The 111,551-nt window shown below is 67.0% G+C and carries 103 protein-coding genes and 2 pseudogenes (2 of these 105 cut by a window edge); 64 read left to right on the top strand and 41 right to left on the bottom strand.

Annotation, left to right across the window (positions count from 1 at the left end):
- The 11 genes from ndk to AC3B6A_RS21420 form a co-directional block, all read left to right on the top strand.
- A protein-coding gene (gene ndk, locus AC3B6A_RS21470; protein WP_488399122.1) for a nucleoside-diphosphate kinase crosses the window boundary here: on the top strand, positions 1 to 182 show its end. It extends 250 nt beyond the left edge of the window; only the last 182 of its 432 coding nucleotides appear in the window; the start codon falls outside the window, past its left edge; its stop codon occupies positions 180 to 182.
- A gap of 27 nt (positions 183 to 209) precedes the next feature.
- On the top strand, positions 210 to 1,361 hold the full coding sequence (rlmN, locus tag AC3B6A_RS21465; RefSeq protein WP_488399121.1) for a dual-specificity RNA methyltransferase RlmN: 1,152 nt from the start codon (positions 210 to 212) through the stop codon (positions 1,359 to 1,361).
- A gap of 16 nt (positions 1,362 to 1,377) precedes the next feature.
- On the top strand, positions 1,378 to 2,136 hold the full coding sequence (pilW, locus tag AC3B6A_RS21460; RefSeq protein ID WP_488399120.1) for a type IV pilus biogenesis/stability protein PilW: 759 nt from the start codon (positions 1,378 to 1,380) through the stop codon (positions 2,134 to 2,136).
- Positions 2,133 to 3,152, top strand: a complete 1,020-nt coding sequence (locus AC3B6A_RS21455; protein WP_488399119.1) for a RodZ domain-containing protein — start codon at positions 2,133 to 2,135, stop codon at positions 3,150 to 3,152. The genes pilW and AC3B6A_RS21455 overlap by 4 nt, the downstream gene beginning before the upstream one ends.
- A gap of 1 nt (position 3,153) precedes the next feature.
- On the top strand, positions 3,154 to 4,266 hold the full coding sequence (ispG, locus tag AC3B6A_RS21450) for a flavodoxin-dependent (E)-4-hydroxy-3-methylbut-2-enyl-diphosphate synthase (protein WP_488399118.1): 1,113 nt from the start codon (positions 3,154 to 3,156) through the stop codon (positions 4,264 to 4,266).
- An 18-nt stretch (positions 4,267 to 4,284) separates the two neighbouring features.
- Positions 4,285 to 5,574, top strand: coding sequence for a histidine--tRNA ligase (hisS, locus tag AC3B6A_RS21445; protein ID WP_488399117.1), 1,290 nt, complete (start codon positions 4,285 to 4,287; stop codon positions 5,572 to 5,574).
- A gap of 24 nt (positions 5,575 to 5,598) precedes the next feature.
- On the top strand, positions 5,599 to 6,243 hold the full coding sequence (locus tag AC3B6A_RS21440) for a YfgM family protein (protein WP_488399115.1): 645 nt from the start codon (positions 5,599 to 5,601) through the stop codon (positions 6,241 to 6,243).
- 1 nt (position 6,244) lies between these two features.
- Positions 6,245 to 7,387 (top strand): outer membrane protein assembly factor BamB, encoded by a 1,143-nt coding sequence (gene bamB / locus AC3B6A_RS21435; RefSeq protein WP_488399114.1) that lies wholly within the window; start codon positions 6,245 to 6,247, stop codon positions 7,385 to 7,387.
- 85 nt (positions 7,388 to 7,472) lie between these two features.
- Positions 7,473 to 8,960 (top strand): ribosome biogenesis GTPase Der, encoded by a 1,488-nt coding sequence (gene der / locus AC3B6A_RS21430; RefSeq protein WP_488399113.1) that lies wholly within the window; start codon positions 7,473 to 7,475, stop codon positions 8,958 to 8,960.
- An 81-nt stretch (positions 8,961 to 9,041) separates the two neighbouring features.
- Complete coding sequence (locus AC3B6A_RS21425) at positions 9,042 to 10,190, top strand: pyridoxal phosphate-dependent aminotransferase (protein WP_488399112.1); 1,149 nt, start codon at positions 9,042 to 9,044, stop codon at positions 10,188 to 10,190.
- Positions 10,178 to 10,972, top strand: a complete 795-nt coding sequence (locus tag AC3B6A_RS21420) for an amidohydrolase (RefSeq protein WP_488399111.1) — start codon at positions 10,178 to 10,180, stop codon at positions 10,970 to 10,972. The genes AC3B6A_RS21425 and AC3B6A_RS21420 overlap by 13 nt, the downstream gene beginning before the upstream one ends.
- Positions 10,973 to 11,074: 102 nt before the next feature.
- On the opposite strand, the gene AC3B6A_RS21415 is transcribed toward AC3B6A_RS21420, so the two are convergent.
- Positions 11,075 to 12,028, bottom strand: a complete 954-nt coding sequence (locus tag AC3B6A_RS21415) for an aldo/keto reductase (RefSeq protein WP_488399110.1) — start codon at positions 12,026 to 12,028, stop codon at positions 11,075 to 11,077.
- A gap of 348 nt (positions 12,029 to 12,376) precedes the next feature.
- Here AC3B6A_RS21415 and dapA point away from each other — a divergent pair, with 348 nt between their 5' ends.
- On the top strand, positions 12,377 to 13,243 hold the full coding sequence (dapA, locus tag AC3B6A_RS21410) for a 4-hydroxy-tetrahydrodipicolinate synthase (protein WP_488399109.1): 867 nt from the start codon (positions 12,377 to 12,379) through the stop codon (positions 13,241 to 13,243).
- Positions 13,244 to 13,307: 64 nt separating this feature from the next.
- Positions 13,308 to 13,640 carry a DUF5629 family protein gene (locus AC3B6A_RS21405; protein WP_488399108.1) on the top strand — a complete coding sequence of 111 codons (333 nt, stop codon included), beginning with the start codon at positions 13,308 to 13,310 and terminating at the stop codon, positions 13,638 to 13,640.
- Positions 13,641 to 13,694: 54 nt separating this feature from the next.
- On the opposite strand, the gene AC3B6A_RS21400 is transcribed toward AC3B6A_RS21405, so the two are convergent.
- Both AC3B6A_RS21400 and leuA read right to left on the bottom strand, forming a co-directional pair.
- The gene (locus AC3B6A_RS21400) at positions 13,695 to 14,177 is read right to left on the bottom strand and encodes a hypothetical protein (RefSeq protein WP_488399107.1); all 483 of its coding nucleotides are present in this window, start codon (positions 14,175 to 14,177) and stop codon (positions 13,695 to 13,697) included.
- Positions 14,178 to 14,250: 73 nt separating this feature from the next.
- The gene (gene leuA, locus AC3B6A_RS21395) at positions 14,251 to 15,921 is read right to left on the bottom strand and encodes a 2-isopropylmalate synthase (RefSeq protein WP_488399106.1); all 1,671 of its coding nucleotides are present in this window, start codon (positions 15,919 to 15,921) and stop codon (positions 14,251 to 14,253) included.
- Between the two features lie 394 nt (positions 15,922 to 16,315).
- Here leuA and AC3B6A_RS21390 point away from each other — a divergent pair, with 394 nt between their 5' ends.
- The 5 genes from AC3B6A_RS21390 to AC3B6A_RS21370 all read left to right on the top strand — a co-directional run bounded on the left by AC3B6A_RS21390 (position 16,316) and on the right by AC3B6A_RS21370 (position 21,655).
- Positions 16,316 to 16,771, top strand: a complete 456-nt coding sequence (locus AC3B6A_RS21390; RefSeq protein WP_488399104.1) for a DUF2946 domain-containing protein — start codon at positions 16,316 to 16,318, stop codon at positions 16,769 to 16,771.
- 112 nt (positions 16,772 to 16,883) lie between these two features.
- Entirely contained in the window at positions 16,884 to 18,977 is a 2,094-nt protein-coding gene (locus AC3B6A_RS21385; protein ID WP_488399103.1) for a TonB-dependent copper receptor, read from the top strand.
- Between the two features lie 51 nt (positions 18,978 to 19,028).
- Positions 19,029 to 20,396 (top strand): PepSY-associated TM helix domain-containing protein, encoded by a 1,368-nt coding sequence (locus AC3B6A_RS21380; RefSeq protein WP_488399102.1) that lies wholly within the window; start codon positions 19,029 to 19,031, stop codon positions 20,394 to 20,396.
- 148 nt (positions 20,397 to 20,544) lie between these two features.
- Entirely contained in the window at positions 20,545 to 21,129 is a 585-nt protein-coding gene (locus AC3B6A_RS21375) for a copper chaperone PCu(A)C (protein WP_488399101.1), read from the top strand.
- 103 nt (positions 21,130 to 21,232) lie between these two features.
- A complete protein-coding gene (locus AC3B6A_RS21370) occupies positions 21,233 to 21,655 on the top strand; it encodes a DUF6491 family protein (protein WP_488399100.1) in 423 nt (140 codons plus the stop codon).
- Between the two features lie 18 nt (positions 21,656 to 21,673).
- Here the strand turns inward: AC3B6A_RS21370 and AC3B6A_RS21365 are convergent, their stop codons facing one another.
- The 3 genes from AC3B6A_RS21365 to xseA all read right to left on the bottom strand — a co-directional run bounded on the left by AC3B6A_RS21365 (position 21,674) and on the right by xseA (position 24,917).
- Complete coding sequence (locus AC3B6A_RS21365) at positions 21,674 to 22,510, bottom strand: M23 family metallopeptidase (protein ID WP_488399099.1); 837 nt, start codon at positions 22,508 to 22,510, stop codon at positions 21,674 to 21,676.
- Between the two features lie 265 nt (positions 22,511 to 22,775).
- The gene (locus AC3B6A_RS21360) at positions 22,776 to 23,531 is read right to left on the bottom strand and encodes a M15 family metallopeptidase (protein WP_488399098.1); all 756 of its coding nucleotides are present in this window, start codon (positions 23,529 to 23,531) and stop codon (positions 22,776 to 22,778) included.
- Positions 23,532 to 23,537: 6 nt separating this feature from the next.
- Entirely contained in the window at positions 23,538 to 24,917 is a 1,380-nt protein-coding gene (xseA, locus tag AC3B6A_RS21355) for an exodeoxyribonuclease VII large subunit (RefSeq protein ID WP_488399097.1), read from the bottom strand.
- Positions 24,918 to 25,064: 147 nt separating this feature from the next.
- On the opposite strand from xseA, the gene guaB reads away from it, so the two are divergent.
- Together guaB and guaA are read left to right on the top strand one after the other, a co-directional pair.
- On the top strand, positions 25,065 to 26,534 hold the full coding sequence (guaB, locus tag AC3B6A_RS21350) for an IMP dehydrogenase (protein WP_488399096.1): 1,470 nt from the start codon (positions 25,065 to 25,067) through the stop codon (positions 26,532 to 26,534).
- An 81-nt stretch (positions 26,535 to 26,615) separates the two neighbouring features.
- The gene (gene guaA, locus AC3B6A_RS21345; protein WP_488399095.1) at positions 26,616 to 28,193 is read left to right on the top strand and encodes a glutamine-hydrolyzing GMP synthase; all 1,578 of its coding nucleotides are present in this window, start codon (positions 26,616 to 26,618) and stop codon (positions 28,191 to 28,193) included.
- Positions 28,194 to 28,472: 279 nt separating this feature from the next.
- Here the strand turns inward: guaA and AC3B6A_RS21340 are convergent, their stop codons facing one another.
- Genes AC3B6A_RS21340 through AC3B6A_RS21330 form a run of 3 tightly spaced genes read right to left on the bottom strand, consistent with a single transcriptional unit; the run spans position 28,473 to position 30,752 of the window.
- Positions 28,473 to 29,099 carry an IbrB-like domain-containing protein gene (locus tag AC3B6A_RS21340; RefSeq protein ID WP_488399094.1) on the bottom strand — a complete coding sequence of 209 codons (627 nt, stop codon included), beginning with the start codon at positions 29,097 to 29,099 and terminating at the stop codon, positions 28,473 to 28,475.
- A complete protein-coding gene (locus AC3B6A_RS21335) occupies positions 29,089 to 29,529 on the bottom strand; it encodes a GNAT family N-acetyltransferase (protein WP_488399093.1) in 441 nt (146 codons plus the stop codon). Before AC3B6A_RS21335 ends, AC3B6A_RS21340 begins: the two co-directional genes overlap by 11 nt.
- Positions 29,526 to 30,752 carry a DUF3440 domain-containing protein gene (locus AC3B6A_RS21330; protein WP_488399092.1) on the bottom strand — a complete coding sequence of 409 codons (1,227 nt, stop codon included), beginning with the start codon at positions 30,750 to 30,752 and terminating at the stop codon, positions 29,526 to 29,528. The genes AC3B6A_RS21335 and AC3B6A_RS21330 overlap by 4 nt, the downstream gene beginning before the upstream one ends.
- A 576-nt stretch (positions 30,753 to 31,328) precedes the next feature.
- Here AC3B6A_RS21330 and AC3B6A_RS21325 point away from each other — a divergent pair.
- Positions 31,329 to 32,732, top strand: a complete 1,404-nt coding sequence (locus AC3B6A_RS21325; RefSeq protein ID WP_488399091.1) for a multicopper oxidase family protein — start codon at positions 31,329 to 31,331, stop codon at positions 32,730 to 32,732.
- Positions 32,720 to 33,238 (top strand): tRNA adenosine(34) deaminase TadA, encoded by a 519-nt coding sequence (gene tadA / locus AC3B6A_RS21320; RefSeq protein ID WP_488399090.1) that lies wholly within the window; start codon positions 32,720 to 32,722, stop codon positions 33,236 to 33,238. The genes AC3B6A_RS21325 and tadA overlap by 13 nt, the downstream gene beginning before the upstream one ends.
- Before the next feature lie 163 nt (positions 33,239 to 33,401).
- Here tadA and AC3B6A_RS21315 read toward each other — a convergent pair whose 3' ends face one another.
- Positions 33,402 to 34,331: an IS110 family RNA-guided transposase gene (locus AC3B6A_RS21315; protein ID WP_488399089.1), complete on the bottom strand. Its 930-nt coding sequence runs from the start codon at positions 34,329 to 34,331 to the stop codon at positions 33,402 to 33,404.
- Between the two features lie 293 nt (positions 34,332 to 34,624).
- On the bottom strand, positions 34,625 to 36,100 hold the full coding sequence (gene mltF / locus AC3B6A_RS21310; RefSeq protein WP_488399088.1) for a membrane-bound lytic murein transglycosylase MltF: 1,476 nt from the start codon (positions 36,098 to 36,100) through the stop codon (positions 34,625 to 34,627).
- A gap of 284 nt (positions 36,101 to 36,384) precedes the next feature.
- On the opposite strand from mltF, the gene purL reads away from it, so the two are divergent.
- Positions 36,385 to 40,281 (top strand): phosphoribosylformylglycinamidine synthase, encoded by a 3,897-nt coding sequence (gene purL / locus AC3B6A_RS21305; RefSeq protein ID WP_488399087.1) that lies wholly within the window; start codon positions 36,385 to 36,387, stop codon positions 40,279 to 40,281.
- A 415-nt stretch (positions 40,282 to 40,696) separates the two neighbouring features.
- Positions 40,697 to 41,014, top strand: coding sequence for a YqfO family protein (locus AC3B6A_RS21300; protein ID WP_488399086.1), 318 nt, complete (start codon positions 40,697 to 40,699; stop codon positions 41,012 to 41,014).
- A gap of 48 nt (positions 41,015 to 41,062) precedes the next feature.
- On the opposite strand, the gene AC3B6A_RS21295 is transcribed toward AC3B6A_RS21300, so the two are convergent.
- A complete protein-coding gene (locus AC3B6A_RS21295) occupies positions 41,063 to 41,563 on the bottom strand; it encodes a L,D-transpeptidase family protein (protein ID WP_488399085.1) in 501 nt (166 codons plus the stop codon).
- A gap of 52 nt (positions 41,564 to 41,615) precedes the next feature.
- Positions 41,616 to 42,167, bottom strand: coding sequence for an NUDIX hydrolase (locus tag AC3B6A_RS21290; protein WP_488399084.1), 552 nt, complete (start codon positions 42,165 to 42,167; stop codon positions 41,616 to 41,618).
- Between the two features lie 139 nt (positions 42,168 to 42,306).
- Here AC3B6A_RS21290 and AC3B6A_RS21285 point away from each other — a divergent pair, with 139 nt between their 5' ends.
- From AC3B6A_RS21285 to AC3B6A_RS21265, 5 genes are all read left to right on the top strand, one after another.
- Positions 42,307 to 42,903, top strand: coding sequence for an NUDIX hydrolase (locus AC3B6A_RS21285; RefSeq protein ID WP_488399083.1), 597 nt, complete (start codon positions 42,307 to 42,309; stop codon positions 42,901 to 42,903).
- Between the two features lie 55 nt (positions 42,904 to 42,958).
- Positions 42,959 to 43,486: a gamma carbonic anhydrase family protein gene (locus AC3B6A_RS21280; protein ID WP_488399082.1), complete on the top strand. Its 528-nt coding sequence runs from the start codon at positions 42,959 to 42,961 to the stop codon at positions 43,484 to 43,486.
- Positions 43,483 to 43,671, top strand: coding sequence for a DUF1289 domain-containing protein (locus AC3B6A_RS21275; RefSeq protein ID WP_488399081.1), 189 nt, complete (start codon positions 43,483 to 43,485; stop codon positions 43,669 to 43,671). The genes AC3B6A_RS21280 and AC3B6A_RS21275 overlap by 4 nt, the downstream gene beginning before the upstream one ends.
- A gap of 118 nt (positions 43,672 to 43,789) precedes the next feature.
- On the top strand, positions 43,790 to 44,971 hold the full coding sequence (purT, locus tag AC3B6A_RS21270; RefSeq protein ID WP_488399080.1) for a formate-dependent phosphoribosylglycinamide formyltransferase: 1,182 nt from the start codon (positions 43,790 to 43,792) through the stop codon (positions 44,969 to 44,971).
- The gene (locus AC3B6A_RS21265; protein WP_488399079.1) at positions 44,968 to 45,696 is read left to right on the top strand and encodes an SGNH/GDSL hydrolase family protein; all 729 of its coding nucleotides are present in this window, start codon (positions 44,968 to 44,970) and stop codon (positions 45,694 to 45,696) included. Before purT ends, AC3B6A_RS21265 begins: the two co-directional genes overlap by 4 nt.
- Before the next feature lie 120 nt (positions 45,697 to 45,816).
- Here AC3B6A_RS21265 and AC3B6A_RS21260 read toward each other — a convergent pair whose 3' ends face one another.
- From AC3B6A_RS21260 to AC3B6A_RS21250, 3 genes are all read right to left on the bottom strand, one after another.
- Positions 45,817 to 47,130: an MFS transporter gene (locus AC3B6A_RS21260; RefSeq protein ID WP_488399078.1), complete on the bottom strand. Its 1,314-nt coding sequence runs from the start codon at positions 47,128 to 47,130 to the stop codon at positions 45,817 to 45,819.
- A gap of 283 nt (positions 47,131 to 47,413) precedes the next feature.
- Positions 47,414 to 48,709 carry an HlyC/CorC family transporter gene (locus AC3B6A_RS21255; RefSeq protein WP_488399077.1) on the bottom strand — a complete coding sequence of 432 codons (1,296 nt, stop codon included), beginning with the start codon at positions 48,707 to 48,709 and terminating at the stop codon, positions 47,414 to 47,416.
- A gap of 49 nt (positions 48,710 to 48,758) precedes the next feature.
- Positions 48,759 to 49,559 (bottom strand): cytochrome C assembly family protein, encoded by an 801-nt coding sequence (locus AC3B6A_RS21250; RefSeq protein ID WP_488399076.1) that lies wholly within the window; start codon positions 49,557 to 49,559, stop codon positions 48,759 to 48,761.
- A gap of 220 nt (positions 49,560 to 49,779) precedes the next feature.
- On the opposite strand from AC3B6A_RS21250, the gene ffh reads away from it, so the two are divergent.
- The 6 genes from ffh (at position 49,780) to AC3B6A_RS21220 (ending at position 53,804) form a co-directional block, all read left to right on the top strand.
- Positions 49,780 to 51,153: a signal recognition particle protein gene (gene ffh / locus AC3B6A_RS21245; protein ID WP_488399075.1), complete on the top strand. Its 1,374-nt coding sequence runs from the start codon at positions 49,780 to 49,782 to the stop codon at positions 51,151 to 51,153.
- A gap of 142 nt (positions 51,154 to 51,295) precedes the next feature.
- A complete protein-coding gene (gene rpsP, locus AC3B6A_RS21240; protein WP_024766882.1) occupies positions 51,296 to 51,544 on the top strand; it encodes a 30S ribosomal protein S16 in 249 nt (82 codons plus the stop codon).
- Between the two features lie 14 nt (positions 51,545 to 51,558).
- Complete coding sequence (gene rimM, locus AC3B6A_RS21235) at positions 51,559 to 52,086, top strand: ribosome maturation factor RimM (protein WP_488403663.1); 528 nt, start codon at positions 51,559 to 51,561, stop codon at positions 52,084 to 52,086.
- A 3-nt stretch (positions 52,087 to 52,089) separates the two neighbouring features.
- Positions 52,090 to 52,833, top strand: coding sequence for a tRNA (guanosine(37)-N1)-methyltransferase TrmD (gene trmD / locus AC3B6A_RS21230; RefSeq protein ID WP_488399074.1), 744 nt, complete (start codon positions 52,090 to 52,092; stop codon positions 52,831 to 52,833).
- Positions 52,834 to 52,876: 43 nt separating this feature from the next.
- Positions 52,877 to 53,227 carry a 50S ribosomal protein L19 gene (gene rplS / locus AC3B6A_RS21225; protein WP_009616363.1) on the top strand — a complete coding sequence of 117 codons (351 nt, stop codon included), beginning with the start codon at positions 52,877 to 52,879 and terminating at the stop codon, positions 53,225 to 53,227.
- A 163-nt stretch (positions 53,228 to 53,390) separates the two neighbouring features.
- Complete coding sequence (locus tag AC3B6A_RS21220; RefSeq protein ID WP_488399073.1) at positions 53,391 to 53,804, top strand: acyl-CoA thioesterase; 414 nt, start codon at positions 53,391 to 53,393, stop codon at positions 53,802 to 53,804.
- A gap of 58 nt (positions 53,805 to 53,862) precedes the next feature.
- On the opposite strand, the gene AC3B6A_RS21215 is transcribed toward AC3B6A_RS21220, so the two are convergent.
- Positions 53,863 to 54,540 carry a cyclic di-GMP-binding domain-containing protein, MshE-related gene (locus AC3B6A_RS21215; RefSeq protein ID WP_488399072.1) on the bottom strand — a complete coding sequence of 226 codons (678 nt, stop codon included), beginning with the start codon at positions 54,538 to 54,540 and terminating at the stop codon, positions 53,863 to 53,865.
- Positions 54,541 to 54,752: 212 nt separating this feature from the next.
- Between AC3B6A_RS21215 and xerD the strand changes: the two genes are divergently transcribed.
- The 5 genes from xerD to AC3B6A_RS21190 all read left to right on the top strand — a co-directional run bounded on the left by xerD (position 54,753) and on the right by AC3B6A_RS21190 (position 59,984).
- On the top strand, positions 54,753 to 55,649 hold the full coding sequence (xerD, locus tag AC3B6A_RS21210) for a site-specific tyrosine recombinase XerD (RefSeq protein ID WP_488399071.1): 897 nt from the start codon (positions 54,753 to 54,755) through the stop codon (positions 55,647 to 55,649).
- Positions 55,650 to 55,830: 181 nt separating this feature from the next.
- A complete protein-coding gene (locus AC3B6A_RS21205) occupies positions 55,831 to 56,559 on the top strand; it encodes a DsbC family protein (RefSeq protein WP_488399070.1) in 729 nt (242 codons plus the stop codon).
- A 174-nt stretch (positions 56,560 to 56,733) separates the two neighbouring features.
- The gene (locus AC3B6A_RS21200; RefSeq protein WP_488399069.1) at positions 56,734 to 58,038 is read left to right on the top strand and encodes a homoserine dehydrogenase; all 1,305 of its coding nucleotides are present in this window, start codon (positions 56,734 to 56,736) and stop codon (positions 58,036 to 58,038) included.
- Between the two features lie 96 nt (positions 58,039 to 58,134).
- Entirely contained in the window at positions 58,135 to 59,544 is a 1,410-nt protein-coding gene (gene thrC, locus AC3B6A_RS21195) for a threonine synthase (protein WP_488399068.1), read from the top strand.
- Positions 59,545 to 59,702: 158 nt separating this feature from the next.
- A complete protein-coding gene (locus AC3B6A_RS21190) occupies positions 59,703 to 59,984 on the top strand; it encodes a DUF3509 domain-containing protein (RefSeq protein ID WP_488399067.1) in 282 nt (93 codons plus the stop codon).
- Between the two features lie 60 nt (positions 59,985 to 60,044).
- On the opposite strand, the gene AC3B6A_RS21185 is transcribed toward AC3B6A_RS21190, so the two are convergent.
- Positions 60,045 to 61,244, bottom strand: a complete 1,200-nt coding sequence (locus tag AC3B6A_RS21185; RefSeq protein ID WP_488399066.1) for a CaiB/BaiF CoA transferase family protein — start codon at positions 61,242 to 61,244, stop codon at positions 60,045 to 60,047.
- Positions 61,245 to 61,501: 257 nt separating this feature from the next.
- On the opposite strand from AC3B6A_RS21185, the gene AC3B6A_RS21180 reads away from it, so the two are divergent.
- From AC3B6A_RS21180 to AC3B6A_RS21155, 6 genes are all read left to right on the top strand, one after another.
- Positions 61,502 to 62,680, top strand: coding sequence for a GGDEF domain-containing protein (locus AC3B6A_RS21180; RefSeq protein WP_488399065.1), 1,179 nt, complete (start codon positions 61,502 to 61,504; stop codon positions 62,678 to 62,680).
- A gap of 63 nt (positions 62,681 to 62,743) precedes the next feature.
- On the top strand, positions 62,744 to 63,283 hold the full coding sequence (locus AC3B6A_RS21175; protein ID WP_488399064.1) for a YaeQ family protein: 540 nt from the start codon (positions 62,744 to 62,746) through the stop codon (positions 63,281 to 63,283).
- Between the two features lie 157 nt (positions 63,284 to 63,440).
- Positions 63,441 to 65,156, top strand: coding sequence for a single-stranded-DNA-specific exonuclease RecJ (gene recJ / locus AC3B6A_RS21170; protein ID WP_488399063.1), 1,716 nt, complete (start codon positions 63,441 to 63,443; stop codon positions 65,154 to 65,156).
- Positions 65,157 to 65,327: 171 nt separating this feature from the next.
- Positions 65,328 to 66,434 carry an NADH:flavin oxidoreductase/NADH oxidase gene (locus AC3B6A_RS21165; RefSeq protein WP_488399062.1) on the top strand — a complete coding sequence of 369 codons (1,107 nt, stop codon included), beginning with the start codon at positions 65,328 to 65,330 and terminating at the stop codon, positions 66,432 to 66,434.
- 142 nt (positions 66,435 to 66,576) lie between these two features.
- Entirely contained in the window at positions 66,577 to 66,906 is a 330-nt protein-coding gene (locus AC3B6A_RS21160; RefSeq protein WP_488399061.1) for a hypothetical protein, read from the top strand.
- Positions 66,907 to 66,987: 81 nt separating this feature from the next.
- Positions 66,988 to 68,025 (top strand): zinc-dependent alcohol dehydrogenase family protein, encoded by a 1,038-nt coding sequence (locus AC3B6A_RS21155; protein ID WP_488399060.1) that lies wholly within the window; start codon positions 66,988 to 66,990, stop codon positions 68,023 to 68,025.
- 312 nt (positions 68,026 to 68,337) lie between these two features.
- Here AC3B6A_RS21155 and AC3B6A_RS21150 read toward each other — a convergent pair whose 3' ends face one another.
- The 10 genes and pseudogenes from AC3B6A_RS21150 to AC3B6A_RS21105 form a co-directional block, all read right to left on the bottom strand.
- Positions 68,338 to 69,168, bottom strand: coding sequence for a PDC sensor domain-containing protein (locus AC3B6A_RS21150; RefSeq protein WP_488403662.1), 831 nt, complete (start codon positions 69,166 to 69,168; stop codon positions 68,338 to 68,340).
- A gap of 33 nt (positions 69,169 to 69,201) precedes the next feature.
- Positions 69,202 to 69,495, bottom strand: a pseudogene (locus AC3B6A_RS21145) (methyl-accepting chemotaxis protein); the annotation flags it as partial.
- A 228-nt stretch (positions 69,496 to 69,723) separates the two neighbouring features.
- On the bottom strand, positions 69,724 to 70,200 hold the full coding sequence (locus tag AC3B6A_RS21140) for an ester cyclase (protein ID WP_488399059.1): 477 nt from the start codon (positions 70,198 to 70,200) through the stop codon (positions 69,724 to 69,726).
- A 185-nt stretch (positions 70,201 to 70,385) separates the two neighbouring features.
- Positions 70,386 to 71,810 carry a gamma-aminobutyraldehyde dehydrogenase gene (locus AC3B6A_RS21135; RefSeq protein WP_488399058.1) on the bottom strand — a complete coding sequence of 475 codons (1,425 nt, stop codon included), beginning with the start codon at positions 71,808 to 71,810 and terminating at the stop codon, positions 70,386 to 70,388.
- Positions 71,811 to 71,910: 100 nt separating this feature from the next.
- A complete protein-coding gene (locus AC3B6A_RS21130) occupies positions 71,911 to 72,717 on the bottom strand; it encodes an ABC transporter permease (protein WP_488399057.1) in 807 nt (268 codons plus the stop codon).
- Complete coding sequence (locus AC3B6A_RS21125; RefSeq protein ID WP_488399056.1) at positions 72,707 to 73,657, bottom strand: ABC transporter permease; 951 nt, start codon at positions 73,655 to 73,657, stop codon at positions 72,707 to 72,709. The genes AC3B6A_RS21130 and AC3B6A_RS21125 overlap by 11 nt, the downstream gene beginning before the upstream one ends.
- A gap of 1 nt (position 73,658) precedes the next feature.
- Positions 73,659 to 74,687, bottom strand: a complete 1,029-nt coding sequence (locus tag AC3B6A_RS21120) for an ABC transporter ATP-binding protein (RefSeq protein ID WP_488399055.1) — start codon at positions 74,685 to 74,687, stop codon at positions 73,659 to 73,661.
- 202 nt (positions 74,688 to 74,889) lie between these two features.
- On the bottom strand, positions 74,890 to 76,035 hold the full coding sequence (gene ydcS, locus AC3B6A_RS21115; protein WP_488399053.1) for a putative ABC transporter substrate-binding protein YdcS: 1,146 nt from the start codon (positions 76,033 to 76,035) through the stop codon (positions 74,890 to 74,892).
- Positions 76,036 to 76,155: 120 nt separating this feature from the next.
- A complete protein-coding gene (locus AC3B6A_RS21110) occupies positions 76,156 to 77,610 on the bottom strand; it encodes a gamma-aminobutyraldehyde dehydrogenase (protein WP_488399052.1) in 1,455 nt (484 codons plus the stop codon).
- Between the two features lie 165 nt (positions 77,611 to 77,775).
- Positions 77,776 to 78,687, bottom strand: a complete 912-nt coding sequence (locus AC3B6A_RS21105) for a LysR family transcriptional regulator (RefSeq protein WP_488399051.1) — start codon at positions 78,685 to 78,687, stop codon at positions 77,776 to 77,778.
- 246 nt (positions 78,688 to 78,933) lie between these two features.
- Here AC3B6A_RS21105 and AC3B6A_RS21100 point away from each other — a divergent pair, with 246 nt between their 5' ends.
- The 5 genes and pseudogenes from AC3B6A_RS21100 (at position 78,934) to AC3B6A_RS21080 (ending at position 83,040) form a co-directional block, all read left to right on the top strand.
- Positions 78,934 to 79,650, top strand: coding sequence for a tellurite resistance TerB family protein (locus AC3B6A_RS21100; RefSeq protein WP_488399050.1), 717 nt, complete (start codon positions 78,934 to 78,936; stop codon positions 79,648 to 79,650).
- Positions 79,651 to 79,810: 160 nt separating this feature from the next.
- On the top strand, positions 79,811 to 80,530 hold the full coding sequence (locus tag AC3B6A_RS21095) for a DUF533 domain-containing protein (protein WP_488399049.1): 720 nt from the start codon (positions 79,811 to 79,813) through the stop codon (positions 80,528 to 80,530).
- Between the two features lie 91 nt (positions 80,531 to 80,621).
- Positions 80,622 to 81,104 carry a serine protease inhibitor ecotin gene (eco, locus tag AC3B6A_RS21090; RefSeq protein ID WP_488399048.1) on the top strand — a complete coding sequence of 161 codons (483 nt, stop codon included), beginning with the start codon at positions 80,622 to 80,624 and terminating at the stop codon, positions 81,102 to 81,104.
- Positions 81,105 to 81,218: 114 nt separating this feature from the next.
- Positions 81,219 to 81,764, top strand: a complete 546-nt coding sequence (locus AC3B6A_RS21085; RefSeq protein WP_488399047.1) for a DUF4256 domain-containing protein — start codon at positions 81,219 to 81,221, stop codon at positions 81,762 to 81,764.
- A gap of 143 nt (positions 81,765 to 81,907) precedes the next feature.
- A pseudogene (locus AC3B6A_RS21080) lies at positions 81,908 to 83,040 on the top strand (IS3 family transposase).
- Between the two features lie 100 nt (positions 83,041 to 83,140).
- On the opposite strand, the gene AC3B6A_RS21075 reads toward AC3B6A_RS21080, so the two are convergent.
- A complete protein-coding gene (locus tag AC3B6A_RS21075) occupies positions 83,141 to 83,626 on the bottom strand; it encodes a BRO-N domain-containing protein (protein WP_488399046.1) in 486 nt (161 codons plus the stop codon).
- A 776-nt stretch (positions 83,627 to 84,402) separates the two neighbouring features.
- On the opposite strand from AC3B6A_RS21075, the gene AC3B6A_RS21070 reads away from it, so the two are divergent.
- A complete protein-coding gene (locus AC3B6A_RS21070) occupies positions 84,403 to 85,290 on the top strand; it encodes a hypothetical protein (RefSeq protein ID WP_488399045.1) in 888 nt (295 codons plus the stop codon).
- A gap of 78 nt (positions 85,291 to 85,368) precedes the next feature.
- Here the strand turns inward: AC3B6A_RS21070 and AC3B6A_RS21065 are convergent, their stop codons facing one another.
- Positions 85,369 to 86,271, bottom strand: coding sequence for a LysR family transcriptional regulator (locus AC3B6A_RS21065; protein WP_488399044.1), 903 nt, complete (start codon positions 86,269 to 86,271; stop codon positions 85,369 to 85,371).
- A gap of 122 nt (positions 86,272 to 86,393) precedes the next feature.
- Here AC3B6A_RS21065 and AC3B6A_RS21060 point away from each other — a divergent pair, with 122 nt between their 5' ends.
- Positions 86,394 to 88,055 carry a GMC family oxidoreductase gene (locus AC3B6A_RS21060; RefSeq protein ID WP_488399043.1) on the top strand — a complete coding sequence of 554 codons (1,662 nt, stop codon included), beginning with the start codon at positions 86,394 to 86,396 and terminating at the stop codon, positions 88,053 to 88,055.
- Between the two features lie 114 nt (positions 88,056 to 88,169).
- Positions 88,170 to 89,792, top strand: a complete 1,623-nt coding sequence (locus AC3B6A_RS21055; RefSeq protein ID WP_488399042.1) for an MFS transporter — start codon at positions 88,170 to 88,172, stop codon at positions 89,790 to 89,792.
- 1,117 nt (positions 89,793 to 90,909) lie between these two features.
- Here AC3B6A_RS21055 and AC3B6A_RS21050 read toward each other — a convergent pair.
- From AC3B6A_RS21050 to AC3B6A_RS21040, 3 genes are all read right to left on the bottom strand, one after another.
- Positions 90,910 to 92,811 carry a M48 family metallopeptidase gene (locus AC3B6A_RS21050; protein ID WP_488399041.1) on the bottom strand — a complete coding sequence of 634 codons (1,902 nt, stop codon included), beginning with the start codon at positions 92,809 to 92,811 and terminating at the stop codon, positions 90,910 to 90,912.
- Between the two features lie 11 nt (positions 92,812 to 92,822).
- Positions 92,823 to 93,419, bottom strand: a complete 597-nt coding sequence (locus tag AC3B6A_RS21045; RefSeq protein WP_488399040.1) for a LemA family protein — start codon at positions 93,417 to 93,419, stop codon at positions 92,823 to 92,825.
- Between the two features lie 145 nt (positions 93,420 to 93,564).
- The gene (locus AC3B6A_RS21040) at positions 93,565 to 94,116 is read right to left on the bottom strand and encodes a cysteine hydrolase family protein (RefSeq protein ID WP_488399039.1); all 552 of its coding nucleotides are present in this window, start codon (positions 94,114 to 94,116) and stop codon (positions 93,565 to 93,567) included.
- A gap of 97 nt (positions 94,117 to 94,213) precedes the next feature.
- Here AC3B6A_RS21040 and AC3B6A_RS21035 point away from each other — a divergent pair, with 97 nt between their 5' ends.
- A complete protein-coding gene (locus AC3B6A_RS21035) occupies positions 94,214 to 95,218 on the top strand; it encodes a GlxA family transcriptional regulator (RefSeq protein WP_488403661.1) in 1,005 nt (334 codons plus the stop codon).
- Here the strand turns inward: AC3B6A_RS21035 and AC3B6A_RS21030 are convergent.
- Positions 95,208 to 95,504, bottom strand: a complete 297-nt coding sequence (locus AC3B6A_RS21030) for a DUF3303 domain-containing protein (RefSeq protein ID WP_488399038.1) — start codon at positions 95,502 to 95,504, stop codon at positions 95,208 to 95,210. The genes AC3B6A_RS21035 and AC3B6A_RS21030 overlap by 11 nt on opposite strands.
- A 190-nt stretch (positions 95,505 to 95,694) precedes the next feature.
- Positions 95,695 to 96,063: a cupin domain-containing protein gene (locus AC3B6A_RS21025; RefSeq protein ID WP_488399037.1), complete on the bottom strand. Its 369-nt coding sequence runs from the start codon at positions 96,061 to 96,063 to the stop codon at positions 95,695 to 95,697.
- 186 nt (positions 96,064 to 96,249) lie between these two features.
- Here AC3B6A_RS21025 and AC3B6A_RS21020 point away from each other — a divergent pair, with 186 nt between their 5' ends.
- From AC3B6A_RS21020 to AC3B6A_RS21000, 5 genes are all read left to right on the top strand, one after another.
- Positions 96,250 to 97,074 (top strand): aldo/keto reductase, encoded by an 825-nt coding sequence (locus AC3B6A_RS21020; protein ID WP_488399036.1) that lies wholly within the window; start codon positions 96,250 to 96,252, stop codon positions 97,072 to 97,074.
- A 104-nt stretch (positions 97,075 to 97,178) separates the two neighbouring features.
- On the top strand, positions 97,179 to 97,550 hold the full coding sequence (locus AC3B6A_RS21015; protein WP_488399035.1) for a nuclear transport factor 2 family protein: 372 nt from the start codon (positions 97,179 to 97,181) through the stop codon (positions 97,548 to 97,550).
- A 1-nt stretch (position 97,551) separates the two neighbouring features.
- A complete protein-coding gene (locus AC3B6A_RS21010) occupies positions 97,552 to 98,364 on the top strand; it encodes a class I SAM-dependent methyltransferase (protein ID WP_488399034.1) in 813 nt (270 codons plus the stop codon).
- 86 nt (positions 98,365 to 98,450) lie between these two features.
- Positions 98,451 to 98,906: a DUF3237 domain-containing protein gene (locus tag AC3B6A_RS21005; protein WP_488399033.1), complete on the top strand. Its 456-nt coding sequence runs from the start codon at positions 98,451 to 98,453 to the stop codon at positions 98,904 to 98,906.
- Between the two features lie 68 nt (positions 98,907 to 98,974).
- Positions 98,975 to 99,370, top strand: a complete 396-nt coding sequence (locus tag AC3B6A_RS21000; protein WP_488399032.1) for a thiol-disulfide oxidoreductase DCC family protein — start codon at positions 98,975 to 98,977, stop codon at positions 99,368 to 99,370.
- Between the two features lie 89 nt (positions 99,371 to 99,459).
- On the opposite strand, the gene AC3B6A_RS20995 is transcribed toward AC3B6A_RS21000, so the two are convergent.
- A complete protein-coding gene (locus tag AC3B6A_RS20995; protein ID WP_488399031.1) occupies positions 99,460 to 100,068 on the bottom strand; it encodes a LysE family translocator in 609 nt (202 codons plus the stop codon).
- 52 nt (positions 100,069 to 100,120) lie between these two features.
- Positions 100,121 to 100,957 carry an AraC family ligand binding domain-containing protein gene (locus tag AC3B6A_RS20990; protein ID WP_488399030.1) on the bottom strand — a complete coding sequence of 279 codons (837 nt, stop codon included), beginning with the start codon at positions 100,955 to 100,957 and terminating at the stop codon, positions 100,121 to 100,123.
- Positions 100,958 to 101,152: 195 nt separating this feature from the next.
- Here AC3B6A_RS20990 and hemN point away from each other — a divergent pair, with 195 nt between their 5' ends.
- Positions 101,153 to 102,538, top strand: coding sequence for an oxygen-independent coproporphyrinogen III oxidase (hemN, locus tag AC3B6A_RS20985; RefSeq protein WP_488399029.1), 1,386 nt, complete (start codon positions 101,153 to 101,155; stop codon positions 102,536 to 102,538).
- 1 nt (position 102,539) lies between these two features.
- Here hemN and norR read toward each other — a convergent pair whose 3' ends face one another.
- A complete protein-coding gene (gene norR / locus AC3B6A_RS20980; RefSeq protein ID WP_488399028.1) occupies positions 102,540 to 104,105 on the bottom strand; it encodes a nitric oxide reductase transcriptional regulator NorR in 1,566 nt (521 codons plus the stop codon).
- 211 nt (positions 104,106 to 104,316) lie between these two features.
- Here norR and AC3B6A_RS20975 point away from each other — a divergent pair, with 211 nt between their 5' ends.
- Both AC3B6A_RS20975 and AC3B6A_RS20970 read left to right on the top strand, forming a co-directional pair.
- Positions 104,317 to 106,587, top strand: a complete 2,271-nt coding sequence (locus AC3B6A_RS20975) for a nitric-oxide reductase large subunit (protein WP_488399027.1) — start codon at positions 104,317 to 104,319, stop codon at positions 106,585 to 106,587.
- 94 nt (positions 106,588 to 106,681) lie between these two features.
- Positions 106,682 to 106,900 carry a hypothetical protein gene (locus AC3B6A_RS20970; RefSeq protein ID WP_488399026.1) on the top strand — a complete coding sequence of 73 codons (219 nt, stop codon included), beginning with the start codon at positions 106,682 to 106,684 and terminating at the stop codon, positions 106,898 to 106,900.
- Between the two features lie 6 nt (positions 106,901 to 106,906).
- Here the strand turns inward: AC3B6A_RS20970 and AC3B6A_RS20965 are convergent, their stop codons facing one another.
- From AC3B6A_RS20965 to AC3B6A_RS20955, 3 genes are all read right to left on the bottom strand, one after another.
- A complete protein-coding gene (locus tag AC3B6A_RS20965; protein ID WP_488399025.1) occupies positions 106,907 to 108,511 on the bottom strand; it encodes an FMN-binding glutamate synthase family protein in 1,605 nt (534 codons plus the stop codon).
- Positions 108,512 to 108,785: 274 nt separating this feature from the next.
- Positions 108,786 to 110,165, bottom strand: coding sequence for an L-serine ammonia-lyase (locus AC3B6A_RS20960; RefSeq protein WP_488399024.1), 1,380 nt, complete (start codon positions 110,163 to 110,165; stop codon positions 108,786 to 108,788).
- Positions 110,166 to 110,497: 332 nt separating this feature from the next.
- Positions 110,498 to 111,277, bottom strand: a complete 780-nt coding sequence (locus AC3B6A_RS20955; protein WP_488399023.1) for a helix-turn-helix transcriptional regulator — start codon at positions 111,275 to 111,277, stop codon at positions 110,498 to 110,500.
- Positions 111,278 to 111,427: 150 nt separating this feature from the next.
- Here AC3B6A_RS20955 and AC3B6A_RS20950 point away from each other — a divergent pair, with 150 nt between their 5' ends.
- Positions 111,428 to 111,551, top strand: partial view of a carbon-nitrogen hydrolase family protein gene (locus tag AC3B6A_RS20950; RefSeq protein ID WP_488399022.1) — the beginning only. 695 nt of this gene lie beyond the right edge of the window; 124 of the gene's 819 nt are visible here — the first part of the coding sequence; its start codon is at positions 111,428 to 111,430; the stop codon falls past the right edge of the window.

The following is a 111,551-nucleotide window of genomic DNA, read 5'->3' as shown; positions in this document are numbered from 1 at the left end:
TGCGCAACCGCGAGCTGATGGGCGCCACCGATCCGAAGAAAGCCGACGCCGGCACCATCCGCGCCGACTTCGCCGTTTCCATCGACGAGAACGCTGTTCACGGTTCCGACTCGGAAGCTTCCGCTGCTCGTGAAATCGCCTACTTCTTCTCCAGCACCGAGGTGTGCGAGCGCATTCGCTGATCAAGGCGAATGAGCGAGGGTGAATCCATGACTGATACCGCTGCAAAGGCCAACCTGCTGGGCATGACCAAGCCCCAGCTCGAGGAATTCTTCGAGTCCATCGGTGAAAAGCGCTTCCGCGCCGGCCAGGTGATGCAATGGATTCACCACTTTGGCGCCGTCGATTTCGACGCCATGACGAACGTCGGCAAGGCCTTGCGCGAAAAGCTCAAGGCCGTTGCCGAAATTCGTCCTCCGGAGATCGTCAGCCAGGACATTTCCTCTGACGGTACCCGCAAGTGGGTGGTGCGCGTGGCCTCGGGCAGTTGCGTCGAGACCGTGTACATCCCGCAAGGCGGCCGCGGCACCCTGTGCGTGTCGTCCCAGGCCGGTTGCGCGCTGGATTGCAGCTTCTGCTCCACCGGCAAGCAAGGCTTCAACAGCGACCTGACCTCCGCCGAGATCATCGGCCAGGTGTGGATCGCCAACCAATCGTTCGGGACCGTCCCGGGCAAGATCGACCGTGCCGTCACCAACGTGGTGATGATGGGCATGGGCGAGCCGCTGCTGAACTTCGACAACGTCGTGAGCGCCATGAGCATCATGATGGAAGACCTCGGCTACGGCATTTCCAAGCGCAAGGTGACCCTGTCCACCTCCGGCGTGGTGCCGATGATCGACAAGCTCGCCGAGGTGACCGACGTGTCCCTGGCGCTGTCGCTGCACGCACCGAACGACGAACTGCGCAACCAGCTGGTGCCGATCAACAAGAAGTACCCGCTGGAGATGCTGCTCGACGCCTGCTACCGCTACATCACGCGCCTGGGCAAGGAGCGCGTGCTGACCGTCGAGTACACCCTGCTGGCCGACGTCAACGACCAGCCCGAGCATGCCGAGCAACTGATCGCACTGCTCAAGGATTTCCCTTGCAAGATCAACCTGATTCCGTTTAATCCGTTCCCGCACTCCGGCTACGAGCGGCCGAGCAACAATACCATCCGCCGTTTCCAGGACATGCTGCACAAGGGCGGCTTCAACGTGACCGTGCGCACCACCCGCGGCGACGACATCGACGCCGCCTGTGGCCAGCTGGTGGGCCAGGTGATGGACCGCACGCGCCGCAGCGAACGCTATATCGCCGTACGCCAACTGGCGACGGACAACAACGAGCAGGCGTCCAACGCCGCCAACCGAAACTGACCTGGGGAGGATTCCGATGACCCTGCGCGCCGCGCTCTTCTTGCTGTTGGCAACCCTGCTGACGGGTTGCGTGACGTCTGGCAAACAGGATCCTCTGAAAACCGAGAAGGGGCGGGACGAGGCGCGCGATGCCTACATCCAGCTGGGTATCGGTTACCTGCGCAGCGGCAACGCCGAACAGGCCAAGGTGCCGCTGCGCAAGGCGCTGGAGCTGGATTCCTCCAGTGCCGACGCCCATGTCGCACTGGCTGCGGTCTACCAGACCGAGATGGAGCCGCAACTGGCCGAGGCCGAGTACCGCAAGGCGCTGTCCGCCCGCTCGGACGATGCCCGCATCCTGAATAACTACGGCGGCTTCCTGTTCGAGCAGAAACGCTACAAGGAAGCCTACGACGTCTACATCAAGGCCGCCGAGGATGGCCTCTATCCCGAGCGTTCGCGCATCTTCGAGAACCTTGGGCTGGTCAGCCTGCAGCTCAAGCAGCGGGAGCAGGCCAAGGACTACTTCGAGAAGGCCATTCGCCTCAATCGCAATCAGCCCAGCGCGCTGATCGAAATGGCCGAGCTCAATTACCAGGATCGTCAGTACGTTCCGGCGCGAGCCTACTACCAGGAATACCTCAAGCAGGGGCCGCAGACCGCGCGCGCCCTGCTGCTGGGCATTCGCCTGGCGAAGATCTTCGACGACCGGGATACCGCTGCCAGCTACGGGCTGCAACTCAAGCGTCTGTATCCCGCTTCTCCTGAATACCAGGCATACCAGGCGGAAAAATGATGAGCACGTCGCAGTCCGATGTCATCGGCACGACCCGCGCCAATCCTGGCGAAACACTGCGCCAGGCGCGCGAGAACAAGGGCTGGAGCATCGCGCAGGTCGCCGGCCAGCTGAACCTCACCGAAAACGCCCTGCGTCAGCTGGAGCAGGGGTCGTTCGAGCAGTTGCCGGGCCACACCTTCGCGCGCGGCTACATCCGCGCCTACGCCAAGCTGCTGGGCATGGACCAGGCACAGATGGTCCAGGCCTTCGACCATTACACCGGCACCGACGCCACCGGCAGCAACGTGCAGAGCATCGGCCGCGTGATCGAGCCGGTGCGTCTGTCGCGCAATCTGCTGCGCCTGTTCAGCCTGGCGCTGCTCGCCCTGCTGATCGCCTTCGGTTACTTCTGGTGGCAGGAGCGTTCCGCGCGCCCGCAGGAGAGCGGCAACCTGAGTATGGAGCATGTCGAGGTGGAGAGTGCCGACGGCACCACCGAGATCCATACGCTCGACGAGCCGGAAGACCAGGCGGTCGCCGAGGACCAGGCCAATGCGCCGGTCGTGCCTTCCGAGCCCGCCGACGATAGCGCCGCGGCCGAGGCTCCGGCCGAAGTCACCCCGCCGGTCGCCGCAAGCCCCGCCGCGCCGGTTGTCCCGGCCACCACCGAGGCCGCCCCGGCTCCCGCCGCTCCCGTGCAGCAACCGGCTGCCCAGCAGCCCGTCGCTCCGGCCGCCCCGGCTGCGCCTGTGGCAGCCCAGCCGGCCGCCGTTCCGGTGGTCGCCGCCGCCGGCCAGGGTGTGGTCAATATCCAGTACACCGAGGACTGCTGGACCCAGGTCACCGATGCCGATGGCAAGGTCCTGTTCGGCGCGCTGAAGCGCAAGGGCGACAGCCTGGAGCTCGCCGCCAAGGCCCCCGTGCAACTGCGCCTGGGTTACGCCCGTGGCGCGCAGGTCAGCTACAACGGCCAGCCGGTCGAAGTGACACCGGCGCGCGGCGGCACCGCGCGCCTGACGTTGGGTGGACAGTAAGATGCATTGCGAGTCTCCGATCAAACGCCGCCTGTCCCGCAAGATCTGGGTAGGTAACGTGCCGGTGGGTGGGGATGCCCCCATCGCCGTGCAGAGCATGACCAACACCGACACCCTGGACGTGGCCGCCACCGTCGGCCAGATTCGTCGTCTGGAAGAGGCCGGCGCCGATATCGTGCGCGTCTCCGTGCCGGACATGGACGCCGCCGAGGCGTTCGGCAAGATCAAGCAGCAGGTGAAAGTCCCGCTGGTTGCCGACATCCACTTCGACTACAAGATCGCCCTGCGCGTGGCCGAGCTGGGCGTCGACTGCCTGCGCATCAACCCCGGCAACATCGGCCGCGAGGACCGGGTGAAGGCCGTGGTGGATGCCGCCCGCGAGCGCAACATCCCGATCCGCATCGGCGTCAACGCCGGTTCCCTGGAGAAGGACCTGCAGAAGAAATACGGCGAGCCGACCCCCGAAGCCCTGCTGGAATCGGCCATGCGCCACGTCGATCATCTCGACAAGCTGGACTTCCAGAACTTCAAGGTCAGCGTGAAGGCCTCCGACGTGTTCATGGCGGTGGCCGCCTACCGCCTGCTGGCGAAAGAGATCGAACAGCCCCTGCACCTGGGCATCACCGAAGCCGGTGGCCTGCGCTCGGGCACCGTCAAATCCGCGGTCGGCCTGGGCATGCTGCTCGCCGAAGGCATCGGCGACACCATCCGCATCTCCCTGGCCGCCGATCCGGTGGAAGAGATCAAGGTCGGCTTCGACATCCTCAAGTCGCTGCACCTGCGTTCCCGTGGCATCAACTTCATCGCCTGCCCGAGCTGCTCGCGGCAGAACTTCGATGTGGTCAAGACCATGAACGAGCTCGAAGGCCGCCTGGAAGACCTGCTGGTGCCGCTCGACGTGGCCGTGATCGGCTGCGTGGTCAACGGCCCGGGCGAAGCCAAGGAGGCCCACGTCGGCCTCACCGGCGGCACGCCGAACAACCTCGTCTATATCGACGGCAAGCCGGCGCAGAAGCTGCAGAACGAAAACCTGGTGGATGAGCTGGAACGGCTGATCCGCGAAAAAGCGGCCGAGAAGGCCGAGGCCGACGCCGCCCTGATCGTGCGTGGCTGACCGCAACAAGGACCCTACGTGAGCAAGTCCCTGCAAGCCATCCGTGGCATGAACGACATCCTGCCGGAGCAGACTCCGGCCTGGCGTTACCTGGAACGTACCTTCGCCGAGCTGCTGGATGGCTACGGCTACAAAGAAATCCGCATGCCGATCCTGGAGTTCACCGAGCTCTTCGCCCGTGGCATCGGTGAAGGCACCGACGTGGTCGACAAGGAGATGTACACCTTCCTCGACCGCAACGGCGAATCCCTCACCATGCGTCCGGAAGGCACCGCGGGTTGCGTGCGCGCCGTGCTCGAACACGGCCTGTCCGGCGGCGGCCAGGTGCAGAAGCTCTGGTACACCGGCCCGATGTTCCGCTACGAGAAGCCGCAGAAGGGCCGCTATCGCCAGTTCCACCAGATCGGCGTGGAAGTCTTCAACCTGCCCGGGCCGGACATCGACGCCGAGCTGATCATCCTCACCTGGCGCCTCTGGCAGAAGCTCGGCATGGCCGACGCCGTGACCCTGCAGCTCAACACCCTGGGCTCCAGCGAAGCCCGCGCGCGCTATCGCGAAGCGCTGGTGACCTACCTGCAGGACCGCTTCGACCAGCTCGACGAAGACAGTCAGCGCCGCATGACCACCAACCCGCTGCGCATCCTCGACAGCAAGGTGGAAAGCACCCAGGCCCTGCTGGTCGACGCACCGACCCTGCACGACTACCTGGACGAAGAGTCGATCGCCCACTTCGAGGGCCTGAAGGCCCGCCTGGACGCGGTCGGCCTGCGCTACGAGATCAACCAGAAGCTGGTGCGCGGCCTGGACTACTACTGCCGCACCGCCTTCGAATGGGTCACCGACAAGCTCGGCGCCCAGGGCACCGTCTGCGGCGGTGGCCGTTACGACGGCCTGGTCAGCCAGTTCGGCGGCAAGCCGACGCCGGGCGTGGGCTTCGCCATGGGCGTGGAACGCCTGGTGCTGCTGCTCGACACCCTGGGCCTGGTTCCCGCGGAACTCAATCGCCCGGCCGACCTCTACCTCTGCGCCTTCGGCGACGCCGCCGAACTCGCCGGCCTGAGCCTGGCCGAGCGCCTGCGCGATGCCCTTCCCGGTGTCCGCCTGCTGGTCAACGCCGGTGGCGGCAGCTTCAAGAGCCAGTTCAAGAAGGCCGACAAGAGCGGTGCACAGTTCGCCATGATTCTGGGTGACGACGAACTGGCCAACCGCGTGGTAGGTTTCAAGCCCCTGCGTGGCGAGGGCGAACAACAGAACATCGCCTGGGACGCTCTGCCCGAGCACCTGGCAGCCTGCCTGCGGCAGGCTTGAGAATCGAGCGATAGGAGTATTGGGGTGAGTACGCGTACCGAAGAAGAACAACTGGCGGACATCAAGGACTGGTGGCAGCGCAACGGCATGCCCCTGCTGACCGGCGCCGCCCTGGCACTGGTGGTGGTGTTCGGCTGGCAAGCCTGGAAGAAGTACCAGAACAACCAGGCCCAGGGTGCCTCCATGGTCTACCAGGCCCTGCTGGAAACCGCCCTGAACCCTGCCGGCAAGCCGGACACCGCCAAGGTCGCCGAGCTGGCCAACAAGCTGACCAGCGAATATGCCGGCACCCCGTACGCCCAGTACGGCCGCCTGTTCGTCGCCAAGGTCGCGGTGGACAGCGGCCGGCTGGATGACGCCACCCTGGAGCTCAAGGCCATCGTCGACAAACCCGTGGACGCCACCCTCGGCGAGCTGGCGCGTCAGCGCCTGGCCCGCGTGATGGGCGCCCAGGGCAAGGCCGAGGATGCGCTGAAGCTGCTCGACGGCAACGTCGAGAAATCCTACGTCGCCACCCGCGAGGAACTGCGCGGCGACCTGCTGGTGCAGCTCAAGCGTGAAGACGAGGCGCGCACCGCCTACGAGAAGGCCAAGGCCGCCCTGCCGGAAGACGCCGCCGTCGGCGCCCTGCAGATGAAACTCGACGACCTTGCCAAGGGAGACGCCTGACATGCTGCGCTGGAAACATGCCGCGCTGCTCGCGCTGACTCTGCTGGCCGTGGGCTGCAGCAGCAACAGCAAGAAAGAACTGCCGCCAGCGGAGCTCACCGATTTCAAGGAAGAGGTCCGTCTGGAGAAACAATGGAGCCGCTCGGTCGGTGACGGCCAGGGCGAGCTGTACAACCTGCTCGAACCGGCGGTGGATGGCCAGACCATCTTCGCCGCCTCCGCCGAAGGCCGGGTCATGGCGATCCAGCGCGAAAGCGGCGACGTACTCTGGAAGAAGGACCTCGACCTGCCGGTTTCCGGCGCCGTCGGTGTCGGCAACGGGCTGGTCCTGCTGGGCACCATGCGTGGCGACGTGATCGCCCTGGACGCCGGCAGCGGCGAGCAGAAGTGGCGCGCCAAGGTCACCAGCGAAGTACTGGCCGCTCCGGCCACCAACGGTGACGTGGTGGTGGTGCAGACCCAGGACGACAAGCTGATCGCCTTCGATGCCTCCACCGGCAACCAGCGCTGGATCTACGAAAGCACCGTTCCGGTGCTGACCCTGCGCGGCACCGGCGCTCCGCTGATCGCCGGCCGCCTGGCGCTGGCCGGCCTGGCCAGCGGCAAGGTCATTGCCGTGGACGTCGAACGCGGTCTGCCGGTGTGGGAACAGCGCGTCGCCATCCCGCAGGGCCGCTCCGAACTGGACCGCGTGGTCGATATCGACGGCGGCCTGCTGCTGGCGAACGACATCCTCTACGTGACCAGCTACCAGGGCCGCGCCGCCGCGCTGGACGTGAGCAGCGGCCGCATGCTGTGGCAGCGCGAGGCGTCCAGCTACGTCGGCGTCGCCGAAGACACCGGCAGCGTGTTCGTCAGCCAGGCCAGCGGCACCGTGGAAAGCCTGGACTCCCGTGGCTCGTCCTCGCTGTGGAGCAACGACGCCCTGGCTCGCCGCCAGCTGTCCGCTCCGGCGGTGTTCTCGAGCAACGTGGTGGTCGGCGACCTGGAAGGCTACATCCACCTGCTGAGCCAGGTGGACGGCCGTTTCGTCGGCCGCGAGAAGGTCGACGGCGACGGCGTGCGGGTTCGCCCGCTGGTGGTCGGCGGCTGGATGTACGTGTTCGGCAACAGCGGCGAGCTGGTCGCCTACACCCTGCGCTAAGCTGAGCGTTACTGCCGGCCGCTGCCGTGGATCACGGCAGCGGCCGTCGTGTTTTAAGAAATTCTGAATTTTCCTGGAGAGCCGCATGGTTCCCGTAATAGCCCTGGTGGGCCGCCCGAACGTCGGCAAGTCCACCCTGTTCAACCGCCTGACCAAGACCCGCGACGCCATCGTCGCCGAGTACGCCGGTCTGACCCGCGATCGCCAGTACGGCGAGGCCAAGTGGCAGGGCAAGAAATTCATCGTCATCGACACCGGCGGTATCTCCGGCGACGAGGAAGGCATCGACGCGAAGATGGCCGAGCAGTCGCTGCAGGCCATCGAAGAGGCCGATGCGGTGCTGTTCATGGTCGACTCCCGCGCCGGCATGACCGCCGCCGACGAGATGATCGCCGAGCACCTGCGCAAGCGGAACAAGCGCAGCTTCCTGGTGGCGAACAAGGTCGACACCGTCGATCCGGACATCGCCCGTGCCGAGTTCAGCCCGCTGGGCCTGGGCCACGCCATCCCGATCGCCGCCGCCCACGGCCGCGGCATCACCCAGATGCTGCAGGAAGCCCTGGGCGACCTGTTCGTCCCCGAGCCCGAGGCGCCGGAAGACAACGACCTGCCGGGCGAACTGGAGGATGTCGCCGAGGGCGAGGAAGCCAAGCGCATCCCCGGCCCGAGCGAGAAGGATGGCATCAAGATCGCCATCATCGGCCGCCCCAACGTCGGCAAGTCCACCCTGGTCAACCGCATGCTCGGCGAAGAGCGGGTGATCGTCTACGACCAGGCCGGCACCACCCGCGACAGCATCTACATCCCCTTCGAGCGCAACGAAGAGAAGTACACCCTGATCGACACCGCCGGCGTGCGCCGCCGCGGCAAGATCTTCGAGGCGGTGGAAAAGTTCTCCGTGGTGAAGACCCTGCAGGCGATCCAGGACGCCAACGTGGTCATCTTCGTCATGGACGCCCGCGAAGGCGTGGTCGAGCACGACCTCAACCTGCTCGGCTTCGTGCTGGAGACCGGCCGCGCGCTGGTCATCGCCCTGAACAAGTGGGACGGCATGGATTCCGGCGAGCGCGAGTACGTGAAGACCGAGCTGGAGCGCCGGCTGATGTTCGCCGATTTCGCCGACATCCACTTCATCTCCGCGCTGCACGGCACCGGCGTCGGCCACCTGTACAAGTCGGTGCAGGATTCCTTCCGCTCCGCCGTGACCCGCTGGCCCACCAGCAAGCTCACGCAGATCCTCGAGGACGCCATCCAGGTGCACCAGCCGCCGATGGTCAACGGCCGCCGCATCAAGCTGCGCTACGCCCACCTGGGCGGCGCCAACCCGCCGCTGATCGTGATCCACGGCAACCAGGTCGACGCGGTGCCCAAGGCCTACACGCGCTACCTGGAGAAGACCTATCGGCGCGTGCTGAAGCTGGTCGGCACGCCGATCCGCATCGAGTACAAGGGCGGCGACAACCCCTTCGAGGGCAAGAAGACCCAGCTCACCGAGCGCCAGGTCAACAAGAAGCGCCGCCTGATGTCGCACCACAAGAAGGCCGAGAAAAAGAAGAAGGACAAGCGCAAATAAGCGCTGTCGGACTTCAGGCCGCAGGCTGCAGGCGATAGAGTAGGCGCTTCCCACTCATCGCCCGCAGCCTGTAGCCACGCCATGCTCACCAGCAAACTGCCGAATGTCGGCACCACCATCTTCACCCGCATGTCCCAGCTTGCCGCCGAGTGCGGTGCGCTGAATCTCTCCCAGGGCTTCCCCGATTTCGCCGGCCCCTCGCCGTTGCTCGAAGCCGTGACCCGCCACGTGATGGCCGGACACAACCAGTACAGCCCGATGACCGGCCTGCCGGCGCTGCGCGAACAGGTCGCGGCCAAGGTCGCCGGTTTCTATGGGCGCAACGTCAGTGCCGACGCCGAGGTGACCATCACCCCCGGCGCCACCGAGGCGATCTTCTGCGCGGTGCAGGCGCTGATCCGTCCGGGCGACGAGGCCATCGTCCTCGACCCCTGCTACGACAGCTACGAACCCTCGGTGGAACTGGCCGGGGGCCGCTGCGTGCATGTGCCGCTGGACTTGCCGGACTTCCGCATCGACTGGCAGCGCATGGCCGACGCGATCACCCCGCGCACCCGCCTGATCTTCCTCAACAGCCCGCACAACCCCAGCGGCGCGCTGATCGACCGCGCCGACCTGGATCGCCTGGCGGCGCTGATCCGCGACCGCGAGATCTACGTCATCAGCGACGAAGTCTACGAACACCTGATCTACGACGGCGTGCAGCACGCCAGCGTGCTGGCCCATGACGAGCTGTACGCGCGTGCCTTCGTCATCAGCTCGTTCGGCAAGACCTACCACGTCACCGGCTGGAAGACCGGCTACGTGGTGGCGCCGCCGGCGCTGTCGGCGGAGATGCGCAAGATCCACCAGTACGTGAACTTCTGCGGCGTGACCCCGCTGCAGTGGGCGCTGGCCGACTTCATGACCGCGTACCCCGAGCACCTGCGCGAGCTGCCGGGCTTCTACCAGGCCAAGCGCGACCTGTTCTGCAACCTGCTGGAAGGCTCGCGCTTCCGCTTCCAGCGTGCCGCCGGCACCTATTTCCAGGTGGTCGACTACTCGGCGATCCGCCCGGACCTGGACGACGTCGCCATGTCCGAATGGCTGACCCGCGAACACGGCGTGGCGGCCATCCCAGTCTCGGTGTTCTACCAGCAGGCCCCGGCGGACATGCGCCTGGTGCGCTTCTGCTTCGCCAAGAAAGAGGAGACGCTGCGCCAGGCGGCGGAAAGACTATGCGCGATCTGAAGCGACTGCCCGACCTGAAGCTGGCCGTGGTGCAGACCACCCTGGCCTGGCACGACGCCAAGGCCAACCGCGAGCGCTTCGCCGCGCTGCTGGAAAGCGCCCGTGGCGCGGACCTGGTGATCCTGCCGGAGATGTTCACCACCGGCTTCTCCATGGATTCCGAGGCGCTCGCCGAGCCGGAGGAGGGCGCCACCTACGCCTGGCTGCGCGAGCAGGCGGCCAGGCTCGATGCCGTGGTCTGCGGCAGCGTGATCATCCGCGCCGCCGACGGCAGCCACCGCAACCGCCTGCTCTGGGCGCGCCCGGACGGTGAAGTGCAGCACTACGACAAGCGCCACCTGTTCCGCATGGCCGGCGAGCACAAGCACTACACGCCGGGCGAGCAACAGGTGCTGCTGGAATGGAAGGGCTGGCGGATTCGCCCGCTGGTCTGCTACGACCTGCGCTTCCCGGTGTGGAGCCGCGATGCGCAGGACACCGACCTGCTGCTCTACACCGCCAACTGGCCGGCCGCGCGCCGCCAGCACTGGAACCGCCTGCTGCCGGCGCGGGCCATCGAGAACCTGTGCTACGTCGCGGCGGTCAACCGCGTCGGCGAGGACGGCAAGGGCCACGCCTATTCCGGCGACAGCCAGGTGCTGGATTTCCAGGGCGAGCCGCTGCTCGAAGCGGCCAACGGCGACGGCGTGTTCCACGCCACCCTCTCGGCCGAGGCGCTGGCCGCCTATCGCGAGCGCTTCCCGGCCAACCTGGACGCGGATCGCTTCGACATCCAGCCGTAAAGCGCGTCGACTGCTGATGCCATTCGCGGACAAGGTCCGCTCCTACGCAGAGCTGCACACCTTGTAGGAGCGGACCTTGTCCGCGATGCTTTTCGGCTCCGCTCAATACGCGCTGGCGGTATTCAGCCGCTGGATCGCCTCATCGCCCAGCTTCAGATCGACCGCCGCGATCAGGTCCGGCAATTGCTCCAGTTTCGACGCACTGGCGATCGGCGCGGTAATGCTCGGCCGCGCCATCAGCCAGGCCAGGGCGACCTGTGTCGGTGTGACGTTCAGCTCGCCGGCCACTTCCTCCAGCGCGTCGATGATGGCGAAGCCGCGCGCGTTCATGAAGTTCTTCACCTTGTAGCCCCGCACGCTGCTCTTGCCCAGGTCCGCCTCGCTGCGGTACTTGCCGGTGAGGAAGCCCGCCGCCAGGGAATAGAAGCTGATCACCCCCAGCCCCAGCTGCTTCACGGTGGGCTCCAGGTTGATCTCGTAGTTGGCGCGGTCGTAGAGGTTGTAGTTGGGCTGCAGGCTCTGGTAGTTCGGCAGTTTCAGGCGGTCGCAGACCTCGCGGGCCTCGCGCAGGCGCCGGGCGTCGAGGTTGGAGGCGCCGATCACCCGCACCTTGCCGCTGTCCACCGCCTTGGCGAAGGCGCCCATGGTTTCCTCCATGGCGGTGTGCGGGTCGTCGCAGTGGGCCTGGTAGAGGTCGATGTAGTCGGTCTGCAGGCGCTCGAGCGAACGCTCCAGGGCCTGCTCGATATACGCCGCCGACAGGCCCTTGTGGCTGTTGCCCATGTCCATGCCGACCTTGGTGGCGATCTGCACCTGGCTGCGCTTGCCGGTCTTCTTCAGCCACTTGCCGATCAGGGTTTCCGATTCGCCGCCGACGTGTCCGGGCACCCAGCGCGAATACACGTCGGCGGTGTCGATGCAGTCGATCCCGGCGTCGACCAGTGCATCCAGCAGGCGGAACGAGGTGGCTTCGTCCGCCGACCAGCCGAACACGTTGCCGCCGAATACCAGGGGCGGGATGGCCAGTCCGGACTGGCCCAGTTGGCGACGCTTCATCTGTCAGGTCTCCCCCGGTTGCTGGTTCGTTGAACCAGCATAGACCTTGGGACGTGGTTGACAGGCACGCAGGCGCTTGCGCACTATCGGAGGCCTGATTTCCCACAGCAGTTTTCCCATGCCTGCCAACTTCGACTCCGCGCTGCCGCTCCCGGGCCTCTCCGCCCAGGCTGGCGTATGCGTCGTCGTTGCCAAGAAATCGAAGAAACAGTCGCTCATTTGACCGGGGCGTGCTGTCCCGTCAGATGGGCTGACAGGACACAAGGCGCCAGGTCTCCAATTCCCCCCGCTTGATTCCCGCATCCCTCCCTGACGGCGACCAGACGGTCAGCCACAAGGAGTTTTTGCATGTCTACGTTTCGAGGAATTTGGGTGGCCCTGGCCACGCCCTTCCGTGCCGGGGAAGTCGACTTCGCCGCGCTGCACACCCTGGTCGCCCGCCTGCTGGAAGACGGCGTCACCGGCTTCGTGGTCTGCGGCACCACCGGGGAGGCGGCGGCCCTGAGCCATGAGGAACAGCTCGCGGTGCTCGATGCGGTGTTGCAGTGGGTCCCGCCGCAGCAGGTGATCATGGGCCTGGCGGGCAACAACCTGCGCGAGCTGCTGGCCTTCCAGCAGGAGATCCAGCGGCGCCCGCTGGCTGGCCTGCTGGTGCCGGCGCCGTACTACATCCGTCCGTCCCAGGCGGGTCTGGAGGCGTTCTTCCGCACCGTGGCCGATGCCGCCAGTGTGCCGGTGGTGCTCTACGACATTCCCTATCGCACCGGCGTGCGTATCGAGCGCGAGACCCTGCGGCGTATCGTGCGCCATCCGCGCATCGCCGCGATCAAGGATTGCGGCGGCGACCTCGAGACCACCCTGGCATTGATCGCCGACGGCGAGGTGGAGGTGCTGACGGGCGAGGACCTGCAGATCTTCAACAACCTGTGCCTGGGCGGCGCCGGGGCGATTTCCGCTTCCGCCCATGTGCGCGCCGATCTCTATGTGCGAATGCAGCGCCAGGTCGAGGCGGGCGATCTGGCCGGGGCGCGGGCGACCTTCTACCGTTTGCTGCCCTGGATCCAGGCCGCTTTCGCCGAGCCGAACCCGGCGGCAGTCAAGGCGGCGCTGGCCTTGCAGGGGTTGATCGCCGACGAGCTGCGCGAGCCGATGCAGCCTTGCGCCCCGGCCACGGTCGAGCGGCTGCGCGGCGTGCTGGCGGCGCTGGCCGATTAGGAGGGGAGGGCCGGCAAAGGGTTTTGCTCTATCATGACGGCCTGCCCATTGCCGAGTGCCCACCATGACCACGACTCCCTACCTGCTGGACCAGCTGGAAACCGCCGATATGCTGCTGATCGACGGCCTGCACGCCTGGCAGTTCGAGCTCAACGAGGCACTGCTGGACCAGGCCGATGCCGCCGCCCACGCGGAGCAGCCCTTCGCCAGCGAAGAGGTGGTGCTGCAGATCGAATCCATCGACGGCCGTGACCGCCGCCAGTGGCGCTTCAGCTACAACGAGGTGATGGAGGCCCGCTATCAGGCCGCGGATGAAAGCTGGCTGCTCCACGCCGGCGACCAGGAACATCGCCTGTGCTGCCTGGGCGCGGTAGCCGCCAGCGGCGACGACGAGTAAGACGAGAAGGCCCCGGTTGGGGCCTTCGGCGTTTCAGGGCTCGCCCGCGGGAGTTCAGGCGTTCATGCCCAGCAGGTAGGCGACGATCAGGCTCAGGCCGAACAGCGCGGCCATGACGGCGAGCAGGAGCAGCAGGCTGATGCCGAAGGCGCGCCAGTTCGAGAGGAAGGCGCCGCCTGCCGCGGCGTGGCGGTCCAGTTCCTCCCCGATGTTCTGTTTGGCGTACTGCTGCATGGCGAGGACCGTGACGATGTTGATCGGCACGGCGGGGAAGTTGCCCGGCAGCATCCAGGCGATGACGAAGACCAGCAGCAGGACACCGATGCCGGTCAGCCAGGTCTTGCGTACCTGCTCGGGGCGGCCGAGGCGCTTGAGGTTCTGCGCGATGACCCAGGCGCCGGCCACGGGTGTGCCGAAGAAGGTGGCGATGCCGACGGCGGCGAGACGGTAGAGCGGTTCGCCGGTGGCGACGCCGAGCGCATCCCGGAGGGCGGCGGCGGGTGTCTGGAAGGGATTGTCCTGCGGGGCGGTCGACATGTTTTCACTCCATGAAAACAGCCCCGGACGCACAAGGCGTCCGGGGCAAAGGGGACTGCGGTTATTGCCGGGCTTACGCGGCTTTCGCCTGGCCCAGCGTCACGGCGCGGTTCAGCGCGCTGAACAGCGCACGGAAGCTTGCGGTGGTGATGTTTTCATCGATGCCGATACCGTGCAGCGAACGACCACCCTCGACGCGCAGTTCGATGTAGGCGGCCGCGCGGGCGTTGGTGCCGGCGCCGATGGCGTGCTCGTTGTAGTCCATGATCTCGACGTCCACCGGCAGCGAGGCGACCAGGGCTTCCAGGGTGCCCTTGCCCTTGCCGTGCCAGTGGTGCTGCTCGCCCTTGTGGGTGACGTCGATGTCGATGGCGCAGATGCCGTTCTCTTCCTGCAGGCGGTAGCTCTTCAGGCCGAACGGCGAGACTGCCTGCAGGTACTCGCTCTGCAGCAGGCCGTAGATCTGTTCGGCGGTCATTTCCAGGCCCAGGCGGTCGGTCTCGTTCTGCACCACCTGGCTGAACTCGATCTGCATGCGGCGCGGCAGGCTGATGCCGTATTCCTGCTCCAGCAGGAAGGTGATGCCGCCCTTGCCGGACTGGCTGTTCACACGGATCACCGCCTCGTAGCTGCGGCCGATGTCCGCCGGGTCGATCGGCAGGTACGGCACTTCCCACACGGCGTCGTCCTTCTGCTGGGCGAAGCCCTTGCGGATGGCGTCCTGGTGGGAGCCGGAGAAGGCGGTGTGGACCAGGTCGCCGACGTACGGGTGGCGCGGGTGCACCGGAATCTGGTTGCACTCTTCCACCACCTTGCGCACGGCGTCGATGTCGGAGAAGTCCAGCCCGGGGTTGACGCCCTGGGTGTACATGTTCAGCGCCATGGTCACCAGGCACAGGTTGCCGGTGCGCTCGCCGTTGCCGAACAGGCAGCCTTCGACGCGGTCGGCGCCGGCCATCAGCGCCAGCTCGGATGCGGCCACGCCGGTGCCACGGTCATTGTGGGTGTGCAGGCTGATGATCACGCTGTCGCGCTTGTCGATGTGGCGACCGAACCACTCGATCTGGTCGGCGTAGTTGTTCGGGGTGGCGCACTCGATGGTGGCGGGCAGGTTGAGGATCAGGCGGTTGGCCGGGGTCGGCTGGAACACGTCGATCACCGCGTTGCACACCTCGACGGCGAAGTCGGTCTCGGTGGAGCTGAACACTTCCGGCGAGTACTCGAAGCCCCACTGGGTTTCCGGCGCGGCGGCGGCCAGGCGCACGATGGTCTTGCCGGCGGCCACGGCGATGGCTTTCACGCCGGCCTTGTCCTGGTTGAAGACGATCTTGCGGAAGCTCGGCGCGCAGGCGTTGTAGTAGTGGACGATGGCGCGTTTGGCACCCTTCAGGGACTCGAAGGTGCGCTCGATGAGGTCGTCGCGGGCCTGGGTCAGCACCTGGATGGTGACGTCATCGGGAATGTGGCCGCCCTCGATCAGCTCGCGGACGAAGTCGAAGTCGGTCTGCGAGGCGGACGGGAAGCCCACTTCGATTTCCTTCAGGCCGACCTGAACCAGGCACTTGAAGAAGCGCATCTTCTTCTCGGCGTCCATCGGCTCGATCAGCGACTGGTTGCCGTCGCGCAGGTCGGTGGACAGCCAGATCGGCGCCTTGTCGATGATCTTGTCCGGCCAGGTACGGTCGGGCAGGGAAATCGGGGTGAAGGCACGGTATTTCTTCGACGGGTCTTTCAACATGCTCATGAGCGGAATCCTTGTTCTCTGCGGCCTGCGGGCCTGCGCAAAAAAATGAAAAGAGGCGAAAGCGGGGGAAGGGCTCAGCCACGCAGTCGCGGGCTGACCAGGCGCAGGCAGGCGTGTTGGCGAAGCAGGATGAGGGTGTGTGCGGTTTTCATGAGTGCCAAGCTAATGGCCTGAGAGGTCGATGGCAAGCATTTGATAAAAATTGGTAGGAAAAGTTCCGTATGTAATTTTTCGGGTTATTTATTGCTGAAATTTTCAGTTATATGCAATTTATTGTGATGCCTCCGGCGCGCCCGGCCAATTCTGCGGCCACGTGCCGCAGTGGAGGCGAAAGACTCCGTGCGATCATTGCGTACCCGCTGCAGGCGGGAGTCTCCATCCGCAAGGACTTGATGTGATCCGTCGTACCCGACAAGGCATAGGTAACTGGCTGGCGCTGTTCGCCATGCTGATGATCTATGTCGGCCCGCTGGTATCCCAGTCGCTGCCGATGGATCACGCCATGCCCATGGGGCATTCCATGCCGATGGAGCATGGGCGGTCCATGCAGCACGAGCATGGCGTGGCCATGGCCGGGATGGACCACGGAAAAGGGCACTCCGCGACGGCACGAGTCGCCTTGTCGCCCTTCCACGGCAAGCAGCCGCTCGCCGCCGACGCCTTCATGGAGAAGTGCGGCTATTGCAGCCTGCTGATCCACAGTCCGTCTCTGACTCCGCCCGCCATCCTGCTGGGGGGCGACCTGCCCGCTGCGGGCACGCCGGTCGCCCAGCCGGTTTCCCCCGCCATTCCCGCTTCGCCGGTCTTCCCCGGCGCCCGCTCCCGTGCTCCACCGGCCCTGATCGGCTGACCTCCAATTCCGACTCCATCGACCGCCGGCGCGAATGAGCTGAACGCATTCGCCTGTGCGCCGTGCGTGTACGCCTGGAGCGGACGTATTCACCGATCATGGAATTCATGCAATGTCCCGCATGCAAATGCGCCGTCGGCCGCGTGCCCTCGGCCTGCGCGCCCTGTGCGCACTGACCGCCCTTGGCGGTTTCACCGCCGTCCCGGTTCTGGCCGAGGAAGAAGATCACTCCGCCCACGCGGTGGAGCTGGAGCCCAGCGTCATCACCGCCGTGGCCCAGAGTTCGCCGCTCACCGTGGTCACCGACCCCAAGCAGCCGCGCCAGCCGATTCCCGCCAGCGATGGCGCCGACTACCTCAAGACCATCCCCGGCTTCTCCGCCATCCGCAACGGCGGCACCAACGGCGACCCGGTTCTGCGCGGCATGTTCGGCTCGCGCCTGAACATCCTCACCAACGGCACCACCATGCTCGGTGCCTGCCCGGGGCGGATGGACGCGCCCACCTCCTATATCTCGCCGGAGACCTACGACAAGCTCACCGTGGTCAAGGGCCCGGAAACCGTGATCTGGGGGCCTGGCTCCTCGGCCGGCACGATCCGCTTCGACCGCGAGCCGGAGCGCTTCGGCGAGCTGGGCACGCGCATCAACGGCAGCCTGGTGGCCGGTTCCAACGGCCGCTTCGACCGCGTGCTGGACGCCGCCGCCGGTGGCTCCGAGGGCTACCTGCGCTTCATCGGCAACCGCTCGCAGTCCGATGACTACGAGGACGGCGCCGGCAACACCGTGCCCTCGCGCTGGAACAAGTGGAACGGCGATGTCGCCGTCGGCTGGACCCCGGACGCCGACACCCTGGTCGAACTCACCGCCGGCAAGGGCGACGGCGAGGCGCGCTACGCCGGACGCAGCATGGACGGCTCGCAATTCAAGCGCGAGAGCCTCGGCCTGCGCTTCGAGAAGTCCAACATCGGCGATGTGCTCGACAAGCTGGAGGCGCAGGTCTACTACAACTATGCCGACCACGTGATGGACAACTACAGCCTGCGCACGCCCTCGGGCACCGGCATGATGGCGGGGCCCATGGCCTCCAACGTCGACCGCCGCACCCTGGGCGGACGCCTGGCCGCCACCTGGCGCTGGGACGACTTCAAGCTGATCTCCGGCGTCGATGCGCAGACCAACGAGCATCGCCAGCGCAAAGGCATGGGCATCAATACCTACGATGACCAGCCGTGGAACAAGGACGCGGCGTTCCACAACTATGGCGCCTTCGGCGAACTGACCTGGTACGCCGCCGAGCGCGACCGCGTGATCACCGGCCTGCGCCTGGACCGTGCATCGGTCAAGGACTACCGGCAGACCACCGGATCGGGCATGTCGATGCGGCCCAATCCCACCGCCGACGATACCCGCGCCGACACCCTGCCCAGCGGCTTCGTGCGCTACGAGCACGACCTGGCCGACACGCCCACCACGCTCTACGCCGGCGTCGGCCATGTGCAGCGTTTCCCCGACTACTGGGAGCTGTTCTCGCCGACCAAGGGCCCGGCCGGGTCGGTCAACGCCTTCGACGGCATCGAGCCGGAAAAGACCACCCAGCTGGACTTCGGCGCCCAGTACGAGGACGAGAAGTTCAAGGCCTGGGCCTCCGGCTACGTCGGGGTGATCCAGGACTACATCCTGTTCGACTACAGCACCGGCATGATGGGCAAGACCACCCAGGCGCGGAACGTCGACGCGCGGATCATGGGCGGCGAGCTGGGCGCGGCCTATGCGCTGAGCGACAACTGGCGGACCGACGCGACCCTGGCCTACGCCTGGGGCAAGAACACCACGGACGATCGCGCCCTGCCGCAGATGCCGCCGCTGGAAGCGCGCTTCGGCCTGAACTACGAGAAGGGTGACTGGAGTGCCGGCGGCCTCTGGCGGGTGGTCGCGCACCAGGGCCGGATCGCCGAGAACCAGGGCAACGTGGTCGGCTACGACTTCGACGAAAGCGCGGGCTTCGCGGTGTTCTCGCTCAATGGCGCGTACAGGCTGAACAAGAACTTCAAGGTCAGCGCCGGCGTCGACAACCTGTTCGACAAGGACTACGCCGAGCACCTGAACCTGGCGGGCAACGCCGGCTTCGGCTTCCCGGCGGACAACCCCGAGTCGATCCACGAACCGGGGCGCACGCTCTGGACCAAGGTGGACTTCAGCTTCTGAGCCCGACCGGCCCCCGCCGGTCGGGGGCCTCCTTGCGTGAGGAAACAACGAATGCAGAAGAAGACATTCGATTTCTACAACCTGGCCTGGCGCTGGCACTTCTACGCCGGGCTGTTCGTCGCACCCTTCATGATCCTGCTGTCGCTCACCGGGATCATCTACCTGTTCAAGCCGCAGCTCGATCCGCTGTTGTACCGCGACCTGCTGCAGGTGCAGCCGGGGGAGGTGCGCTTGTCCGCCGACCAGCAATGGATGCACCTGCTTCACCAGAATCCGAAGCTGCAGGTCAGCCAGTACCTGCCGGCGCCCGCCGCCGACCGCAGCGCCCAGTTCGTCGCCCAGCTCGATGGGCGCGAAGTGAACGCCTTCGTCGACCCGTACAGTGGCAAGCTGCTCGGCCTGCAGGATGCCAGGTCGAACCTGCAGGCCATGGCCCGCGCGCTGCACGGCGAGCTGATGATCGGCACGGTGGGCGACCGGCTGGTCGAACTGGCCGCCGGCTGGGGGATCGTCCTGGTGGTGTCCGGTCTCTACCTGTGGTGGCCGCGCAAGCGCTCGCTGCGCGTGCTGCTCTGGCCGGACCTGTCGCGCCGTGGCCGCGCGCTGTGGCGCGAGTTGCACGTGGTGATCGGTTTCTGGGGCGCGCTGGCGATGCTGTTCATGCTGCTCACCGGCATGACCTGGACCGGCTTCTGGGGCAAGTCCTTCGCCGATGTGTGGAACCGTTTCCCGGTGGCCATGTGGAACCAGGTGCCCAGGTCCGACCTGGAGGCGCGCACGCTCAACGAAGCGCACCGCCAGACCATCCCCTGGGCGATGGAAAACACGCCGATGCCGATGTCCGGCTCCCACGCCGAGCACATGGCTCACGGCGCCGGCGGCAGGGCGATGCCACAGATCAGCCTGCAGCAGGTGGTCGATACCGCGGACAAGGCCGGCGTGACGCCGGGCTACGCCATCGCCCTGCCCAAAGGGGAGGAGGGCGTGTTCACCGTTTCGGTATTCGCCGACGATTCGCGCAACGACGCCACCCTGCACATCGACCAGTACACCGGCAGGGTGCTTGCCGACGTGCGCTGGAGCGACTACGGCCTGGTGGCCAAGAGCGTCGAATCCGGGGTGATGCTGCACGAAGGCAAGATGTTCGGGCTGTTCAACCAACTGCTCATGCTCGCCGTCTGCCTGATGATCCTGTTCAGCGCGGTCAGCGGCCTGTGGATCTGGTGGAAGCGCCGGCCGCAGGGCCGCCTCGGCGTGCCGCCGCTGCCTCACGCACTGCCGGTGTGGAAGCGCGGGGTGGCGATCATGCTGATCCTCGGCATCGCCTTCCCGCTGGTCGGCGCTTCGCTGCTGCTGGTGTGGGCGCTGGATTGGATCGTGCTGTCGCGCATCAAGCCGCGTGGCCCGGTTTTGAGTTGAGATTGCTGCATTGATGAGGGTGGCGCGAGCGTCCACTCTGCCCCCTGCCGGGCGACAGGCTATGCTGCGGCGCGATCATGGCAGCTGCGGCCCGATGTTTTCCCGCCATGACGGCGGACCCGATCACCAGCCAACTGGAGTTTCGAACATGCGTAAAACCCTGCTCGCTTTCGCGGCCCTGCTGAGCGTTTCCGGCGCGGCGCTGGCCGACGAGTATCAGGCCGGCGACCTGCACATCGACAATCCCTGGTCGCTGCTGCTGCCGGCCAACTCGGTGAACGGCGCGGCCTACTTCGTCGTGGTCAACAAGGGCAAGGAAGCCGACCGCCTGCTCGGCGCCGACACCGAGCGCGCCGCCAGCGCGGAAGTCCACCAGCACGTGGAGAAGGACGGCATGATGAAGATGCAGAAGGTCGAGGGCGTGGACATCCCCGCCGGCGGCCAGGTGGTCTTCGCCCCCGGCCAGTACCACCTGATGCTGTTCGGCCTGAAGAAGCCGCTGGCCGATGGTGAGCGCTTCCCGCTGACCCTGCACTTCCAGAAGGCCGGCGAGGTGAAGGTCGAGATCGCCGTGCAGAAGGACGCGCCCGAGGCGCCCGGCATGGGCACCCAGATGGGCCACGACATGGGGAACATGAACCATGACATGGGGAAGATGGGCCATGACATGGGGAACATGGGGCACGACATGGAGCACATGGACCACAGCATGCCCGGCATGAAGATGAACTGACCGCCTGGCCGGCTGCGCGCTGCGGCGGCGGACTGGTGGGAAAATGAGGCCGGATCCCAGGTGATCCGGCCAATGGCCACCGCCCGTGGCCGGGAGGTACGGCATGCGCGGCATACACAGCGCCATCCTGCTGGCGGTTATTTCACTGCTGACTGCCTGCAGCCAGTCCAACCTGCACGACGACGAGCTGCCGCTGGACCAGCACCTGGCGAAGCTCGGCCTGCGCCAGGGCGATGCGGTGAAGTCGATCCCGGTACGGAGTACCGCGGGCTGGGAATACCTCGACAAGGGCCACATCGTCCTTGGCCAATCGCCGGGGCGGCGCTATCTGGTGGCATTTTCCGCTCCGTGCAACAACCTGGCCTTCAGCAATCGGCTGAATATCGGCGATACGCTGGGGGCGGTCACGACGCTCGACCGCATCATCTCGGTCGACTCGGCGGGCATCCCCGAGCCCTGCCAGATCGGCCAGCTCTACGAGCTGGAGCGTGTATCCAAGAAGCCGCAGCACGAGGGTGGCTATTGATTCGCCCTTGGGCGCTCCTCAGGGCTTGAACGCGCCGATGAAGATCGCCGGGTCGACGCGGGCGTCGTTGAGGCTGACGTTCCAGTGCATGTGCGGCCCGGTGGCGCGGCCGGTGGCGCCGACGCGGCCGACCACGCCGCCGCGCGGGAGCTGATCGCCCAGCTTCACGTCGATCTTCGACATGTGGCAGAACATGCTGATGAAGCCCTGGCCGTGGTCGACGAACACGGTGTTGCCGTTGAAGAAGTAGTTGCCGATCAGGATCACCTTGCCGGCGGCCGGCGACCTGATCGGGGTGCCGGCGGGCACGGCGAAGTCCAGGCCGGAATGCGGGTTGCGTTCCTCGCCATTGAAGAAGCGGCGCAGGCCGAAGGGGCTGGACAGCGGGCCGTCGACCGGCTTGTCGAGCACCAGGTTGCTCGGCGTGCCGGCGCTGAAGCTGCGATAGGCGGCGGTCTGCTCGGCCAGTTCGCGGTTGATGCGCTTGAGGTCCTCGGGCAGCGGATTCACCTGGCGGGTGTTCGAAAGTCGGATGCGCTGCTCCTTATAGTGCTTGCCATCGACGCCGAAGCCGAGGTTGCGGCTGGCGCCGCCCTGGCGCACGACGATCTGCTGGGCGCCGGCCTTGGCGGTCAGCGGGATGCCGACGATGGCGATCCAGTCGCGGCCTTCCTCGCGCACCACCAGCACCGGCTTGCCCTGGTAGGTGGCGGTGGGCACGGCGGCATCCCGGCCCAGCTGCACCACGGCGACGCCGCCGGGCACCGGCTTGTTCAGGGTGCGGCTGATGAAGCCTTCGGCCTGGGCGGGCAGGGCGAGGAGGGTGGCGAACAGCAGGCAGAAGGCTCGAAGCATGGGGCTTTCCGTGGTGCGACAGCGGATGGAACGGGCAGTCTACACGGGCCGGCGCGGCGGGCGGGTCGATTTCGTCGAAAGCGGAATGGCGCGGTGGACTGCTCTTCGTAGGAGCGAGCTTGCTCGCGAACCAACCCCCGCAGCGGGGCTTTCGTCGAAAGCGGACCGGTGCGGCACATCGGCTCTTCGTGGGAGCGGACCTTGTCCGCGATTCGCTCCGCGCCGGCTCATCGCGGACAAGGTCCGCTCCTACAAGAGCAAAAAGCTATCGGCGCAGGCCTTCCAACTGCTGGCGCCACAGCTGCTCCAGCGGCAGCACCTGCGCCGGACCATAGATCGCCTGGGCCTTCCCGAGGTGGGCCGCCCACAGCTGATCGCCATAGTCGTAGTGCCACCACTCGCTGGACAGGTTGCTGAACCCCGCTTCCCGCATCGCATTGAACAGCATCCGGCGGTTGTCGCGGATACGCCGCTGGGCTTCGTCCGGCGTGGCGATTTCTTCGTAGTGGCGGGTATAGGAGCGCGGCGTGGCCTCGTCGAACAGGCTGCCCATGTCCAGCCAGCGGCCGTCGCGGTCGCACAGCGTGAGGTCGATGGCGCCGCCGGTGAGGTGCGGGCTGGGCGACTCGGCGCGGCTGCTGGGCGGAGCGACGAACTCGCGGGTGCGTCGGGTCAGCTCGGCCGGGTCGGCGTCCGGTTCGTGCTGGCGGAGGATGTCGTAGAGCGTGTCGTACAGGTGCTGCTGCACCGCGAAGGGGCGCCAGGCGTCGAGGATCACCAGGCGCAGGCCGTCGGGCAGCAGGCGGGCGGCGTGCAGCAGGCGCTCGAAGACTTCGCTGCGGGCGTAGCACTCCGGCTGCGCGTTGGGCACGCCGAGGCGGTGATAGGCCGGCCACACCGCGAAGCCGCTGGCGATGCCCAGCGCCTGCAGCGGCTGGCCGCATTCGACGATGGGCATGCGGAAGGCTTCGGCCCAGTCCGGGTCGGGTTGCGGCAGGATCGGTGCGAGCAGGTCGGTCATCGCGGTTCAGTCCAGCAGGGAAAGGGTGACGGGCGCCTGGTGGTTGTCTTCCACCCGCACTTCCAGTTCGCCTTCGGCCAGCCGGGCTTTCAGGCGTTGGCCGTTCTTCGTCTGCGCGGCGCTGCGGATCGCCTGGCCGCGCTCGTCGAGCAGGATGCTGTAGCCGCGCCCCAGGGTCGCCAGCGGGCTGACGATGTGCAGCGTCTGCATCAGGCCGTCCAGGCGCTGGCGCTGTTCGCGCAGGATCGCCTGGGTGGCGCGGGGCAGGCGGCCGCTGAGATTCTCCAGGCGCTGCCGCAGCAGGGCCAGGCTGCGGCCGGGGTGCTGCGCGGCGAGGCGGGTGTCCAGGCGTGCCACGCGTTCCTGGCGGATCTGCAGCTGGCGCTCGAAGGCGCGGCGCAGGCGAATGTCCAGGTCGTCCAGGCGCTGGGCCTGCTGGCGCAGGCGCTCGCCGGGGTGGCGCAGGCGCCGGGCGGTGCCTTCCAGGCGCAGGCGCTCGCGGGTCAGGCGGTCCTGGATGCGCAGGATCAGCCGGCGGCGCAGGCCGTCCAGGCGCTGCTGCAGGTCGCCGCTGTGGGGCGCCAGCAGTTCGGCGGCGGCCGAGGGCGTCGGCGCGCGCACGTCGGCGACGAAATCGCTGATGGACACGTCGGTCTCATGGCCCACGGCGCTGACGATGGGCGTCACGCAGGCGGCGATGGCGCGGGCCACCGGCTCTTCGTTGAAGCACCAGAGGTCCTCCAGCGAGCCGCCGCCACGGGCCAGGATCAGCGCGTCGAAGCCCTGGGCGTCGGCCAGCCTGAGCGCGCGGACGATCTGCGCGGTGGCCTCGCGGCCCTGCACGGCGGTGGGCACCAGGGTCAGCTCGACCTGCGGCGCGCGGCGGCGGAACACGCTGATGATGTCGCGGATCACCGCGCCGGTGGGCGAACTGACGATGCCGATGCGCCGCGGATGGGCCGGCAGCTCGCGCTTGCGCTCGGCGGCGAACAGGCCCTCGGCGGCGAGCCTTTCCTTGAGCGCCTCGAAGGCCAGGCGCAGGGCGCCGTCGCCGGCCGGTTCGACGGCATCGGCGATCAGCTGGTAGTCGCCGCGCCCCTCGAACAGCGAGACCTTGCCGCGCACCCGCACGGCGAGGCCGTCGCGCAGGGCCTGGCGTACGCGCAGGGCGTTCTGCCGGAACAGCGCGCAGCGCACCTGGGCGTTGCTGTCCTTCAGGGTGAAATACAGGTGGCCGGACGCGGGGCGGGCGAGGTTGGAGATCTCGCCCTCGACCCACACCTGCGGGAACACGTCCTCGAGCAGGTGGCGGGCGCGCTGGTTGAGCTGGCTGACGGTCAGTACCTCGCGGTCGAGGCCCAGCCGTTGGAAGGGATCGTTCTGCATGGCGAGGGATGATAAGCCGGGCTCCGGACGGGGGCCAGCGCGCAGGGTCGAGAAAGCTTCGTTCAGATCGTCTGGTTGCGTTGAGCCATGCCCCCCAGCTGGGATATAATGCCGCGCTTCCATTTTTCCCGATCGGGAGCCCCCGCCATGCTGCGCATCAGCCAAGAAGCCCTTACTTTCGACGACGTCCTCCTGATTCCCGGTTATTCGGAAGTCCTACCCAAGGACGTGAGCCTGAAAACCCGACTGACCCGTGGCATCGAACTGAATATCCCGCTGGTGTCCGCCGCGATGGATACCGTGACCGAATCCCGCCTGGCGATCGCCATGGCGCAGGAAGGCGGCATCGGCATCATCCACAAGAACATGGGCATCGAGCAGCAGGCCGCCGAGGTTCGCAAGGTCAAGAAGCACGAGACCGCGATCGTCCGCGATCCGATCACCGTGACCCCGTCGACCAAGATCATCGAGCTGCTGCAGATCGCCCGCGAATACGGCTTCTCCGGCTTCCCGGTGGTGGAAGAGGGTGAGCTGGTGGGCATCGTCACCGGCCGCGACCTGCGCGTGAAGCCGAACGTCGGCGACAGCGTCTCGGCGATCATGACCCCGAAGGAAAAGCTGGTCACCGCCCGCGAAGGCACCGCCCTGGAAGAGATCAAGGCCGCGCTCTACGAGAACCGCATCGAGAAGATGCTGATCGTCGACGAGAAGTTCCGCCTGACCGGCCTGGTGACCTTCCGTGACATCGAGAAGGCCAAGACCTACCCGCTGGCGTCCAAGGACGAGCAGGGCCGCCTGCGCGTCGGCGCCGCCGTCGGCACTGGCGCCGATACCGGCGAGCGCGTTGCCGCGCTGGTCGCCGCTGGCGTCGACGTGGTGGTGGTCGACACCGCCCACGGCCACTCCAAGGGCGTGATCGAGCGCGTGCGCTGGGTGAAGGAAACCTTCCCGCAGGTGCAGGTCATCGGCGGCAACATCGCCACCGGCGAAGCCGCCAAGGCACTGGCCGAGGCTGGCGCTGACGCCGTGAAGGTCGGCATCGGCCCGGGCTCCATCTGCACCACCCGCATCGTCGCCGGCGTCGGCGTACCGCAGATCTCCGCCATCGCCAACGTCGCCGCCGCCCTCGAAGGCACCGGTGTTCCGCTGATCGCCGACGGCGGCATCCGCTTCTCCGGCGACCTGGCCAAGGCCATGGTGGCGGGCGCCTACTGCGTGATGATGGGTTCGATGTTCGCCGGTACCGAAGAAGCGCCGGGCGAGATCGAGCTGTTCCAGGGCCGTTCCTACAAGTCCTACCGTGGCATGGGCTCCCTGGGCGCCATGGCCGGTGCGACCGGTTCCTCCGACCGTTACTTCCAGGACGCCTCCGCCGGCGCCGAGAAGCTGGTGCCCGAAGGCATCGAAGGCCGCGTGCCGTACAAGGGCCAGCTGACCGCCATCGTCCACCAGCTGATGGGTGGCCTGCGCGCCGCCATGGGCTACACCGGCAGCGCCGATATCCAGGACATGCGCACCCGGCCGCAGTTCGTGCGCATCACCGGCGCCGGCATGGCCGAGTCCCACGTGCATGACGTGCAGATCACCAAGGAAGCCCCGAACTACCGCGTAGGCTAAGGGTTTCAGGTTAATGAGTCGGACACGGGGCTGCTTGATACAGCCCCGTGTCGTTTGAGAATTTCGCTACGAGAGATGGCCATGGCCCAAGACATTCACGCTCACCGGATCCTGATCCTCGACTTCGGCTCCCAGTACACCCAGCTGATCGCCCGCCGCATCCGCGAGATCGGCGTGTACTGCGAAATCCATCCGTTCGACATGAGCGACGACGAGGTTCGCGCCTTCGCTCCGCGCGGCATCATCCTGGCCGGCGGCCCGGAGTCGGTGCACGAAGCCAACAGCCCGCGCGCGCCGCAGGCCGCGTTCGACCTGAAGGTGCCGCTGTTCGGCATCTGCTACGGCATGCAGACCATGGCCGAGCAGATGGGCGGCAAGGTGCTGGGCTCGGACCTGCGCGAGTTCGGCTACGCCCGCGTCGACGTGGTCGGCAAGGCCCGCCTGCTGGACGGCATCGAAGACCACGTCGATGAAGACGGCGTGTTCGGCCTCGACGTGTGGATGAGCCACGGCGACAAGGTCACCGAGATTCCGGAAGGCTTCCACATCCTCGCCAGCACCCCGAGCTGCCCGATCGCCGCGATGGCCGACGACGCCCGCGGCTACTACGGCGTGCAGTTCCACCCGGAAGTGACCCACACCAAGCAGGGCGGCCGCATCCTCTCCCGCTTCGTGCTGGACATCTGCGGCTGCGAAGCCCTGTGGACCCCGTCCAACATCGTCAACGACGCCATCGCCACCGTGCGCGCCCAGGTGGGCTCGTCCAAGGTGCTGCTGGGCCTGTCCGGCGGCGTGGACTCCTCGGTGGTCGCGGCCCTGCTGCACAAGGCCATCGGCGACCAGCTGACCTGCGTGTTCGTCGACAACGGCCTGCTGCGCCTGCACGAGGGCGACCAGGTGATGGCCATGTTCGCCGAGAACATGGGCGTGAAAGTCATCCGCGCCAACGCTGAAGACAAGTTCCTCGGCCGCCTGGCCGGCGTCGCCGACCCGGAGCAGAAGCGCAAGATCATCGGCAAGACCTTCATCGAGGTCTTCGACGAGGAAGCCACCAGGCTGCAGGACGTGAAGTTCCTCGCCCAGGGCACCATCTACCCCGACGTGATCGAGTCGGCCGGCGCCAAGACCGGCAAGGCCCACGTGATCAAGTCGCACCACAACGTCGGCGGCCTGCCGGAAGACATGCAGTTCGAGCTGGTCGAGCCGCTGCGCGAGCTGTTCAAGGACGAAGTGCGCAAGATCGGCCTGGAACTGGGCCTGCCCTACGACATGGTCTACCGCCACCCGTTCCCGGGCCCGGGCCTGGGCGTGCGCATCCTCGGCGAAGTGAAGAAGGAATACGCCGACCTGCTGCGTCGCGCGGACCACATCTTCATCGAAGAGCTGCGCAACTTCGACTGGTACCACAAGACCAGCCAGGCCTTCGTGGTGTTCCAGCCGGTGAAATCCGTCGGCGTGGTCGGCGATGGCCGGCGCTACGCCTGGGTCGTCGCCCTGCGCGCGGTGGAAACCATCGACTTCATGACCGCCCGCTGGGCGCACCTGCCGTACGAGCTGCTGGAGAAGGTCTCGAACCGCATCATCAACGAGATCGAAGGCATCTCCCGCGTCACCTACGACGTGTCGAGCAAGCCGCCGGCAACCATCGAGTGGGAGTGAGTCGACGTCCTTCGGGACTGTCGTCAGCTCCAGCAGCCAGCAAGACAGGTTGGCGCTGGAGCTGACGGCAAGACTCGAAGCCGGATGAAGACCCTTCCATCCGCTATCCAGGCTTTACCGTCCTTGACGGTAAAGCCTGTTCGGGAAAGTTTGTTTCCCGGTATCAGCAGACGCCAGCCATTGGCCGCGCGATAGGCTGATCGACGTCAGGAAGGCGATGCGCAAAGCATCGTTGATCGGGGCAGCCTGCCGGCTTTCGAAACCGCCGGCCCAACGCCGTCACTCCCAGGACTGGGAGTACTGGTGGTCCTTGAACAGTTCCGGCAGGCCGGCGACCTGTTTGAAGCGCAGGATCTCCTCGGCATCCATGCCCAGTCGCTGCGCCACGGTCTCTTCACTCCACCCCGCTTGCAGCAGCGTGACGACGATCTCGGTCATGGGCTGGACACCGTGAATGCCCCGGGCCCGGTTATGCCGGATCGTGGCGGCGATGCGATCCTCGCGAGCCCCGCGCTCGCTGCGGACGGTCACGATGGGCAGATACCCGTGAAGGCGCTCCTTGATGGACTCCGAGCGCTTGCCCACCCGCTGGCGGTGGAAGCCGTCGACCACCACGCGGCGTTTCCCTTCCGGGTGCGAAACGATGGGTTGGGTGAATCCGTCGGTATCGATCGAGTGTTCGAGCAGCTTCAGTTCCGGCGGGGCCACGGAGTTCGGGTTGTAGTCGTTCCCCTGGACCTGTTCAGCCGGGACCCACTCGACAAAGTCGACGGGCTCTCCAACGAACGGACTCCGGGCGTGGAGGCTGCGCCGGATCCTGTTGATGGTCTCTATTTTCAGGTGCAAGGGAAGGCTGTCCAACTCTTCGAACAGCAACTCGGCTCGGCTGACCAGGTTATCGGGCATCTTGATTCCTTTCGAGTGTGGCCCACTTCCCGCGCGTGGAGAGTACGGAGAATCCGTGGGAGAGCAGAAGCGGGACGGAGCTGGCTTGCACGCGGGTCGTACACACCAGTTTGTGCCGGTCCGCATAGGTCAGCACCTGTTGCCGCAATGTCTTGAACACGCCGCGGCCGCGCGCTTCGACGTGCACATAGGCTTCGCGCCACATCAGTGTGTTGCTGCGGTGCTCGATGCTGGCAAAGCCCACGGCACGGCCATCGGCCTTGTCGGAGGCCACGAACCAGCGATAGAACGGCCCATCGTTGAGGGGATAGCCGCCGCACTCGCGACGAACGTGCGGGCTGGCAAAGAAGTGTCCGAGCAGCGCAAAGAAACGCGCCTCGTCGTCCAGGGAGCGGAGTTCGGTGAACTCGTAGTGGGCGGATGCATTCATGCCTTCACCTTGCCGCCGATACCCAGCGTCTTCATGTCTCGCTGGGCATTGCCGAAGGACAACGAGCGGGCCATGTCCTGCTTGAGCAGCGCCATGGCCACCCGGCGCCATGACGGTTGCGTCTTGCGATTCTCCAGTGCCGGAATCCCGGCGTCCGGCCAGGCGTCCAGCGGATAGCCGTGGACTGCCCACCAATGGATGAAGCGCTGGATGCGGCGCAGGTAGATGCTGCGCAGCGTTGAGGGCATGCTTTGCAGGAGGAACTGGCAGTACGCGCGCCAGGTGGTGAACGACGGAGGCAGGCCGAGTCCGCCCCGGTAACCCAGGAACCGCTGCCGGCAATAGCGCGCGGCGTAGTTGGCGCCAGCGACTCTCCGGACCACACGGACCCACGTATGGGGTTCGAGTTTGTGGAACAGGTCCAGGCCTTTGCGCTGGTCGTCGCCGAACGGCTGGCAGATGCGCATCTGGGAGAACGGCACGCCGGCCCGGTACATGAGGTCGTAGACGCGGTTATAGGCAAGGCGCGCGCTGCCGATGTACTTCCACAGGTCCTCGAAGCGCCAGTCGTAGATCGGGAAGAACGTGACGCATCGATCGCCCAGCAACGGATCGCGAGTGCTCCATTGAATCGGCGCTGGCTGGCCTTGCGGCGTCCAGGCGCTCTTTTTCAGCTTTGCGCTCTTCTTGACGGCGAGATAGCGGTTCAGTGACTCGTCTGAGCGGATGCCCACCAGGAATGCCGTCGATGCATCCTGCGCAAGCCATGCGTTGAAGGCGGGAAAGAACTCCTCGAACTCCATGCGGTGCCGAAAGAACGGGAAATAGTCCGGGTCGTTGATGACCGCGGGATGAGTCGGTAGCGGACGGATCCAGTCGGCTTCGCGCCCGGGCTCCCAGGGGCACCAGAAAGGCTCCTCCAGGCTCGATGCGTTGCGCAGGTTGATCGGCAGGCAAATCCACCACGGATGGACATCGTCCCGGTTGAGCATCTCCGTGACATGGTCGATCGTCGCCTGGTACTGGCCCTCCAGGTCGATGAACACCGCGTGGACCGGCAAGCGGTTCAGCTCGCGGGCAACTTCCAGGGCCAGTTGCAGCGTGACGGAGCTGTCCTTGCCGCCGGAAAACGCCACACAGACTCGTTCGAAGTGCTGGAACACCAGGCGAATTCTCGCCTTGGCCGCCTCATGGACGTTGATGTCCTGAAAATCCTTTGCCAATCATCCCCTCCCGTTTCTCAGCTTGGTTTCAGTGGGCGCGTTGCGATGAACGCTTGCACCACACGCAGGTGTACCGATGCCCGTGAGGTTTTAGCGGCGGGGCCATTGGCGGGATATGCGACGTGTCCGGGTGTCTTGCTGAAATATCCGATTTGCGGGCGTGAAAGAGGCGCTATCGGAACAACCTGCTGGACTGCACTTGAATGCCCTTGTGATCGGGAGAATAGGAAAACGGGTGCCGTTGATTGGCGCTGGCTCTTGAGATGACTTCTCATTAAACTGGTCGGCCGATGGCAGGCCGGCACTGCTCGTCACTCGGAGCCCTCCCAGCCCGCAGGCCCCGGGGGCGTCGAGGGCGGAGTGCGTTTAACGTCCCCTTAACGAAGAGGCTGGCATGCTCGCCGCCTTCTTCAGCAGGCCAGGACTGGCCTTGGCCTGATGTGTGAGCGGCGCTGTCGTCGCCGCTTGCAGTAGATCGGTGCAGCTGGCCGCAAGAGCCTGGCGCCGGGCGCGAAACGCGCCGATTCCGTGAAAGCCGATGGGGTCGCAAGTCCCTTGTTCGATGAGTCTGGACCCATGTCGTTTACCCGTAGACAAGTACTCGGCGGCATCGCCGGCCTGGCCGTGCTCGGCCTGGGCGCCGCTGGCGCGCGCATCTGGCTGGCGCGCCCGGAAGTGGCCGCCGAGCACGATTACGAATTGATCGCCGCCCCGCTGGACCTGGAGCTGGTGCCCGGCCACAAGAGCCCTGGCCTGGCCTATGGCGGGCAGGCGCCGGGCGTGGCGATCCGCGCGCGCCAGGGCGACTGGTTGCGGGTGCGCTTCACCAACAGGCTGGACGAGCCGACCACCATCCACTGGCACGGTATCCGCCTGCCTATCGAGATGGATGGCGTGCCCTACATCTCGCAGCCGCCGGTGCAGCCGGGCGAGAGCTTCGTCTACCAGTTCAAGACGCCGGACGCCGGCAGCTACTGGTACCACCCGCACCTGATGAGCAGCGAGCAGCTGGGCCGCGGCCTGGTCGGCCCGCTGATCGTCGACGAGCGCGAGCCCAGCGAGTTCGCCAGCGAGAAGGTGCTCTGCCTGAAGACCTGGCATGTGGACGAGGAGGGCAACTTCACGCCCTTCAGTATTCCCCGCGAGGCCGCGCGGGAAGGCACGCGCGGGAGCCTGTCGACGATCAACGGCGAGCGCACGCCGGTGATCGAGCTGCCGGCCGGCGAGATCGTCCGGGTGCGCCTGTTCAACGTCGACAATACCGTGACCTACCGCCTCAACCTGCCGGACGCCGAGGCGAAGATCTACGCCATCGACGGCCATCCGGTGCAGCCGCGCGACTTTGGCAACGGCCCGAAGGATCAGTACTGGATCGGCCCGGGCATGCGCCTGGAACTGGGCATCCGCGGCCCGGCGGAAGGCACCGAGCTGTCGCTGCGCAACGGTCCGGTGCGCCTGGCGACCATCCGTGGCGTGGCCAATCCCAAGGCGCCGACGGCCAGCTGGCCGGCCGCGCTGCCGCGCAACCCGGTGGCCGAGCCGGACCTGGCCAGCGCCGAGACCCTCAGTTTCAAGTTCGAGTGGGTCGGCGCCATGTCCGACTACTCCAAGGGCCAGTCGGCGCCGTCGCTGTGGCAGATCAACGGCGTGGCCTGGCAGGGTGGCGAGGAGCACAAGCACAACGCGCCGCCGCTGGCCAAGCTCAAGGAAGGCAAGAGCTACATCTTCGTGCTGCGCAACATGACCCAGTACCAGCACCCGATCCACCTGCACGGCATGGCCTTCAAGGTGCTGGACTCCGATCGTCGGGAGATCATCCCGTATTTCACCGACACCTACCTGCTGGGCAAGAATGAGACGGCACGCGTGGCGCTGGTGGCGGATAACCCCGGCCTGTGGATGTTCCACTGCCACGTGATCGATCACATGGAGACCGGACTGATGGGAACCATCGCGGTGGGCGAGGCATGGTGCGGCTGACCAACAGCAAGGGGCATCCGACCGTGAAGGGGCTGCGGCCGGTCATCGACCGCAGCCAGGACATCCCCTTCATGCGCCAAGCCATGGCCCTGGCCGAACAGGGTGCGGCGCTGGGCGAGGTGCCGGTGGGCGCCGTGCTGGTGCTGGACGGCCAGGTGATCGGCCGTGGCTTCAATCGGCCGATCACCTCCCACGACCCCAGCGCCCACGCCGAGATGGTCGCCATCCGCGAGGCCGCCGCGGCCGCGCAGAACTACCGCCTGCCCGGCAGTACCCTCTACGTCACCCTCGAGCCCTGCAGCATGTGCGCCGGGCTGATCGTCCATTCGCGCATCCAGCGCGTGGTGTTCGGCGCCACCGAGCCCAAGTCGGGCGTGGTGGTCAGCCGTGCGGCGTTCTTCGAGCAGGACTTCCTCAATCACCGGGTGCTGGTGGAGGGGGGCGTGCTGGCGGAGGAGTGCAGCGCGATGCTCTCGGCTTTCTTCAAGGCGCGCCGCAAGGGCTGAGCGGGCTGCTTTTTCGCATTCATGCTTGGCGCGCCGGTTGTCCTGGCTGGCGCCGGGCTGCGGGGTGCTCTTGTGGGGGCCGATGCCTTCGCTCGGGATTTCGCGGACAAGGTCCGCTCCTACGGGGTGTGCCCGGCGTGGCTCTCGTAGGAGCAACTGTCTTTTACTCGAAGTCAGTTCTCCAGCAAGTGCCGTCCCGGACCATCGCATTGAGCCGTACGATCAGAACTCGCATGCAGGCCACCAACGCGACTTTGGCGCATCGGCCGTTTTCGCGTAGGCCGTGATAACGAAGAGCGAAGCTCTTCTGGTAACGAATGACCGACCAGGTTGCCATGTAGAGGATGCGTCGAATCATGCCGCGCCCTCCGCGGATACGGCGTTGCCCCGATTTCTGGCCGCTGTCGCTGTTGTAAGGGGCCAAGCCGACCAGGGCGGCGATCTGGCGACGGTTGAGTTGTCCCAGTTCTGGCAGGTAAGCCAGTAATCCTGCGACGGTTACCGGGCCTACGCCCTTGACCTGACTGAGTTGCTGGACCTGCTCGGAGTCCACCGTAGCCATGGCCTCGGCGATTTGCTCGTCATAGCTGCAAATTCTGGCCTTCAAGGCCTTGATGGCGTCCTCCAGGCATTGGCGAACGAAGGGGTCGTTGGCCTGCTGCAGGCGCCGGCGCTCATCATCGCGCTGCCCAACCAGTTGCTCGCGACGTTGCACCAGCTCTCGCAGCCGCCGGCGCTCCGGCGAAAGAACCGTACTGGGGGCTTCCTCCAGCGTTTGGGCCAGATGCGCCAGGACGGCCGCATCGATGGGGTCGGTCTTGGCCAACTTGCCCATGGCGGTAGCAAACGCCCGAACCCGTGTGGGATTCAAGCGAGAGACTGCGTGGCCGGCTCGGGACAAGGCATGCAGGACGCCTCGCTCATATCCACCGGTAGCCTCCAGCACAATGCGGCCGGGCTTCTCCTCGGCGAAGAGCGTCACTAACTGCTGATGTCCCGCTTCGTCATTGGAAACGCTCAAGCTCCTGCCCTGTGGGCGGAACCATACGGCCAGCGAGTCCTTGGCAACATCGATACCGATCCAACACGTCATGCTTCAACCCTCGTAAACTACATGGCGAGAGCGCTCTGACTGCCCACGCTTGTGGTTCGAGGTTGTACTCGTTCAACTGTTCGGGCTTTGGTCAGAGGACGGCGGGAGGCAGCTTGGGCTCCTACTCGTGCTGCTAACACTGCGGACCTGCAGCTTGCTTCCCGCCGCTCTCACCTTCGATCCTACCGAAGTCAGCAGACACAAGCGGACCTTGTCCGCGATCAGGGTCCCGGCACGCGCGGAAGCCATGGCGGAGCGCGGTCCGCGAGCAAGCCCGACCCTGCGGCAGAGCCTCAGAGCTTCTCGTCCCGCCCCTCGCCATCCTCCGGCTTGGTCTTGTTCACGCCCGGCAGGTGCAGGCCGCTCTCGGCGAGCTGGCCGCCTTCCATCTGCGGCTGGGTCACCCAGGTGAGGATGTCGTAGTAGCGCCGCACGTTCTGCACGAAGTGCACGGTCTCGCCACCACGGGCGTAGCCGTAGCGGGTCTTGCTGTACCACTGCTTCTGCGCCAGGCGCGGCAGCATCTTCTTCACGTCGAGCCACTTGTTCGGGTTCAGGCCTTCCTGCTCGGCGAGCTTGCGCGCGTCGTCCAGGTGGGCGCCGCCGATGTTGTAGGCGGCCAGGGCGAACCAGGTGCGGTCCGGATCCTTGATGCTCTCGGGCAGTTCGTCCTTGATCTGGAGGTAGTACTTGCTGCCGCCCTGGATGCTCTGCTTGGCATCCAGCCGGTTGGCCACGCCCATCGCCTGGGCGGTGCGGTTGGTCAGCATCATCAGGCCGCGCACGCCGGTCTTGGAGGTGGCGTCGGGCTGCCACATGGATTCCTGGTAGCCGATGGCGGCCAGCAGGCGCCAGTCGGCATCGATCTTCTGGCCGCTCTGGCGGAAGTGCGGCTCGTACTTGGGCAGGCGTTGCTGCAGGTGCTGGGCGAAGGTGTAGGCGCCGACGTAGCCCAGCACGTCGACATGGCCGTAGTAGCGGTCCTTCAGGCGCTGCAGCAGGCCGTCCTGCCTGGCCTTGTCGAGGAAGGCGTTGACCTTGTCCAGCAGGCTGTTGTCCTCGCCGGCCGGCAGCGCCCAGGCCAGGCCGCGGGAGTCGCCGAGGTCGAAGGCGACGCGCACGTTGGGGAAGTACACCTGGTTCATCGCCAGTTCGTTGGAGTCGACCAGCGTCAGGTCGATCTCGCCGACATCCACCATGCGCAGCAGGTCGACCATCTCGTCGGCGTCGGATTCGCGGTAGGTGATCCTGGGGAAGCGCTTCTTCAGTTCGGCCAGTTGGGCGGCATGGCTGCTGCCCTTGAGCACGACGATGCGCTTGTCCTCCAGGTCCTCGGGGCGGGTAGGGCGCTGCGCGCCGTTGCGGAAGACCACCTGGGGCGTGACATCGAGGTAGGAGTGCGAGTAGCGCACCTGTGCGCTGCGGTCGCCACCGGGGGTCAGGCCCGCGGCGGCGAGATGGGGGCCGCCTTCATGGCCGAGCTGGCCGTAGAGGTCTTCGAGGTTGTCGGCGGTTTCGATCTGCAGCGTGACGCCCAGGCTGTCGGCGAAGCGCTTGGCCAGCTCGTATTCGAAGCCGGTGTCGCCGTTGCGATCCTGGAAATAGGTAGCGGGGCTGTTGCGGGTGATCACGCGCAGGACGCCGTCCTTCTGCACACGCTCCAGCACCGTCGGGACTTTCGCCTCGGTACAGCCGGAAAGCAGCAGAAAGATACAGGTCGCCAAGAACCAGGCGGTGCGACGCACGCGAGACACAGTCAGGGCAAGCATCGACGCAGTATACGCAAAGGCCGTGTGGCGCCATATCTCGACAGGCTGACGCTTCTCTGCTAGCTGCTGCGCCGTTCGTCGGCATTTTGACGCGGAAGGCCGCGTAATGCGGGCCGGTGACGGATAGCTCGAAGCGCTTCGAAGATGAAAGGCCCGGTCGGCGGCAGCGAGGAAGGCCGCTGGAAAGCTGCCGCCGTCCCGCGCTTTACGGTAGAATGCACGGCCTCTGTGGGCCGGCCCGTCCGGCCCCCACACTCCCCCTGTCTCCAGAGGCTGTTCCGACAATGCTGATCCTGCGCGGTGCTCCCGCCCTTTCCGCTTTCCGCCACGGCAAACTGCTCGACCTGCTGACCCAGCAGGTGCCCGCCGTCACCGGGCTGTATGCCGAGTTTGCGCACTTCGCCGAGGTCACCGGAGCCCTCAACGCCGAGGAGGAACAAGTCCTCGCCCGCCTGCTGAAATACGGCCCGAGCGTGCCGGTGCAGGAGCCCAGCGGCCGCCTGTTCCTGGTCGTGCCGCGCTTCGGTACCATCTCGCCCTGGTCGAGCAAGGCGTCGGACATCGCCCGCAACTGCGGCCTGGCCAAGATCGAGCGCATTGAGCGCGGCATCGCCTACTACGTCAGCGGCGAGCTGAGCGAAGCCGACGCGCAACTCGTCGCCGCCCGCCTGCACGACCGCATGACCCAGCTGGTGCTGGGCGAGCTGGAAGAAGCCTCCGCCCTGTTCAGCCACGCCCAGCCCAAGCCGCTGACCGCCGTGGACATCCTCGGCGGCGGCCGCGCCGCGCTGGCCAAGGCCAACCTCGACCTGGGCCTGGCCCTGGCCGAAGACGAGATCGACTACCTGGTGAAGAACTTCGTCGAACTGGGGCGCAACCCGCACGATGTCGAGCTGATGATGTTCGCCCAGGCCAACTCCGAGCACTGCCGCCACAAGATCTTCAACGCCAGTTGGGACATCGACGGCCAGGCCCAGGACAAGAGCCTGTTCGGCATGATCAAGAACACCTATGAAATGCACCACGAAGGCGTGTTGTCCGCGTACAAGGACAACGCCGCGGTGATGAAGGGCTACCTTGCCGGCCGCTTCTACCCGAACGGGGAAACCCGCGAGTACGGCGCCAGCGAGGAGCCGGTGCATATCCTGATGAAGGTGGAGACCCACAACCACCCGACCGCCATCGCCCCGTTCCCCGGCGCCTCCACCGGCTCCGGCGGCGAGATCCGCGACGAAGGCGCGACCGGTCGTGGTGCCAAGCCCAAGGCCGGCCTGGTCGGCTTCACCGTCTCCAACCTGAACATCCCCGGCTTCGAACAGCCCTGGGAAGTGCCCTACGGCAAGCCCGAGCGCATCGTCACCCCGCTGGACATCATGATCGAAGGCCCGCTAGGCGGCGCCGCATTCAACAACGAATTCGGCCGCCCGAACCTGGCCGGCTACTTCCGCACCTTCGAGCAGGCCATCGCCACCCCGCGCGGCGAGGAAGTCCGCGGCTACCACAAACCGATCATGATCGCCGGCGGCATGGGCAACATCCGCGAGGACCATGTGCAGAAGGGCGAGATCTCGGTCGGCGCCAAGCTGATCGTGCTCGGCGGCCCGGCCATGCTGATCGGCCTGGGCGGCGGCGCCGCGTCCTCCATGGCCACCGGTGCTTCCGCCGCGGACCTGGACTTCGCCTCGGTGCAGCGCGAGAACCCGGAAATGGAGCGCCGTTGCCAGGAGGTCATCGACCGCTGCTGGCAGCTGGGCCAGAACAACCCGATCAAGTTCATCCACGACGTGGGCGCGGGCGGTATCTCCAACGCCCTGCCGGAACTGATCAACGACGGCGGCCGCGGCGGCCGCTTCGAACTGCGCGCCGTGCCCAACGACGAGCCGGGCATGAGCCCGCTGGAAATCTGGTGCAACGAGTCGCAGGAGCGCTACGTCCTGTCCGTCGACGCCGCCGACTTCGAGACCTTCAAGGCCATCTGCGAGCGCGAGCGCTGCCCGTTCGCGGTGGTCGGCGAAGCCACCGAAGAGAAGCACCTGACCGTCGCCGACAGCCACTTCGGCAACAAGCCGGTGGACATGCCGCTCGACGTGCTGCTCGGCAAGCCGCCGCGCATGCACCGTTCGGTCACCCGCGAAGCCGAGCTGGGCGATGACTTCGCCGCCGCCGGCCTGGACCTGACCGAGTCCACCGAGCGCGTGCTGCGTCACCCGGCGGTGGCCAGCAAGAACTTCCTGATCACCATCGGCGACCGCACCATCACCGGCCTGGTGGCCCGCGACCAGCTGGTCGGCCCGTGGCAGGTGCCGGTGGCCGACTGCGCCGTCACCGCCACCAGCTTCGACGTCTACACCGGCGAAGCCATGGCGATGGGCGAGCGCACCCCGCTGGCGCTGATCGACGCCCCGGCCTCCGGCCGCATGGCCATCGGCGAGACCATCACCAACCTGGCCGCCGCCAGCATCGACGCGATCTCCGAGATCAAGCTCTCCGCCAACTGGATGGCCGCCGCCGGCCACCCGGGCGAGGACGCGCGCCTGTACGACACCGTCAAGGCCGTCGGCATGGAGCTCTGCCCGGCGCTGGGCATCACCATCCCGGTGGGCAAGGACTCCATGTCCATGAAGACCCGCTGGCAGGATGGCGACGCCGAGAAGAGCGTCACCTCGCCGATGTCGCTGATCATCTCCGGCTTCGCCCCGGTCAACGACATCCGCAGGACCCTGACCCCGCAACTGCGCCTGGACAAGGGCGAGACCGACCTGATCGTCATCGACCTGGGCCGCGGCAAGAACCGCATGGGCGGCTCCATCCTCGCCCAGGTCAACGGCCAGATCGGCCGCGCCGCGCCGGACGTCGACGACGCCGAAGACCTCAAGGCCTTCTTCGCCGTGATCCAGGGCCTGAACGCCGACGGCCACCTGCTGGCCTACCACGACCGTTCCGACGGCGGCCTGATGGCCACCGTGGTGGAAATGGCCTTCGCCGGCCACTGCGGCCTCGACCTGAACCTCGACGCGCTGGCCGACAGCCGCGAGGAACTGGTCGGCGCGCTGTTCAACGAAGAACTGGGCGCGGTGATCCAGGTTCGCAGCGACGCCACCCCGGAAGTGCTGGCGCAGTTCAGTGCCGCCGGCCTGGAGGACTGCGTGGCGGTGATCGGCCAGCCGGCCAACGGTGCCGACATCGAACTGGCCTTCAACGGCGAGCAGGTGTTCAGCGCCCAGCGCCGCAACCTGCAGCGTATCTGGAGCGAGACCAGCTACCGCATCCAGCGCATGCGCGACAACGCCGACTGCGCCGACCAGGAATTCGACGGCCTGCTGGATGAAGACAATCCCGGCCTGTCGGTGAAGCTGAGCTTCGACGTCAATGACGACATCGCCGCGCCCTACATCAAGAAGGGCGTGCGTCCGCAAGTGGCGATCCTCCGCGAGCAGGGCGTCAACGGCCAGGTGGAAATGGCTGCAGCCTTCGACCGCGCCGGCTTCGCCGCGATCGACGTGCACATGAGCGACATCCTCTCCGGCCGCGTCAGCCTGGAGCAGTTCAAGGGCCTGGTGGCCTGCGGCGGCTTCTCCTACGGCGACGTACTGGGCGCCGGCGAGGGCTGGGCCAAGTCGATCCTGTTCAACCGCCGTGCCCGCGACGGCTTCCAGGCCTTCTTCGAGCGCAAGGACAGCTTCGCCCTGGGCGTGTGCAACGGTTGCCAGATGATGTCCAACCTGCACGAGCTGATCCCCGGTTCCGAGTTCTGGCCGCACTTCGTGCGCAACCGCTCCGAGCAGTTCGAGGCGCGCGTGGCGATGGTCCAGGTGCAGGAGTCGCAGTCGATCTTCCTGCAGGGCATGGCCGGTTCCCGCCTGCCGATCGCCATCGCCCACGGCGAAGGCCATGCGGAGTTCGAGAGCGAGGAGGCGCTGCTGGAGTCCGATCTGTCCGGTTGCGTGGCGATGCGTTTCGTCGACAACCAGGGCAAGGTCACCGAGACTTACCCGGCCAACCCCAACGGTTCGCCGCGCGGCATCACCGGCCTGACCAGCCGCGACGGCCGCGTCACCATCATGATGCCGCACCCCGAGCGGGTCTTCCGCGCGGTGCAGAACTCCTGGCGTCCGGACGAGTGGCAGGAGGACGGCGGCTGGATGCGCATGTTCCGCAATGCCCGCGTCTGGGTCGGCTGAGTCCGGCTACGTGCGGTACGGAAAAGGGGAACGCTTCGGCGTTCCCCTTTTTCTTTGTGATGCCGTATAGCCGTTCGCGATCATGACGATCAGGCTGGAGGAGGGGGGGTGCCCGATCCGGAGATTCTTCCGGAAGTCCGCCCGGTGCAGCCGGGGCAGGTCCTGCGCCTGTGTCGCTGCGGTTGCTCGTGCGACGGCTCCCACGTGCCCGCTGCGCTTCCTGGGGCGTTGATCTCGAAGTCGGTCACAGATTTCGGACAAAGTCGTTCGCGGGTGAACGGCGCCGGAACCAGACGGTCGAAGCTGCACGATGATCGGTAAGCCATAAGAGGCAAAGTGCCACTATTTGTGGCAGCATTTGCCAGCCTTGGTACCTATTGCCACGGTCGTGTTCCTGTTTCGATCGGAGTGTCCGATGTACAAATTTTGCTTCTACGTTCCGGAAAGCCATCTGGAACCGGTCAAGAAAGCGGTATTCGCCGCAGGTGCAGGACGCATCGGTGCCTATGACAGCTGTTGCTGGCAGGTGCTCGGACAAGGGCAGTTCCGCCCGCTGCAGGGCAGCAACCCGTTCATCGGCCAGGCGGGCACCGTCGAGCAGGTGGCCGAGTGGAAGGTCGAGATGGTGGTGGCCGACGAGCTGATCCATGACTCGGTCAAGGCGCTGAAGGCGGCGCATCCGTACGAGACGCCGGCCTTCGAGGTGTGGCGGCTGTCGGACATGGTCTTCTGACACCCATGAAAAAGGCGCCTTCGGGCGCCTTTTTCATTCATGTGTGCGTCAGGGGCGGATCTCGATCAGCGTGCCGTCCTTCACCAGGCTCCAGACCTCGCGCAGATCGGAGTTGGTCATGGCGATGCAGCCGTTGGTCCAGTCCAGGGTGGAGAAGTACCACTCGGGGTATTCGTCATCCAGCGGGGTGCCGTGGATCATGATCATGCCGCCCGGCGACAGGTTCTTTTCCCGTGCCTTGGCCACGTCGCGCGCATTGGGGTAGGAGATGTGCATGGAGAGGTTGTACTTGTCGCTGGTCTTGCGCCAGTCGATCCAGTAGAAGCCTTCCGGCGTGCGGTTGTCGCCCTCGGCGAGCTTCGGTCCCTGCGGGCGCTTGCCCAGGGAGACGCGATAGCTCTTGAGGATCTTGCCGTTGCTCAGCAGGTGCAGTTTGCGCTCGGACTTGAGCACGAGAATCTTGTCGATGTGGCCGTCGAGCGTCGGTGTCGCATTGGCGTGCGAGAACGCTGCGAAGGTCAGACAAAGGACGGCGATCAGCCAGCGCATTGAAACGTATTCCCCAGTGATCCTAATGCCTTAGAGGCGGTGTTCAAGTCTTTTAGTTCTTTTTCTGTGCCAGCATCGGTGCGATGGCTTCGTTGCGTATCGGGAAGCTCTGTTTGAGCCGGTCCGCGAAGTAGCATTCTAAGGTACGGCCTACCGTGGGGAAAGCCAGCTCGGACCACGGGATGTCGGATTCTTCGAACAGCTGCACTTCCAGGCTTTCGTCGCCGGCGCGGAAGTTCAGGTCGGCCAGTTCGGCGCGGAAGAACAGGTACACCTGGCTGATGTGCGGCAGGTCGAACAGGGTATAGAGCTGCAGGTCGCGGACGCGGGCGCAGGCTTCTTCCAGGGTCTCCCGAACGGCGGCCTGCTCCAGGGTCTCGCCGTTCTCCATGAAGCCGGCCGGCAGGGTCCAGAAGCCCTGGCGCGGCTGGATGGCGCGGCGGCAGAGGAGGATGCGGCCTTCCCACACCGGCAGGCAGCCGGCGACGATCCGGGGATTCTGGTAATGCACGGTATGGCAGTGGTCGCAGACGTAGCGCGGGCGGTTGTCGCCGCTGGGGATGCGCAGGCTCACGGGAGCGCCGCACTGGCTGCAGAATTTCATGCCGGTTCCTTGTTCGGGTGTGCGTCCATCTTGCGCGCCGCGCCGGGCGTGCAGCAAGGGCCGGGGCTTGGGCAGTCCGGTCTTTCGTGCCATGATCCTTCCATTAAAAGAATCGGCCCTTTCCCGCAGGATGTTCGGCATGCTGGACCAGCTGCGCCAACGTATACAGGCGCACACGCCTCGCGACTTCGAACTGGACCGCAGCTTCCCGGAAGCGGCGGTCCTGCTCCCCATCACGCCTCACGAAGAACTCGTGCTCACCCTGCGCGCGACGGGGTTGTCCACCCACAGCGGCGAGGTGGCCTTTCCGGGCGGGCGGCGCGATCCCGGCGACGTCGACCTGATCCATACCGCCCTGCGCGAGGCGGAGGAGGAGATCGCCCTGCCGCCGGGCCTGGTGGAGGTGGTCGGGCCGCTGAGCACCCTGCTGTCCCGCCACGGCATCCTGGTCAAGCCATTCGTCGGTTTCGTCCCGGATTTCGTCGAGTACCGCCCCAATGACGGCGAGATCGCCGCGGTATTCAAGGTGCCGCTGGAGTTCTTCCGCGGCGACCCGCGGGAAACCACCCATCGCATCGATTATTTCGGCCGCAGCTGGTACGTCCCCAGCTACCTCTACGAGGGGTACAAGATCTGGGGGCTGTCCGCGATCATGCTGGTCGAGCTGGTGAACCTGCTGTACGACGCCCGCATCGACCTGCACCAGCCGCCCGCGCAGTTCATCAAGCTGAGCTGACGCCATTTCCCCTAGCCACGCGCACAATGAGCAGCCCCCGCCTGAGGAGAACTCCATGAAATACCGCCTGGGCTCGTCCCGAGTCGAAACCCATCCGGAAAGCTGGATCGCCCCCACCGCCACGGTGATCGGCAAGGTCCGCCTCGATGCCGGCGCCAGCGTGTGGTTCAACGCCGTGCTGCGCGGCGACAACGAGCTGATCCACGTCGGCGAGCACAGCAACGTGCAGGACGGCACCGTCATGCACACCGACATGGGCTACCCGCTGACCCTGGGCAAGGGCGTCACCATCGGCCACAACGCCATGCTGCATGGCTGCCAGGTGGGCGACTACAGCCTCATCGGCATCAACGCGGTGATCCTCAACGGTGCGAAGATCGGCAAGTACTGCATCATCGGCGCCAATGCGCTGATTCCCGAGGGCAGGGAAATCCCCGACGGCTCGCTGGTGATGGGCTCGCCCGGCAAGGTGGTGCGCGAGCTGACCGAGGCGCAGAGGAAGATGCTCGAAGCCAGCGCCGCCCATTACGTGCACAACGCCCAGCGCTACGCCCGCGAGCTGGCCGAGCAGGAAGAAGAATGACCGTCGAGCGCCCCGTGGCCTCGCCCTGCGTGCACGTCTGCGCGCTGGACGACGCCGACCTCTGCCTGGGTTGCCAGCGCAGCGCCGACGAAATCACCCGCTGGGGGCGCATGGACAACGCCGAGCGCCGCGAGGTGCTCAGGCGCTGCGAAGAGCGCGCCCGGCAGCAGGGCGTGCTGATCTAGATTTAGCGCGCCGCCGGACTTTCCATTTCCGGACTTTCTATTTCCGAACTATCGATTTCCGAACTATCGATTTCCGAACTATCCATTTCCGAACTTTCCCATCTCCGAGGTTCACGCAATGCCCCGTATTGGAACTCCCCTGTCGCCGAGCGCGACCCGTGTACTGCTCTGCGGCTCCGGCGAGCTGGGCAAGGAAGTGGCGATCGAACTGCAACGGCTGGGCTGCGAAGTCATCGCCGTCGACCGCTACGAGAACGCCCCGGCCATGCAGGTGGCGCACCGCAGCCACGTGATCAGCATGCTCGACGGTGCCGCCCTGCGCGCGGTGATTGAGCGGGAGAAGCCGCACTACATCGTGCCGGAGATCGAAGCCATCGCCACCGCGACCCTGGTCGAGCTGGAGAACGAAGGCTACACCGTCGTCCCCACCGCCCGCGCCGCGCAGCTGACCATGAACCGCGAGGGCATCCGCCGCCTGGCCGCCGAGGAACTGGGCCTGCCCACCTCGCCGTACCACTTCGCCGACACCTACGAGCAGTACGCCGCCGGCGTCGCGGCCGTGGGCTATCCCTGCGTGGTCAAGCCGATCATGAGCTCCTCCGGCAAGGGCCAGAGCGTGCTGAAATCCGACGCCGACCTGAAAGCCGCCTGGGACTACGCCCAGGAAGGCGGCCGCGCCGGCAAGGGCCGGATCATCGTCGAAGGCTTCATCGACTTCGACTACGAGATCACCCTGCTGACCGTGCGCCACGTCGGCGGCACCACCTTCTGCGCGCCCATCGGCCACCGCCAGGTGAAGGGCGACTACCACGAATCCTGGCAGCCCCAGGCCATGAGCCCGAAGGCGCTGGCCGAGTCCGAGCGCGTGGCCAGGGCGGTCATCGAGGCGCTGGGCGGCCGCGGCCTGTTCGGTGTGGAGCTGTTCGTGAAGGGCGATCAGGTGTGGTTCAGCGAAGTCTCGCCGCGCCCGCACGACACCGGCCTGGTGACACTGATTTCCCAAGACCTCTCCGAATTCGCCCTGCACGCCCGCGCCATCCTCGGCCTGCCGATCCCGGTGATCCGCCAGTTGGGCGATTCCGCCTCGGCGGTGATCCTGGTGGAAGGCACGTCGCAGCAGGTTTCCTTCGGTAACCTCGGCGCCGCCCTGAGCGAGCCGGACACCGCGCTGCGCCTGTTCGGCAAGCCGGAAGTGGACGGCCAGCGGCGCATGGGCGTGGCCCTGGCGCGCGATGCGTCCGTCGACGCCGCCCGCGCCAAGGCGACCCGCGCGGCCCAGGCGGTCAGCGTCGAGCTGTGAGCCGCTGGGCGGGGCTGATGTGGTGGGCGGCGGCGTTGCCGCTGCTGCCGCTGGCCCTGCCGATGGCCGTGCGCACCCGGCGCACGGCCTTGCGCCTGGCTCCTGCGGCGGGCGTCCGCGAGGGTGTCGCCGGGCCTGAGCGGGCGGGCGAGCCCTTTCGCCTGCTGCTGCTTGGAGAGTCCACCGTCGCTGGCGTCGGCGCATCCTGCCTGGACTTCGCCCTGGCCGGGCGGCTGGCTTCGGCGCTTTCCAGTCATCTGCGGCGTCCCGTCGCCTGGCGCGCGGTGGGGGAGAACGGCATCACCGCCGCCGAGGCCAGCGAGCGCCTGTTGCCGCTGGTCGCGGAGCAGGATTACGACCTGGTGGCGCTGGTCTTCGGCGTCAACGACACCACCCATTTCAGTTCCAGCCAGCGCTGGCTGGACGCTCTGCGGCAACTGATCGGGCATTTCCGCCGCCGTGGCGCGCGGGTCGTGTGCACGGCGGTGCCGCCGTTGCAGCACTTCACGGCGCTGCCCTGGCTGCTGCGGCAACTGCTCGGCTGGCGCGCGGCGCTGCTGGATCGCCAGCTCGGCGGACTGGCGCAGGCGCAGGGCGCGGGGTATTGCGAGGTCAGTCTGGAGATGCAGCCGCAGTTTCTCGCCATCGACGGCTATCACCCGTCGGCGCTGGGCTACCAGGTCTGGGGTGAGCACCTGGCGCAGTGGCTGGTTTCCCGGGATTGAATCTGCAGGCGCGGGTCATGCCCGCGAAGCGCTTCGCGGACAAGGTCCGCTCCTACGAAAGCGGCAGCCCCTTGCAGGAGCGGACCTTGTCCGCGATAAGCCGGCAGGGCCGGCTCGGGCTCAGCGAATGTCGTTCAGATCATCCTCGCGGGTTTCGCGCAGGCACAGCACCGCCAGCAGGCTCAGCGCCGCGGCAACAGAGACATAGCCGCCGACCCAGCTCAATCCACCGATGCCTACCAGCTTCTGCGCGATGTACGGCGCCACCGAGGCACCGAGGATGCCGCCCAGGTTGTAGGCCGCCGAGGCACCGGTGTAGCGCACATGGGTGGGGAAGAGTTCCGGCAGCAGCGCGCCCATGGGGGCGAAGGTCACGCCCATCAGGAACAGCTCCAGCGACAGGAAGACCGCCACGGACACCGGGGAGCCCTGGCTCAGCAGCGGCTCCATGGTGAAGCCGGAAAGGATCGCGGCGATGCAGCCGACGATCAGCACCGGCTTGCGCCCGAAACGGTCGCTGAGCCAGGCGGAGAGCGGCGTGGCGGCGGCCATGAAGAGCACGGCGATGCACAGCAGGCCGAGGAATTCCTCGCGGCTGTAGCCCAGGCTGCTCACTCCGTAGCTCAGCGAGAACACCGTGGAGATGTAGAAGAGGGCGTAGCAGACCACCATCGCCAGGGCGCCCAGCACCGTCGGCTGCCAGTGTCTGGCGAAGAGTTCGGCGATCGGCAGGCTGGCGCGCTCGTGGCGCTCCATCGCCTTGGCGAACACCGGGGTTTCCGCCAGCTTCAGGCGCACGTACAGGCCGACCATGACCAGCGCGGCGCTGAGGATGAACGGAATGCGCCAACCCCAGGCGCGGAACTGCTCCTCGGTCAGCAGGACGGCCAGGCAGAGGAACAGGCCGTTGGCGGCGAGGAAGCCGATCGACGGGCCCATCTGCGGGAACATGCCGAACCAGGCGCGACGCCCCTTGGGCGCGTTCTCCGTGGCCAGCAGCGCGGCTCCGCCCCATTCCCCGCCCAGCCCCAGGCCCTGGCCGAAGCGCAGCACGCAGAGCAGGATGGGCGCCCAGGCGCCGATGCTGTCGTAGCCCGGCAGCAGGCCGATCAGGGTGGTGGAGACGCCCATCAGCAGCAGCGAGGCCACCAGGGTCGATTTGCGCCCGATGCGGTCGCCGAAGTGGCCGAACAGCGCCGAGCCCAGCGGGCGGGCGAGGAAGGCGATGCCGAAGGTGATGAAGGCGCTCAGCGCCTGGGCGGTGCCGGAGGTCTGCGGGAAGAACACCGGGCCGATCACCAGCGCGGCGGCGGTGGCGTAGACGTAGAAGTCGTAGAACTCGATGGCGGTGCCGATGAAGCTGGCGACCGCGACGCGGGTGGTGGAGTTGGTCCGTTCGGCCGGCTGTGCGGCGGCAAGGGTGGCGCTGGTCATGGGAGTATCCCTGGCAGTCAGGCACGGCGACGACTCTGGCGATCGTGTCCGGCGTTCTTTTAAGGCATCGCCGTGGCGCGAGATGCGAGCGCGGCCCGGGTCGGGGCAGGGGAGGCGCGGCTCGCGGCGGGTCGGGGCGAGGCCGGCTGCTTCGCAAGGCAACGACGCGGGGTCGAGGCTCGGCGGGCGTGCGGGTGACTGGCCAGCGGAACCGCGCGGATAGCAGCGGCGGCTGGCGGGAGGCCGGGTAGGCCGTCCGGATTATAGGGGCGGGCGGGGCCGCTCAGGCAAGCTCGTCGCGCTGCGGTGCGGGCGGCGTGGGAATGCCGGGCAGCCAGACGCGCACGCTCTTCACGCGGTTCTCGCCGGACTGGAGGATTTCCAGGCGGTAGCGGCCGATCCGCAGGCACACCGCGCAGTCGGGAATCTGTTCCAGGGCCTCGGTGATCAGCCCGTTGAGGGTCTTGGGGCCGTCGCTGGGCAGTTGCCAGCCGAGGGTGCGGTTGAGGTCGCGCAGGTTGGCCGAGCCATCGATCACATAGGTGCCGTCGGCCTGCGGGTGGATGTCGGGGTTGCGCAGGGAGTCCTGGTTGCTGAACTCGCCGACGATCTCCTCGAGGATGTCTTCCAGGGTGATGATGCCGATCACCTCGCCGTACTCGTCGACGACGATGCCGATGCGCCGCTTCTGCTTCTGGAAGTTCAGCAACTGGGTCGACAGCGGCGTGCTCTCGGGCACGAAGTAGGGCTCCAGGCAGGCGGCCTTGAGGCTTTCCTTGGTCAGCTGGTTGTGCGTCAGCAGGCGCGCGATCTGGCGCATGTGGACGATGCCTTCGACCTGGTTGATGTCGTTGCGGAACACCGGCAGGCGGGTGTGGGTGGTGTTGCGCAGCTGGCCGATGATGGTCTCCAGCTCGTCGTCCAGGTCGATGCCCTGGACTTCGTTGCGCGGGATCATCAGGTCGTTCACCGTGATCTTTTCCAGGTCGAGGATGCTCAGCAGCATGTCCTGGCGGTTGGCGGTGAGCTTCTCGCTGGATTCGCTGACGACGCTCTTGAGCTCCTCGCTGCTCAGCGGCTTGCTGACGCGCTGGGTCGGGTCGAGGCCGAGCGCCCGCAGCAGCAGGTTGCTCACCCCGGTCATCAGCCACAGCAGCGGGCTGAACAGCTTCTGCAGCCACAGCAGCGGCAGGCTGGCGGGGAAGGCGACGCGCTCGGGGCGCAGCGTGGCGTAGGTCTTGGGGGTGATCTCGCCGAAGATCAGCAGCACCAGGGTCAGGACGATGGTGGTCGGCGCGACGGCCGCCTCGCCCCACAGGCGCAGGGCCAGCAGGGTGGCCAGGGCGGAGGCGACGACGTTGACGAAGTTGTTGCCGATCAGGATGGTGCCCAGCAGCCGGTCGGTGCGCAGCAGCAGCCAGCTGGTGCGCCGCGCGCCGCGGTTGCCCTGCTTGGACAGGTGGCGCAGGCGGTAGCGGTCGAGGCTGAGGACGCCGGTCTCGACGCTGGAGAAGAAGGCGGAGCAGAGCAGCAGGAAGACCAGCAGGCCGATCAGATAGCCGGGGTGGATGTCGCCCATGCGTCGGGTTCCTTCGGCGTTCCGCGGCGGTGCGGCACCGCCGCCGGCGTCAGATGTGCAGGATGAATTCCTTGACCAGCTTGCTGCCGAAATAGGCCAGCATCAACAGGCAGAAGCCCGCCAGGGTCCAGCGGATCGCCTTGTGTCCGCGCCAGCCGAGCTGATGGCGGCCCCACAGCAGCACGGCGAATACCACCCAGGCGAAAGCGGACAGGATGGTCTTGTGCGCCAGGTGCTGGGCGAACAGGTTGTCGACGAACAGCCAGCCGGAGACCAGCGACAGCGAGAGCAGCAGCCAGCCGCCCAGGAGGAAGCCGAACAGCAGGCTTTCCATGGTCTGCAGCGGCGGGAAGTTGCGGATCAGGCCCGACGGATGCTTGTGCTTGAGCTGGTGATCCTGCACCAGCAGCAGCAGCGCCTGGACCACGGCGATGGTCAGCACGCCGTAGGCGAGGATCGACAGCAGGATGTGCGCGAGGATGCCCGGCCCCTCGTTGATCGGCTCGAGGGTGCCGTGGGGCACGAACGCCGCCAGCAGGGTGGTCAGGGCGCCGAGCGGGTAGAGGAAGATCAGCAGGTTCTCCACCGGGATGCGCAGGCAGGCCAGCAGCGTCAGCGCGGTGATCGCCGCGGAAATCAGGCTGGCGGCGTTGAAGAAGTCCAGTACCAGGCCACCGGGCGTCAGCAGCTCCTGGCTCAGGCTGTAGGCCTGGCAGAGCAGCGCGACCACGCCCAGCAGGAGGAGCAGCGGTTTCTGCGGCGGGGTGCGGCGGGCCAGGCGAATGCTCTGGTAGACGGTGGTGCCGATATAGAGGACGGCGGCGATCAGGCTGGGCAGCAGAGGTTGCATAAGTCCTTGGAACAGTCCTTGGAAGGGGGACCCGAAAGGCCGTGAGTGTGGCATACAACGGCCCGGTCTAGAAAGCCGCCGGGAACAGTTCGCTTCCGGTGCGGGCGCGGTCCGTCACAGAGGGATCATCGGCGGTGTTGGCGCTGGCCGCACTTCGCTATAATCGCCGGCTTGCTGACAAGCCAAACCCTGACCCGACCGGGTCTGATTAGGAACGCGCATGTTCGAAAACCTTACAGATCGCCTCTCGCAAACGCTGCGCCACGTCACCGGCAAGGCCAAGCTGACCGAGGACAACATCAAGGACACGCTCCGCGAAGTGCGGATGGCCCTGCTGGAGGCCGACGTGGCCCTGCCGGTGGTCAAGGACTTCGTCGCCAAGATCAAGGAACGCGCGGTCGGCACCGAGGTTTCCAAGAGCCTGACCCCGGGCCAGGCCTTCGTGAAGATCGTCCAGGCCGAACTGGTCGAGCTGATGGGCGCGGCCAACGAGGACCTGGCACTCAACGCGGCGCCGCCGGCGGTCATCCTGATGGCCGGCCTGCAGGGCGCGGGCAAGACCACCACCGCCGGCAAGCTGGCGCGCTTCCTCAAGGAGCGCAAGAAGAAGTCCGTGCTGGTGGTGTCCGCCGACGTCTACCGCCCGGCGGCGATCAAGCAGCTGGAAACCCTGGCGGGCGACATCGGCGTGACCTTCTTCCCGTCCGACACCAGCCAGAAGCCGGTGGCCATCGCCGAAGCGGCGATCCGCGAGGCGAAGCTGAAGTTCATCGACGTGGTGATCGTGGATACCGCCGGTCGCCTGCACGTCGACGCCGAGATGATGGACGAGATCAAGCAGGTCCACGCGGCGATCAACCCGGTGGAAACCCTGTTCGTGGTCGACGCCATGACCGGCCAGGACGCCGCCAACACCGCCAAGGCCTTCAACGACGCGCTGCCGCTGACCGGCGTGGTGCTGACCAAGGTCGACGGCGACGCCCGTGGCGGCGCCGCGCTGTCCGTGCGCGCCATCACCGGCAAGCCGATCAAGTTCCTCGGCATGGGCGAGAAGAGCGAAGCGCTCGACCCGTTCCACCCCGACCGCGTGGCCTCGCGCATCCTCGGCATGGGCGACGTGCTCAGCCTGATCGAGCAGGCCGAGCAGAACATGGACCGCGAGAAGGCCGAGAAGCTCGCGAAGAAGATCAAGAAGGGCAAGGGCTTCGACCTCGAAGACTTCCGTGACCAGCTGCAGCAGATGAAGAACATGGGCGGCCTGGGCAGCCTGATGGACAAGCTGCCGATGCTCGGCGGCGTCAACCTGTCGCAGATGGGCAACGCGCAGAACGCCGCGGAGAAGCAGTTCAAGCAGATGGAGGCGATCATCAACTCCATGACCCCCGCCGAGCGCCGCGATCCGGAAGTGATCAGCGGCTCGCGCAAGCGCCGCATCGCCCTGGGTTCCGGCACCCAGGTGCAGGACGTCGGCCGTCTCATCAAGCAGCACAAGCAGATGCAGAAGATGATGAAGAAGGTCACCGCCAAGGGCGGCATGGCGAAGATGATGCGCGGCATGGGCAGCATGTTCCCCGGCGGCATGCCGAAGATGTGACCCGGAGGGCCCGCCAGCCGGCGGGCCGACGTGCTGCGGCTTGCGGCGCGGGGCTTTAGCTCATAGAATATGCGGCCTTTCGGGCTCCGTGCCCGAGGGCTGCATTTCTTTTTTGCAAGCAAACCATAGGAACAACGAACGCATGGTAACCATTCGTCTGGCTCGTGGCGGCTCCAAGAAGCGCCCGTTCTATCACCTGACCGTGACCAACAGCCGCAACGCTCGCGACGGCCGTTTCGTCGAGCGCGTCGGTTTCTTCAACCCTGTCGCCACTGGCGCCGAAGTCAAGCTGTCGGTCAACCAGGAGCGTCTGAACTACTGGCTGAGCCAGGGCGCTCAACCGTCCGAGCGTGTTGCTCAGCTGATCAAGGAAGCCGCCAAGGCTGCCTGAGATCGATGAACACGATGCCTGCTCCCGCCGAGGAGATGATCGTTCTCGGCAAGATCGTTTCGGTGCACGGCATTCGTGGCGAGGTGAAGGTGTATTCCTTTACCGACCCGTTGGACAACCTGCTGGACTACCGTCGCTGGACGCTCAGGCGTGGCAACGAGGTTCGACAGGCTGAACTGGTTCAGGGGCGCGTGCAGGGCAATGTCCTGGTCGCGAAGCTGAAGGGACTGGATGATCGCGAGATCGCCCGCACCTTCGCTGAATTCGAAATCCTGGTCCCGCGCAGCGAGCTGCCGGTGCTGGACGATGGCGAGTTCTACTGGAGCCAGTTGGAAGGTCTCAAGGTGATCGACCAGAACGGGCAACTGTTCGGGATTCTCGACCACATGCTGGAGACCGGCGCCAACGATGTGATGGTAGTCAAGCCCTGCGCAGGCAGCCTGGACGACCGTGAACGCCTGTTGCCCTATACGGACCAGTGCGTACAAGCGGTGGACCTGGAAGCCGGCGAGATCCGGGTGGACTGGGACGCGGACTTCTAATCCATGTGGGTAGGAGTCATCAGCATCTTTCCGGAGATGTTTCGCGCCATCAGCGACTACGGCATCACGAGTCGCGCGGTCAAGCAGGAGCTGATCCAGCTTCAGTGCTTCAACCCGCGGAGCAACACCGAGGACCGTCACCAGACGGTGGATGACCGGCCTTTCGGCGGTGGTCCCGGCATGGTGATGAAAATCAAGCCGCTGGAAGGCGCACTGGGCGATGCCCGGCAAGCCGCAGGCGGACCGGCGAAGGTGATCTACCTCTCGCCGCAGGGTCGCAAGCTGACGCAGGCGGCCGTGCAAGAACTGGCGAAAGAGGAACGACTGATCCTGATCGCCGGGCGTTACGAAGGCATCGACGAGCGCTTCATTGAAGAGCATGTCGATGAGGAATGGTCGGTTGGTGATTATGTCCTGTCCGGGGGTGAGCTTCCGGCCATGGTGCTGATCGACGCGGTCACGCGGTTGTTGCCCGGTGCACTGGGCCACGTGGACTCCGCCGAGGAGGACTCCTTCACGGATGGCCTGCTCGACTGCCCGCACTACACCCGACCCGAGGTGTACGCAGGCAAGCGTGTTCCTGAGGTGCTGCTCAGCGGCAACCACGAACACATCCGGCGCTGGCGTTTGCAGCAGTCCTTAGGCAGGACCTGGGAACGACGTGCCGATCTTCTGGATTGCCGCTCGCTTTCTGGAGAAGAGAAGAAGCTGCTGGAGGAATACATCCGCCAGCGGGACGATAGTTAACGTATCGATGGCGAGCGCGGTGCGCTTGTCTTAGGAGCACGAAATGACCAACAAGATCATTCAGCAGATCGAAGCTGAACAGATGAACAAAGAGATTCCGGCGTTCGCCCCCGGCGACACCGTAATCGTCCAGGTTAAAGTGAAGGAAGGCGACCGTCAGCGTCTGCAGGCCTTCGAAGGCGTTGTCATCGGCAAGCGCAACCGCGGCCTGAACAGCGCGTTCACCGTTCGCAAGATCTCCAACGGCGTAGGCGTCGAGCGTACCTTCCAGACCTACAGCCCGCTGGTCGACAGCGTTTCCGTCAAGCGCCGCGGCGACGTGCGCAAGGCCAAGCTGTACTACCTCCGCGAACTGTCCGGCAAGGCAGCGCGCATCAAGGAAAAACTGGTCTAAGTCACCGGTTCTCCAAAGAAAAAAGCAGCCTGAGGGCTGCTTTTTTCATGCCCGGAATTTGCCGGCCGACTGGTCCGGCCGCCCCATCTGCCCCCGGCAGCGCATTAGAAGCACAACACCCGCAGCACCGGCAGCCACCCTCATTGCATCAGGTAGCAGTGGCATGAGCCCCCGAGAGCAAGAAATCCTCCGCCGCACAGCGCTGGCGGAAACCCGCGTGACCAAGGCGATCTTCCCGCCCACCACCAACCACCACAACACCCTGTTCGGCGGCACCGCGCTGGCCTGGATGGACGAAGTCTCGTTCATCGCCGCGACCCGGTTCTGCCGGCTGCCGCTGGTGACCGTGTCCACCGACCGCATCGACTTCAAGCACCCGATCCCCGCCGGCTCCATTGTCGAGCTGGTCGGCCGGGTGGTGACGGTGGGCAACACCAGCCTCAAGGTCGAGGTGGAGGTGTTCGTCGAGAGCATGGCCGCCGACGGTCGCGAGAAGGCCATTCACGGCCTGTTCAGCTTCGTCGCCATCGACGACGACAAGCGCCCGGTGCCGGTCCTGCCCGGTTTCGAGGCCTGATCCTGACGTGAAATGAAGGAAGGCGCCCATGGGCGCCTTCCTTCATTTCAAGCAGGCCTCAGTGACGCAGGCTGATCTTCAGCGAGGCCTGGGACAGGTCGATGTTCTGCAGGCTCAGGCTACCCATGCTCTGGGTCTTCGGCGCGTGGGCGACGCGGATGTTGTCGAAGCGCACTTCGCCGATGGAGCTGGGCAGGCGCACGTTGATCGAGCCATCGGCGTTGAGGGTCGAGGAGGCGTGCAGGGTGTCGTACTGCACGTCGCGCATGGAGGTTTCGGCGTCCAGGCTGTCCACCACCGGCAGCACCAGCCGCGCGAGCTGCTTGACGGTATCCGCGCCGTCGCCGCCTTCCGCGCTGACCAGGAGGCTCTGCAAGGTGTCGTCGAACCCCTGGGCGCTGACGTCGCTCATCTCACGGTCGCTGAGCGGCTTGAGGCCCCTGGGCATCTCCTGGCGGGTGATGCTGGCCGGGGCCTGGCGCTGCATATCCGCGCTGGCCAGCTGGAACGGGCTGAGCAGCGCCGCGACGAGCGTCGCGGCGAGGCGCAGGTTGCTCTGCTTCTTCAGCGCCCGCGCGAGCTGGCGCTCGCTGATCCAGCCCTGCTGGATCAGGGTCTCGCCCAGCCGCAGCCCGTTGCCGAGCTGGAGCAGGATGGCCTGCTCCAGCTGCTGGAAAGTGATCAGACCCTTGCTGATCAGGATCTGCCCGAGGCGGGAGTGCTGTTGACTGGACATGGACGTGACTTCGCGGGTGGAATGATGGCGTTGTGAAATCATTGCCTGCCGGACTGCTACTGTCACCAGCCAAAAGATAGGCCGATGTTGCCGGTCGTCCGGCACCGTGGGGGTGTTTCCTATAGGGATAGCCGGGTTCCCGGGGGTTTCCAATGGCCCTGACGGGCGGGCTTGTGGAAGACTAACGGCCCCGGAACGCAACGATTTTCCCTATGAAGCCGCAGCCACATCCTTCCATCGACCGCTTCCTCGACACCCTCTGGCTGGAAAAGGGCCTTTCCGACAACACCCGTAGCGCCTATGGCAGCGACCTGGCGCTGTTCAACGGCTGGCTCGACGAGCGCGGGGTGGCGCTGGAGGCGGCGGGGCGCGAGGTGATCCTCGATCACCTGGCCTGGCGCCTGGGCGAGGGCTACAAGGCACGCTCCACGGCGCGCTTCCTCTCGGGGCTGCGGGGTTTCTACCGCTACTGCCTGCGGGAAGGGCTGATCGCCGAGGACCCGACGCTGCTGGTGGCGCTGCCGCAACTGGGCAAACCGTTGCCCAAGTCGCTCTCCGAGGCCGATGTCGAAGCGCTGCTGGCGGCGCCGGAGACCGACGACCCGCTCGGCCTGCGCGACCGCACCATGCTCGAAGTGCTCTATGCCTGCGGACTGCGCGTCAGTGAGCTGGTGGGGCTGACCCTGGAACAGGTCAACCTGCGCCAGGGCGTGGTGCGCGTTGTCGGCAAGGGCAGCAAGGAGCGGCTGGTGCCGCTGGGCGAGGAGGCGATCCGCTGGATCGAGCGCTACGTGCGCGAGGCGCGCGGCGACCTGCTGGCCGGCCGGCCGAGCGATGTGCTGTTCCCCAGCCTGCGCGGCGAGCAGATGACCCGGCAGACCTTCTGGCACCGCATCAAGCTGCACGCGAAGGTCGCAGGCATCGGCAAGAGCCTGTCGCCGCACACCCTGCGCCATGCCTTCGCCACCCATCTGCTCAACCACGGCGCCGACCTGCGGGTGGTGCAGATGCTGCTGGGGCACAGCGACCTCTCCACCACGCAGATCTACACCCACATCGCCCGGGCGCGGCTGCAGGACCTGCATGCCCAGCATCACCCGCGTGGGTGAGCGGGAGAATCCTTGCTCGCGAACCACGTTTCCCGGTGAGATTTGGCGTCAGGCGGTTCGCGAGCAAGCTCGCTCCTGCAAAAAGCAACGGCTCTGCCGCCGAAGCTTCCTGCTACAGCCTTTGGCTCGGTCTTGCCGGCCCGGTGTGATAGTCTTCGCCGACTGACCTCAGGAGTTTTCCATGCGTTTGTCCCGACTTCTGGCTGGCGCGGCCCTCGGCCTCGTCAGCACCCTTGCCCTGTCTGCCGAGCCGGACCAGGCGATCCGCAGCACCCTGCAGTCCCTGCAGCCTGACCTGCCCATCGAAAGCATCGCCAAGGCGCCCCTGGAAGGCCTCTACGAGGTGCAGCTCAAGGGCGGCCGCGTGCTCTATGCCAGCGCCGACGGCCAGTTCGTCGTCCAGGGCAACATCTACCAGGTGAAGGACGGCAAGCCGACCAACCTGACCGAGGTGGCCGAGAGCGCCGGCGTGGCCAAGACCATCAACGCCATTCCGACCGCGGACATGGTGGTCTTCCCGGCCAAGGGCGAGACCAAGGCGCACATCACCGTCTTCACCGACACCACCTGCCCGTACTGCCAGAAGCTGCACGCCGAAGTGCCGGAGCTGCAGAAGCGCGGCATCGAAGTGCGCTACCTGGCCTTCCCGCGCCAGGGGCCGAACTCGCCGGGCGATGCGCAACTGCAGGCCGTCTGGTGCTCCAAGGACCGCCAGGCGGCGATGACCGACATGTTCCATGAGAAGGAAGTGAAGGCCGCCAAGTGCGACAACCCGGTGAACAAGCAACTGGAACTGGGCCAGATGGTCGGTGTGCAGGGCACCCCGGCGATCATCCTGGCCAACGGCCAGATGCTGCCGGGCTACCAGCCGGCCGGCCAGATCGCCAAGCTGGCCCTGCAGGCCAAGTAAGCCGCGGGCTGCGCCTGGATTGACTAATAAAGAACCGCTTCGTAATGTGCGGTTCCTTCTGACAATGGACCGGGCCCGGGCCCGGTTCGATCCTGGTGCCTGACCACTGTGCCCGCCTCGTTGCGGGCACGCTGCGTCAGGCACCCTGCTGCTGTAATCATGGGGAGTTTCAGCGTGAATCCGGTGAGAGTGGGAATCTGTGGGTTGGGGACCGTCGGTGGCGGTACCTTCAATGTACTCAAACGCAACGCCGAGGAGATTGCCCGCCGTGCCGGGCGTGGTATCGAGGTTGCGCAGATTGCCGCCCGTCGCCCCAACCCGAAGTGCGAAACCGGTAGTACCCCCATTACTGCCGACATCTTCGACGTGGCGAACAACCCGGAAATCGATATCGTCGTCGAGCTGATCGGCGGCTACACCCTGGCCCACGAGCTGGTCCTCAAGGCCATCGAGAACGGCAAGCACGTGGTCACCGCGAACAAGGCGCTGATCGCCGTGCATGGCAACGAGATCTTCGCCAAGGCCCGCGAGAAGGGCGTCATCGTCGCCTTCGAAGCCGCCGTGGCCGGCGGCATCCCTGTGATCAAGGCGATCCGCGAGGGCCTGGCCGCCAACCGCATCAACTGGCTGGCCGGCATCATCAACGGCACCGGCAACTTCATCCTCACCGAGATGCGCGAGAAGGGCCGCACCTTCGCCGACGTGCTCAAGGAAGCCCAGGCGCTGGGCTACGCCGAAGCCGATCCGACCTTCGACGTCGAAGGCATCGACGCCGCGCACAAGCTGACCATCCTGGCGTCCATCGCCTTCGGCATTCCGCTGCAGTTCGACAAGGCCTACACCGAAGGCATCACCAGGCTGACCACCGCCGACGTGAACTACGCCGAGGCGCTGGGCTACCGCATCAAGCACCTGGGCGTCGCCCGCCGCACCGACGCCGGCATCGAGCTGCGCGTGCACCCGACCCTGATCCCGGCCGACCGCCTGATCGCCAATGTGAACGGCGTGATGAACGCGGTCATGGTCAACGGCGACGCCGCCGGTTCCACGCTGTTCTACGGCGCCGGCGCCGGCATGGAGCCCACCGCTTCCTCGGTGGTCGCCGACCTGGTGGACGTGGTTCGCGCCATGACCGCCGACCCGGAGAACCGCGTGCCGCACCTGGCCTTCCAGCCGGACGCGCTCTCCGACCACCCGATCCTGCCGATCGACGCCTGCGAAAGCGCCTACTACCTGCGCATCCAGGCCAAGGACCATCCGGGCGTACTGGCCCAGGTGGCGACCATCCTCTCCGAGCGCGGCATCAACATCGAATCGATCATGCAGATGGAAGTCGAAGAGCATGACGGTCTGGTACCGATGATCCTGGTTACCCACCGCGTGCTCGAGTCCCGCATCATCGAAGCCATCGCCGCGCTGGAAGCGCTGGATGACGTGGTCGGCAATGTCGTACGCATCCGCGTCGAACAGCTCAATTAACTCGGAGCGGCAAGCCACAGGCCGCAAGCTGCAAGCAGGTGCTCCGCTTGCAGCTTGAAGCTTGAAGCTTGCGGCTCAAACCGAAGGTTTGAAGAAATGCGCTACATCAGTACCCGCGGCCAGGCGCCCGCGCTGAACTTCGAAGACGTGCTGCTGGCTGGCCTGGCCAGCGACGGCGGCCTCTACGTGCCGGAAAACCTGCCGCGCTTCACCGTCGAGGAAATCGCCTCCTGGGCCGGCCTGCCGTACCACGAGCTGGCCTTCCGGGTGATGCGCCCGTTCGTCGCCGGCAGCATCTCCGACGCCGACTTCAAGAAGATCCTCGAGGAGACCTACGGCGTCTTCGCCCACAACGCCGTGGCGCCGCTGCGCCAACTGAACGGCAACGAGTGGGTGCTGGAGCTGTTCCACGGCCCGACCCTGGCCTTCAAGGACTTCGCCCTGCAGCTGCTCGGCCGCCTGCTCGACCACATTCTGACCAAGCGCGGCGAGCGCGTGGTGATCATGGGCGCCACCTCCGGCGACACCGGCTCGGCAGCCATCGAAGGCTGCAAGGCCTGCGAGAACGTCGACATCTTCATCATGCACCCGCACAACCGCGTGTCCGAGGTGCAGCGCCGGCAGATGACCACCATCCTCGGCGAAAACATCCACAACATCGCCATCGAAGGCAACTTCGACGACTGCCAGGAAATGGTCAAGGCCAGCTTCGCCGACCAGGGCTTCCTGAAAGGCACCCGCCTGGTGGCGGTCAACTCGATCAACTGGGCGCGGATCATGGCCCAGATCGTCTACTACTTCCACGCCGCCCTGCAGCTCGGCGCGCCGGCCCGCTCCGTGGCCTTCTCGGTGCCCACCGGCAACTTCGGCGACATCTTCGCCGGCTACCTGGCGCGCAACATGGGCCTGCCGGTCAGCCAACTGATCGTGGCGACCAACCGCAACGACATCCTGCACCGCTTCATGTCCGGCAACCGCTACGACAAGGACACCCTGCACGCGTCGCTGTCGCCGTCGATGGACATCATGGTTTCGTCCAACTTCGAGCGCCTGCTGTTCGACCTGCACGGCCGCAATGGCAAGGCTGTCGCCGAGCTGATGGACACCTTCAAGGCCACCGGCAAGCTGGCCGTCGAGGATGACCGCTGGACCGAGGCGCGCCGCCTGTTCGACTCCCTGGCGGTGAACGACGAGGAAACCTGCGAGACCATCGCCCAGGTCTTCGCCGAGTGCGGCGAGCTGCTCGACCCGCACACCGCCATCGGCGTGCGCGCGGCCCGCGAATGCCGCCGCAGCCTGGCCGTGCCCATGGTCACCCTGGGCACCGCGCATCCGGTCAAGTTCCCGGAAGCGGTGGAGAAGGCCGGCATCGAGGCCGTTCCGGCGCTGCCGGCGCACCTGGCCGACCTGTTCCAGCGCGAAGAGCGCTGCACCGTGCTGCCGAACGAACTGGCCAAGGTCCAGGCCTTTGTCAGCGCCCACGGCAACCGCGGCAAGCCGCTCTGATCCATCACGGATCGATGAAAAAGCCCGCCTGAATGGCGGGCTTTTTCATGGGCGACTGTTACGGTTTTATGGACCAACGGTACTGAAAAGACGAACTTAATCACCAGCCGCGGGGTCTTCTCTTCAGATTTTTTCATTTTGCAACAAGGAGATATGACATGGACCGGCTGAGTGCCCTGCTGACCGAGACCTTCGCTCCCCACACCCCCTCCCTGGGCCCGGCGCGCCCCGACGGCGGCCGCATCCTGACCCTGACCAACGACGCGGGCGATGTGGTGCTGCGCCGGGTGATCGACGGCCGGCAGCTGGCCGACGAAAACCAGCGCGAGGAAGCGATCCAGTCGGTGCGCCGCGACCTGCTGATCCAGGAGGGGCGGATGGAGGACGATGTGATCGTCGCCCTGCGCCAGCGCGCCCAGGTGCTCAGCTACGGGGCGTGAAGCGCCCGTGCAAGGCAGAACGCCGCCCCTGGGGCGGCGTTCGTGTTTCTGCGCGGCCGCTCAGACGGCGCCGTCGCGCCGCAGGGCGGCGATGGCCGCGGCGTCGTAGCCGAGGCTGCCGAGCACTTCATCGGTGTGCTCGCCCAGGCCGGGGCCGATCCAGTCGGCCGAGCCGGGGGTGTCGGACAGCTTGGGCACGATGCCCGGCATGCGGAACGGCTTGCCGTCCGGCAGCTTCGCCGAGAGGAACATCTCGCGGGCGAGGAACTGCGGGTCGGCGAACATGTCCTCGGCGGAGTAGATGCGGCTGGCCGGCACCTCGGCTTCGCCCAGCACGCTCAGCAGCTTGTCCAGGGGCTCCGAGCGGGCCCAGCGGTCGATCACCCCGTACAGTTCGTCGCGCCGCTGGTCGCGCCCGGCGTTGTCCGCCAGTTGTGGATCGTCCGCCAGGTCGGCGCGGCCGATGGCGAGCATGAGGCGGCGGAAGATCGCGTCGCCGTTGGCGGCGATCTGCACGTGCCGGCCGTCGGCGCTGGTGTGCACGGAGGAGGGGGTGATGCCGGGCATGATGTTGCCGGTGCGCTCGCGGATGAAGCCGAACACGTCGAACTCCGGCACCATCGATTCCATCATGGCGAACACCGCCTCGTAGAGCGCCACGTCCACCACCTGGCCCTGGCCGCCGTTGACCTCGCGGTGGCGCAGCGCCATGAGCGCGCCGATCACGCCCCACAGCGCGGCGATGGAGTCGCCGATGGAGATGCCGGTGCGCACCGGCGGGCGGTCCTCGAAGCCGGTGATGTAGCGCAGCCCGCCCATGGATTCGCCCACCGCGCCGAAGCCCGGCTGGTCCTTGTAGGGGCCGCTCTGGCCGAAGCCGGACAGGCGCACCATCACCAGCTTCGGGTTCAGCGCGTGGATCACCTCCCAGCCCAGGCCGAGCTTTTCCAGTACGCCGGGGCGGAAGTTCTCGATCAGGATGTCGGCCTCGGCCAGCAGCTTCTTCAGCACCTCGCGGCCGGCCTCGTGCTTGAGGTTCAGCGTCAGCGAACGCTTGTTGCGCGCCTGCACGAACCACCACAGCGAGGTGCCCTCGTAGAGCTTGCGCCACTTGCGCAGCGGATCGCCGCCGTCGGGCGACTCGACCTTGATCACCTCGGCGCCGAACTCCGCGCACAGGCGCGAGGCGAAGGGCCCGGCGATCAGCGTGCCCAGTTCGATGACCTTGAGGCCGGCGAGGGGTTTGGCGGTGTCGTTCATCGGTCGGTCCGTTCGGCGGGTGATCGGCGGACTCTACCGCCTGCGCGGGCGTTCGAACAGGCCGCCGGGCCGGCCGTCCGCGTCGGTGCTTTGCGCCGGCGATGGGCGCGCGTAGAGTAATCACATCCGAGGACACTCCCGTCAGCTCGTCCGACCCAGGGCAGGGTAACCCCGATGCGCGCGCTTCCGTCATCCCGCTTTCCCAGCCTTCCGGCGCTCCCTCCGGGATGCGTGCAGGCGGAGGGCAAGGGGGTGGCATGGTCCTGAGCCTGCCGACGCTGGTCGTGGTCGATCTCTACGTGCTGACCCTGGTCGGGCTGCTGATGGCGTTCGCCTGGCACAGCGGCCGCCGCGAGCCGACCCTGGGCTACATGAGCGCGGCGCTGCTGCTCGGCGCGCTCGGCACCTTCCTGAGCACCTTGCGCGGCATGGGCATCGATCTGGTGCCGATCCTGCTGAGCAACGTCATCCTGCACCTCTGCGCGGGGATGAACTGGACCGCCATGCGGGTGTTCACCGGACGTCGCCCGCACTGGCCGCTGATCTGCGCCGGCGCGGCAGCCTGGGCGCTGCTGTGCCTCTGGCCGGCGTTCTACGGCTCGCTGTCGGCGCGGGTCGTGGTCGCCACCCTGATCACCATCGCCTACTGCCTGGCCTCGATCGGCGAACTGCTGCGCAGCCGCCACAAGCTGGAGGTGGAGCTGCGGCCGATCCTGGCGCTGATGTTCTTCCATACCGGCACCTATGTCGTACGCCTGGCGGTGGACCGCGGCATGCCGTTCGAGAGCGTGGCGACCAACGGCCAGGGCTCGACCTTCTTCACCCTGCTGGTCTTCGAGACCATGCTCTTCGCCATCGGCATCGCCTTCGCCACCCTGGCGATGGTCAAGGAGCGCGCCGAACTGCAGTTCCGCAGCGCCGCCCTGAGCGACCCGCTGACCGGCGTGGGCAACCGCCGCGCCTTCATGGACTCCGGCGAGCGCGTGCTGCGCCTGTGCGCCGAGCGCGGCGAGCAGGCCTCGCTGCTGCTCTGCGACCTGGACAACTTCAAGCGCCTCAACGACTCCTTCGGCCACCCCGCCGGCGACCGCGTGCTGGTGGAGTTCAGCCGCATCACCGCCTCGCGCATGCGCAAGCAGGACCTGTTCGCGCGCATCGGCGGGGAAGAGTTCGTCTGCCTGCTGGTGTCCGCCGATGCCGAAGGCGCCTGCCAGGTGGCCGAGCGGGTGCGCCGCGAATTCGCCGAACTGCCGTTCATGGGCGAAGGCCAGCTCAGCGTCAGCATCGGCATCGCCACCACCCGCGAGGCCGGCCACGACCTGCCGCGCCTGCTGTCGCTGGCCGACCAGGCGCTCTACGCCGCCAAGGCCAAGGGCCGCAACCGCATCGAACTGGCCGCGCCGGAGCCGGGAACCGACCGCCGCGGCCGCGAGTGATCGACCCTCGGTCGGCGCTTTCGCGGTAGACTTGCCGCCTTCGAAAAATCGCCGGGAATCACCATGGCCCTGCCCGCCACCCCCTACAAAGCCGACATCAGCCTGACCGACCTCGACCGTGGGGTCTACGAGACCCTGCGCTTCACCGTCGCCCGCCATCCCTCGGAAACCGAGGAGCGTCTCGCGGTGCGCCTGCTCGCCTACGTCATCTGGTACAACGAGCAGCTGGCCTTCGGCCGCGGCCTGTCGGACGTGGAAGAGCCCTCGCTGTGGGAAAAGAGCCTGGACGACCGCGTGCTGCACTGGATCGAAGTCGGCCAGCCGGACGCCGACCGCCTGACCTGGTGCTCGCGCCGCTGCGAGAAGCTGACCCTGGTCGCCTACGGCAACCTGCGCGTGTGGACCACCAAGGTGCTCGACAGCGTGCGCCACCTGAAGAACCTCAACGTCGTCGCCATGCCCCAGGAGCCGCTGGAGGAAATCTCCCGCGACCTGCCGCGCTCGATCAACTGGACCGTGATGATCAGCGAAGGGACCGTTTTCGTCACCGACGAGCGCGGCCAGCACGAGCTGCAGGTGGAATGGCTGATGGGCGAACGCTGATCCGGAGCTGCTGCGCGTCGGCCGGGCTGCGTTGGCGACAGGCTCGGGCTTGCTCATTTGCTGCAGCAAACTCCGCCGCCCAAGCCTGCCGCCGCCTTGCCCGGCTCTAGCTCGCAAGCTCCGGGCGACATATAGACAAGTTACAACTGGAACACCCATGCGCATCGAATCCCGCCCGCTCCCGCAAACCCTGCCCGACCTGGGCGACCTGCCGCCGCTGCTGACCCGCCTCTACGCCTCCCGTGGCGTGCAGAGCGCCGCCGAGCTGGACAAGGGGCTGGCGCGGCTGATCCCGTACCAGCAGCTCAAGGGCGTGGACGCGGCGGTGGAGCTGCTGGTCGATGCGCTGGAGCAGGGCCAGCGGATTCTCTACGTCGGCGACTTCGACGCCGACGGCGCCACCGCCAGCAGCGTCGGCGTGCTGGCGCTGCGCATGCTCGGTGCGGCCTGGGTCGATTACCTGGTGCCGAACCGTTTCGAATACGGCTACGGCCTGACCCCGGAAATCGTCGCCGTGGCGCTGGAGAAGCGCCCGGACCTGCTGGTGACCGTGGACAACGGCATCTCCAGCATCGACGGCGTGGCCGCCGCCAAGGCCGCCGGCCTGCGCGTGCTGGTCACCGACCACCACCTGCCGGGGCCGGAGCTGCCCGCCGCCGACGCCATCGTCAACCCGAACCAGCCCGGCTGCGACTTCCCCAGCAAGGCCATGGCCGGCGTCGGCGTGATCTTCTACGTGATGCTCGCCCTGCGCGCGCGCCTGCGCGAGCGCGGCTGGTTCGCCGCGCGCGGCATCGCCGAGGCGAACCTCGCCGAACTGCTCGACCTGGTGTCCCTGGGCAGTGTCGCCGACGTGGTGCCGCTGGACGCCAACAACCGCATCCTGGTGCACCAGGGCCTCGCGCGCATCCGCGCCGGCCGCGCCCGTCCGGGCCTGCGCGCGCTGCTGGAAGTGGCCGGGCGCGACTGCCGGCGGATCACCTCCACGGACCTGGGCTTCATCCTCGGCCCGCGCCTGAACGCCGCCGGCCGCCTGGACGACATGTCGCTGGGGATCGAACTGCTGCTCTGCGAGGACGAGGGCCTGGCCCGTGACATGGCCGCGCAGCTCGACGGGCTGAATCAGGACCGCAAGGCCATCGAGCAGGGCATGCAGCGCGAGGCGCTGGCCCAGCTCAAGGAACTGCCGGAGGAGGAGATGCCCTTCGGCCTGTGCCTGTTCGACGCCGAATGGCACCAGGGCGTGATCGGCATCCTCGCCTCGCGCCTGAAGGAGCGCTACCACCGCCCGACCATCGCCTTCGCCGACGCCGGCGACGGCAGCCTCAAGGGCTCGGCGCGCTCGGTGCCGGGCTTCCACATCCGCGATGCGCTGGACGCCGTGGCCGCGCGCCATCCGGGGCTGATCAGCAAGTTCGGCGGGCATGCCATGGCCGCCGGCCTGTCGCTGCCGCAGGAAAACTTCGGCGCCTTCGCCGCGGCCTTCGATGCCGAAGTGCGCCGCCAGCTGGACGAGGACGACCTTACCGGCCGCCTGCTCTCCGACGGCCAGCTCGGCGCCGAGGAGTTCCACCTGGAGCTGGCGCGGGCGATCCGCCAGGCCGGCCCCTGGGGCCAGCACTTCCCCGAGCCGCTGTTCCACGGCGTGTTCCAGATCGTCCAGCAGCGCATCGTCGGCGAGCGCCACCTCAAGCTGGTGCTGAAGACCGAATGCGGCTCGCTGCAACTGGACGCCATCGCCTTCAACATCGACCGCGACATCTGGCCCAACCCCACCGTGCGCTGGGCGGAAGTGGCCTACAAGCTCGACGTCAACGAGTTCCGCGGCAACGAAAGCGTGCAGCTGATGGTGGCGCATATCGCGCCGCGCTGAGGCCGGCGTCCGCACCGGCGCGCGTGCAGCAAGCCCCCGCGTTTGACGGCGGCGCGCCAGGTGCGGGCGGGCGATGAAACACGGCGGCGGGCGACGATTGCCCGCTTCGCCCGAGGCGATCCCGGTCTACAGTTGTAGAACAAGAACTGACGACCATAAGGGAGTTCCGCCATGAGCCTGTTGTTCGAGCCCTTGACCCTGCGCCAGCTGACCCTGCCCAACCGCATCGCCGTTTCGCCCATGTGCCAGTACTCGGCCCAGGACGGGCTGGCCAACGACTGGCACCTGGTCCACCTGGGCAGCCGCGCCGTGGGAGGCGCCGGCCTGGTGATAGTCGAAGCCACCGCCATCGCCCCGGACGGGCGGATCAGCGCCGAGGACCTGGGCATCTGGAACGACGCCCAGATCGAACCGCTGCGCCGCATCACCCGCTTCCTCGAGGCTCAGGGCGCGGTGGCCGGCGTGCAGCTCGCCCATGCCGGGCGCAAGGCCAGCACCTGGGCGCCCTGGCTGGGCAAGCACGGCTCGGTGCCGCTCAACGAAGGCGGCTGGACCCCGGTGGCGCCCTCGGCCATCGCCTTCGACCCTAAGCACACCGTGCCGACCGCCCTGACCGAGGAGCAGATGGCGACCATCAAGCAGCAGTTCGTCAGCGGCGCCGAGCGCGCCCTGGCCGCCGGCTTCAAGGTCGCCGAGGTGCACGCGGCCCACGGCTACCTGCTGCACCAGTTCCTCTCGCCGCTGTCCAACCAGCGCCGCGACCAGTACGGCACCTGCTTCGAGAACCGCATCCGCTTCCTCCTGGAAGTCACCGAGGCGGTGCGCGCGGTGTGGCCGCAGGAACTGCCGCTGTTCGTCCGGGTGTCCGCCACCGACTGGGCGGAGGACGGCTGGAACCCCGACGAGACCGTGCAGCTGGCGCGCCGCCTGAAGGACCTGGGCGTCGACCTGGTGGACGTGTCCTCCGGCGGCACCGCGGTGAACGCCGAGATTCCGGTGGGGCCGGGCTACCAGACGCAGTTCGCCGAGCGGGTGCGCCAGGAGGCCGGGGTGGCCAGCGGCACCGTCGGCATGATCACCGAGCCGGTGCAGGCCGAGCACATCCTGCGCACCGGCCAGGCCGACCTGATCCTGCTGGCCCGCGAGCTGCTGCGCGACCCCTACTGGCCGCTGCATGCCGCCGACGAGCTGGGCGGCCAGCCGGTCCCGTGGCCGCCGCAGTACCTGCGCGCCGCCCAGCGCGGCACGCCACAGCGCAAGGCGTTCGGCGAGGCCTGACCGATGGCCGGGGCGCGCGGGCCTGCCCCGCGCGATCCCGGTCAGACAAAAAATGAAATGTGACGCCTGTCGCAGAGCGTCATTCCGGTGCTAGGCTTGCCGTGCTCGCGCAAGGACTGCGCAACCACCCACCGGAGCACGCATGGACGCATCGTCGACGCCTGCCGGCATTCCGCAATCGGAAATTGCCCTGCTGGCGAATATCCTCGCCCTCGCCACCCGCAACATGTCCAACCTCAGCACGCTGATCACCCAGTTGTCGGTGGAACTCGGCCACAGCCCGGACCCGCACCTGCAGCGCGTGGGCCAGCGGGTGCTGGCGGATGTGGACGTGCTGGCCAAGTCGCTGGACACCCAGTGGGAACTGATCGGTGCCCTGGCGCGCTACTGCCCGCTGCTGTCGCGCACGCCGCTGGTGAAGCCGGCGCTGGTGACGGAAATCCATATCACGGAGCTGCCGGAGCGCCACTGAACGGCGCCGTTGATCGGAGTCAGGCTGCTGCGCCGGCGCAGCGCCTAGCCTTGTCGAGTCCATCCGCAGAGGAGCTCGACCATGAAAGCGCTGGTATATCGCGGTGTCGGCGACATCGCCCTGGAAGATCGGCCCGACCCGCAGCTGCAGCAACCCGGCGACGCCGTGGTGCGGCTGGTGAAAACCACCCTCTGCGGCACTGACCTGCACATCATCAAGGGCGACGTGCCGACCTGCGCCCCCGGGCGCATCCTCGGCCACGAAGGCGTGGGCGTGGTGGAGCAGGTGGGTGCGGCGGTCAGCCAGTTCAAGGCGGGCGACCGCGTGCTGATCTCCTGCATCAGCGCCTGCGGCAAGTGCGACTTCTGCCGCAAGGGCATGACCTCCCACTGCCGCACCGGCGGCTGGATCCTCGGTCACACCATCGACGGCACCCAGGCCGAGAAGGTGCGCATCCCCCACGCCGACACCAGCCTCTATCACCTGCCCGCCGGCGTGGAGGAGGAAGCCATGGTGATGCTCAGCGACATCCTTCCCACCGGCTTCGAATGCGGCGTGCTCAACGGCCGGGTGCAGCCCGGCGGCACGGTGGCCATCGTCGGCGCGGGGCCGGTGGGCCTGGCGGCGCTGCTCACCGCGCAGTTCTACTCGCCGGCGCGGATCATCATGATCGACCTCGACGACAACCGCCTGGAGGTCGCCCGCGGCTTCGGCGCCACCGACTGCCTCAACGCCGGCGACGCGCAGGTGGTGGAGAAGGTCCTGGCGCTGACCGGCGGCCTGGGGGTGGACAGCGCCATCGAGGCGGTGGGCGTGCCGGCCACCTTCAGCCTCTGCGAGAACCTGATCGCCCCGGGTGGCGACATCGCCGTGCTCGGCGTCCATGGCGCGCCGGTCGAGCTGCACCTGGAGCGCCTGTGGTCGCACAACATCACCCTGCGCACGCGGCTGGTGGACGCGGTGACCACGCCGATGCTGCTCAAGAGCGTGGAGGCCGGGAAGCTGCGCCCGGAACAGCTGATCACCCACCGCTTCGCGCTGGCGGACATCCTCGACGCCTACGCCACCTTCGGCAGGGCGGCGCAGAACAAGGCGCTGAAGGTGATCATCGAGGCGTAGGCCTGCGTTTGCGGAAAGAAGAGCATCGCGGAGAAGCTCCGCTCCTACGAGAGCGGAGCGGGCGACGCAGGTCCGTCGTAGGAGCGGACCTTGTCCGCGAAAGGCGCCCGAAGGGCGCCCCTGCCGGCCATCACTCCGCGGCTTTCGCCAGCTCGAAGCCCATCAGCAGCGCCCCGGGTGCGTGGCTGGCTCGGGAGAAGAAGAGCATCGCGGAGAAGCTCCGCTCCTACGAGAGCGGAGCGGGCGACGCAGGTCCGTCGTAGGAGCGGACCTTGTCCGCGAAAGGCGCCCGAAGGGCGCCCCTGGCGGCCATCACTCCGCGGCCTTCGCCAGCTCGAAGCCCATCAGCAGCGCCCAGGGCGCATCGCTGTCGCCGACGCGGATCGGTTGCAGCAGGTGCACGCGCTGGCCTTTCAGCTGTTCCCAGGCCTTGCCCCGGGCGATGGCGTCGCGGGCTTCGGCGGGCAGTTCGCTGGCCTTGTCGCCGAGGCGGCGGGCGTCGGGGTGGGTGACGTAGACGCCGGCGTTGGAGATCAGCGCGTACTGGCCGTTGCCCATCGGGCTGAGTTTGCCGAGGCTTTCCTGCAGCTGGTGCAGGGTGTAGTCGGCGCCGAGGATGCCGAGGAAGCGGCCGTTGGCATGCATGGGCGTCATGAACGAGGTCATCAGCACCGTGCTGCCACCGACGCTGTATTCGTAGGGCTCCATGAACACGTCGCGGCCCTTGTCGCGGGGGATCTGGTACCAGTCGCCGCTGCCGTCGGCCTTGTCGTAGCCCACCAGGCACTCGCGCTGGGCTACGCCGCTGCCGCGGTGCCAGTAGGCCATGATGCGGCCGCTGGCGTCGTGGCCCGGCGCGTTGGCGAACTCGGCGTCGCGGCCATCGAAGGCGTTGGGTTCGCAGCCGCAGGCGAAGGCCAGCAGGTCGGCGTTGCGGTTCAGGTATTCGTGCATCACCGCGTCGATCTGCTCGCGCTGCGGGCCGAGGCCGCGCGCCTGCATGCCGAGGATGAAGTTCTTCAGGCCGTAGAGCGCGGTGGCCATCACCGCGAAGCGCGCTTCCAGGCGCTGCGCCTCGCTGGCCAGCACCACGCGGGCGGTGTCCAGCAGGCTGGAGTGCTCGGCCTGCTCGACGTCGGCCAGGGCGCGGGCGCTTTCGTTCCTGATCGCGGCGACGACGTTGCCGATGTCGGCGGTGGCGTCGGCCGACTGGGTCGCCAGGCGGCGCACCTCGTCGGCCACCACGGCGAAACCACGCCCGCTTTCCCCGGCGCGGGCGGCTTCGATGGCGGCGTTGAGCGCCACCAGGTTGGTGTTCCTGGCGATCTGCTTGATGACGTCGGAGACCTTGCTGATCTGCGTCCAGCGCACGTTGAGGTCGGCGATCAGCTGCTTGACCTGGTCGATGGTGGAGCGGGTGCTGGAGTTGTCTTCGGCGCTGGCGGCGCGTTTTTCGAGTGTGGTCGACATGGAATGGGACACTGCTGATGGCGGATGAGGGCAGGTGAAGGCGAGGGCCTCGGTTCTTCTTGTGTCAGCCGCGCCCGGAGGCGCGGTGAGGCTGGTCGCAGGATGGCGTGGAGCGCAGCGATACCCATCGAGCTTCGCGCTGGCGGCATGGGCATCGCTGCGCTCCACCCCTCCTACAATAGCGGTTCTGGCGTACGACCGGTCGACGCGCAGCCGGTCGAAACCCCATTACCAACCCAACTGCTTGTGCAGGCCCAGGGCGTCGTAATAGTCCCCCTGGTAAACGATCTTGCCGTCCTTCACCTTCACGTAGCTCACGCCGTCGAACGACAGCGGCTTGTTGGTCGCCGGGGTCTGGGCGTCCCAGGCGCCGGTGTTGGTGCCGCTGAAGGTCCACTGGAAGGCGATGCCGTCCTTGTCGACGATCGGCGTGCCGTTCATCTTCCATTTCAGGTCCGGCACGGCCCCCACGAACACCTTGATCACATTGTCGCGCGCGGCTTCGCGGCCTTTCTGCGGGGTGCCGACGGTGACGTCGAAGTACTCCGCGTCCTTGGCCAGGTAGCCGGCGGCCTTCTCGGCGTCGTGGGCGTTCCACGCCGCCATGTAGGCGTCGACGATCTGTTTTGGCGACTCTGCTGCCTGTACGAGACCAGCAAAGGTGAACAGCGACAGCAGGTAAAACGCTCTGACGAGGTGACGCATGCTTGCCTCCGTTGCGGGCGTGCCCGCGGGTTGTCGGCCGGACGGCCGTTCGGGCGGCGCCACGCAAAAGCGTGACGCCGGAAATTTCAGCGTAGTGCGGGTGCGTGCCGGGCCGCGCGCTGGCGACGAGCGCGCGCGGCGCCGAAAAGCGCCGGGCCCTCGTGTGAGGGCCCGGCGTTCACGGCTTAGTGCTTGAACATCACGTGGCGGATCGCGGTGTAGTCCTCCAGGCCGTACATCGACATGTCCTTGCCGTAGCCTGACAGCTTCATGCCGCCGTGGGGCATTTCGCTGATCAGCATGAAGTGCGTGTTGACCCAGGTGCAGCCGTACTGCAGGCGGGCGGACAGGCGATGGGCGCGGCCGACGTCGCGGGTCCACACGGAGGAGGCCAGGCCGTAGTCGGAGTCGTTGGCCCAGGCCAGCGCCTGCGCTTCGTCGTCGAACTCGGTGACCGAGACCACCGGGCCGAAGATTTCGCGGCGTACCACTTCGTCGTCCTGGCGGGCGCCGGCCAGCACGGTCGGCTCGAAGAAGAAGCCGGCGCGGTCGGCGCGCTTGCCGCCGGTGACCACTTCGATGTGCGGCACCTGGCGGGCGCGCTCGACGAAGCCGACGACGCGCTCCAGGTGCTGCTGGGTGATCAGCGGGCCGAGCTCGGTGTCCGGGTCGTCCTGCTCGCCGTAGCGGATGCTGCCCACGGCTTCGCCCAGCTTCTGCACGAACCTGGCGTAGATGCCCTTCTGCGCGTAGATGCGGCAGGCGGCGGTGCAGTCCTGGCCGGCGTTGTAGAAGCCGAAGGTGCGGATGCCTTCCACGGCGGCGTCGATGTCGGCGTCGTCGAAGATGATCACCGGGGCCTTGCCGCCCAGCTCCATGTGCATGCGCTTCACGGTGTCGGCGGTGCCGGAGATGATGCGGCTGCCGGTGGCGACCGAGCCGGTCAGCGAGACCATGCGCACCTTCGGGTGGGTGGTCAGCGGCTCGCCGACGCTCGGGCCGCGGCCGAAGACCATGTTGACCACGCCGGCGGGGAAGATTCCGGTGATCAGCTCGGCCAGGCGCAGGGCGCTCAGCGGGGTCTGCTCGGACGGCTTGAGGATCACCGTGTTGCCGGCGGCCAGGGCCGGGCCGAGTTTCCACGCGGCCATCATCAGCGGGTAGTTCCACGGGGCGATGGAGGCGACCACGCCCACCGGGTCGCGGCGGATCATCGAGGTGTGGCCGGGCAGGTATTCGCCGGCGGCGGAACCCTGCAGGCAGCGGCTGGCGCCGGCGAAGAAGCGGAACACGTCGGCGATCGCCGGCAGTTCGTCGTTCAGCGCAGCGGCGTAGGGCTTGCCGCAGTTGCTGGACTCCAGGCGGGCCAGTTCCTCGGCGTTGGCGTCGATGGCGTCGGCCAGCTTCAGCAGCAGCAGCGAGCGCTCCTTCGGCGCGGTCTGCGACCAGCTGGCGAAGGCGGCGTCGGCGGCCAGCACGGCGGCGTCGACCTGGGCCGGGGTGGCTTCGGCGATCTCCACCAGGGTGGTGCCCAGGGACGGGTTCAGGATGGCGAGCTTCTCGCCTTCGCCGGCGACCAGTTGGCCGTTGATCAGCAGTTTGGTTTGCATGGTGGGGTCCTCTCGTTCAGGAACGTGGTGCAAATTCGCGTCGGTTCTTTCTTGTCGGGGCCTGCCGGCGAACACGCCGGCGGGCCTGAGGGGTTCTGGGTTACTTGCCGCTGCCGGCCACGCCTTCGCCACCCTTGGTCAGGTAGTAGGCGCCGAGGATCGGCAGCATGGTCACGATCATCACCAGCATCGCCACCACGTTGGTCACCGGCACGTCGCGCGGGCGGCCCAGCTGGTTCAGCAGCCAGATCGGCAGGGTGCGTTCGTGGCCGGCGGTGAAGGTGGTGACGATGATCTCGTCGAAGGACAACGCGAAGGCCAGCATGCCGCCCGCCAGCAGCGCCGAGCCGAGGTTCGGCAGGATCACGTAGCGGAAGGTCTGCCAGCCGTCGGCGCCCAGGTCCATCGAGGCTTCGATGAGGCTGTGCGAGGTGCGGCGGAAGCGCGCGATGACGTTGTTGTAGACGATCACCACGCAGAAGGTCGCGTGGCCGATGACGATGGTCAGCATGCCCGGCTCGATGCCGAGGGCCTTGAACGCCGAGAGCAGCGCGATGCCGGTGATGATGCCGGGCAGGGCGATCGGCAGGATCAGCATCAGCGAGATGCCTTCCTTGCCGAAGAAGTCGCGGCGGTACAGCGCGGCCGCGGCCAGGGTGCCCAGGAGCATGGCGATCAGGGTGGCGACGCCGGCGATCTTCACCGACAGCTCGATGGCTTCGAGCACGTCCTGGCGCGCGAAGGCGACGCTGAACCAGTGCAGGGTGAAGCCCTTGGGCGGGAAGCTGAAGGCCGCGTCCTCGGTGTTGAAGGCGTACAGGAAGATGATCAGGATCGGGAAGTGCAGGAACACCAGCCCGCCCCAGGCGGCCGCTTTCAGGCCCCAGGAGGCTTTGTCAGAGTGCATCGAAGGCCCCCAGGCGTTTGACGATGGACAGGTACACGGCGATCAGCACGATGGGCACCAGGGTGAAGGCGGCGGCCATCGGCATGTTGCCGATCGCGCCCTGCTGGGCGTAGACCATGCTGCCGATGAAGTAGCCCGGCGGGCCCACCAGCTGCGGCACGATGAAGTCGCCCAGGGTCAGGCTGAAGGTGAAGATCGAGCCGGCGGCGATGCCCGGGATCGACAGCGGCAGGATCACCTGCATGAAGGTCTGGCCCGGGTGCGCGCCGAGGTCCGCCGAGGCCTGCAGCAGCGACGGCGGTAGGCGTTCGAGCGAGGCCTGGATCGGCAGGATCATGAACGGCAGCCAGATGTACACGAACACCAGGAAGCGCCCGAAGCTGGAGGTCGACAGCGTGTTGCCGCCGATCCCCGGAATGCCCAGCAGCAGGTTCAGCACCGGCTCAAGCCCCAGGTGCTGGACGAACCACATGGCCACGCCGCCCTTGGCCAGCAGCAGGGTCCAGGCGTAGGCCTTGACGATGTAGCTGGCCCACATCGGCATCATCACCGCGATGTAGAAGAACGCCTTGGTCTTGCCGCTGGTGTAGCGCGCCATGTAGTAGGCGATGGGGAAGGCCACCGCGCCGCTGGCGATGGACACCGCCACGGCCATCAGCACGGTGCGCTGGATGATGTCGAAGTTGGCGCCGCTCAGCAGCGAGCCGAAGTTGGCCAGGGTCAGGTCCGGCGTCACCGTCATGGTGAAGTCGTCGAAGGTGTAGAAGCCCTGCCACAGCAGCGTCAGCAGCGAGCCCAGGTAGATCGCGCCGAACCACAGCAGCGGCGGGATCAGCAGCAGCGAGAGGTACAGCGTCGGCCTGCGGTACAGCAGGTTCGACAGGCGCCGCAGCGGGCCATTGCCGGCCGCCGGCAGCGGGGCGTTCATCGTCAGTTCCATGTCAGGCACCCTCGTGCAGCGCCACCATCGCCTCGCGCGCCCAGCGGGCGGTCACGCGCTGGCCCGGCTGGTGGGCGAGGTCGATCCCGGACCATTGACTGTTGGCCTGGCTGAGGCAGAGGTTCTGGCCGTTGTCGAGGCGGATCTCGTAGCGGGTCGCCGCGCCCTGGTACTGGATGTCGTGCAGCAGGCCGCTGATCTCGATGTCCGAGGCGCCGCGCTCGCCGTTGGCGAAGCGGATGTGCTCGGGGCGGATGGAGAAGGGCTGGGCGTTGCCGGTCAGGCTCTGGGCGAGGTCGCCGCGCAGCACGTTGGAGGTGCCGACGAACTCCGCCACGAACGGCGTGGCCGGCTTCATGTAGAGGTTGCGCGGGGTGTCGACCTGCTCGATGCGGCCCTTGTTGAACACCGCCACGCGGTCGGACATGGACAGCGCTTCGCTCTGGTCGTGGGTGACGAAGATGAAAGTGATGCCCAGCTGGCGCTGCAGCTTCTTCAGCTCGCCCTGCATCTGCTCGCGCAGCTTGAGGTCGAGCGCGCCGAGGGGTTCGTCGAGCAGCAGCACGCGCGGACGGTTGACCAGCGCGCGCGCCAGGGCCACGCGCTGGCGCTGGCCGCCGGAGAGCTGCACCGGCTTGCGCACGCCGTAGCCGCCCAGGGCGACCATGCCCAGCGCCTCTTCGGCGCGCTTGAGGCGCTCGGCCTTGCCCACGCCTTTCACCTTCAGGCCGTAGGCGACGTTCTCCAGTACGCTCATGTGCGGGAACAGCGCGTAGTCCTGGAACACGGTGTTGACGTCGCGCTGGTAGGGCGGCAGGCCGGCGGCCTCCTCGCCGTGGATGCGGATGGAGCCTGCGCTGGGCTGCTCGAAGCCGGCGATCAGGCGCAGGCAGGTGGTCTTGCCCGAGCCGGACGGGCCGAGCATGGAGAAGAACTCGCCGTCCCGGATGTCGATGGACACCCGGTCAACGGCCTTCACCTCGCCGAACTGGCGGGAGACCTGGGTGAATTGAACAGCGGGAGTGGTCATGGGGCACGCTCCAGGGGGCAGGACGTCGGCGTGCGGGAGTCCTGCCCGCGAATCTGAAATACGGGTGAATCGATGCAATCGGATGGAGACCGTGGCGTTCGCCGGGAGGGCGAGGCGCACGGGGCGGGTTCGCGAGCAAGCTCGCTCCTACGAAGAACTGGACTCCCTGTAGGAGCGAGCTTGCTCGCGAACGCCCTGCGGCTTAACGGCCGCCCATGATTCCGATGTAATCCTGGGTCCAGCGGCTGTAGGGGACGAACTTGCCGCCCTCGGCCACCGGGGTCTTCCAGAACGCGATCTTGTCGAACTGCTTGTAGCCGTTGCTCTCGCAGCCTTCGGCACCCAGCAGGGCGCTGGCCTTGCAGCCTTCCGGCGCGGCCGGCACCGAGCCGAACCAGGCGGCGACGTCGCCCTGGACCTTGGGCTCCAGCGACCAGTTCATCCACTTGTAGGCGCAGTTCGGGTGCTGGGCCTCGGCGTGCAGCATGGTGGTGTCGGCCCAGCCGGTGACGCCCTCTTTCGGGAACACGGTGGCGATCGGCTGGCCTTCGGCCTTCAGCGCGTTGGCCTGGTACGGCCAGGCGCTGGACGCGGCCACGCCTTCGTTCTTGAAGTCGCTCATCTGCACGGTGGTGTCGTGCCAGTAGCGGTGGATCAGCTCATGCTGCTTGCGCAGCAGCTCGACCACGGCGGCGTACTGCTTCTCGTCGAGCTGGTAGGGGTCGGTGATGCCCAGTTCCGGCGCGGTGGCCTTCAGGAACAGCGCGGCGTCGGCGACGTAGATCGGGCCGTCGTAGGCCTGCACGCGGCCCTTGTTCGGCTTGCCGTCGGGCAGGTTTTCCGCATCGAACAGCACCTTCCAGCTGTCCGGCGCGGTGGGGAAGACCTTGGTGTTGTACATCAGCAGGTTCGGGCCCCACTGGTACGGGGTGCCGTAGGTCTTGCCGTTGACCACGTACCAGGCGGCGTCCTTCAGGCGCGGGTCGATGTTCTTCCAGTTGGGGATCAGCGACGGGTCGATCGGCTGTACGCGCTTGCCGTAGATCAGGCGCAGGGAGGCGTCGCCGGAGGCGGTGACCAGGTCATAGCCGCCCTTGGCCATCAGGCTGACCATCTCGTCGGAGGTGGCGGCGGTCTTCACGTTGACCTGGCAGCCGGTGTCCTGCTCGAACTGGGTCACCCAGTCGTAATTCTTGTCGGACTGGCCGCGCTCGATGTAGCCGGGCCAGGCGATGATGTCGAGGCGGCCTTCGCCCTTGCCGACTTCCTTCAGGGACTCGGCGGCCTGGACGCCGGCGCTGGCCAGCAGGGCGGTGGTGATGGCACTGAGCAGTGCAGTCTTGCGCATCGGATGTCTCCCTCTCGTTGTTGTCTCTATTGGTGGGGCAGTTTCAATCGAGCAACAGCCCTCGCGCGGCTTACCGCCGGGGCGCTTCTTATGTGCCGGCGGGAGGCCCCGCCGGATGGTTCAATCCAGCCGCTCACCGTGGCGCGCCATGATGTGGCGCACCACGCTGTAGTCCTGCAGCGAGTCGCTGGACAGGTCCTTGCCGTAGCCCGAGCGCTTGAGCCCGCCGTGGGGCATCTCGCTGGCGAGCATGAAATGGGTGTTGATCCAGGTGCAGCCGTACTGCAGGCGGTTGGCGATCTGGAAGGCCTTGTCCAGGTTCTGCGTCCACACCGAGGAGGCCAGGCCGTATTCGGACTCGTTGGCCCAGTCCACCGCCTGTTCCAGCTGGTCGAAGCGGGTCACGGTGACCACCGGACCGAACACCTCGCGCTGGACGATCTCGTCCTGCTGCTTGCAGCCGGCCAGCAGCGTTGGCTGGTAGTAGAAGCCGGGGCCGGAATGCACGGCGGCGCCGGTGACGCGCTCGATGTGCGGCTGGCCGAGGGCGCGCTCGACGAAGCTGGCCACGCGGTCGCGCTGGCGCGCGCTGATCAGCGGGCTGATCTCGTTGTCGGCGTCGCGCTTGCGGGCGAAGCGGATGCTCGCCACCGCGTCGCCCAGTTCGGCGACGAGGCGATCATGAATGCCGGCTTGCGCGTAGATGCGGCAGGCGGCGGTGCAGTCCTGCCCGGCGTTGTAGTAGCCGTGGGTGCGCACGCCCTGGACCACGGCGTCGAGGTCGGCGTCGTTGCAGACGATCACCGGTGCCTTGCCGCCCAGTTCCAGGTGGGTGCGTTTCAGCGTGCGGGCGGCGGCCTGGAGAATCTTCTGCCCGGTGACGATGTCGCCGGTGAGCGACACCATGCGCACCTTCGGGTGGCCGACCAGGTGGCTGCCGACGCCTTCGCCGCCGCCGCAGACGATGTTGATCACCCCGGCCGGGAGGATTTCGGCGAGTGCCGGAGCCAGCGCCAGGACGCTCAGCGGCGTGTGTTCCGACGGCTTGAACACCAGCGTGTTGCCGGCGGCCAGCGCCGGGGCGATCTTCCACGCGGCCATCATCAGCGGGTAGTTCCACGGCGCGATGGAAGCGACCACGCCCACCGGGTCGCGGCGCACCATGCTGGTGTGGCCGGGCACGTACTCGCCGGCGAGCTGGCCCTGCTGGCAGCGCACGGCGCCGGCGAAGAAGCGGAACACGTCGGCGGTGGCCGGGATGTCGTCCTGCCGCGCCAGGTGCAGCGGCTTGCCGCAGTTCAGCGATTCCAGCTGGGCAAGGTCGCCCGCGCGTTGGTCGATCGCATCGGCGATGGCCAGCAGGGCGCTGGCGCGCTGTGCGGGGGTGGTGCGCGACCAGGCGGGGAAGGCGCGGTGCGCGCTGGCGATGGCCTGCTCGACCTGATCCAGGGAGGCATCGGCGATGCTGATGAGCGTCTCGCCGCTGGCCGGGTTGATGATCGGCTCGGCAATGCCTTCGCCGGCGACCAGTTGGCCGTCGATCAGCAGGGCGGTATGCAGGGTTGCGCCAGTCATCTTCGAAGTTCGTCTTTTATCTGTCTTGTTTTCGGGGGCCATGTGCGTGCTCCGGCGGGGCGGTGCCCGGAACTGGCCCTTTGGTATGGAGCCAGAGACTAGAGTTCCGGGCGTGGGGTCGACAAATTCTAATTACTGAAAGCAGCGTTCGATTAAATCGAATGGCTAGATCGACAGCCGCTTGGCGTTGGGCTGCTCGCGGGCGACGGTGAGGAACGGGTCCACCAGCGCCGGCCGCGCGGTGCCGCGGCGCCAGGCCAGGCCCACGTCCAGCGGCTCGGAGAGGTCCACCAGCGGCCGCGCCTCGATGATGTCGCCTTCCAGCGACCAGGGGCGGTAGGTCATGTCCGGCTGGATCGACAGCCCCAGGCCCGCCGCCACCAGGCTTCGCACCGCTTCCACGGAGGCCGTGCGCAGCGTCACCTGCGGCACCAACCCGGCGCGCGACCAGATGCGCTGGGTGTGCAGGCCCATCTCGTCGGCGTTCAGCTGGATCAGCGGTTCGCCGGCCACGTCGGCCAGGGCGATGCTGTCGCGTTCCAGCAGCGGATGCTGCGCCGGCAGCCAGAGGCGGTGCGGCGAGTGGGTCAGCACCTCGGTCTGCAGCGCGTGGCGGTCTTCCAGGTTGGAGAGGATCAGCACGCCGACGTCGATCTCGCCGCTCACCAGCAGGTGCTCGATGTACGGGCGCTCGTCCTCCACCACGCGGGTCTGCACGTTGGGGTAGGCGCGCTGGAAGCGGTTGATCAGGTCCGCCAGGTAATAGCCGGCCACCAGGCTGGTCACCCCGATGGTCAGGCTGCCGGCCACCTGGTCGGTGCTCTGCTGCAGGCTGCGCTTGGCGTTCTCCACCGTGGCCAGGATCAGGTGCGCCTGGCGCAGGAACTGGTGGCCCTGGTGGGTCAGGGTCATGCCCTTGGCGTGGCGGTCGAACAGGCGCACGCCGATTTCCTCTTCCAGCTGCTGGATGGCCAGGGTCAGGGTCGACTGGGAAATGAACACCGCCTGGGCGGCGGCGGAGATCGAGCCGGTCTCGGCGACGGCGATGAAGTGGCGGATCTGGCGGAGCGTCATCATGGGCGGTGGTCCGCTGGCGAGTCGGTGGAGCGCCCGGGACCGCCGTCTGGCGCGGGCCTGGCGCTTTTCATTGTTGGTTATCGAAAACTCATAGGAGCATTCTTTTTTATCGAATGGAAGCCGCTCCTCGCCCGGCGGGCCCGCGGCAAAGGGCCCGCAATATCCGGAAGCACACTGCCGCCCCGTGGCAATCCCTCGACCGGCTAGAGTCGAAGGCCTGACTTTTCGAATCCAGTGGAGATCGCCATGAACACTCGCGGCCTGCTCGACCAGTTGCTCAAATCCGGCCAGGACCTCCTGCAGAACAAGGGCGTGGCCCGGCAGGACGGCGGCCAGGGCTCGTCTTCCGGCAAGGGCGGCGCGGACCTCGGCAGCCTGCTCTCCGGCGCCGGTGGCGGCGCCCTCGCGGCCGGCGCGCTGGGCCTGCTGATGGGCAGCAAGAAGGCGCGCAAGATCGGCGGCAAGGTCGTCACCTACGGCGGCCTCGCGGCGCTCGGCGTGCTCGCCTACAAGGCCTATGGCGACTGGCAGCAGAAGCAGGCCAGCGCCCCGCGCGGCGAGCCGCAGACCGTCGACCGCCTGCCGCCGGTGCAGGCCGAGCAGCACAGCCACGCCATCCTGCGGGCCATCGTCGCTGCCGCGAAGGCCGACGGACATATCGATGAACGCGAACGCCAGCTGATCGACGGCGAGATCGCCCGGCTCACCGGCGACGTCGAACTGCGCGGCTGGCTCGACCACGAACTGGCCAAGCCGCTGGACCCGGCGGAAGTCGCCCGCGCCGCCACCAGCGAGGAAATGGCCGCCGAGATGTACCTGGCCAGCCTGCTGATGGTCGACGAGACCAGTTTCATGGAACGCGCCTACCTCGACGAACTGGCCCGCCAGATGAGCCTCGACGCCAGCCTCAAGGCCGAGCTGGAGGCCCAGGCGCAGCGGGCGCTGGACGCCGTGGTGGTGTGACGCCGCGACGCTCCGCGCCAGCGGCGGACAAGGCCGCCGCAGAGCGTTCCGGCCGGGCGGGGCGTCAGGCGCCGTGCCCGGCTGGCAGAACGCGCTGGCGCATCGGTACGGCGGAGCTATCGTTGCCCAACGCACACCGCTCGTTGGCGAGGGACCTCTCATGAACACAACCGATTTGCTGGAACAACTGCTGCGCGCCGGCCAGGGCTCCATGGCACAACAGGGCGGCGGCGCGGGAGGCCTCGGCGGGCTCCTGGGCGGCCTGCTCGGTGGCGCCTCCGGCGGCGCGGGCGGCGGACTTGGCGGGCTGGGCAGCGTGCTCGGCAGCATGCTCGGCGGCGGCAACACCGGCGGCATGTCCCAGGGGCGCTCCGGCTCCGCCGGCGGGGTCAACTACGCGATGCTCGCCTCGCTGGGCATGATGGCCTTCCAGGCCTACCAGAACTGGCAGCGCCAGCAGGCCGCCGCCCCGCAGGAAGCGCCGGTCACCGTCGACCAGCTCTCCGGTGACGACGCCGAAGCCCACAGCCATGCCATCCTCATCGCCCTGATCGCCGCCGCCAAGGCCGACGGGCGCATCGACGAAAAGGAAAAGCAGGCCATCTACGCGGAAATTTCCCGCCACGCCGGCGAGCCCGAACTGCAGGCCTGGCTCGACAGCGAAGTGCAGAAACCGCTCGACGCCGCCGACGTGGCCCAGGCCGCGCAGGGCGACGCCGGCATGGCCTCCGAGATGTACCTGGCCAGCGTGATGCTGGTGGACGACCAGCAGGACAGCGAGCGCAACTACCTGGACGAACTGGCCTACAACCTCAACCTCGCCCCGGAACTGCAGGCGCATCTGGAACAGCAGGCGAAGAGCGGCGGCGAAGTGGCCTGAAGCAAATCCAGCCCCGCCCCCGCACGGCGGCGGGGTTGGTCAGTCCGGACGAACGTATCCCGCTTCGTCCGTCCACCGGCAAGGAGGCTTCATGTCGCTCACTCGTCTCACCCTCACCACCGCGCTGCTGCTCGGCGCCACCGCCACCCTGGCCAATGCCGCGAAACTCGAAGACGTCGCGCCCTTCCCCAAGGCCGAGGAAGGCTTCGTGCGCCACGTCATCGACCTGCCGAAGCAGGCCCGGGAAGAGGATTTCAAGGTCGAGGTGCTGGCCGGCAAGACGCTGACCGTCGACTGCAACCGCCAGCGCCTCGGCGGCACCCTGCAGGAGCGGACCCTCGAGGGCTGGGGCTACCCCTATTTCCGCCTGGACAGCGTCAGCGGCCCGGCGAGCACCCTGATGGCCTGCCCGGACGGCAAGCGCCGCCAGGACTTCGTGCCGGTGATCGGCGACGGCTTCATGCTGCGCTACAACAGCCGGCTGCCGATCGTGATCTATGCGCCCAGGGACGTCGAAGTGCGCTATCGCCTCTGGTCGGCCTCCGAGAAAGTCGGCCACGCCCGCGCGGAATAACCCCCGCTTCGCCGGTCCCGCTCCCTGTAGGAGCGAGCTTGCTCGCGAACCCCAAGCCCAGCATTGCCGCCACGCCCGACCGACATACGCAACGCGCTCGCACGGAGAGCCCAGATGAACGCAGAACAACACTCGGCACTGGTGAACGTGCTGCAGGCACGCTTCGCCAAGCACCCGGGCCGCCATCCAGGCATCGACTGGGCCCAGGTCCAGGCCCGGCTGGCCACCCGGCCGGAGAAGCTGCGTGCGCTGCAAGCGATGGAAAACACCGGCGGCGAACCGGATGTGGTCGGCCAGGACCCGGCCACCGGCGAATACCTCTTCGTCGACTGCGCCACGGAAAGCCCGACCGGCCGCCGCAGCCTCTGCTTCGACCGCGAGGCGCTGGACGCCCGCAAGGAGAACAAACCCGGCGGCAGCGCGCTGGAACAGGCCGCGGCCATGGGCATCGAACTGCTCAGCGAAGCGCAGTACCGCGACCTGCAGACGCTCGGCGAGTTCGACGCCAAGACCTCCAGCTGGATACAGACGCCCCCGGCCATCCGCAAGCTCGGCGGCGCACTGTTCTGCGACCGCCGCTACGACAGCGTATTCACCTACCACAACGGCGCGCAGTCCTATTACGCCGCCCGCGGCTTCCGGGGTGTGCTGCGGGTGTGAACAGGTAGGAGCGAGCTTGCTCGCGAACAGATATCCCGGCAGCACTGGCGCTGGGTTGGTTCGCGAGCAAGCTGTAGTGGTCCGGAAATTCTGGACACCGAGATAGGAGCGAGTTAACTAACGCGACTATTGAGGTGATTTACATGGGTCATAGAAAACTATCGGACGCGCTCAAGCGCGAAGCAGTGCAACTGGTGGTAGCGCAGGGCTACTCGGTGCCGCAGGCAGCACAGGCCATGGGGGTGGGACCGACGGCGTTGCGGCGTTGGGTCTCGCAATGGCGGGCTGAGCAACCGGGTTCGGTCATCGATGATGCCCAGCGCATCCGTGCACTGGAGAGCCAGTTGGCGCAGGTGCAGCGCGCACTGGCAGAGGCGCAGGAAGAGCGTGACACGCTAAAAAAATCCACGGCCTTCTTCGTTCGGGAAATGCTGCGAGCTGGCAAATGATCGACCGAGTGAAGGGGGCCATGAGCGTCACGCGCTGCTGTCGCCTGCTTGGACTGGCGCGCAGCAGTTACTACGCGGCGCGTCATAAGCGCCCGAAACCACCCAGCCCGCTACTCTCGGCCGTCACGGACCTGCATGAAAGCAGCCGGCACACCTATGGCTCACGCCGGATGTCGGCGGCCTTGCGTCAGCAGGGGCATGCGGTGGGTCGGCAACGGGCTCGCCGCCTAATGCGTCAGGCTGGCCTGGCGGTGGCTCGACGGCGCAATCAGCACTATCGGCGGCACACCAAGCCGGCAGCGGCGGCCCCCAACCACCTCAATCGCCAATTCCAGCCGGCAGCCCCGAATCAGGTCTGGGCCGGCGACATCACCTATCTGCGTACGGCGCGTGGCTGGCTGTACCTGGCTATCGTGGTCGATCTGTATGCCCGGCGAATCGTGGGCTGGGCATTCTCGTCCGTGGCTGATACGGATTTGGTGATCCAGGCCCTGGAGCTCGCCGTGTCGATGCGACACCCGGACAACGGCCTGATGTTCCACTCCGATCAGGGGTGCCAGTACAGCAGCGAGCGCTTTGTGGACATGCTGCGACGTTTGCAGATCGTGCAGAGCATGAGTCGGCGCGGCAATTGCTGGGACAATGCAGTGGTGGAGCGAGTCTTTGCCAGCTTGAAGCGTGAGTGGATAGGCGAGCGGCGCTATCGAGACCAGCACGAAGCCAAAGCCGATGTGACACGATTCGTCGCCACCTACTACAACCATCAGCGTCTTCATTCGACAACGAAGCAGTTGCCGCCAGCCGTGTTCGAGGCGCGGGCGGCTTGATGCTCCTATAGCGGTGTCTAGAAAAACCGGACCACTACAAGCTCGCTCCTACGAAGAGCAAAAGGCGCGCCCTGCAGCCAGGGTCACAGGGCGTTCGACCTCAACCCAGCCGCAACACCTGCGGCAACTCCGGTAACGGCACCCAGACCTGCCCCTGCCAGTCCAGCACGCTCAACTGCTGCCGCTCCCAGCGCAGCAGCCGGCGCTGCGGCCGCTCAGCCGATGCCGACGCCTCCGCCCGCAGGCTTGGCACCACAGTGTGGGTGATCCACTGGCGGATGCAGCGGTTCTCCGGATGGTGGAAGTGGATCAGCGTGGCATACAGGCCCGACTCGCTGATCAGCTCCGTCTCTTCGGCCAGACCGTGATCGCCCTGGACCATCAGGCGACACACCTGATCCTCGTCGAGATTGCGCCCGACGCGGTCCTCCAGAAAGGCATTCATCAGCTTGGAAAGGTCGCGCACGACGAACCACGGCTGCCCCTCGATCAACAGGGCGCGCAGGCGGCGTTTGTGGCGGAAGAAGAGGGTGGGAACGAGCAGGGAAGGGGGCTGTGCGGTGGCAGTGAAAGCGTCCATGGACATGGTGATTTCCTGTGAGTTTGTTCAAAGCGCACCCCTTTGTTCAGAAGGGGTGACCGGGTACTTGAACACCGCTCACAGACGGCCCGCAGATTTCCCCTTTCGGGTTTTGTATAGCTGCGCGCTACCCGGCCATAGCAAAGGCTATAGCCGCCTAGTGCACATGCTTTCGGGCATGCGTCGTACCGCTGTGAGAGGTGTGTTCAGCACCGGGGCGTGAATCTAGATGTTTGAGCCTGACGGGTCAACTCAGGCCTTAGAACCAAGCAGCGCGAGCAGATTTTTCGGATGTATCGCACGGAGAGTTGTTGGCCCGACCAATTTCCATCTGGCAGAATGCCGCTCGATTTGGAGTAGTGTGCTATACCGAAAATCTACATTGCTAATCGTGTAAGAGAAAAAGAAATATTCTGATGGATTGTGTGAGAATTTATTTATATATGGAGGTGTTTTGTGAGGTTGAGTAATATATTGTCAAGTGATCTTCCCGGTATTGATGACTCAATTAAGGAGTGTGTTAATTTTGGGCAGTGGTTGCTTTTTAAGGCTAGCGCTAGGGGGGGCGGGGAAGATCTTGGTCATTTTTATTTAAAGACGGGTGCAAGTGTTTTTGAGTTGAGCGGGCGTGGCGAGATTATTCGGGAGCTTTCGAGTTCTCATGTAAGTTTTCAAATCGAAGAATTGTTTTATTTCTCAGACATTCCAAAGCCAAGGTCGCTAAGTAATACTCCGTTTCAAGCGTCGATTTCGTCTCGCCGAGCCTAATAGTAAGGGTTTTTATGGGCCTCATTTCAAGCAATACCAAGTGGGTTCTTTTCCTTTCTTCCAGTGGTGATGCAGAACATCGCCATATAATGGATTTGGCATTTGGAGTTCAGAGCTTAGAGGCGGCGGGGATTGGTCAGGCTGATATTTGGATATATGTGGATGGTCAGGATCGCCTATCAATACAGCAGTTAATATCGATGGGTACTACTAATGCGTATAATGTGAAGGAGTCAAGAGAGTTTTTTACCGATCTCCTGGTTAATACCTATGAGAATATGGTTGTTTTTGTTACCGGGCACGGTAGTATACATGGGATTGATGCTCCGCAATCCATTACGCCCTACTCTCTGCTGAGTTCGATCAAGGCAACTCCCAATTTAAATCAAGCGATTGTATATCTTGGGCAGTGTCATGCCGGCATATTTAATTATATAGGTGCAGGTAGGAGGATTGGCCAGGGAAGAGGGGAGCCTGAAGTGATCTTTATGGGGGCTACAAATCTTCATGAGAGCTTAAGTTCATCTACTCAGGAGGATATGGTTAGCGGACAGGCCTCATGGATGGCGAATCTTTTTTTGCTTAGCGTATTTAAATGGATATCTAGCCCAATAGATGTCGATGGGGATGGGCGGTTGACTGTGATTGACTCCTATAAATATGCTGGGGCTGCATCGAATTCCATAAATAAAAATATTAAAATTGGTGCGTTTGTTCGGTCTATAGATTTGCATGGGAGGTGGGTGGCTGCGAAGGCGGCTGATCAGGCTAATTCAACTCCGCAAACTAAGTTGGCGCTGTCAGCCATAGAAACGCAGTATGAGTCTGAGTTGGGTGTCCATTATGTGCATCAAGAAAGCTGGATTTTGAACTCTATTCCGGCTCAGAGTGTTGAATATTGACTCGGTGGCGTATATTTGTGTAAATGGTATTTCGTTTTGAATGGGCAGTGGGTGGCGCTTCTTTAGCTTGGAGGGCTTCTACAATATTTGTGTTTTTTCACCCACCAATATTCCCTGCTCCCTCCCACAAAGCTCCAACAGAAAATCCCACACCAGTCTCAACCTCACCGACCGGTGCAACTCCCTCCGCGTACACATCCAGTATTCCCGCTCGATGAATTCCTCCGGCAGCACCGGCACCAGCAGCGGGTCATTCAGGCCCATGTACTGCGGCAGGATGGCGATGCCGATGCCGGCCTGGGCGGCCTGTTGCTGGGCGACCACGCTGGTGCTGCGGAACACCACCTGGGGGTGGCGGCAGAAGCTGTGGTGGAACATCAGTTCCTGGCTGAACAGCAGGTCGTCGACGTAGCCGATCCAGGGGTGTTTGCAGAGGTCCTCGCGGTCGCGCAGGGGTGGGGCGGAGGCGAGGTAGGCGGGGCTGGCGAACAGGCTCAGGCGGTAGCGGGTGAGGCGGCGGCTGATCACCAGGTCGGCGCTGGGGCGTTCCAGGGTGATGGCGATGTCCGCCTCGCGGTTGGTGATGCTGACGAAACGCGGCACCGACACCAGTTCCACTTCCAGCCCCGGGTAGCGCTGCATCAGCTCGCCCATGCGCGGGGCGAGGAACATGGTGCCCAGGCCCTCGGTGACGCCGATGCGGATCTGCCCCAGCGGCGAGATGGCCTGGCTCATTTCCTCCTGGGCGAGCAGGGCGGTGTTCTCCATGGCCTCGGCGTGCTTGAGCAGCGCCTGCCCGGCCGGGGTGAGCTGGTAGCCGCCGGTGTGCTGGGCGAACAGCTGGGTGCCGAGGTCGCGCTCGATGTTCTCGATGTGCCGCGCCACCGTGGCGTGGGTGGTGTTGAGGCGCTTGGCGGTGGTCAGCAGGCGGCCGCTGCGGTGCAGCTCCAGGACGTAGCGCAGGTCATTCCAGTCGAACATGGGGCGGCTCTCGTTGTTAGAAAACGCACAGCAGGTGACTCGAAACGAGTGTTCTTTTATCACGAACGAGCGACTAGGCTCCGTCGTCATACAAAAAGAACAAGCACGACGAGGTACTTTCCATGCCCCAGGCACTGGATGCTTATGACTACCTGATCGTCGGCGCCGGCCCCGCCGGTTGCCTGCTGGCCAATCGTCTGTCCGCCGACCCCGCCAACCGCGTGCTGCTGCTCGAAGCCGGCGGCCCGGACAACTACCCCTGGATTCACATCCCCGTCGGCTACCTCTACTGCATCGGCAACCCGCGCACCGACTGGTGCTTCGACACCGAGCAGGTGCCGGGCCTGAACGGTCGCGCCATCAAGTACCCGCGCGGCCGCACGCTCGGCGGCTGCTCCTCGATCAACGGCATGATCTACATGCGCGGCCAGGCGCTGGACTACGACGGCTGGGCCGCCGAGGGCAACCCCGGCTGGGGCTGGAACGAGCTGCTGCCGCTGTTCATGAAGATGGAGGACCACTTCGCCGGCACCAGCGCGCTGCACGGCGCCGGCGGCGAGTGGCGGGTGGAGAAGCAGCGGCTGTCCTGGGCGATCCTCGATGCCTTCCGCGAGGCGGCGGCGCAGTCGGGCATCCGCCCCGTGGACGACTTCAACGGCGGCGACAACGAAGGCTGCGGCTACTTCCAGGTGAACCAGCGCAGCGGCGTGCGCTGGAATGCGTCGAAGGCCTTCCTGCGGCCCATCGCCAACCGCCCGAACCTCACCGTGCTGACCAACGTGGAAGCCCTGCGCGTGCTGCTGGAAAACGGCCGCGCGGCGGGGCTGGAAGTGAACTGGCAGGGCGCGCGCCGCGAGCTGCGCGCCAAACGCGAGGTGATCCTCTGCGCCGGCGCGATCAACTCGCCGGTGCTGCTGCAACGCTCCGGCATCGGCCCGCGCGACCTGCTGGAGAAGCACGGCATCGGCGTGCGCCACGAGCTCGCCGGCGTCGGCGGCAACCTGCAGGATCACCTGCAACTGCGCCTGATCTACCGCTTCAGCGGTGCGCCTTCGCTGAACCAGATCGCCTCCAGCCTGTGGGGCAAGATGGGCATGGGCCTGGAGTACCTGCTCAAGCGCAGCGGCCCGCTGTCCATGGCGCCCAGCCAGCTCGGCGCGTTCGCCAGGTCCGACCCCGGCCAGCGTTCGGCCAACCTCGAATACCACGTGCAGCCGCTCTCGCTGGAGCGCTTCGGCGAGCCGCTGCACAGCTTCCCGGCGTTCACCGCGTCGGTCTGCGATTTGCGTCCGCTGAGCCGCGGCACGGTGGCGCTGCGCTCGCTGGACCCGCGCGACAAGCCGGTCATCCAGCCCAACTACCTCAGCCACCCGGAAGACCTGCGGGTGGCCGCCGACGCCATCCGCCTGACCCGGCGCATCGCCGCCGCGCCCGCGCTGGCGCGTTTCCGCCCGGAGGAATTCAAGCCCGGCCCGGACTACCGGACCGAGGAAGACCTGCACCGCGCCGCGGCCGAGATCGGCACCACCATCTTCCACCCCGCCGGCACCTGCCGCATGGGCCAGGGCGCCGGGGCGGTGGTCGACAGCCAGCTGCGCGTGCACGGCATCCCCGGCCTGCGCATCGCCGACGCCTCGATCATGCCCAGCCTGACCTCCGGCAACAGCTGCTCGCCGGTGCTGGTGATCGCCGAGAAGGCGGCGCAGATGATCCTCGACGAACCCGCGCGCGGCCCGGAGGTCATCCCCTCCGCCGCGCCGGCGCAGCAGGCTCCCGTGGCGTGACGGCGAGCGTCGTATCCCAGCTTTGGCGTGAACTGAATGGCATCGCGCGGCGCCGCCGCGGCAGTCGAGGTTGAAACAACAATAAGAGCCCCTGAAAGGGGAGGAGTGCCCGAAATGACCGATGTAGCACAGAGCAGTTCCTACGCGCGGCGGGTGTCGTCCCGCCGCGAAGAGCGCAAGGTGATCTTCGCCTCGTCGCTCGGCACGGTGTTCGAGTGGTATGACTTCTTCCTCTACGGCGCGCTGGCGGCGGTCATCAGCAAGCAGTTCTTCGCCGGGGTGAACGACACCACCGCCTTCATCTTCGCCCTGCTGGCCTTTGCCGCCGGCTTCCTCGTGCGGCCCTTCGGCGCGCTGGTGTTCGGCCGCCTGGGCGACATGATCGGGCGCAAGTACACCTTCCTCGCCACCATCCTGCTGATGGGCCTGTCGACCTTCGCCGTCGGCCTGCTGCCGTCCTACGCCAGCATCGGCGTGGCCGCGCCGATCATCCTCATCGCCCTGCGCATGCTCCAGGGCCTGGCGCTGGGCGGCGAGTACGGCGGCGCGGCGATCTACGTGGCCGAGCACGCCCCGGCGGACAAGCGCGGCAGCTACACCAGCTGGATCCAGTCCACCGCCACCGGCGGCCTGCTGCTGTCGCTGCTGGTGATCCTGGCCAGCCGCCAGCTGACCGGCGACCAGTTCGAGACCTGGGGCTGGCGCCTGCCGTTCCTGCTGTCGATCGTGCTGCTGGGCATTTCCACCTGGATTCGCCTGTCGATGCAGGAGTCGCCGGCGTTCCTGAAGATGAAGGCCGACGGCAAGACCAGCAAGTCGCCGCTCAAGGAGTCCTTCACCAACTGGAAGAACCTGCGGATCGTCCTTACCGCGCTGTTCAGCATCAACGCCGGGCAGGCGGTGACCTTCTACTGCGCGCAGTTCTACGTGCTGTTCTTCCTCACCCAGGTGCTGAAGGTGGACGGCGCCCTGGCCAACGAGCTGCTGATCGTCGCGCTGGTGATCGGCGCGCCGTTCTTCGTGGTGGCCGGCTGGCTTTCCGACCGGATCGGCCGCAAGCCGGTGCTGGTCGCGGGCCTCTTGCTGGCGGCGGTGGGTTACTTCCCGCTGTTCCAGGCGCTGACCCATTACGCCAACCCGCAGATCGACCTGGCCTCGCGCCAGGCGCCGATCACCGTGATTGCCGATCGCTCGACCTGCACCTTCCAGTTCGACCCGGTGGGCAAGGCCCGCTTCGACAGCCCCTGCGACCAGGTGAAGACCCTGCTGGTGAAGAGCGGCGTGCCCTACCGCACCCAGGCCGCGCCGGCCGGCAGCGGCGTGGTGGTGACGGTGGGCGAGACGCGCATCGAAGGCTTCGACGCCGCGGCCCTGAGCGCGGCGGTGAAGGCGGCGGGCTACCCGGCCAAGGCGGATTCGTCGATGGTCAACAAGGGCATGGTGATCGCCATCCTGGTGGCGCTGGTGCTGATCTCCTGCCTCTGCTACGGCCCGCTGGCGGCGCTGATGGTGGAGCTGTTCCCGACTCGCATCCGCTACACCTCGCTGTCGCTGCCGTACCACATCGGCAACGGTTGGTTCGGTGGTTTGCTGCCGACCCTGTCGTTTGCGCTGGTGGTGTATACGGGGGATATCTTCTATGGGCTGTGGTACCCGGTGCTGATCGCGGCGGTGAGCCTGGTCTGTGCGCTGCTGTTCCTCAAGGAGACGCGGCATAACGATATTCATGCGGACTGACGAGCGCGGATGGAGTCCGCTCCTACGGTGGGATCGGCTTTTGTAGGAGCGGAGCTTCTCCGCGATGCTTTTGCTTTTCGTACGGTGGATCACGCTAAGCGTTATCCACCGTTCTTTATGATCGGTGTTTCTGCGCCGCTTCGGCATGCACTGGGACTTTTTGTTTCGCCCCCTCGGGCGACCTACTTTGTCAAACGCCACAAAGTAGGCAAAGGTCTGTGCCCCATCATCCGGCCCCGGCTTCGCCGGGGTTCCCTCGCTCCATCGGAGTTTCAGGGGCACGCGCTGACGGGCCATCCCTGGCCCGACAGCGCTCTCGCGGCATCCATGCCGCTCAACCCCTGAAACTCCGATTCCACTCGGCCTCCTGAAGGGGCGCTCCGGCGCGCGCGGATATTCCTCTGGAAGTCTTCAAGAGCCAAAGCCTAAGGCACAGCGCGCCCGGGATTTGCTCGTGTAGGAGCGGACCTTGTCCGCGAAGCTCTTGAGCCGGGCTGATCGCGGACGAAGTCCACTCCTACGGTGAGATCGGCTTTCGTAGGAGAGACGGGGGCGCCTAGCCTCCGTCCGCGATGCTCTTGCTTTGCGCAGCGTTATCCACCTGATGGGTATCGCTTCGCTCCACGCCATCCTACGACGCGCAAATCCTTCGGCCGCGGTTCTGTCTGTCACGCCGAAATTGCAGGCGCGCGCAGAGTCCCGTCAGGAGGCCGAGTGGAGGTATTGCGCAGAGGGGCGAGCGGCATGGATGCCGCGAGAGGCTTGAAGGGCCATGGATGGCCCTTGCAAGCCGACCCTCGGAGCGATACCGGAAGGAGGGCAGTCTGAGCGAAGCGAAGACCCGGATGTCGGGACGAGTCCTTTTGGTTCCTTTTGGGACGCCAAAAGGGACTCGCCCGGGAGGGCGAAACCAAATCTTTCAGCACACGCCGAAGCGGCGCAGTACACAGAACAAGACAAAAAGCATCGCGGAGAAGCTCCGCTCCTACGAAAGCAGCTCGCAGCGGAGCCGAGCTGTAGGAGCGGACCTTGTCCGCGATCCGCCGGCAGGGCCGGCGTCAAGACGGTTCGAGAGCGAGCTCCTGCCAAACCGTGCGCAGGAGCGAAAGCCCTAGTCTCAGCTCGCCAGCAACGGCGGCATCGGGCAATCGAGGATATCCGCCACCGCCCGCATCAACTCCGCCTCGCTGACGCTGATGTGCCCGTCGTGCTCGATGCAGCGGGCCATGGCCTTGAGCAGTTGCGGCTTCTGCAGCGGGCGCAGCTGTTCCAGGCGCTTCAGCGCGCTTTCCAGCTCGCGCAGCTGGCCCTCGGCGGGCAGCGGCCGGGGTGGGAAGGGCAGGTTGCTCCAGGCGGCGCTGAAGGCCTGCCCGGTCTCCGCCTCGCCGGTTTCGCCGGCGCGGGCGAGGAAGGCCAGCAGGGTGGCCGACGCGTCGCCCAGCTCCGCCAGCGCCACGTTGCCGATCTTCGCGCTGCCGGGGCGCAGGTTGCGCTCGACGATCCGCATCAGCGTCCACTCCAGCAGCTTCACCGTGCCGTCGAGCTTGATCAGCAGCGCCATGTTCTCGCGCAGGCGGAGCACGCCCGGGGCATCGAGCTGCTTCAGCGCCGGCATGGCCAGGTCCAGCAGCGGCAGGCGCTGGCCGGGGTCGAGCCGCAGCAGCGATTCCTCCAGCAGGTCCAGTTGCAGCGCCAGGCTCAGGTCCAGGCGGGTCTTGAGCTGTTCCAGCTGGCGCGCGCGCAGGCCGGCTTCGCTGTCCAGCAGCAGGCCGTAGACCAGCGCCTGGGCGCCCTCGCCGTCGTGGGCGGCGCGTTGCAGGCGTTGGTCCAGGCGTTGCAGGGTGCCACGGGCCTCCTGCAGGTGCGCGACGGTCGGCGCGCCGACCGCGGCCACCGCCACTTCGACGGCGCCCGGCCGGTAGGGCTGGCCGCTGACGGCGGCGGTCCAGGCTTGCTTGTCCATCAGCGCCACGTCCAGCCGTGGTTCGAATTTCGGGAAGCGGCCGTCCCAGCCCGGATCGACGCGGCGGATGCGCTCCGGCAGCGGCGGGTGGGTGTCGAACCAGCTGCCGCCCAGGCCGTTGCCGAAGTACATGTGGCTGAACTCCGCCGCGCGCGGGGAGCTGATCAGGGCGCCGTGGGGATTGCTGCCGATCTTCTTCAGGGCGCCGGCGATGGTCGAGGGATCGCGGGTGAACTGCACCGCCGAGGCGTCGGCGAGGAACTCGCGCTGGCGGCTGACCGAGGCCTTGATCAGCTGGCCGAAGAAGGTCCCGACGTAGCCCAGCACGTAGAGCACCGCGCCACAGGCGATCACCAGGAGCACCACGTTGCCGCCACCGCTCCTGCTGTCACTGCTGCTGGTGCTGCGCCGGCCGCCGCTATGGGCCCAGACGCGCAGCAGGCCGCCGCCGATCAGGCCGAGCAGGAGGATGCCGTGCAGCAGCGCGGTCAGGCGCGTGTTGAGGCGCATGTCGCCGTGGTGGATGTGGCTGAACTCGTGGGCGATCACGCCCTGCAGTTCGCTGCGTTCGAGCTGCTCGATGGCGCCGCGGGTGATGCCGATCACCGCGTCGCGCGGGCTCAGGCCGGCGGCGAAGGCGTTGATCGAGGCGTCTTCCAGCACGTACACCGGCGGCACCGGCGAGCCGGAGGCCAGGGCCATTTCCTCGACGACGTTGAGCAGCCGGCGTTCGTCGGCATTGCTGGCGTCGAGGTTGAGCAGCCGGCCGCCCAGGCGCTCGGCCACCACCTTGCCGCCGGCGCTCAGCTGCAGTTGCTTGAACAGCGAGCCGAGGATGACCATGCCGACCACCACGGCGGCCACCGACAGGTACAGCTCGGCGTCGGGCAGCGAATCGCTGGAGGTCAGGTGCAGCTCCGGCTCGCCCAGGTGGCGCCAGAGCCAGCCCAGCGCCAGGCTGGTGACGGTGACCAGGCTGACCACCGCGATGGCCAGCAGCAGGACGAGGCGCCCGGTCTGCCGCCGGGCGCGGTCCTGGTGTTCGAAGAAGTTCATCGCGGGTCAGGTCAGAAGGCGACTTTCGGCGCGGACTGGATCTGCTCGCTGTCGGCGAACTCCAGCAGGCTGGCGTCCTTCGGGTGGCCGAAGGTGTTCGCCAGCAGCGTGGCGGGGAAGGACTGGCGGTAGGTGTTGTACGCCATCACCGCGTCGTTGTAGGCCTGGCGGGCGAAGGCGACCTTGTTCTCGGTACTGGAAAGCTCCTCGCTGACCTGCTGCATGTTCTGCGAGGCCTTGAGGTCCGGATAGGCTTCCAGGGTCACGTTGAGGCGGCCGAGGGCGCCGCCCAGGGCGTTTTCCGCGCTGGCCAGCTGGGCCATGCCCGCGGCTTCGCCGGGCTGGCTGGCGGCGGCCTTGAGCCCGGCCACGGCGGCGTTGCGCGCGCTGACCACGGCTTCCAGGGTCTCGCGCTCGTGCTTGAGGTAGGCCTTGGCGGTTTCCACCAGGTTGGGGATCAGGTCGTAGCGGCGCTTGAGCTGCACCTCGATCTGGGCGAAGGCGTTCTGGTAGCGGTTGCGCAGCGACACCAGGCGGTTGAACACGCTGACCAGCAGCAGGGCCACGCCGACGATGATGGCCAGGATGACGATGGTGGAGACGCTCATGGGGATATCCTTATCTGTACCGGGCGGAATCCCGATGATAGCGGAAAGCCTTCGCAGCGGCAGGCATTCGCTCACGCAATCCCGGGATGCGTCCTACAGCGGTATCCGCACGGAAACGGGCCTCCGCAGAGGCCCGTCATCCCATTCAGGCGCGGTCGAGGTACTCGGCGGTGGAGATCACCTCGGCATAGGCGAAGGCCAGCGCCGCCATGTAGGCGGCGTGGACCTGGGCGGCCGGCACCTTGACGCCGTTGAACTCCAGGTCCAGCGTCGCGCAGGCGTCGTGCAGCACGGTCACGCCGTAGCCGAAATCGGCGGCGGCGCGGCTGGCGCCGTCCACGCACATGTGGCTCATGTGCCCGGCCACCACCACCGACTCGACGCCGTGGCGGTCGAGGATCGCCTTCAGGTCGGTGTCGCGGAAGGCGTTGACGTAGTGCTTGAGCACCACTTCCTCGCCGGGCAGGTTGGCGACCTGCGGGTGGATCTGCGCGCCTGCGCTGCCGGGGGTGAAGAAGGGCGCGTCGTCGCTCTTGAATTCGTGGCGGATGTGCACCACCAGGTCGCCGCGCTCGCGGAACGCGGCGAGCACCTTGGCGGCCTGGCCGGCGGCGGCTTCGATGCCGACCAGCGGCCATTTGCCGGTGGGGAAGTAGTCGTTCTGGATATCCACTAGGATGAGCGCTTGCCGGGTCATTTCCGATTCCTCGGTGAGTGGGAAGTGGCGCCAGTATTGACCATGCCGCGCCGGTGCGGGATCAGCCGGACCGACAATAACGGGGGGTAAAGTGACAATCGCAGGGCAAAGGCCGGTCATCGAGATCGGGCTGCTGATCTATCCCGGCGCGCAGGCCGCCGCGCTGCACGGGCTGACCGACCTGTTCGCGGTGGCCGAGCGCATCGCCGGCGAGCAGGCCGGGGAGCGCCTGCCGGGCGTGCGGATCAGCCACTGGATGGCGGAGCCGGGCGGCGAGCCTGCGCGGGTCTTCGATACCCGCTCGGATAGCGCGGCCGACGGCCGCCTGGCGGCGGTGCTGGTGCCGCCGTCGCTGGCCGGCCTGCCGGAGGCGACGCCGGTGCGCCATCTCACCGACTGGCTGGCCGCGCGCCACGCGGAGGGCGCGATCGTCGGCTCGGTGTGCATCGGCGGCCTGCTGGTGGCCGAGGCCGGCCTGCTCGACGGCCGCTCCGCCACCGCCCACTGGAGCGGCGCCGAAGCCTTCGCCCGGCGCTTCCCGCGGGTGCGCCTGGAGGCGCACAAGCCGATCGTCGACGATGGCGACCTGATCACCTCCGCCGGGCTGATGGCCTGGTCGGAAGTGGGCCTGCGGGTGGTCGACCGCCTGCTCGGGCCGAGCATCGCCGCGCTCACCGCGCGCTTCCTGGTGGTGGAACACAGCGACAGCGCGCGGCAGTGCGGCAGCAACTTCGCGCCGCTGCTCGGGCATGGCGACGCGGCGATTCTCAAGGTGCAGCACTGGCTGCAGGGCAACGGCGCGGTGGACGTGAGCCTGCCGGCGATGGCCGCCCGGGCCGGGCTGGAGGAGCGTACCTTCCTCCGCCGCTTCCGGGCGGCCACGGGGCTCAAGCCCACCGAGTACTGCCAGCACCTGCGGGTGGGCAAGGCGCGGGAACTGCTGGAGTTCACCAACGGCACGGTGGAGCACATCGCCTACACGGTCGGCTACCTCGACCCCGGCTCGTTCCGCGGCACCTTCCGCAAGATCACCGGGATGTCACCCAGCGACTACCGCAGGCGCTTCGGCGCCAAGCCGGTCGAGGCCGTCGTCAGGGACTGACCGACGCCGTCGCTTCCATCTGCTGCACCAGCAAGGGCGCGTATTCGGCGTCGGTCATGGCCGGGTGCGCCTGAAGGTGCATCAGGTCGGTCCATTGCAGCATCCAGCGTTGCAGGTCGAGCGGGTCCTCGGCTTCCGCCAGGCCGAAGCCCATCATGTGGCCCATGGCGTGCCAGCGGCCCACCAGCTTGACGCTGGCCGGCGGCAGGCCGCCGGTCTGCAGGAAGCGCTGGATGACCTTGTCGCGGTTTTCCATGGGAATGGTCCAGTGCACCAGATAGAGCATGTCGCACCTCCGGCCCGGGTCCGGGCAGGCAAGCTTCGCGGACCCGAATCGGCACCGCTGCCAGGGTCGCGCCCGTGTATCCCAGGCGTTACAGCCTTCGGCTGGGAGCGGTCTCTTCCCACAGGCATAGCAGCCGCGCCGGTACCGGCCACGGCCGCTGATCGGCGGTGCGCGCCGCGTCGATCGACGGTCAGATCCAGCGATCGTTCTCGGCCGTGCGCTCGCCGCCGGCGTCGCCAGTGTTCAGCACCCCGCGCGGTTCGATCAGCATCACCTGCACCTCGCGCTCGGCGTACGGCTTGTGCTCGACGCCGCGCGGCACCACGTACAGCTCGCCGGCGCGCAGGGTGAGCGGGCCGTCGCGGAAGTCGATGCGCAGCTCGCCGTCCAGCACGATGAAGGTCTCGTCGGTATCGGCGTGGCTGTGCCAGACGAAATCGCCGTGCAGTTTCACCACCTTGAACTGGTAGTCGTTCATCTCGGCGATCACCCGTGGCTGCCAGGTTTCGTGGATGCGCGAGAGCTTGTCCCGCAGGTTGATCGGTTGGCGCGTGGTCATGCTGTTCTCCTTGAGTCGAGTCGCCTGACACTACGGCCGCGGCGGCAATCGGTCTTGCAGGAAATTGCGCTGATCCGCCGGCAGGAGAGGCCGGGCCAAGCCACGCAGGCTGCGCTACCCTGTCCGTCCCGCTGCCTCGACGGGCAGCCGGCCCCGTGTCTTTAACTCAACGACAAGGAGCATGCGATGAACACCGTGGTATTCGCCGACGGCACCCGCGTTCCCGCCATCGGCCAGGGCACCTGGCGCCTGGGCGAGGACCGCGCCGGGCGCAAGCGCGAGGTGGCGGCCCTGCGCGAAGGCATCGAGCGCGGCCTGACGCTGATCGACACCGCCGAAATGTACGGCGAGGGCGGCTCGGAGGAGGTGGTCGGCGAGGCCATCGCCGGGCTGCGCGAGCAGGTCTTCCTGGTCAGCAAGGTCTATCCGCACAACGCCAGCCGGCGCGGCATCCCCGAAGCCTGCGAACGCAGCCTCAGGCGCCTGCGCAGCGACTGCCTGGACCTCTACCTGCTGCACTGGCGCGGCGAGTATCCGCTGGAGGAAACGGTGGAAGCCTTCGAGCGCCTGCGCGAGGCCGGCAAGATCCGCCGCTGGGGCGTGTCCAACTTCGACCTCGACGACATGCAGGAACTGAACGAGCCGGCCTGCGCCGCCAACCAGGTGCAGTACAGCCTGGAGGAGCGCGGCATCGAGTGGGACCTGCTGCCCTGGTGCCAGGAGCAGCGCATGCCGCTGATGGCCTATTGCCCGGTCGGGCAGGGCGGGCGCCTGCTGCGCCATCGCGCGCTGGCCGAGATCGCCGCCCGGCACGACGCGACCCCGGCGCGGGTGGCGCTGGCCTGGCTGATCCACCAGCCGGGGGTGATCGCCATCCCCAAGGCGGTGGAGCCGCTGCACGTGCGCGACAACGCCGCCGCGCTGCAACTGCGCCTGGACGCCGAGGACCTCGAACGGCTCGACGCCGCCTTCCCGCCGCCGACCCGCAAGCGGCATCTGGCGATGGTCTGAACCCCGCCCGCGGAACCGCCCCGGTCGTCGCCGCAGGCGGCGCGGCCGAGGTGCGGTGCTAGCCTTGCCCGATACCGGATGCACCGGCGGGGAGGGCTGCACAGATGAGCAACTACACGGCGGAAAGCGCCGCCATCAACCGGGTCCTCACGGATTACGTGGAGGGCATGACCTTCGCCGACGAGGCGAGGCTGCGCGAGGCGTTCCACCCTTCCTGCAAGATCATCGGCAACTACCACGGCGAGCTGGAATGGGCCTCGCTGGACGACTTCATCGGCGCGATCAAGGCCGAGTCGCCGCCGTCGACCGGCGCCCCGCCGGTGTGGGAGCTGAGGTCGCTGGACATCACCGGCGACAGCGCGGTGGCGAAGGTGACGGACGACTTCCTCGGCATGCACTTCACCGATTACCTGTCGCTGCTGCGCATCGGTTCGCAGTGGACGATCATCAACAAGCTCTACTACCTGCACGAGTGACGTGGAACGCATCGGCCTGCGCGGTACGCCGGAAACCCTGCTGATCACCTTCTACGCCAAGGCGAAGGAGAGCGAGCTGGCCGACAGCCTGCTGCACGACCATTTCGCCCGCCGCGCGCTGGATCAGGTGGACTACGACTTCGCCCGCCTGCACATCGGCCGCTCCGGGCAGATTGGCGTGGCGTTGCGCTCCAAGCTGCTCGACGACTGGGTGCGCGACTTTCTCGCGCGGCATCCGCAGGCGGTGGTCCTGCAGCTGGGCTGCGGGCTCGACAGCCGGGTCTGGCGCATCGATCCGCCGTCCACCGTGCAGTGGTTCGAGGTGGATTTCCCCGAGGTGATCGCCCTGCGCGAGCGCCTGTATCCAGCGCGGGAGAACTGCCACCTGCTGCCCAGCGCGCTGACCGCCCCGGACTGGTGGCGCGTGGTGCCGGTCGGCCGGCCGGTGCTGATCGTCGCCGAAGGCGTGCTGCCCTACGTGGAAAGCCAATCGGTACCCTGGCTGCTGCGCGGGCTGGTCGCGCATTGCGGCAGCGGCGAGCTGATCTTCGACGGCTACACCCGCCAGGGCATCCGCTGGATGCGCTACCACCCGATGATCCGCCGGACCGGCGCGATCCTGCACTGGGGGATCGACGACAATGCCGAACTGGAGGCGCAGGTGCCCGGCCTGCGCTTCGTCGACGCGGTCGAGCCTTACGACGCGGCGCAGATCGCCCGGATGTCCCCGGGCGTGCGCCTGCTCTACCGCATCACCCTGGCGATTCCGCCGTTGCGGCGCATGGGGCGGCTGCTGCGCTATCGGTTTGGCTGAAGAAGGGCGCTTCGGCTGAGCGTGGCCGGCGCCGGGGCCGGCTGCTTTACTCAAGGGGCCATGACGAGACCGGGCAGGAGCTGTCGATGAAACTCGAACCGCTGATGAACATGAGCGTGAAGGCGAGCGTGCCGCTGGAGATCGGCCGGGTGCCCCACGGCCAGCGCCTGATCTCGGCGGCCGGCGGCGGCGCCTTCCAGGGCCAGCGCCTGAATGGCGAAGTGCTGCCCGGCGGCGGCGACTGGATCCTGGTGGACAACGACGGCGGCTGGCACCTGGACGTGCGCCTGGTGCTGCGCACCGACGATGGCGCGCGCATCCTGATGCAGCACAACGGCCTGCTGGTGGCCAACCCGCGCATCATCAACGCGGTCTCGCGGGGCGAGAGCAGCGAGTTCGGCGACACCTATTTCATGATCCAGCCGCGCTTCGAGGTGGGCGACGAGCGCTACCGCTGGCTGAACCACCTGCTCGCGGTGGGCGAGGGACGGCTGGGGCCGGGCTGGGTGGAGTACCGGCTGTATTCCCTGACCAATGGCTGAGCGGGAAAACCTGTAGTTGTCACATACGGGGGGCAGAGTGTGCGAACCACGCTTCCTGAGACGACGCCATGCCGTTGCCCCCCGACATGCTTCCCGGTGACAAGGTTGTGCTGTTCGACGGCGCCTGCCGCCTGTGCAACGGCTGGAGCCGCTTCCTTGCGCGCAACGATCGCGGGCGGCGCCTGAAGCTGTACAGCATGCAGTCGGCGGAAGGCCAGGCGGTCATCGACTGGTTCGGGCTGCCGGCCGAGTATTTCGACGGCATCCTCTACATCGAAGGCCGGCAGGGCTACGACCGCAGCGAAGCGCTCCTGCGGGTGATCGGCCAGTTGCCGGCGCCGTGGAACTGGCTGCGCGTCCTCTGGCTGGTGCCCATGTCGCTGCGCGACGGGCTCTACGACTACCTCGCCGCCAACCGCCGCCGCCTGTTCGGCCGCCAGGGGCGCCTGGTGCCCTCGGCGTAGCAGCGGAGGCGCTTGCCGGGCAAAGGCCGGACGCCGCCGCCTTCATCGAGCACCTGCGCGACTGCCTGCGCCGCGTCGGTATCGGCTAGTCAGAGCAAGGCGCCGGCCCAGGCCGACAGCAGCAACAGGACCGCCAGCAGCTGGTTGAGCCGGCGCATCTGCCCGGGCGAGAGCAGGCGCTGGCTGCCGATGCCCAGGCCGGCCCAGACCGCCGTGCAGGGAATCGACACGAGGAAGAACAGCAGCGACAGCAGCTGCACGCGGTCCGCGCGGTCGGCGCCGTGGCCGGCGTACACGCTGAGCACCGCCAGCGCCATCATCCACGTCTTGGGGTTGACCAGTTGCAGCGCGGCGGCGCCGACCAGGCCGAGGCGCGCGGCGCTTTCCCCGCACCCGAGGTCGGCCGGCGGGCTGCGGAAGATCTGCCAGGCCAGCCAGCTCAGCCAGAGCACGCCGGTCACGCGCATCGCCGGCTGCACGCGCGGCAGGCCGGCCAGCGCTTCGCCCAGGCCGCTGCCCACCGCCAGCACCAGCGCGGCCGCCGCCGCGCAGCCGCCGAGCATGATCGGCAGCGCCGCGCCCCAGCCGAAGCGCGCGCTGTTGCTGAAGATCAGCAGGTTGGTCGGCCCCGGAGTGATCGAGGCGACGAAGGCGAAGAGGAGGAAGGGCAGCCATTGGCCGAGCTGCGAGAGGTGCATGGCGGGAGCTCCGGTGAATCCGTGGGAGCTCATCTTCGCCAGCGCGGCGGGCTCAGTCTGGAAGCTTTGAGCAGCGCCTGCGGTAGTAGGCCGGGGTGACGCCATAGGCGCGGCGGAACCAGCGGCCGAGGTGGCTCTGGTCGGCGAAGCCGAGGTCGGCGGCGATGTCCGCCGGCGCCAGTCCCCGGCCGAGCAGCTGGCGCGCGCGGGCCAGGCGCAACTGGATCAGGTAGGCGTGGGGCGGCAGGCCGAAGGCCTGCTTGAAGGCGCGGGTCAGGCGGAAGCGGTCGCAGCCGCTGGCCTGGGCCAGGTCGTCGAGGCCGATGTCGGCGGTCAGGTTGGCGTGCAGATAGTCCCGCGCACGCTGCGCCACCAGCGGCAGCTGCGGTTGCAGGGCGCTGCGCTGGCGCCAGTGCAGGCGCCGGGTGAGGCCGTCGAGCAGGTCGTCGATGGCGGCTTGGCGGACGATCTTCAGGTCGCTGCCGTGCACCGCCTGGAAGGCGTTGTCGACCCGGCGCGCCAGTTGCGGGTCGTCGAACAGCAGCTCGGGCACGCCCAGCTGGCAGTTGGCCGGGGCTTGCTCGAAGAGGCTGCCGATCTCGCGTTCCAGCCAGGGCGCGTCGAGGTAGAGCATGCGGTAGGTGAAGCCGCCCTCGGTGGGCGCGTCGCCGTCGTGGATGTCGCCGGGTTCGAGGAAGAACACCTTGCCGACGGTGCTGATGTGGCGCTGGTTGCGGCAGCGGAACTGCTGCACGCCGGCTTCGGTGAAACCGATCAGGTAGCTGTCGTGCCAGTGCGGGTCGTAGGCGTGGCCCTTGAAGTGCGCGCGCAGGCTCTGGATGCCGCTGTCGGCGTCCTGCAGCAGGTCGATCCAGTTGTCCTTGTGCATGGGCCGTTTTCGCCTCGCTTGCCCGGTTGGCCAGCATAGCGCGGGGGCGGCGGCTGTCTGGAAGATTCGTGCAGCCGCCGATCGGCCGGCACCCCGCGACTTCTTGATCCTGCTCAGGCGGGGTCCAGGGTGACCGGTGTATCCTGTGCCGGGCGACTCGCAGCACCAGACTGCCAGCGCCAGAGGAGCCGTGTCATGCCAGAATCGATGAGTTTCAACCGCGCGTTGGTCGAGAAGTACGATCGCCCCGGCCCGCGCTATACGTCCTATCCCACCGCGCCGCAGTTCCATGGCGCGTTCGCCGCCGACGACTACCGCGCGGCGGCCCGGCGCAGCAACGAGGCGCCGTCCAAGCCGCTCTCGGTGTATATCCACATCCCGTTCTGCAAGAGCCTCTGCTACTACTGCGCCTGCAACAAGATCATCACCCAGAAGACCCACCGCGCCGTCGAGTACCTCGACTACCTCAAGCGCGAGATCGCCATGCAGGCGGCGCTGTTCGACGACTCGCGCAAGCTGACCCAGCTGCACCTGGGCGGCGGTACGCCGACCTACCTGACCAGCGAGCAGCTGACCGAGCTGATGGACTGCCTGCGCGAGCACTTCAACCTCGACGAGAGCGATGCCCACGAGTTCTCCATCGAGGTCGACCCGCGCACCATCAGCCGCGAGCGCATCGCCGAGCTGCGCGCCCAGGGCTTCAACCGCCTGAGCTTCGGCGTGCAGGACTTCGACGAGAAGGTCCAGGCCGCGGTCAACCGCGTGCAGAGCGAGCAGCAGATCTTCGACCTGATCCAGGCCGCCCGCGAGTCGAACTTCAAGTCGGTCTCGGTGGACCTGATCTACGGCCTGCCGCTGCAGACGGTGGAGAGCTTCGACGCCACCCTGAGCAAGATCATCGCGCTGCGCCCCGACCGCATCGCCGCCTACAGCTACGCCCACCTGCCCGAGCGGGTGCGCGCGCAGCGGCTGATCCGCCGCGAGGACATGCCGCCGCCCGAGCGCAAGCTGGAGCTGCTGGAGCTGACCATCCAGCGGCTGACGAGCGAAGGCTATGCCTACATCGGCATGGACCACTTCGCCCTGCCCGACGACGAGCTGACCGTGGCCCGCGCCAAGGGCACGCTGCAACGCAACTTCCAGGGCTACTCGACCCACGCCGATTGCGACCTGATCGCGCTGGGCGTGTCCTCGATCAGCAAGGTCGGCGACACCTACGGGCAGAACGTGAAGGAGCTGTCGCAGTACTACGCGCGCATCAACGAGGGGCTGCTGCCGGTGCACAAGGGCTACCGCCTGACCGACGACGACCGCCTGCGCCGCGAAGTGATCAGCGCCCTGATGTGCCACGGCCGGGTGGACTACGCACCGCTGGAGGCGCGCCACGGCATCCGCTTCGCCGAGTACTTCGCGGACGCGCTGCGGCAGTTGCAGGAGCAGGTCGGCGACGGGCTGGTGGCGCTGCACGACGATGCGCTGGTGCTGCTGCCCCAGGGCCAGCTGATGATGCGCAGCGTGGCGATGGCCTTCGACGCCTACCTGGGCGGCGGGCAGCAGGAGCGCTTCTCGCGCACCATCTGAGTCAGAGCAGGTTCAGGCGCCGGGCGAGCTTGCGCAGGTTGCTGGGGTCCATCTCCAGCGCGCGGGCCGCGCCGGCCCACTTGCCGTTGTGGCGCTGCAGGGCGTCCTGCAGCAGTTCCCGCTGGTAGCGGTCCACGGCGTCCTGCAGGGAGCCGGATGCCGGCGTGCCGTCGGCCGTCGCCGGGCCCGCCGCTGGTCTGCCCGGCAGGTCGAGGCCGAGCCCGGCCGCTTCGATGCTCAGCAGTTCATGGCGCGATTGCGCCTGGCTCAGCACCTTCAGCGCCGCCCGGCTGATGACGTGCTCCAGTTCCCGCACGTTGCCCGGCCAGGCGTAGGCCAGCAGGGCCTGCTCCGCCCCGGCGGACAGGCGCAGGCAGCGCAGGCCGAGGCGGGTGCGGTTCTGTTCGAGAAAGTGGCCGGCGAGCAGCAGCACGTCCCGCCCGCGTTCGCGCAGCGCCGGGATGTGCACCGGGTACACCGACAGCCGGTGATAGAGGTCGGCGCGGAAGCGCCCCTCGCGCACTTCCTCACTGAGATTGCGGTTGGTGGCGGCGATGACGCGCACATCCACGTGCCGCGGGCGGTCCGCGCCCAGGCGCTGGATCTCGCCGTTCTGCAATGCGCGCAGCAATTTCGCCTGGGTCGACAGCGGCAGCTCGCCGATCTCGTCGAGGAACAGCGTGCCGCCGCTGGCCGATTCGAAACGCCCCTGGCGGTCCTGGGTCGCCCCGGAGAAGGCGCCGCGCACGTGTCCGAACAGTTCGCTTTCGGCCAGGCTCTCCGGCAGCGCGGCGCAATTGACCTGCACCAGCGGCCGCCGCGCCCGTGGCGAGTTGGCGTGCAGCCACTGGGCGAAGAGTTCCTTGCCGACCCCGGTTTCGCCCTGCAGCAGCACCGGCAGCTCGGACTCGGCGACGATCCTCAGTTCATCGAGCAGACCTTGCAGCACCGGGCTTTCGCCGAGGATGGCGCAGGTCGATTCCAGCGCCGGCTCGGTCAGCCCGCTGCGGGCCAGGCGCAGGCTGCGCACTTCGTTTTCCAGGCGGCCGACGCGCAGCGCCGTTTCGATCAGCGGCGCGCATTCGCGCAGGCGCGGCGCCACCGAGGGGCCGAAGCTGCCGGGGCGCAGCGCGTCGAGGGTCACCGCGCCCCACAGGCGGTCCTGTACGTAGAGGCTCATGCCCAGGCAGTCGTGCACGGGCAGCGGCTTGTCCGGGTTGTCGTGCAGCAGCCCGTCGTAGGGATCGGGCAGCCCGCTGTCGGCGGCGAACTGCACCGGCTCTCGTTGCCCGAGAATCTGCGCCAGGCGCGGATGCCGGTCCCGCTCGAAGCTGCGTCCGAGGACTTCACTGGCCAGCCCGACGGCCGCCTGGGCCTGCAGCCGGTCGCCGTCCAGGCGCAGCAGCACCACCGCGCTGCAGGAGAACTCGTCGCGCAGGGCCACGACCAGGCGCTGCAGGCGCTCGGCGGCCGGCAGGTCGCTCGCCAGGTCCGCCAGGAGTCGGTTCAAAAGCCCGGTACTTTTTACCCGCTGGAGGTCATTTGAACTCTTCGTGCGCGCGGTCATTTCGACTTCTTTAATTTTCAGGTTGTTGATTTAAAAGGAATTAATTGATGGCACGTGGTTTGCCTTGTTCAAGGAAACGCCTGACACAGGAGTCGCGCCATGTACGTCGATCCGCTCGAAAATACTGTAGGACATGCCATCTGCGAAGACACCATCGTTCGCGGCGCCGGTCGCCAATCCGTTGCGCCGGCCGCCGGCCCGGAGGTGTCCCATGGGTGAGTACCGCAAGCTCTGGTGGACGCTGATCGCCGTGCTGGCGGTGACCTTCGGCATCCTCGGTTACTTCGGCCGCGAGGTGTATCGCCAGGCGCCGCCCATTCCGGACGAGGTGCGCAGCGAAAGCGGCGAGCACCTGTTCAGCGGCACCGACATCCTCGACGGGCAGACCGCCTGGCAGAGCGTTGGCGGCATGCAGCTCGGCTCGATCTGGGGCCACGGCGCCTACCAGGCGCCGGACTGGACCGCCGACTGGCTGCACCGCGAACTGACCGCCTGGCTCGACATCGGCGCCCGCGAGCAGTACGGCAAGGCCTTCGGCGAACTCGACAGCGACCAGCAGGCCGTCCTGCGCAGCCGCCTGCAGCGCGAATACCGGCAGAACCGCAGCCAGGACGGCGTGCTGGTGCTGAGCGAGCGCCGCGTCGAGGCGATCCGCCAGACCGCCGCGTACTACCTCGCGCTGTTCGGCGACGATCCGGCGCTGCAGCCCAGCCGCAAGAGCTTCGCGATGAAGGAGAACACGCTGCCGAGCCTGGAGCGGCGCGAGGAGATGACCCAGTTCTTCTTCTGGACCGCCTGGGCCGCCGCCACCGAACGCCCCGGCTCCAGCGCCACCTACACCAACAACTGGCCCCACGAGCCGCTGATCGGCAACCAGCCGACCGCCGAGAACATCATGTGGTCGCTGGTCAGCGTGGTGCTGCTGATCGCCGGCGTCGGCTTCCTGGTCTGGGCCTGGGCCTTCCTGCGCAAGGAAGAGGAGGAGCCGCATCCGCCGCTGCACGACCCGATCAGCCTGGTCGGCCTGACCCCTTCGCAGAAGGCGCTGGGCAAGTACCTGCTGCTGGTGGTGGGGCTGTTCACCTTCCAGGTGATGCTCGGCGGCGCGACCGCGCACTACACGGTGGAGGGCCAGGACTTCTACGGCATTCCGCTGTCGCAGTGGTTCCCCTATTCGCTGCTGCGCACCTGGCACATCCAGAGCGCGCTGTTCTGGATCGCCACCGGCTTCCTCGCCGCGGGGCTGTTCCTCGCGCCGATCATCAACGGCGGCAAGGACCCGAAGCACCAGAAGCTGGGCGTCGATGTGCTGTTCTGGGCGCTGGTCGTGGTGGTGCTGGGCTCCTTCGTCGGCAACTTCCTGGCCATCGCGCAGATGCTGCCGCCGCAGTGGAACTTCTGGCTGGGCCACCAGGGCTATGAGTACGTCGACCTCGGCCGCCTGTGGCAGATCGGCAAGTTCCTCGGCATCGCCTTCTGGCTCGCGCTGATGCTGCGCGGCATCCTGCCGGCGTTCCGCAAGCCGGGCGACAAGAACCTGCTGGCGCTGCTGTCCGCCTCGGTGATCGCCATCGGCCTGTTCTACGGCGCCGGCCTGTCCTACGGCGAGCGCACCAACCTGTCGGTGATGGAGTACTGGCGCTGGTGGGTGGTGCACCTGTGGGTGGAAGGCTTCTTCGAGGTCTTCGCCACCACCGCGCTGGCCTTCATCTTCTCCAGCATGGGCCTGGTGAGCGCGCGCGCCGCCACCACCGCCAGCCTGGCCTCGGCCTCGCTGTTCATGCTCGGCGGCGTGCCGGGCACCTTCCACCACCTGTATTTCTCCGGCACCACCACGCCGGTGATGGCGGTGGGCGCCACCTTCAGCGCCCTGGAAGTGGTGCCGCTGGTGGTGCTGGGCTACGAAGCCTGGGAGAACTGGCGCCTGAAGAACCGCGCGGCCTGGATGCAACGGGTGAAATGGCCGCTGGCCTGCTTCATCGCCGTGGCCTTCTGGAACATGCTCGGCGCCGGCGTCTTCGGTTTCATGATCAACCCGCCCGTCGCGCTGTACTACATCCAGGGCCTGAACACCACGCCGACCCACGCCCACGCCGCGCTGTTCGGGGTCTACGGCTTCCTCGCCCTGGGCTTCACCCTGCTGGTGCTGCGCTATATCCGCCCGGAGCTGCAGTTCAACGAGCGGCTGATGAAGACCGCCTTCTGGTGCCTCAACGGCGGCCTGGTGCTGATGCTCTCCACCAGCCTGCTGCCCATCGGCATCATCCAGTTCCACGCCAGCGTCGCCGAGGGCCTGTGGTACGCCCGCAGCGAAGCCTTCATGCAGCAGCCGCTGCTGCAGACCCTGCGCTGGGTGCGCACCTTCGGTGACCTGGTGTTCATCGTCGGCGCGCTGTCGATGGCCTGGCAAGTGATCTCCGGCGTCCTGCGCCCCGCCTTCGGCACCGTGGCCCATGCCGCGGAAGGAGGTGCACAGGGCTGAGCCCGCATTGGATGAAAGTGTCTGGTACGCACCTGGCCCGGTCTGCCCGGGCCGGGTGCATTTGATCAACCTCTCCGGCTATTCAGGTGATCTCATGAACACTAGGAAACCCCAGGCCCGATATCTTTCCCGTGTACGCCAGGGCGGACTGCCCGGGCTCATGGCCGCGCTGGGCGGGATGCTGCGCTCGCTGGCGCGCTCGGTCCGGCCCGATGGCACGTGCGCGGTGGAGCTGCTGTGCGGCGAGCGCGTCTACCTGTTCGGCGAGGAGCAGATGATCGCGCTCCTGCCGCCCCCGGCCGGTCGCCGCTGACCGGCCTCAGCCGGCCGCCGCGTCGAAGCTGTCGCTGCTCGCCATGCGCCACATGCGCTCGTAGAACTCACCGCCGATCTCGCCCGAGAGCAGCTCGCCGGGCTTGAGGAAGTAGTGCAGGTGCGAGAACAGGCGGATCTCGGTGGCCGACACGCGGCGCACCAGGTGCCTGGCCTCGATCTGCGACGGGTGCTTGAGGCCGGCGGCGGCGGTCAGTTCGGCCAGGGCCTTGAGCGTGTTGCGGTGGAAGTTGTAGACCCGCTCGGCCTTGTCCGGCACCACCAGCGCGCGCTGGCGCAGCGGGTCCTGGGTGGCCACGCCGGTCGGGCACTTGTTGGTGTGGCAACTCTGCGACTGGATGCAGCCGATGGCGAACAGGAAGCCGCGCGCCGAGTTGGCCCAGTCGGCGCCCATGCTCAGCACGCAGGCGATGTCGAAGGCGCTGATGATCTTGCTGCTGGCGCCGATGCGGACCTTGTCGCGCAGGTTCAGGCCGACCAGCGTGTTGTGGACGAACAGCAGGCCCTCGCGCATCGGCAGGCCGACGTGGTCGATGAACTCGCCCGGCGCCGCACCGGTGCCGCCTTCGGTGCCGTCGACGACGATGAAGTCGGGGCAGATGCCGGTCTCGTGCATGGCCTTGGCGATGCCCATGAACTCCCACGGATGGCCGATGCAGAGCTTGAAGCCGACCGGCTTGCCGCCGGAGAGCTCGCGCAGCTGGACGATGAAATCGAGCAGTTCCCGCGGGTTGGAGAAGGCGCTGTGGCTGGGCGGCGACAGGCAGTCCTGGCCCATGGGCACGCCGCGGGTGGCGGCGATCTCGGGGGTGATCTTCTCCTTCAGCAGCATGCCGCCCAGGCCCGGCTTGGCGCCCTGGCTGAGCTTGATCTCGATCATCTTCACCTGCGGCTCCAGCGCCTGCCGGGCGAAGCGCTCGGGGTCGAAGCGGCCATCCTCGGTGCGGCAGCCGAAGTAGCCGCTGCCCAGTTCCCAGGTCAGGTCGCCGCCGTATTCGCGGTGGTAGGGGCTGATGCTGCCCTCGCCGGTGTCATGGATGAAGTTGCCCAGCTTCGCGCCCTTGTTCAGCGCGCGGATGGCGTTGGCGCTGAGCGCGCCGAAGCTCATGGCGGAGATGTTGAACAGCGAGATGGAGTAGGGCTGCTTGCAGTCCGGGCCGCCGACCTGCACCCGGAAGCTGGCCGGGTCGGCCTGCGGCTCCGGGCGGATGGAGTGGGCGATGAACTCGTAGCCGGACTGGTAGACGTCGATCAGGGTGCCGAACGGGCGCTCCGAGGATTGGTTCTTCGCCCGCGTGTAGACCAGCGAGCGCTGGCTGCGGGAGAAGGGCAGGGCATCGCGCTCCTCCTCCAGCAGGTACTGGCGGATTTCCGGGCGGATGGCTTCCATCAGGTAGCGCAGGTTGCCGATCACCGGGTAGTTGCGCCGCACCGCATGGCGCTCCTGGAGCAGGTCGAACACGCCGAGCAGGCTGAGGGCGAGGGTCAGCAGGGTGAGCGGCCAGACCTGGCCGAGGAACGGCAGGCTGAACAGGGTGAAGAGGACGCACGCGGCAAAGAACGCATAACGGCTCAGGAGCGACAGATTCATGGAGTCTCCAGTCGTCGGGCTGATCGAGGTCGGGGTGGCCGAAAGGACCGCCGTGGAGCACGGCAGGCGGGGCACGAGTGTGCCTGGCGAAGGTTAAGGCGGGCTTTCGGGGGGAGGTTTCTTCTTCTGCAGGGCACCGACGTTAGCGGGAAGCGATTGAAAAAGAAAGCTAGCTAACGATTTTCTCGGAAGGCGCAATAAAGGGAGCCGTGGCTGTTCGCGAGCAAGCTCGCTCCTACGAAGGGCGCGCTGGAGCGAGCTTGCCCGGCACGGATCAACAGGCGATCACGTTCACCGCCAGCCCGCCCTTGGAGGTCTCCTTGTACTTGTCCATCATGTCGCGCCCGGTGTCGCGCAGGGTGTCGATGGCCTTGTCGAGGCTGACCAGGTGCTGGCCGTCGCCGCGCAGGGCCAGCTGGGCGGCGTTGATGGCCTTGAGCGAGGCCATGGCGTTGCGTTCGATGCAGGGCACCTGCACCAGCCCGGCCACCGGGTCGCAGGTCAGGCCGAGGTTGTGTTCCAGGCCGATCTCGGCGGCGTTCTCCACCTGTTCCAGGCTGCCGCCGAGGACTTCCGCGAGACCGCCGGCGGCCATGGCGCAGGCCGAGCCGACCTCGCCCTGGCAGCCCACTTCGGCGCCGGAGATCGAGGCGTTGAGCTTGCACAGGATGCCGATCGCGGCGGCGGTCAGCAGGTAGCGCTCGATGGCGTCGGCGCTGGCCTGGGCGTCGTAGCGCGCGTAGTAGTGCAGCACCGCCGGGACGATGCCGGCGGCGCCGTTGGTGGGAGCGGTCACCACCCGTCCGCCGGCGGCGTTCTCCTCGTTCACCGCCAGCGCCCAGAGGTCCACCCAGTCCATGGCGCCGAGGGTGCTGGCGATCAGGTTGCCGCTGTCCGCCTCGTTCAGCCGACGGAAGAGCATCGGCGCGCGGCGGCGCACCTTGAGCCCGCCGGGCAGCGTGCCTTCGGTCTCCAGCCCGCGGCGCACGCAGGCCTGCATTTCCTCCCAGATGTAGGCGAGGCCGGCGTGGATTTCCGCGTCGCTGCGCAGCTTGCGCTCGTTGGCCCACATCAGGTCGCTGATCCGCGCGAAGCCGTGCTGGTGGCACAGCCGCAGCAGTTCCTCGGCGCTGTGGAAGGGGTAGGGCACGGGGTTGTCGGGCAGGGCGCGGTCGGTGTTGAAGTCGGCCGCGTCCACCACGAAGCCGCCGCCCACGGAATAGCAGACGCGCTCGGCCAGCAGCCGGCCGCTTTCGTCCAGCGCCTGCAGGTGCAGGCCGTTGGGGTGGGCGGGCAGGCTGCCGTCGTGGAAGACCAGCTGCTGCGCCGGGTCGAAGTCGATCTCGCGCACGCCGCCCAGGCGCAGGCGATGGCGCCGCAGGATGTCGTCCACCTGCGGCGCCAGGGCGGCCGGATCGGCTTCCGCCGGGTCGATGCCGAGCAGGCCGATCAGGCACGCGCGGTCGGTGGCGTGGCCCTTGCCGGTGGCGCTGAGCGAGCCGTAGAGATGCACCTCCACGGCGGCGGTGCGCGCCAGCAGGCCGCCGCCGCGCAGCCGGTCGACGAACTCGCGGGTGGCGCGCATCGGCCCCACGGTGTGGGAACTGGACGGCCCGACGCCGGGCTTGAACATGTCGAAAACGCTGAGGCTCATGGGGTGTTCCTCCTGTCCTCAAGCATGGACCCGCAAGGGCGAGGTTGCTCACCCGCTGCTCGACGGCTGGTGTTTCTCATCCTGACGCGTGCCAAGCGCATCCGCTCTGACGTTGGCCCCTGAAACTTCGATGGAGCGAGGGGAGTCCCGCGAAGCGGGACCCGGATGATGGGGCAGAGACTTTTGCCTACTTTGCGTGGGGCGGCCATCCGTCGTTTGGCAAAGTAGGTCGCCCGAGGGGGCGAAACAAAAGGCATCCGAACACGCCGGAGCGGCGCAGAACACCAATCCCCCAAAAAGCATCGCGGATAAGATCCGCTCCTACGAAAGCCTCAGCCCTGCGCCTGCAGGAACAGCGAGAACAGCTCCGACTGCGACTTGATCCCGAGCTTGGCGTACATGTGCTTGCGGTGGACCTTCACCGTCTCGGCGGAGATCGTCAGCTTGCGGGCGATTTCCTTGCTGGAGCAGCCGCTGAGCATCAGCCGGCCGACTTCCAGTTCGCGCGCGGTGAGCGGGGTTTCCATCTGCTGGGCGGTGGCTTCCAGGCGGTTCTGCCAGCGCGGCGGCGGGGGCGCTTCCTGCACCTCGCGCTCGAAGGCCATGCGCTGGCGCATCAGCGCGGCCACCCAGGGCTGCACCAGGGCGAGCAGGGCGATCTGCTCCGGGGTGAAGCGGCCCTTGCTGCCCACCGAGCAGCAGAGGGTGCGTTCGCCGTCGAGCTGCACGTTGATCTGCACCTCGTCGGCCACCACGTTGAGGCTGAAGTAGCGCTGGTAGTAATCGGTCTGCTCGAAGCATTCGGGTGCCACGTCGTCGAGGCGGAACAGCCCGCTGCCCGGTGCCTCGCGGCTGGCGATGTAGAAGGGGTCGAGCAGGTAGAGGCCCTTGAGGTAGTCCTGGAACAGCGGGTCCGGGCCGCCGTCCTCGCCCGGGCATTCGGCGAACACCTGGGGCCGGCCATCGCTGAAGAGCAGCACGACCCAGCTGTCGAAGGGCACATACTGGCCCAGCAGGCGCACCAGCGAGGTCCAGAAGCCCGGCTTGTCCAGCGCCTCGATCAGCTGCCCGACCGAGCGGTGCCAGGCGATATCCTGAAGGGAAAGACCCATGACCCTACCCCCGTTGGGTTACCACGCGGGCGTAATTACCCGGTGGTGGTGCGCCCGGCATACTCGATGGATACCGTGAGCCGGCGCGGTGCGCAGTTTGACCCTTTTGCGCCGTGCGGTCACTGGAATACAAGAATCCGAGGAAGCCCCATGAAGATCGAACTCGTCCAACTCGCCGGCCGTGATGGCGACGTGGCCTGGAACCTGGCCCGCACCCTGGAGGCGATCCACGCCTGCGCCGACGACACCCAGCTGGTGGTGTTCCCCGAGACCC

It is taken from the genome of Pseudomonas sp. B12(2026) (assembly GCF_057767015.1).
Note: the sequence above shows the minus strand (reverse complement) of the source record. Positions and strands in the feature narration are given on the sequence as shown.

Coding starts and splice junctions, on each gene's coding strand:
- rlmN (WP_488399121.1), top strand. CDS start 210: ATGACTGATACCGCTGCAAAGGCCAACCTGCTGGGCATGACCAAGCCC.
- pilW (WP_488399120.1), top strand. CDS start 1,378: ATGACCCTGCGCGCCGCGCTCTTCTTGCTGTTGGCAACCCTGCTGACG.
- AC3B6A_RS21455 (WP_488399119.1), top strand. CDS start 2,133: ATGATGAGCACGTCGCAGTCCGATGTCATCGGCACGACCCGCGCCAAT.
- ispG (WP_488399118.1), top strand. CDS start 3,154: ATGCATTGCGAGTCTCCGATCAAACGCCGCCTGTCCCGCAAGATCTGG.
- bamB (WP_488399114.1), top strand. CDS start 6,245: ATGCTGCGCTGGAAACATGCCGCGCTGCTCGCGCTGACTCTGCTGGCC.
- der (WP_488399113.1), top strand. CDS start 7,473: ATGGTTCCCGTAATAGCCCTGGTGGGCCGCCCGAACGTCGGCAAGTCC.
- AC3B6A_RS21425 (WP_488399112.1), top strand. CDS start 9,042: ATGCTCACCAGCAAACTGCCGAATGTCGGCACCACCATCTTCACCCGC.
- AC3B6A_RS21420 (WP_488399111.1), top strand. CDS start 10,178: ATGCGCGATCTGAAGCGACTGCCCGACCTGAAGCTGGCCGTGGTGCAG.
- AC3B6A_RS21415 (WP_488399110.1), bottom strand. CDS start 12,028: ATGAAGCGTCGCCAACTGGGCCAGTCCGGACTGGCCATCCCGCCCCTG.
- dapA (WP_488399109.1), top strand. CDS start 12,377: ATGTCTACGTTTCGAGGAATTTGGGTGGCCCTGGCCACGCCCTTCCGT.
- AC3B6A_RS21405 (WP_488399108.1), top strand. CDS start 13,308: ATGACCACGACTCCCTACCTGCTGGACCAGCTGGAAACCGCCGATATG.
- AC3B6A_RS21400 (WP_488399107.1), bottom strand. CDS start 14,177: ATGTCGACCGCCCCGCAGGACAATCCCTTCCAGACACCCGCCGCCGCC.
- leuA (WP_488399106.1), bottom strand. CDS start 15,921: ATGAGCATGTTGAAAGACCCGTCGAAGAAATACCGTGCCTTCACCCCG.
- AC3B6A_RS21385 (WP_488399103.1), top strand. CDS start 16,884: ATGTCCCGCATGCAAATGCGCCGTCGGCCGCGTGCCCTCGGCCTGCGC.
- AC3B6A_RS21380 (WP_488399102.1), top strand. CDS start 19,029: ATGCAGAAGAAGACATTCGATTTCTACAACCTGGCCTGGCGCTGGCAC.
- AC3B6A_RS21375 (WP_488399101.1), top strand. CDS start 20,545: ATGCGTAAAACCCTGCTCGCTTTCGCGGCCCTGCTGAGCGTTTCCGGC.
- AC3B6A_RS21370 (WP_488399100.1), top strand. CDS start 21,233: ATGCGCGGCATACACAGCGCCATCCTGCTGGCGGTTATTTCACTGCTG.
- AC3B6A_RS21365 (WP_488399099.1), bottom strand. CDS start 22,510: ATGCTTCGAGCCTTCTGCCTGCTGTTCGCCACCCTCCTCGCCCTGCCC.
- AC3B6A_RS21360 (WP_488399098.1), bottom strand. CDS start 23,531: ATGACCGACCTGCTCGCACCGATCCTGCCGCAACCCGACCCGGACTGG.
- xseA (WP_488399097.1), bottom strand. CDS start 24,917: ATGCAGAACGATCCCTTCCAACGGCTGGGCCTCGACCGCGAGGTACTG.
- guaB (WP_488399096.1), top strand. CDS start 25,065: ATGCTGCGCATCAGCCAAGAAGCCCTTACTTTCGACGACGTCCTCCTG.
- guaA (WP_488399095.1), top strand. CDS start 26,616: ATGGCCCAAGACATTCACGCTCACCGGATCCTGATCCTCGACTTCGGC.
- AC3B6A_RS21340 (WP_488399094.1), bottom strand. CDS start 29,099: ATGCCCGATAACCTGGTCAGCCGAGCCGAGTTGCTGTTCGAAGAGTTG.
- AC3B6A_RS21335 (WP_488399093.1), bottom strand. CDS start 29,529: ATGAATGCATCCGCCCACTACGAGTTCACCGAACTCCGCTCCCTGGAC.
- AC3B6A_RS21325 (WP_488399091.1), top strand. CDS start 31,329: ATGTCGTTTACCCGTAGACAAGTACTCGGCGGCATCGCCGGCCTGGCC.
- tadA (WP_488399090.1), top strand. CDS start 32,720: ATGGTGCGGCTGACCAACAGCAAGGGGCATCCGACCGTGAAGGGGCTG.
- AC3B6A_RS21315 (WP_488399089.1), bottom strand. CDS start 34,331: ATGACGTGTTGGATCGGTATCGATGTTGCCAAGGACTCGCTGGCCGTA.
- mltF (WP_488399088.1), bottom strand. CDS start 36,100: ATGCTTGCCCTGACTGTGTCTCGCGTGCGTCGCACCGCCTGGTTCTTG.
- purL (WP_488399087.1), top strand. CDS start 36,385: ATGCTGATCCTGCGCGGTGCTCCCGCCCTTTCCGCTTTCCGCCACGGC.
- AC3B6A_RS21300 (WP_488399086.1), top strand. CDS start 40,697: ATGTACAAATTTTGCTTCTACGTTCCGGAAAGCCATCTGGAACCGGTC.
- AC3B6A_RS21295 (WP_488399085.1), bottom strand. CDS start 41,563: ATGCGCTGGCTGATCGCCGTCCTTTGTCTGACCTTCGCAGCGTTCTCG.
- AC3B6A_RS21290 (WP_488399084.1), bottom strand. CDS start 42,167: ATGAAATTCTGCAGCCAGTGCGGCGCTCCCGTGAGCCTGCGCATCCCC.
- AC3B6A_RS21285 (WP_488399083.1), top strand. CDS start 42,307: ATGCTGGACCAGCTGCGCCAACGTATACAGGCGCACACGCCTCGCGAC.
- AC3B6A_RS21280 (WP_488399082.1), top strand. CDS start 42,959: ATGAAATACCGCCTGGGCTCGTCCCGAGTCGAAACCCATCCGGAAAGC.
- AC3B6A_RS21275 (WP_488399081.1), top strand. CDS start 43,483: ATGACCGTCGAGCGCCCCGTGGCCTCGCCCTGCGTGCACGTCTGCGCG.
- purT (WP_488399080.1), top strand. CDS start 43,790: ATGCCCCGTATTGGAACTCCCCTGTCGCCGAGCGCGACCCGTGTACTG.
- AC3B6A_RS21260 (WP_488399078.1), bottom strand. CDS start 47,130: ATGACCAGCGCCACCCTTGCCGCCGCACAGCCGGCCGAACGGACCAAC.
- AC3B6A_RS21255 (WP_488399077.1), bottom strand. CDS start 48,709: ATGGGCGACATCCACCCCGGCTATCTGATCGGCCTGCTGGTCTTCCTG.
- AC3B6A_RS21250 (WP_488399076.1), bottom strand. CDS start 49,559: ATGCAACCTCTGCTGCCCAGCCTGATCGCCGCCGTCCTCTATATCGGC.
- ffh (WP_488399075.1), top strand. CDS start 49,780: ATGTTCGAAAACCTTACAGATCGCCTCTCGCAAACGCTGCGCCACGTC.
- rpsP (WP_024766882.1), top strand. CDS start 51,296: ATGGTAACCATTCGTCTGGCTCGTGGCGGCTCCAAGAAGCGCCCGTTC.
- rimM (WP_488403663.1), top strand. CDS start 51,559: ATGCCTGCTCCCGCCGAGGAGATGATCGTTCTCGGCAAGATCGTTTCG.
- trmD (WP_488399074.1), top strand. CDS start 52,090: ATGTGGGTAGGAGTCATCAGCATCTTTCCGGAGATGTTTCGCGCCATC.
- rplS (WP_009616363.1), top strand. CDS start 52,877: ATGACCAACAAGATCATTCAGCAGATCGAAGCTGAACAGATGAACAAA.
- AC3B6A_RS21220 (WP_488399073.1), top strand. CDS start 53,391: ATGAGCCCCCGAGAGCAAGAAATCCTCCGCCGCACAGCGCTGGCGGAA.
- AC3B6A_RS21215 (WP_488399072.1), bottom strand. CDS start 54,540: ATGTCCAGTCAACAGCACTCCCGCCTCGGGCAGATCCTGATCAGCAAG.
- xerD (WP_488399071.1), top strand. CDS start 54,753: ATGAAGCCGCAGCCACATCCTTCCATCGACCGCTTCCTCGACACCCTC.
- AC3B6A_RS21205 (WP_488399070.1), top strand. CDS start 55,831: ATGCGTTTGTCCCGACTTCTGGCTGGCGCGGCCCTCGGCCTCGTCAGC.
- thrC (WP_488399068.1), top strand. CDS start 58,135: ATGCGCTACATCAGTACCCGCGGCCAGGCGCCCGCGCTGAACTTCGAA.
- AC3B6A_RS21190 (WP_488399067.1), top strand. CDS start 59,703: ATGGACCGGCTGAGTGCCCTGCTGACCGAGACCTTCGCTCCCCACACC.
- AC3B6A_RS21185 (WP_488399066.1), bottom strand. CDS start 61,244: ATGAACGACACCGCCAAACCCCTCGCCGGCCTCAAGGTCATCGAACTG.
- AC3B6A_RS21180 (WP_488399065.1), top strand. CDS start 61,502: ATGGTCCTGAGCCTGCCGACGCTGGTCGTGGTCGATCTCTACGTGCTG.
- AC3B6A_RS21175 (WP_488399064.1), top strand. CDS start 62,744: ATGGCCCTGCCCGCCACCCCCTACAAAGCCGACATCAGCCTGACCGAC.
- recJ (WP_488399063.1), top strand. CDS start 63,441: ATGCGCATCGAATCCCGCCCGCTCCCGCAAACCCTGCCCGACCTGGGC.
- AC3B6A_RS21165 (WP_488399062.1), top strand. CDS start 65,328: ATGAGCCTGTTGTTCGAGCCCTTGACCCTGCGCCAGCTGACCCTGCCC.
- AC3B6A_RS21160 (WP_488399061.1), top strand. CDS start 66,577: ATGGACGCATCGTCGACGCCTGCCGGCATTCCGCAATCGGAAATTGCC.
- AC3B6A_RS21155 (WP_488399060.1), top strand. CDS start 66,988: ATGAAAGCGCTGGTATATCGCGGTGTCGGCGACATCGCCCTGGAAGAT.
- AC3B6A_RS21140 (WP_488399059.1), bottom strand. CDS start 70,200: ATGCGTCACCTCGTCAGAGCGTTTTACCTGCTGTCGCTGTTCACCTTT.
- AC3B6A_RS21135 (WP_488399058.1), bottom strand. CDS start 71,810: ATGCAAACCAAACTGCTGATCAACGGCCAACTGGTCGCCGGCGAAGGC.
- AC3B6A_RS21130 (WP_488399057.1), bottom strand. CDS start 72,717: ATGCACTCTGACAAAGCCTCCTGGGGCCTGAAAGCGGCCGCCTGGGGC.
- AC3B6A_RS21125 (WP_488399056.1), bottom strand. CDS start 73,657: ATGGAACTGACGATGAACGCCCCGCTGCCGGCGGCCGGCAATGGCCCG.
- AC3B6A_RS21120 (WP_488399055.1), bottom strand. CDS start 74,687: ATGACCACTCCCGCTGTTCAATTCACCCAGGTCTCCCGCCAGTTCGGC.
- ydcS (WP_488399053.1), bottom strand. CDS start 76,035: ATGCGCAAGACTGCACTGCTCAGTGCCATCACCACCGCCCTGCTGGCC.
- AC3B6A_RS21110 (WP_488399052.1), bottom strand. CDS start 77,610: ATGACTGGCGCAACCCTGCATACCGCCCTGCTGATCGACGGCCAACTG.
- AC3B6A_RS21105 (WP_488399051.1), bottom strand. CDS start 78,687: ATGATGACGCTCCGCCAGATCCGCCACTTCATCGCCGTCGCCGAGACC.
- AC3B6A_RS21100 (WP_488399050.1), top strand. CDS start 78,934: ATGAACACTCGCGGCCTGCTCGACCAGTTGCTCAAATCCGGCCAGGAC.
- AC3B6A_RS21095 (WP_488399049.1), top strand. CDS start 79,811: ATGAACACAACCGATTTGCTGGAACAACTGCTGCGCGCCGGCCAGGGC.
- eco (WP_488399048.1), top strand. CDS start 80,622: ATGTCGCTCACTCGTCTCACCCTCACCACCGCGCTGCTGCTCGGCGCC.
- AC3B6A_RS21085 (WP_488399047.1), top strand. CDS start 81,219: ATGAACGCAGAACAACACTCGGCACTGGTGAACGTGCTGCAGGCACGC.
- AC3B6A_RS21075 (WP_488399046.1), bottom strand. CDS start 83,626: ATGTCCATGGACGCTTTCACTGCCACCGCACAGCCCCCTTCCCTGCTC.
- AC3B6A_RS21070 (WP_488399045.1), top strand. CDS start 84,403: ATGGGCCTCATTTCAAGCAATACCAAGTGGGTTCTTTTCCTTTCTTCC.
- AC3B6A_RS21065 (WP_488399044.1), bottom strand. CDS start 86,271: ATGTTCGACTGGAATGACCTGCGCTACGTCCTGGAGCTGCACCGCAGC.
- AC3B6A_RS21060 (WP_488399043.1), top strand. CDS start 86,394: ATGCCCCAGGCACTGGATGCTTATGACTACCTGATCGTCGGCGCCGGC.
- AC3B6A_RS21055 (WP_488399042.1), top strand. CDS start 88,170: ATGACCGATGTAGCACAGAGCAGTTCCTACGCGCGGCGGGTGTCGTCC.
- AC3B6A_RS21050 (WP_488399041.1), bottom strand. CDS start 92,811: ATGAACTTCTTCGAACACCAGGACCGCGCCCGGCGGCAGACCGGGCGC.
- AC3B6A_RS21045 (WP_488399040.1), bottom strand. CDS start 93,419: ATGAGCGTCTCCACCATCGTCATCCTGGCCATCATCGTCGGCGTGGCC.
- AC3B6A_RS21040 (WP_488399039.1), bottom strand. CDS start 94,116: ATGACCCGGCAAGCGCTCATCCTAGTGGATATCCAGAACGACTACTTC.
- AC3B6A_RS21030 (WP_488399038.1), bottom strand. CDS start 95,504: ATGCTCTATCTGGTGCACTGGACCATTCCCATGGAAAACCGCGACAAG.
- AC3B6A_RS21025 (WP_488399037.1), bottom strand. CDS start 96,063: ATGACCACGCGCCAACCGATCAACCTGCGGGACAAGCTCTCGCGCATC.
- AC3B6A_RS21020 (WP_488399036.1), top strand. CDS start 96,250: ATGAACACCGTGGTATTCGCCGACGGCACCCGCGTTCCCGCCATCGGC.
- AC3B6A_RS21015 (WP_488399035.1), top strand. CDS start 97,179: ATGAGCAACTACACGGCGGAAAGCGCCGCCATCAACCGGGTCCTCACG.
- AC3B6A_RS21005 (WP_488399033.1), top strand. CDS start 98,451: ATGAAACTCGAACCGCTGATGAACATGAGCGTGAAGGCGAGCGTGCCG.
- AC3B6A_RS21000 (WP_488399032.1), top strand. CDS start 98,975: ATGCCGTTGCCCCCCGACATGCTTCCCGGTGACAAGGTTGTGCTGTTC.
- AC3B6A_RS20995 (WP_488399031.1), bottom strand. CDS start 100,068: ATGCACCTCTCGCAGCTCGGCCAATGGCTGCCCTTCCTCCTCTTCGCC.
- AC3B6A_RS20990 (WP_488399030.1), bottom strand. CDS start 100,957: ATGCACAAGGACAACTGGATCGACCTGCTGCAGGACGCCGACAGCGGC.
- hemN (WP_488399029.1), top strand. CDS start 101,153: ATGCCAGAATCGATGAGTTTCAACCGCGCGTTGGTCGAGAAGTACGAT.
- norR (WP_488399028.1), bottom strand. CDS start 104,105: ATGACCGCGCGCACGAAGAGTTCAAATGACCTCCAGCGGGTAAAAAGT.
- AC3B6A_RS20975 (WP_488399027.1), top strand. CDS start 104,317: ATGGGTGAGTACCGCAAGCTCTGGTGGACGCTGATCGCCGTGCTGGCG.
- AC3B6A_RS20970 (WP_488399026.1), top strand. CDS start 106,682: ATGAACACTAGGAAACCCCAGGCCCGATATCTTTCCCGTGTACGCCAG.
- AC3B6A_RS20965 (WP_488399025.1), bottom strand. CDS start 108,511: ATGAATCTGTCGCTCCTGAGCCGTTATGCGTTCTTTGCCGCGTGCGTC.
- AC3B6A_RS20960 (WP_488399024.1), bottom strand. CDS start 110,165: ATGAGCCTCAGCGTTTTCGACATGTTCAAGCCCGGCGTCGGGCCGTCC.
- AC3B6A_RS20955 (WP_488399023.1), bottom strand. CDS start 111,277: ATGGGTCTTTCCCTTCAGGATATCGCCTGGCACCGCTCGGTCGGGCAG.